Annotated in this window: 97 protein-coding genes and 3 pseudogenes (2 of these 100 running past the window's edge); 63 read left to right on the top strand and 37 right to left on the bottom strand. The window is 71.2% G+C overall.

Translation table 11 applies throughout. From position 1 onward, the window contains the following. The 19 genes from FHX40_RS04290 to FHX40_RS04420 all read left to right on the top strand — a co-directional run. A protein-coding gene (locus FHX40_RS04290) for a nitrate reductase subunit alpha (RefSeq protein WP_142258407.1) crosses the window boundary here: on the top strand, positions 1-698 show its 3' end. The gene continues 2,980 nt to the left of window position 1, outside the view; 698 of the gene's 3,678 nt are visible here — the last part of the coding sequence; its start codon lies beyond the left edge, outside the window; its stop codon occupies positions 696-698. Further along, positions 698-2,377, top strand: a complete 1,680-nt coding sequence (gene narH, locus FHX40_RS04295; RefSeq protein ID WP_142258408.1) for a nitrate reductase subunit beta — start codon at positions 698-700, stop codon at positions 2,375-2,377. Before FHX40_RS04290 ends, narH begins: the two co-directional genes overlap by 1 nt. Further along, complete coding sequence (gene narJ, locus FHX40_RS04300; RefSeq protein WP_142258409.1) at positions 2,374-3,024, top strand: nitrate reductase molybdenum cofactor assembly chaperone; 651 nt, start codon at positions 2,374-2,376, stop codon at positions 3,022-3,024. Before narH ends, narJ begins: the two co-directional genes overlap by 4 nt. Further along, complete coding sequence (narI, locus tag FHX40_RS04305; RefSeq protein ID WP_142258410.1) at positions 3,021-3,749, top strand: respiratory nitrate reductase subunit gamma; 729 nt, start codon at positions 3,021-3,023, stop codon at positions 3,747-3,749. Before narJ ends, narI begins: the two co-directional genes overlap by 4 nt. A 285-nt stretch (positions 3,750-4,034) precedes the next feature. Further along, positions 4,035-4,451 (top strand): hypothetical protein, encoded by a 417-nt coding sequence (locus tag FHX40_RS04310; protein ID WP_142258411.1) that lies wholly within the window; start codon positions 4,035-4,037, stop codon positions 4,449-4,451. A 226-nt stretch (positions 4,452-4,677) separates the two neighbouring features. Then, positions 4,678-5,217, top strand: coding sequence for a hypothetical protein (locus FHX40_RS04315; protein WP_142258412.1), 540 nt, complete (start codon positions 4,678-4,680; stop codon positions 5,215-5,217). Positions 5,218-5,380: 163 nt separating this feature from the next. After that, the gene (locus tag FHX40_RS04320) at positions 5,381-5,662 is read left to right on the top strand and encodes a DUF6881 domain-containing protein (protein ID WP_142258413.1); all 282 of its coding nucleotides are present in this window, start codon (positions 5,381-5,383) and stop codon (positions 5,660-5,662) included. A gap of 320 nt (positions 5,663-5,982) precedes the next feature. Further along, positions 5,983-6,543, top strand: coding sequence for a hypothetical protein (locus FHX40_RS04325; protein ID WP_142258414.1), 561 nt, complete (start codon positions 5,983-5,985; stop codon positions 6,541-6,543). Between the two features lie 126 nt (positions 6,544-6,669). Then, a complete protein-coding gene (locus FHX40_RS04330; RefSeq protein WP_142258415.1) occupies positions 6,670-7,230 on the top strand; it encodes a hypothetical protein in 561 nt (186 codons plus the stop codon). Positions 7,231-7,241: 11 nt separating this feature from the next. Continuing rightward, positions 7,242-7,769: a hypothetical protein gene (locus FHX40_RS04335; RefSeq protein WP_142258416.1), complete on the top strand. Its 528-nt coding sequence runs from the start codon at positions 7,242-7,244 to the stop codon at positions 7,767-7,769. Then, positions 7,769-8,386 carry a hypothetical protein gene (locus FHX40_RS04340; RefSeq protein WP_142258417.1) on the top strand — a complete coding sequence of 206 codons (618 nt, stop codon included), beginning with the start codon at positions 7,769-7,771 and terminating at the stop codon, positions 8,384-8,386. Before FHX40_RS04335 ends, FHX40_RS04340 begins: the two co-directional genes overlap by 1 nt. Before the next feature lie 223 nt (positions 8,387-8,609). Further along, the gene (locus FHX40_RS04345) at positions 8,610-9,230 is read left to right on the top strand and encodes an SMI1/KNR4 family protein (protein WP_142258418.1); all 621 of its coding nucleotides are present in this window, start codon (positions 8,610-8,612) and stop codon (positions 9,228-9,230) included. A gap of 270 nt (positions 9,231-9,500) precedes the next feature. Next, positions 9,501-9,899 carry a DUF4265 domain-containing protein gene (locus tag FHX40_RS04350; RefSeq protein WP_142258419.1) on the top strand — a complete coding sequence of 133 codons (399 nt, stop codon included), beginning with the start codon at positions 9,501-9,503 and terminating at the stop codon, positions 9,897-9,899. A 788-nt stretch (positions 9,900-10,687) separates the two neighbouring features. Further along, complete coding sequence (locus FHX40_RS24925) at positions 10,688-10,825, top strand: hypothetical protein (RefSeq protein WP_170198704.1); 138 nt, start codon at positions 10,688-10,690, stop codon at positions 10,823-10,825. Between the two features lie 477 nt (positions 10,826-11,302). Then, positions 11,303-19,192: a LamG-like jellyroll fold domain-containing protein gene (locus FHX40_RS25405; RefSeq protein WP_211350156.1), complete on the top strand. Its 7,890-nt coding sequence runs from the start codon at positions 11,303-11,305 to the stop codon at positions 19,190-19,192. Next, on the top strand, positions 19,179-19,514 hold the full coding sequence (locus FHX40_RS26195; RefSeq protein ID WP_142261538.1) for a hypothetical protein: 336 nt from the start codon (positions 19,179-19,181) through the stop codon (positions 19,512-19,514). The genes FHX40_RS25405 and FHX40_RS26195 overlap by 14 nt, the downstream gene beginning before the upstream one ends. Positions 19,515-19,520: 6 nt before the next feature. Next, a complete protein-coding gene (locus tag FHX40_RS04415) occupies positions 19,521-20,132 on the top strand; it encodes a hypothetical protein (RefSeq protein WP_142258420.1) in 612 nt (203 codons plus the stop codon). Positions 20,133-20,265: 133 nt separating this feature from the next. Further along, positions 20,266-20,424, top strand: a complete 159-nt coding sequence (locus FHX40_RS24930) for a hypothetical protein (protein ID WP_170198705.1) — start codon at positions 20,266-20,268, stop codon at positions 20,422-20,424. 165 nt (positions 20,425-20,589) lie between these two features. Then, positions 20,590-21,018, top strand: a complete 429-nt coding sequence (locus FHX40_RS04420) for a hypothetical protein (RefSeq protein ID WP_170198706.1) — start codon at positions 20,590-20,592, stop codon at positions 21,016-21,018. 380 nt (positions 21,019-21,398) lie between these two features. Here FHX40_RS04420 and FHX40_RS04425 read toward each other — a convergent pair whose 3' ends face one another. Next, positions 21,399-22,523 (bottom strand): class I tRNA ligase family protein, encoded by a 1,125-nt coding sequence (locus FHX40_RS04425; RefSeq protein ID WP_142258422.1) that lies wholly within the window; start codon positions 22,521-22,523, stop codon positions 21,399-21,401. 274 nt (positions 22,524-22,797) lie between these two features. On the opposite strand from FHX40_RS04425, the gene FHX40_RS04430 reads away from it, so the two are divergent. Continuing rightward, complete coding sequence (locus tag FHX40_RS04430; protein ID WP_170198707.1) at positions 22,798-23,631, top strand: universal stress protein; 834 nt, start codon at positions 22,798-22,800, stop codon at positions 23,629-23,631. Position 23,632: 1 nt separating this feature from the next. Further along, on the top strand, positions 23,633-24,640 hold the full coding sequence (locus FHX40_RS04435; RefSeq protein WP_142258424.1) for an Acg family FMN-binding oxidoreductase: 1,008 nt from the start codon (positions 23,633-23,635) through the stop codon (positions 24,638-24,640). Positions 24,641-24,758: 118 nt separating this feature from the next. On the opposite strand, the gene FHX40_RS04440 is transcribed toward FHX40_RS04435, so the two are convergent. The 3 genes from FHX40_RS04440 to FHX40_RS04450 are packed head-to-tail and all read right to left on the bottom strand — an operon-like array spanning position 24,759 to position 26,571. Further along, positions 24,759-25,427 carry a pyridoxamine 5'-phosphate oxidase family protein gene (locus FHX40_RS04440; protein ID WP_142258425.1) on the bottom strand — a complete coding sequence of 223 codons (669 nt, stop codon included), beginning with the start codon at positions 25,425-25,427 and terminating at the stop codon, positions 24,759-24,761. A gap of 38 nt (positions 25,428-25,465) precedes the next feature. Then, the gene (locus tag FHX40_RS04445; protein WP_142258426.1) at positions 25,466-25,879 is read right to left on the bottom strand and encodes a pyridoxamine 5'-phosphate oxidase family protein; all 414 of its coding nucleotides are present in this window, start codon (positions 25,877-25,879) and stop codon (positions 25,466-25,468) included. Positions 25,880-25,929: 50 nt separating this feature from the next. Then, positions 25,930-26,571 carry a response regulator gene (locus FHX40_RS04450; protein WP_142258427.1) on the bottom strand — a complete coding sequence of 214 codons (642 nt, stop codon included), beginning with the start codon at positions 26,569-26,571 and terminating at the stop codon, positions 25,930-25,932. Between the two features lie 86 nt (positions 26,572-26,657). On the opposite strand from FHX40_RS04450, the gene FHX40_RS04455 reads away from it, so the two are divergent. The 11 genes from FHX40_RS04455 (at position 26,658) to FHX40_RS04505 (ending at position 36,582) form a co-directional block, all read left to right on the top strand. Then, positions 26,658-28,973: a phosphoketolase family protein gene (locus tag FHX40_RS04455; protein ID WP_142258428.1), complete on the top strand. Its 2,316-nt coding sequence runs from the start codon at positions 26,658-26,660 to the stop codon at positions 28,971-28,973. A 148-nt stretch (positions 28,974-29,121) separates the two neighbouring features. Then, on the top strand, positions 29,122-30,033 hold the full coding sequence (locus tag FHX40_RS04460) for a universal stress protein (RefSeq protein WP_142258429.1): 912 nt from the start codon (positions 29,122-29,124) through the stop codon (positions 30,031-30,033). A 28-nt stretch (positions 30,034-30,061) separates the two neighbouring features. Further along, the gene (locus tag FHX40_RS04465) at positions 30,062-30,913 is read left to right on the top strand and encodes a universal stress protein (protein WP_142258430.1); all 852 of its coding nucleotides are present in this window, start codon (positions 30,062-30,064) and stop codon (positions 30,911-30,913) included. After that, entirely contained in the window at positions 30,910-31,410 is a 501-nt protein-coding gene (locus FHX40_RS04470) for a CBS domain-containing protein (RefSeq protein ID WP_142258431.1), read from the top strand. Before FHX40_RS04465 ends, FHX40_RS04470 begins: the two co-directional genes overlap by 4 nt. Before the next feature lie 54 nt (positions 31,411-31,464). Then, positions 31,465-32,406 carry a sigma-70 family RNA polymerase sigma factor gene (locus FHX40_RS04475; RefSeq protein ID WP_142258432.1) on the top strand — a complete coding sequence of 314 codons (942 nt, stop codon included), beginning with the start codon at positions 31,465-31,467 and terminating at the stop codon, positions 32,404-32,406. A gap of 485 nt (positions 32,407-32,891) precedes the next feature. Then, complete coding sequence (locus tag FHX40_RS04480; protein WP_142258433.1) at positions 32,892-33,839, top strand: hypothetical protein; 948 nt, start codon at positions 32,892-32,894, stop codon at positions 33,837-33,839. 34 nt (positions 33,840-33,873) lie between these two features. Further along, the gene (locus FHX40_RS04485) at positions 33,874-34,299 is read left to right on the top strand and encodes an RDD family protein (RefSeq protein WP_142258434.1); all 426 of its coding nucleotides are present in this window, start codon (positions 33,874-33,876) and stop codon (positions 34,297-34,299) included. Then, complete coding sequence (locus tag FHX40_RS04490; RefSeq protein WP_142258435.1) at positions 34,296-35,120, top strand: hypothetical protein; 825 nt, start codon at positions 34,296-34,298, stop codon at positions 35,118-35,120. Before FHX40_RS04485 ends, FHX40_RS04490 begins: the two co-directional genes overlap by 4 nt. Further along, positions 35,113-35,379, top strand: a complete 267-nt coding sequence (locus tag FHX40_RS04495; RefSeq protein ID WP_142258436.1) for a hypothetical protein — start codon at positions 35,113-35,115, stop codon at positions 35,377-35,379. The genes FHX40_RS04490 and FHX40_RS04495 overlap by 8 nt, the downstream gene beginning before the upstream one ends. An 84-nt stretch (positions 35,380-35,463) precedes the next feature. Then, positions 35,464-35,913 (top strand): RDD family protein, encoded by a 450-nt coding sequence (locus FHX40_RS04500; protein WP_142258437.1) that lies wholly within the window; start codon positions 35,464-35,466, stop codon positions 35,911-35,913. Positions 35,914-36,210: 297 nt separating this feature from the next. Then, positions 36,211-36,582 (top strand): hypothetical protein, encoded by a 372-nt coding sequence (locus FHX40_RS04505; RefSeq protein ID WP_142258438.1) that lies wholly within the window; start codon positions 36,211-36,213, stop codon positions 36,580-36,582. Positions 36,583-36,732: 150 nt separating this feature from the next. Here FHX40_RS04505 and FHX40_RS04510 read toward each other — a convergent pair whose 3' ends face one another. The 4 genes from FHX40_RS04510 to FHX40_RS04525 are packed head-to-tail and all read right to left on the bottom strand — an operon-like array spanning position 36,733 to position 41,148. After that, complete coding sequence (locus FHX40_RS04510) at positions 36,733-38,352, bottom strand: NAD(P)-binding protein (protein ID WP_142258439.1); 1,620 nt, start codon at positions 38,350-38,352, stop codon at positions 36,733-36,735. Position 38,353: 1 nt separating this feature from the next. Beyond that, the gene (locus FHX40_RS04515) at positions 38,354-39,352 is read right to left on the bottom strand and encodes a thiamine pyrophosphate-dependent enzyme (RefSeq protein WP_142258440.1); all 999 of its coding nucleotides are present in this window, start codon (positions 39,350-39,352) and stop codon (positions 38,354-38,356) included. 4 nt (positions 39,353-39,356) lie between these two features. Further along, on the bottom strand, positions 39,357-40,574 hold the full coding sequence (locus FHX40_RS04520; protein WP_142258441.1) for a transketolase C-terminal domain-containing protein: 1,218 nt from the start codon (positions 40,572-40,574) through the stop codon (positions 39,357-39,359). Continuing rightward, the gene (locus FHX40_RS04525; RefSeq protein ID WP_142258442.1) at positions 40,567-41,148 is read right to left on the bottom strand and encodes a 2-oxoacid:acceptor oxidoreductase family protein; all 582 of its coding nucleotides are present in this window, start codon (positions 41,146-41,148) and stop codon (positions 40,567-40,569) included. Before FHX40_RS04525 ends, FHX40_RS04520 begins: the two co-directional genes overlap by 8 nt. Positions 41,149-41,372: 224 nt before the next feature. On the opposite strand from FHX40_RS04525, the gene FHX40_RS04530 reads away from it, so the two are divergent. Genes FHX40_RS04530 through FHX40_RS04540 form a run of 3 tightly spaced genes read left to right on the top strand, consistent with a single transcriptional unit; the run spans position 41,373 to position 44,238 of the window. Further along, entirely contained in the window at positions 41,373-42,503 is a 1,131-nt protein-coding gene (locus FHX40_RS04530) for a Re/Si-specific NAD(P)(+) transhydrogenase subunit alpha (RefSeq protein WP_142258443.1), read from the top strand. Next, positions 42,500-42,835 carry an NAD(P) transhydrogenase subunit alpha part 2 gene (locus tag FHX40_RS04535; RefSeq protein WP_142258444.1) on the top strand — a complete coding sequence of 112 codons (336 nt, stop codon included), beginning with the start codon at positions 42,500-42,502 and terminating at the stop codon, positions 42,833-42,835. The genes FHX40_RS04530 and FHX40_RS04535 overlap by 4 nt, the downstream gene beginning before the upstream one ends. Then, positions 42,832-44,238 (top strand): NAD(P)(+) transhydrogenase (Re/Si-specific) subunit beta, encoded by a 1,407-nt coding sequence (locus tag FHX40_RS04540; protein WP_142258445.1) that lies wholly within the window; start codon positions 42,832-42,834, stop codon positions 44,236-44,238. The genes FHX40_RS04535 and FHX40_RS04540 overlap by 4 nt, the downstream gene beginning before the upstream one ends. A 177-nt stretch (positions 44,239-44,415) precedes the next feature. Here the strand turns inward: FHX40_RS04540 and FHX40_RS26200 are convergent. Beyond that, positions 44,416-44,775: pseudogene (locus FHX40_RS26200) on the bottom strand (ATP-binding protein); the annotation flags it as partial. 301 nt (positions 44,776-45,076) lie between these two features. Here FHX40_RS26200 and FHX40_RS04550 point away from each other — a divergent pair. Next, on the top strand, positions 45,077-46,375 hold the full coding sequence (locus FHX40_RS04550; protein ID WP_142258446.1) for a helix-turn-helix domain-containing protein: 1,299 nt from the start codon (positions 45,077-45,079) through the stop codon (positions 46,373-46,375). 451 nt (positions 46,376-46,826) lie between these two features. Here the strand turns inward: FHX40_RS04550 and FHX40_RS04555 are convergent, their stop codons facing one another. Continuing rightward, a complete protein-coding gene (locus FHX40_RS04555; protein ID WP_170198708.1) occupies positions 46,827-47,711 on the bottom strand; it encodes a phosphotransferase family protein in 885 nt (294 codons plus the stop codon). 421 nt (positions 47,712-48,132) lie between these two features. After that, entirely contained in the window at positions 48,133-50,790 is a 2,658-nt protein-coding gene (locus tag FHX40_RS04560; RefSeq protein WP_142258448.1) for a GNAT family N-acetyltransferase, read from the bottom strand. Positions 50,791-50,918: 128 nt separating this feature from the next. Here FHX40_RS04560 and gap point away from each other — a divergent pair, with 128 nt between their 5' ends. The 3 genes from gap (at position 50,919) to FHX40_RS04575 (ending at position 54,368) form a co-directional block, all read left to right on the top strand. After that, a complete protein-coding gene (gene gap / locus FHX40_RS04565; protein ID WP_142258449.1) occupies positions 50,919-51,917 on the top strand; it encodes a type I glyceraldehyde-3-phosphate dehydrogenase in 999 nt (332 codons plus the stop codon). Between the two features lie 49 nt (positions 51,918-51,966). After that, positions 51,967-52,560 (top strand): Rv1733c family protein, encoded by a 594-nt coding sequence (locus FHX40_RS04570; protein ID WP_142258450.1) that lies wholly within the window; start codon positions 51,967-51,969, stop codon positions 52,558-52,560. A 101-nt stretch (positions 52,561-52,661) separates the two neighbouring features. Further along, on the top strand, positions 52,662-54,368 hold the full coding sequence (locus tag FHX40_RS04575) for a sensor histidine kinase (protein WP_142258451.1): 1,707 nt from the start codon (positions 52,662-52,664) through the stop codon (positions 54,366-54,368). A gap of 44 nt (positions 54,369-54,412) precedes the next feature. Here FHX40_RS04575 and FHX40_RS04580 read toward each other — a convergent pair whose 3' ends face one another. Together FHX40_RS04580 and FHX40_RS04585 are read right to left on the bottom strand one after the other, a co-directional pair. Beyond that, the gene (locus FHX40_RS04580) at positions 54,413-54,625 is read right to left on the bottom strand and encodes a hypothetical protein (RefSeq protein WP_142258452.1); all 213 of its coding nucleotides are present in this window, start codon (positions 54,623-54,625) and stop codon (positions 54,413-54,415) included. 226 nt (positions 54,626-54,851) lie between these two features. Further along, positions 54,852-55,262, bottom strand: coding sequence for an STAS domain-containing protein (locus FHX40_RS04585; protein ID WP_170198709.1), 411 nt, complete (start codon positions 55,260-55,262; stop codon positions 54,852-54,854). A gap of 217 nt (positions 55,263-55,479) precedes the next feature. Here FHX40_RS04585 and FHX40_RS04590 point away from each other — a divergent pair, with 217 nt between their 5' ends. Continuing rightward, on the top strand, positions 55,480-55,764 hold the full coding sequence (locus FHX40_RS04590) for a DUF7455 domain-containing protein (protein ID WP_142258454.1): 285 nt from the start codon (positions 55,480-55,482) through the stop codon (positions 55,762-55,764). 45 nt (positions 55,765-55,809) lie between these two features. After that, positions 55,810-56,931 (top strand): site-2 protease family protein, encoded by a 1,122-nt coding sequence (locus FHX40_RS04595; protein ID WP_142258455.1) that lies wholly within the window; start codon positions 55,810-55,812, stop codon positions 56,929-56,931. A 126-nt stretch (positions 56,932-57,057) separates the two neighbouring features. On the opposite strand, the gene FHX40_RS04600 is transcribed toward FHX40_RS04595, so the two are convergent. Together FHX40_RS04600 and FHX40_RS04605 are read right to left on the bottom strand one after the other, a co-directional pair. Next, positions 57,058-58,545, bottom strand: coding sequence for a bifunctional aminoglycoside phosphotransferase/ATP-binding protein (locus tag FHX40_RS04600; RefSeq protein WP_142258456.1), 1,488 nt, complete (start codon positions 58,543-58,545; stop codon positions 57,058-57,060). A gap of 391 nt (positions 58,546-58,936) precedes the next feature. Further along, positions 58,937-59,887, bottom strand: coding sequence for a universal stress protein (locus tag FHX40_RS04605; protein WP_306465720.1), 951 nt, complete (start codon positions 59,885-59,887; stop codon positions 58,937-58,939). A 152-nt stretch (positions 59,888-60,039) separates the two neighbouring features. Between FHX40_RS04605 and FHX40_RS04610 the strand changes: the two genes are divergently transcribed. Then, positions 60,040-61,026, top strand: a complete 987-nt coding sequence (locus FHX40_RS04610) for an Acg family FMN-binding oxidoreductase (RefSeq protein WP_142258457.1) — start codon at positions 60,040-60,042, stop codon at positions 61,024-61,026. 231 nt (positions 61,027-61,257) lie between these two features. On the opposite strand, the gene FHX40_RS04615 is transcribed toward FHX40_RS04610, so the two are convergent. After that, entirely contained in the window at positions 61,258-61,785 is a 528-nt protein-coding gene (locus tag FHX40_RS04615) for a pyridoxamine 5'-phosphate oxidase family protein (RefSeq protein ID WP_229789078.1), read from the bottom strand. Between the two features lie 323 nt (positions 61,786-62,108). Here FHX40_RS04615 and FHX40_RS04620 point away from each other — a divergent pair, with 323 nt between their 5' ends. Beyond that, the gene (locus FHX40_RS04620; RefSeq protein ID WP_142258459.1) at positions 62,109-62,684 is read left to right on the top strand and encodes a hypothetical protein; all 576 of its coding nucleotides are present in this window, start codon (positions 62,109-62,111) and stop codon (positions 62,682-62,684) included. 173 nt (positions 62,685-62,857) lie between these two features. Here the strand turns inward: FHX40_RS04620 and FHX40_RS04625 are convergent, their stop codons facing one another. Continuing rightward, positions 62,858-63,271 carry a pyridoxamine 5'-phosphate oxidase family protein gene (locus tag FHX40_RS04625; RefSeq protein ID WP_142258460.1) on the bottom strand — a complete coding sequence of 138 codons (414 nt, stop codon included), beginning with the start codon at positions 63,269-63,271 and terminating at the stop codon, positions 62,858-62,860. 170 nt (positions 63,272-63,441) lie between these two features. Here FHX40_RS04625 and FHX40_RS04630 point away from each other — a divergent pair, with 170 nt between their 5' ends. The 10 genes from FHX40_RS04630 to FHX40_RS04675 all read left to right on the top strand — a co-directional run bounded on the left by FHX40_RS04630 (position 63,442) and on the right by FHX40_RS04675 (position 74,785). Then, a complete protein-coding gene (locus tag FHX40_RS04630) occupies positions 63,442-63,849 on the top strand; it encodes an ArsR/SmtB family transcription factor (RefSeq protein ID WP_142258461.1) in 408 nt (135 codons plus the stop codon). Between the two features lie 34 nt (positions 63,850-63,883). Continuing rightward, entirely contained in the window at positions 63,884-64,366 is a 483-nt protein-coding gene (locus FHX40_RS04635; protein ID WP_142258462.1) for an NADH-quinone oxidoreductase subunit B family protein, read from the top strand. Further along, positions 64,363-66,372 (top strand): proton-conducting transporter transmembrane domain-containing protein, encoded by a 2,010-nt coding sequence (locus FHX40_RS04640; RefSeq protein WP_142258463.1) that lies wholly within the window; start codon positions 64,363-64,365, stop codon positions 66,370-66,372. The genes FHX40_RS04635 and FHX40_RS04640 overlap by 4 nt, the downstream gene beginning before the upstream one ends. After that, positions 66,369-67,304: a respiratory chain complex I subunit 1 family protein gene (locus tag FHX40_RS04645; protein ID WP_142258464.1), complete on the top strand. Its 936-nt coding sequence runs from the start codon at positions 66,369-66,371 to the stop codon at positions 67,302-67,304. The genes FHX40_RS04640 and FHX40_RS04645 overlap by 4 nt, the downstream gene beginning before the upstream one ends. 7 nt (positions 67,305-67,311) lie before the next feature. After that, positions 67,312-67,983 (top strand): hypothetical protein, encoded by a 672-nt coding sequence (locus FHX40_RS04650; RefSeq protein WP_142258465.1) that lies wholly within the window; start codon positions 67,312-67,314, stop codon positions 67,981-67,983. After that, a complete protein-coding gene (locus FHX40_RS04655; protein ID WP_142258466.1) occupies positions 67,983-69,470 on the top strand; it encodes a proton-conducting transporter transmembrane domain-containing protein in 1,488 nt (495 codons plus the stop codon). Before FHX40_RS04650 ends, FHX40_RS04655 begins: the two co-directional genes overlap by 1 nt. Next, the gene (locus FHX40_RS04660) at positions 69,467-71,020 is read left to right on the top strand and encodes a hydrogenase large subunit (protein ID WP_142258467.1); all 1,554 of its coding nucleotides are present in this window, start codon (positions 69,467-69,469) and stop codon (positions 71,018-71,020) included. The genes FHX40_RS04655 and FHX40_RS04660 overlap by 4 nt, the downstream gene beginning before the upstream one ends. A gap of 709 nt (positions 71,021-71,729) precedes the next feature. After that, positions 71,730-73,127: a cytochrome ubiquinol oxidase subunit I gene (locus FHX40_RS04665; RefSeq protein ID WP_142258468.1), complete on the top strand. Its 1,398-nt coding sequence runs from the start codon at positions 71,730-71,732 to the stop codon at positions 73,125-73,127. 11 nt (positions 73,128-73,138) lie between these two features. Beyond that, entirely contained in the window at positions 73,139-74,128 is a 990-nt protein-coding gene (cydB, locus tag FHX40_RS04670; RefSeq protein ID WP_142258469.1) for a cytochrome d ubiquinol oxidase subunit II, read from the top strand. Positions 74,129-74,224: 96 nt separating this feature from the next. Beyond that, entirely contained in the window at positions 74,225-74,785 is a 561-nt protein-coding gene (locus FHX40_RS04675) for a CBS domain-containing protein (protein WP_142258470.1), read from the top strand. A 767-nt stretch (positions 74,786-75,552) separates the two neighbouring features. Here FHX40_RS04675 and FHX40_RS04680 read toward each other — a convergent pair. Next, positions 75,553-76,266, bottom strand: coding sequence for a CBS domain-containing protein (locus tag FHX40_RS04680; protein WP_142258471.1), 714 nt, complete (start codon positions 76,264-76,266; stop codon positions 75,553-75,555). 109 nt (positions 76,267-76,375) lie between these two features. Continuing rightward, the gene (locus tag FHX40_RS04685) at positions 76,376-77,068 is read right to left on the bottom strand and encodes a CBS domain-containing protein (RefSeq protein WP_142258472.1); all 693 of its coding nucleotides are present in this window, start codon (positions 77,066-77,068) and stop codon (positions 76,376-76,378) included. 336 nt (positions 77,069-77,404) lie between these two features. On the opposite strand from FHX40_RS04685, the gene FHX40_RS04690 reads away from it, so the two are divergent. The 3 genes from FHX40_RS04690 (at position 77,405) to FHX40_RS04700 (ending at position 81,040) form a co-directional block, all read left to right on the top strand. Beyond that, positions 77,405-79,714 (top strand): heavy metal translocating P-type ATPase, encoded by a 2,310-nt coding sequence (locus tag FHX40_RS04690; protein ID WP_142258473.1) that lies wholly within the window; start codon positions 77,405-77,407, stop codon positions 79,712-79,714. Between the two features lie 86 nt (positions 79,715-79,800). Beyond that, positions 79,801-80,037: a hypothetical protein gene (locus FHX40_RS04695; RefSeq protein WP_142258474.1), complete on the top strand. Its 237-nt coding sequence runs from the start codon at positions 79,801-79,803 to the stop codon at positions 80,035-80,037. A 157-nt stretch (positions 80,038-80,194) separates the two neighbouring features. Continuing rightward, on the top strand, positions 80,195-81,040 hold the full coding sequence (locus FHX40_RS04700; protein WP_142258475.1) for a hypothetical protein: 846 nt from the start codon (positions 80,195-80,197) through the stop codon (positions 81,038-81,040). 282 nt (positions 81,041-81,322) lie between these two features. Here the strand turns inward: FHX40_RS04700 and FHX40_RS04705 are convergent, their stop codons facing one another. Further along, complete coding sequence (locus FHX40_RS04705) at positions 81,323-83,050, bottom strand: serine/threonine-protein kinase (protein ID WP_142258476.1); 1,728 nt, start codon at positions 83,048-83,050, stop codon at positions 81,323-81,325. A gap of 158 nt (positions 83,051-83,208) precedes the next feature. On the opposite strand from FHX40_RS04705, the gene FHX40_RS04710 reads away from it, so the two are divergent. After that, the gene (locus FHX40_RS04710) at positions 83,209-84,507 is read left to right on the top strand and encodes an ArsB/NhaD family transporter (RefSeq protein WP_142258477.1); all 1,299 of its coding nucleotides are present in this window, start codon (positions 83,209-83,211) and stop codon (positions 84,505-84,507) included. Positions 84,508-84,521: 14 nt separating this feature from the next. On the opposite strand, the gene FHX40_RS04715 is transcribed toward FHX40_RS04710, so the two are convergent. After that, on the bottom strand, positions 84,522-84,971 hold the full coding sequence (locus tag FHX40_RS04715) for a GNAT family N-acetyltransferase (RefSeq protein WP_142258478.1): 450 nt from the start codon (positions 84,969-84,971) through the stop codon (positions 84,522-84,524). 65 nt (positions 84,972-85,036) lie between these two features. Then, on the bottom strand, positions 85,037-85,183 hold the full coding sequence (locus tag FHX40_RS24935; RefSeq protein WP_170198710.1) for a hypothetical protein: 147 nt from the start codon (positions 85,181-85,183) through the stop codon (positions 85,037-85,039). Positions 85,184-85,332: 149 nt separating this feature from the next. Between FHX40_RS24935 and FHX40_RS04720 the strand changes: the two genes are divergently transcribed. Beyond that, on the top strand, positions 85,333-87,759 hold the full coding sequence (locus tag FHX40_RS04720; protein ID WP_373286905.1) for a Tex family protein: 2,427 nt from the start codon (positions 85,333-85,335) through the stop codon (positions 87,757-87,759). A 26-nt stretch (positions 87,760-87,785) separates the two neighbouring features. Here FHX40_RS04720 and FHX40_RS04725 read toward each other — a convergent pair whose 3' ends face one another. Continuing rightward, on the bottom strand, positions 87,786-88,985 hold the full coding sequence (locus FHX40_RS04725) for an acyl-CoA dehydrogenase family protein (protein WP_142258479.1): 1,200 nt from the start codon (positions 88,983-88,985) through the stop codon (positions 87,786-87,788). Positions 88,986-89,385: 400 nt separating this feature from the next. Between FHX40_RS04725 and FHX40_RS04730 the strand changes: the two genes are divergently transcribed. The 3 genes from FHX40_RS04730 to FHX40_RS04740 all read left to right on the top strand — a co-directional run bounded on the left by FHX40_RS04730 (position 89,386) and on the right by FHX40_RS04740 (position 92,134). Then, positions 89,386-90,807, top strand: a complete 1,422-nt coding sequence (locus FHX40_RS04730) for a hypothetical protein (RefSeq protein ID WP_142258480.1) — start codon at positions 89,386-89,388, stop codon at positions 90,805-90,807. Beyond that, the gene (locus FHX40_RS04735) at positions 90,797-91,492 is read left to right on the top strand and encodes a class F sortase (protein WP_229789079.1); all 696 of its coding nucleotides are present in this window, start codon (positions 90,797-90,799) and stop codon (positions 91,490-91,492) included. The genes FHX40_RS04730 and FHX40_RS04735 overlap by 11 nt, the downstream gene beginning before the upstream one ends. A 147-nt stretch (positions 91,493-91,639) precedes the next feature. Continuing rightward, complete coding sequence (locus tag FHX40_RS04740; RefSeq protein WP_142258482.1) at positions 91,640-92,134, top strand: 2-thiouracil desulfurase family protein; 495 nt, start codon at positions 91,640-91,642, stop codon at positions 92,132-92,134. A gap of 145 nt (positions 92,135-92,279) precedes the next feature. Here FHX40_RS04740 and FHX40_RS04745 read toward each other — a convergent pair whose 3' ends face one another. From FHX40_RS04745 to FHX40_RS26210, 7 genes and pseudogenes are all read right to left on the bottom strand, one after another. Continuing rightward, entirely contained in the window at positions 92,280-96,887 is a 4,608-nt protein-coding gene (locus FHX40_RS04745) for a caspase, EACC1-associated type (RefSeq protein WP_142258483.1), read from the bottom strand. Beyond that, positions 96,874-97,257 carry an effector-associated constant component EACC1 gene (locus FHX40_RS04750; RefSeq protein ID WP_142258484.1) on the bottom strand — a complete coding sequence of 128 codons (384 nt, stop codon included), beginning with the start codon at positions 97,255-97,257 and terminating at the stop codon, positions 96,874-96,876. Before FHX40_RS04750 ends, FHX40_RS04745 begins: the two co-directional genes overlap by 14 nt. Before the next feature lie 507 nt (positions 97,258-97,764). After that, positions 97,765-101,373, bottom strand: a complete 3,609-nt coding sequence (locus FHX40_RS04755) for an nSTAND1 domain-containing NTPase (RefSeq protein ID WP_142258485.1) — start codon at positions 101,371-101,373, stop codon at positions 97,765-97,767. A 223-nt stretch (positions 101,374-101,596) separates the two neighbouring features. Next, positions 101,597-102,217: pseudogene (locus FHX40_RS26205) on the bottom strand (caspase, EACC1-associated type); the annotation flags it as partial. Then, a complete protein-coding gene (locus FHX40_RS25675; RefSeq protein ID WP_244941581.1) occupies positions 102,204-102,689 on the bottom strand; it encodes an effector-associated constant component EACC1 in 486 nt (161 codons plus the stop codon). The pseudogene FHX40_RS26205 and the gene FHX40_RS25675, both read right to left, overlap by 14 nt. A 326-nt stretch (positions 102,690-103,015) precedes the next feature. Next, on the bottom strand, positions 103,016-104,860 hold the full coding sequence (locus tag FHX40_RS04770) for a WD40 domain-containing protein (protein WP_268241053.1): 1,845 nt from the start codon (positions 104,858-104,860) through the stop codon (positions 103,016-103,018). A gap of 79 nt (positions 104,861-104,939) precedes the next feature. Next, a pseudogene (locus tag FHX40_RS26210) lies at positions 104,940-106,325 on the bottom strand (nSTAND1 domain-containing NTPase); the annotation flags it as partial. Between FHX40_RS26210 and FHX40_RS04780 the strand changes: the two are divergent. Then, positions 106,265-106,471: a hypothetical protein gene (locus FHX40_RS04780; RefSeq protein WP_142258489.1), complete on the top strand. Its 207-nt coding sequence runs from the start codon at positions 106,265-106,267 to the stop codon at positions 106,469-106,471. The pseudogene FHX40_RS26210 and the gene FHX40_RS04780 overlap by 61 nt on opposite strands. A 46-nt stretch (positions 106,472-106,517) precedes the next feature. Here FHX40_RS04780 and FHX40_RS04785 read toward each other — a convergent pair whose 3' ends face one another. The 5 genes from FHX40_RS04785 to FHX40_RS04805 form a co-directional block, all read right to left on the bottom strand. Beyond that, entirely contained in the window at positions 106,518-106,856 is a 339-nt protein-coding gene (locus FHX40_RS04785; RefSeq protein ID WP_142258490.1) for a hypothetical protein, read from the bottom strand. 136 nt (positions 106,857-106,992) lie between these two features. Further along, the gene (locus FHX40_RS04790) at positions 106,993-108,042 is read right to left on the bottom strand and encodes a WD40 repeat domain-containing protein (RefSeq protein WP_142258491.1); all 1,050 of its coding nucleotides are present in this window, start codon (positions 108,040-108,042) and stop codon (positions 106,993-106,995) included. Positions 108,043-108,778: 736 nt separating this feature from the next. Next, positions 108,779-109,288 carry a VOC family protein gene (locus FHX40_RS04795; RefSeq protein WP_170198711.1) on the bottom strand — a complete coding sequence of 170 codons (510 nt, stop codon included), beginning with the start codon at positions 109,286-109,288 and terminating at the stop codon, positions 108,779-108,781. Positions 109,289-109,348: 60 nt separating this feature from the next. Then, positions 109,349-110,662 (bottom strand): DUF4032 domain-containing protein, encoded by a 1,314-nt coding sequence (locus FHX40_RS04800; protein WP_211350160.1) that lies wholly within the window; start codon positions 110,660-110,662, stop codon positions 109,349-109,351. Between the two features lie 57 nt (positions 110,663-110,719). Then, complete coding sequence (locus FHX40_RS04805; protein WP_373286906.1) at positions 110,720-111,382, bottom strand: class II aldolase/adducin family protein; 663 nt, start codon at positions 111,380-111,382, stop codon at positions 110,720-110,722. 134 nt (positions 111,383-111,516) lie between these two features. Here FHX40_RS04805 and FHX40_RS04810 point away from each other — a divergent pair, with 134 nt between their 5' ends. Beyond that, a complete protein-coding gene (locus tag FHX40_RS04810) occupies positions 111,517-113,526 on the top strand; it encodes an N-acetylmuramoyl-L-alanine amidase (RefSeq protein ID WP_142258494.1) in 2,010 nt (669 codons plus the stop codon). Positions 113,527-113,560: 34 nt separating this feature from the next. Here FHX40_RS04810 and FHX40_RS04815 read toward each other — a convergent pair whose 3' ends face one another. Together FHX40_RS04815 and FHX40_RS04820 are read right to left on the bottom strand one after the other, a co-directional pair. Further along, the gene (locus FHX40_RS04815) at positions 113,561-114,469 is read right to left on the bottom strand and encodes a carbohydrate ABC transporter permease (RefSeq protein WP_142258495.1); all 909 of its coding nucleotides are present in this window, start codon (positions 114,467-114,469) and stop codon (positions 113,561-113,563) included. Then, on the bottom strand, positions 114,469-115,343 hold the 3' portion of the coding sequence (locus FHX40_RS04820) for a carbohydrate ABC transporter permease (protein WP_142258496.1). It continues 37 nt past the right edge of the window; 875 of the gene's 912 nt are visible here — the last part of the coding sequence; its start codon lies off the right edge, out of view; it ends in the stop codon at positions 114,469-114,471. Before FHX40_RS04820 ends, FHX40_RS04815 begins: the two co-directional genes overlap by 1 nt.

A 115,343-nucleotide genomic window follows, 5' to 3' on the forward strand; every position in this document is an offset into this window, starting at 1 on the left:
TCACCTCGCCGGAGTGGTCGGGCAGCGAGACCGGCGGCCGCCGCTACTCGGCGTTCACCATCAACGTCGAGCACCGCAAGCCGTGGCACACGCTCACCGGGCGGCAGAGCTTCTACCTCGACCACGACTGGATCCAGGAGGCCGGGGAGGCGCTGCCGGTGTACCGGCCGCCGCTCAACATGGGCGCGATGTTCGGCGAGCCCGCGCCGGGCGGCACGGCCCCGGTGAACGGCTCGGCCGAGGGGGTGGTGGTCCGCTACCTCACCCCGCACTCGAAGTGGTCGATCCACTCCGAGTACCAGGACAACCTGCTCATGCTCACCCTGTCCCGCGGCGGCCCCACGATCTGGATGAGCCCCGCCGACGCGGCCAAGGCGGGCATCCGCGACAACGACTGGGTGGAGGCGGTGAACCGCAACGGCGTGGTCGTCGCCCGCGCCGTCGTCTCGCACCGCATGCCCGAGGGGACCGTGTACATGTACCACGCCCAGGAGCGCGTGGTGGACGTGCCGCGCAGCGAGACCTCCGGCCGCCGCGGCGGCATCCACAACTCGCTCACCCGCCTGCTGGTCAAACCCACCCACCTGATCGGCGGGTACGCCCAGCTCTCGTTCGCGTTCAACTACCTCGGCCCGACCGGCAACCAGCGCGACGAGATCACCGTGATCCGCCGCCGCGCCCAGGAGGTGGCGTACTGATGAAGGTCATGGCCCAGCTCGCCATGGTGATGAACCTCGACAAGTGCATCGGCTGCCACACCTGCTCGGTCACCTGCAAGCAGGCGTGGACCAACCGGGCGGGCACCGAGTACGTCTGGTTCAACAACGTCGAGACCCGGCCCGGCCAGGGGTACCCGCGCACCTACGAGGACCAGAGGCGGTGGAAGGGCGGCTGGGAGCTCACCCGGCGCGGGCGGCTGCGGCTGCGCTCCGGCGGGCGGCTGCACCGGCTGCTGACCATCTTCGCCAACCCGCTCATGCCGTCCATCCAGGACTACTACGAGCCCTGGACGTACGACTACGACCGGCTGTTCACCGCGCCCGCCCAGGACGACGTCCCGGTCGCCCGGCCGCGCTCGCTCATCACCGGCAAGGAAACGAAGATCACCTGGAGCGCGAACTGGGACGACAACCTCGCCGGCGCGCCCGAGCTCGCGGCCGGCGACCCGGTGCTGCGCAAGGTGTCGGACAAGGTGCGGCTCGAGTTCGAGCGCGCCTTCATGTTCTACCTGCCGCGCATCTGCGAGCACTGCCTCAACCCGTCCTGCGTCGCCGCCTGCCCGTCCGGGGCGATGTACAAGCGCTCCGAGGACGGCATCGTGCTCGTCGACCAGGACCGCTGCCGCGGCTGGCGGATGTGCGTCACCGGCTGCCCGTACAAGAAGGTCTACTTCAACCACCGCACCGGCAAGGCGGAGAAGTGCACCTTCTGCTACCCGCGGGTCGAGGTGGGCATGCCCACGGTCTGCTCGGAGACCTGCGTGGGCCGGCTGCGCTACATCGGGCTCGTCCTGTACGACGTGGACCGGGTCGGCGAGGCCGCGGCCACCCCGGACCCGAAGGACCTGTACGAGGCGCAGAAGGGCGTGTTCCTCGACCCGCACGACCCCGAGGTGATCGCGGCCGCCCGGGCCGAGGGCATCCCCGAGGACTGGCTGGAGGCCGCCCGCCGCTCGCCGGTCTACCGGCTCATCTTCGACTTCGGCGTGGCGCTGCCGCTCCACCCGGAGTTCCGCACCATGCCGATGGTCTGGTACATCCCGCCGCTGTCCCCGGTGGTCGACGCGCTCGTGGAGACCGGGCACGACGGCGAGGACGCCGGCAACCTGTTCGGCGCGATCGACGCGCTGCGCATCCCGGTCGAGTACCTCGCCGAGCTGTTCACCGCGGGCGACGTCGAGCCGGTGCGCGCCGTGCTGCGCCGCCTCGCCGCGATGCGCTCGTACATGCGCCGCATCAACCTCGGCGAGGAGCCGGACGAGTCGATCGCGCAGGCGGTAGGCATGACCGGGGAGCGCATCCAGGAGATGTACCGGCTGCTCGCGATCGCCGCCTACGAGGAGCGGTACGTGATCCCCACGGCGCACGCCGAGCAGGGCGCGCGGTTGGAGGAGTCCGACCTCGGCGGGTGCAGCCTCGACTACGCGGGCGGCCCCGGGATGGGCGGGCCGTTCGGCGAGGCGTCCGGCCGCGTTGCGCCGGTCGCGGTGGAGACCTTCCACGCGCTCAAGGACCGCACCACCTCCGGCGCCCTCGCCACCGGCCGGGACGACCTGCGGGGCCGCGTCAACCTGCTCAACTGGGACGGCAAGGGCCTCCCCGAGGGCCTGTTCCCACCGAAACGCGCCTCCGGCGGCACGGGGGAGGGGGAGTCATGAGCCGGGCCGACGGCGACGGGCGCGTCGCGGTCACCCACCAGGTGGCCTCGGTGCTGCTCGGCTACCCGGACGAGCGGTTGTACCAGGCCCGCCCGGTGCTCCGCGAGGCGGTCGCCGGGCTCGGCGACGGCGAGGCGGCCGAGCGGCTGGCGGCGTTCCTCGACCACCTCGACGCCACCCCGCAGGCCGAGCTCGCCGCCCACTACGTGGACGTCTTCGACTTCAAGCGGCGCTGCTGCCCGTACCTCACCTACTACACCTGCGGCGACACCCGCAGGCGCGGCATGGCGCTGCTCCGCTTCAAGCACGCCTTCCGCGCCGCCGGATTCGAGATCGCCGACGGCGAGCTGCCCGACCACCTCGCCGTGGTGTGCGAGCTGTCCGGCCGCGGCGCCGTACGCGAGGCCTGCCGCCTGCTGCGCGAGCACCGCCCCGGCATCGAGCTGCTGCTGCGCGCCCTGGAGGCGGAGGGCTCGCCGTACGCGCACGTCGTCGCCGCCGTCCTCGCCACCCTGCCGCCGCTCGGCGTCCGCGACCGCGAGGCCCTGTACCGGCTCGCCGCGCAGGGCCCGCCCGCCGAGGAGGTCGGCCTCGAACCGTACGGCGTCACGCCGCCGCCCGTCGCACACCTGGAGGAGCACCGTTGAACGCGCTCGACGTCGCGCTGTGGGTGGTGGCCCCCTACATCGCGCTGACGAGCTTCGTGCTGGGCCACATCTGGCGCTACCGATACGACAAGTTCGGCTGGACCACCCGCTCCTCCCAGCTCTACGAGTCCCGCCTGCTGCGCATCGGCAGCCCGCTGTTCCACTTCGGCATCCTCATCGTGCTGCTCGGCCACGTCGTGGGCCTCGTCGTCCCCAAGTCGTGGACCGTGGCGCTCGGCATCGGCGAGGAGGCGTACCACCTGCTCGCCGTCGTCCTCGGCACCGTGGCCGGGTTCTGCACCGTGGCGGGCCTCGCCATCCTCATCTACCGCCGGCGTACGGTCGGCCCGGTGTTCACCGCGACCACCCGCAACGACAAGCTCATGTACGCGGTGCTCGCCGTCACCATCCTGCTCGGCCTGTACGCCACGGTGGCCGCGAACCTCGTCGGCGGCGGGTACGACTACCGCACCACGGTCTCGCCCTGGTTCCGCTCGATCTTCTACCTGCGGGCGCAGGGCGAGCTCATGGCCGACGCCCCGCTGCTGTTCCAGCTCCACGCGCTGAGCGCCCTGGTGCTGTTCGCGATCTGGCCGTTCACCCGCCTGGTCCACATGCTCACCGCACCCATCGGCTACCTCACCCGGCCGTACATCGTCTACCGCAGCCGCGACGACCGGCGTGGCACCCGCGCACCCCGCCGCGGCTGGGAACCGTCCCGCTGACCGCCCACCCCACACCCGCCCGTGCCGCGCCGTACGCGGGCACGGGCGGGCCCGGTGGGCGGGCGCCGGCGCCTGCGAACGTGATCAGTCCAGGTCGGCTCGGCCCGCTGCGCGGCGGCCGAGCGACGTCCGTATCGGGCGTGAACGCGGAATTGTCGTACCCGAGAACTACGATGCCGCGCCGATGTGAGACGTTCGCCCTCCCCATCGGCCGGAGAAAAGGCGGTCCGGTGGACCTCTCCGGCTGAAGAGGGCGGACGTCTGACGTGAAAGAGAGGGGCGTCCGTGACGGAGGCGTGGACGGACCTGCGCCACGACGATCCGAATCTGGAATCCGACATGGTCTACGTGGGCGTGGGCGATGCGATCGTCCGTCTGGGCAGGCGCACCGACGATGATCCGTCCCCGATCTTCTGGTGTATCGACCGGCGCGATGACCACCTCGCGGACGGGGCGTTCCGGGACATGGCCATGCTGCGGATGGTGCCACCCGGCGACGCGGTGCAACGGATCATCGCGTTCGTCAGGCGGCGAGACGCCTTCGACATGCTGCGCTCCTGGCCGGCCGTCGCGGCGGCGGGCTGGAAGCCGGAAGACGTCCACGAGTTCCTGGTCGAGTGCGCCGAAGGACCGCGGGAGGACGTCGCGGAGGCGGCGCGCGACTCTCTGGCCGGCGGACACCGCACGCCTTCGATCCTCTAGCGCGGAGAACAGGTGGCCATCGAGCCGTCCGAAGCGAGGCACCCGGGTCATGACGACCTGCGCTGCTCGACGTGTCCCCGGGAAGGGACGTGCCCGCCGTGATCCGCATGGCCGTACGGGCCGAACGCGACGGCCTGGACGGCCGGAAGCGGGCCGGCGTCGAACCTTTCGTACACGAGCCGACGTCACTCGAAGCGTCGGCAGGAACAAGAGCAGTGGAGACGGCATGGACGACACGAGCTTTCTCGGCAGCTACACGGTCGGCACCGACGCGGGAATGTGCTGCCTCTGGCAGCCCGAGCACTTCGCCCATGTGACGAGCTACGACGTCTGGGAGGACGCCCTCGGGAACGATCCCGCCATCGAGAGATCCATCGAGGCCGGAGCGTTCGTCCCGCTCTACCTCCACAGCGACGGGGTCTACCAGGTGACCCTCCGAACCGGCGCGCGAACTCCCCGCGAGAAGCGCTACACCACGGCCTCGTCGGAGCCGTACCTGCTGGTGTCGAAGGGAGCCGTGGCGCTCAGCGGCATCGAGGCGGTGGGAGCCGACCTCGACGCGGCCGAGACGATCGCCCTCGCCCCGGGGCGGTACGCGGTCGAGGTTCACCTGATCGACTGGCAGGCCGAGCCGGGCTCGACCGACGCGGACGGCAACGCGGTCGACGGCGCCCTTCCCGACTTCGTCGTCGAGATCAGCCCCGAGCCCGACCCCGCGCCGCCGTACCGGAGAACCGTCGAGACCTTCGACCTGCCGGAGGAGTGACGCGGTGGCGTGCGTCATGGCCGGACTCCCGGCCGCGGCCCTCCGGCCTGGCGGACGCCGCGGCAGGGCTCCGCGCCACGCTGCCGGGGGTGAGCCGTACCCGCTGGGGAGGGCGCCGGCCGCCATCGATCCGTCCTCGCCGAAGGACGCGGAGGACCGAACCATGCGCCACCTGAGAGTCCTCTGGCACCACGATCACGATGACGAGCCCGTGGAGATCTACAGCGAGCTGGACGACGAAGGTTACGAGGTCCGGAAGGTCGAGGTCTTCCGGAACGGCCGTCACGACCACGCGGACGCCGGGACCTCGACCGGACGGACCGGGTCGGCCGAGGTCCCGATCCCCGGCATCGAGGAGATCGCCGAGCTGGACGAGTTCACGCCGATGTGGGTGACCGCCGAGGAGTTCGAGGCGGTCTGGCGCAAGGCGATCGCGTCACACTGATCGGTCCGGCCCTGCCGGCCGGATGCCGGGCACAGGGAATTGTCGTACCCCGCCCCTACGATGCCGCCGTCGGCGTGAGACGTTCGACCTCGCCACGGCCCGGAGAACGGCCGTCGTCTCGTCGGACGACATGCCGGGGGAAGCGGGCGGCGTCGCCGCCATGCGCCTCCGGTATGGGCGTTTCCCGCTGCTTCGGCCGCGGATCAGGCCCTCCGGACGGGACCGGCGTATCGGGTGTGGGGTGTCGAACCTTTCGTGTGCGAGCCGAAGTGACCGTGCACGGATCGCTCTGATCTTGGACTGACGTATCGAGGTGAGCGATGGACGACGAGAACCTTCTGGGCAGCTACACGATCATGACCGATGCGGGCATGTGCGCTCTCTGGCAGCCCGAACACTTCGCTCATGTCGGCGACGACGAATGGGCCGATGTCCTCGGCACCGACGCCGCGATGGAAAGCTGCATCGAGGCGGGGGTGTTCGTCCCGCTCAACATCGGAAGCGACGGCGTCTACCGGGTGGTCCTCCGAACGGGTGAGCGGACCGCCCGGGAGAAGCGCTACACCCAGCTCTCCTCCGAGCCGTACCTGCTCGTCTCGAAGGGGGTCGTGGCGCTCAGCGGCGTGGAGTACATCCTCGGCCAGGAAGAGGCCGAAAAGATCGACCTGGCCCCGGGGAGATACACGGTCACGGTCCATTGGATCGAATGGGAGGCCGAGCCGGGATCGGTCGACGCGCGAGGAAAAGTGACCGGCTCGGCCCTGCCCGATTTCGTGGTCGAGATCACCCCCGAACGCCGGCCCGCGCCGACGTACCGCAAAAACGTCAACACCTTCGACTGGGACGAGTGGGTTCGCCGCATCTTGCGCGACAAGGAGTGAGGAGGGGCGGCCGTCGCCACCGCGTCCGGCGCCGGGACGGCGCCCGGATCCGCCCCGGCGTCGGCCGGTGAGCCGCCGCTCACCGATGCGTGTGAGCACTTCTTTGATGTGCCTCGAATCAATGTCATGATCATCAGGCTTGAGCCACCGCATGGCGTGCCGCCGCTCCTCATCGGCATGTCGATCGACGAGTCGCGCGACGCCGTGGCCCTCTGGGGTGATGTCGAGGAGCTTCCGGCGACGCCCGGCAGGGCGTTCGCGCTGCGCGCCCGGGACGAGGATCTGACCCGGGACGTCTTCGCCTACTTCGAGGACGGCGCAGGCGGCGGCGTCACGGCCGTCGAGGTGTGGCGGCCGGAGCCGGCCACGCGGCCCGGGGCGAACGTGCAGGTGCGCTACGGCGAGCTGGACGTCTTCGGCCTTCCCGCCGACGACGTTCTCCGCATCCTGCGGGACCGGGGTGTCGAGGTCGACGAATCCGATCCCTTCTATCCGAGCTGCCCCCGGCTCCTGTTGGGGTTCAACCGGGAGGGCGGTGCCCACGCCGACGAGGAGACGGGAATGGCGCGATTCTTCGAGTCGGTCCTCGTCTCGTATCCCGGCTACGACGACCCCGAGCGGCTCGCCGCGGAGCGCATGCGCCTCGAGGAGGACTTGCGCCGGCATGGGATCGTGCCGCCGCGATGAAAGGCCGACGGATGAAGTGGATAGAGGCGACGGGCGGCCCGGTCGTCCTGATCGCCCGGGACGACGTGCCGCTATGGACGGGCCACGAGGGCGACTATGACCGGGCGTGCGAGGTCGCGGTCAAGGGCGTGCAGCGTGTCTTTGAGATATCCGACTACATCGAGGCGCAGGCGCTCCGGCGCGCCCTTCTGGATTTCAAGCTCGACTGCCCCGATGCGGCCGAGACGCTCGCCTCGGATCCGGTGTTCGCCCGAATCCTGAACAGGCTTTCCGAATCGCTGAAAACCGTGTACGACGGCCGGGGAGAGGTGCCCGCGAGAAGATGGCGTGAACAGCACGAATCGTGGTCCTCACTGGCGGAGCGGGAGTACGACAAAAAGGTCCGCGTGAACTATGCCCGCAGAATGCCCCGGTGGCATGAGTGGAGCGAGGAGGACCGACGTGAGGTGCTCACGATTCTGGCGGCTCCGTACATTCTCGATGATGAGATGTTGCAGGAGCTCCGCGCCGTGGTGAGCCGAGCGTCCGAGGAGGATTGATGGCCAGGGATATGTCCGCGCCGGCGGTGTTGCGTTTGGCGAGGGACCTCGGCGTGGTCCCTTCGAACGCCGAGGTGACCCGAAGAGGTGGGGTGAACTGGGTATCCGGGGAGTTGGAGTATTTTGGATGGGTCATGAAGCGTGTTCCGGGTCGACTGACCTGGGGCCTGAATGTAGGCGATGCGAAGTTCGGGCCGCTTATGAGCGAATATGGGCGAATGGTCGTGTGGATTCGCGGCCCGCGTGATGAGTTCCCTGTCCCCAAGCGGCCGGATGATCACTTGATCGAGTGGCTCCAGGAAGGGTTGGGGAAAGCGAAAGAATTCGTGGCCGATCGTAAGGACCTCTGCGTTCTTTTCGCGTCGCCGGAAGACGTATGGCGGGGAGACCTGTATGCGTGGCTCCCGCCGTCCAACTATCCGGCTCGGCTGGTCAAAGCCTTGGTGCTGGCGCGTGATATCGGCAATCCTGAAATGGAAGCGCAGGTCATGGGGCGGCTGAGGCGAGAGAGAAAGGTTGATCCCAGGACCGGAGAATTGACCGACGTCATGACCGAGGCCAGAAGCTGGGCGCGTCAGTTTTCGGCCGTACTCGGGTTCGATATCCCGCTCCAGTAAAAGATGCGGCTTGACCGGAAACGACGACCGGCCGACGCTTGCAACGGTGCGGCTGAACCGAATCCGCTGCTGTGGGCGGAGCACCTGGACTTCAACGATTGTTCACCCTGGACGCGAACTCCCCGGAGGAGATACCGCTGATGGCTTCACAGATGGGCGATACGCTCAGGCCGTGGCCTGATGGAACGCGAGTACGTAGGCACGTGGTGTGATAGGAGGCTCGATGAACCCCCTGAGACGGCTCGCGGAACTGGGATCGGCGCCGTTGGGAGGTCCGCTGCAGGAGCAGAACGGTGTCCCGAATATCCTTCGACCGCTCCTGCTCATGAAGAACGGGTTTTACGCCTTCGAGTCATCCCTGCACGTCTACCCTTGGGGAGGCGGGCCCGGAAGCGGTGAGTTTTGGAATGACCCACGCCTTTGGCGGGAGGAGTACGGCGACGCGGTCGCAGGACTGACTTTCTTTGCGGAGGATGCTTTCGGATTTCAATTCGCCACCGATGGCGATGCGATTTTCTCTTTCGATCCGGAGGTGGCGGAACGTGAACGAGTGTCCTCTGATGTCATGGAATGGGCGTCCCTTATATTAGAGGACTTCGAGGTGCGAACCGGATTTCCGGTCATGCATGAGTGGCAAGTTCACAACGGCCGTATATTGCACGGTCACAGGCTTGCTCCCGCGACGCCGTTTTTTCTTGGCGGAAAATATGAAGCTCGTGAAATGCGTATGATGGAATCCGTCGGCTTGATGCGGTTCAGAGCGAACGTCTATCGCCAAGTTAAAGATCTCCCGGACGGGGCGAAGGTCCGTATCGTGGTCGATTGGGATTCCGGGGAATCCTGATCATTCGATCGGCCGGACACGTGCCGCCGCCTTTCGCTCGAGATGAGGAGAGCGGGGAGACGTGTATTTTTCGGCGAGCGGACGTTTTCCTTGGCTATGTATCGCTTGACTCGGGCGGTCTGTATGGATTCAGGCGGGTCTAGAGACTGCGAGCTTGGTTTCGTGGGACACGACGATCCCGTGATGGCGGTGAAGCGAAATTACATTGCGATGGCGAACTTGGAGCCGTTTGATTTGCCTAGTCTAATTGAGTGGATCTGGCTCTGAGAGGTGTCCGAGGGAACCCACGAGGTTCGCTGTATACCATTCATTGTTTACGGGGTGGCGCTGTTGGATCTGGTGAAGCTGGATCCGGACGGTCGCCTGGTCGAAGAAGTCATCCGGCCATCGGGACGTCGTGTGATGCGCATGCTGTCGATCCCGTCCGCGATGGAGACCGACCTGAAAGAAGAACTGAACTCCCTGCTGCGGAACGGAAATCTCCTCCACGAATGGAACGGGGATAGGAACGCGGCCATCGACGTGCCGCCAGGGGCCAACGGCGACGAAGTGGTGCGGCTGGCGGCCGAAGCCGAACGAAAAGAATTGGCCTACTGGGAGTGGGCCGACGTGAAGCCTTTTGCCTTCGAGTATATAGACCTCAGAAAACCTGAGCCGGAAGGCGGGTAGACTTACTCAGAATTCAAAAGAATGGAAGAGGTTCCCGTGAGATGGCCAGAGAGATGTCCGCTCCGGCGGTGTTGCGTTTGGCGAAGGAGCTCGGCGTGGTTGCTTCGAGCGCCGAGGTGACCCGAAGAGGTGAGGTGAACTGGGAATCTGGAGATTTGAAGTACTTTGATGGGTCATGAAGAGTGTTCCGGGTCGGCTGACCTGGGGTCTGAATGTAGGCGATATGAAGTTCGGTCCGCCTATGGAGCGATATGGGCGAATGGTCGTGCGGATTCGCGGTCCGCATGATGAGTTCCCTGTTCCCAAGCGGCCGGATGATCTCCTTGTCAAGTGGCTCCAGGAAGGGCTGGGGAAAGCGAAAGAATTCGTGGCCGATCGTGCTGACCTCTGTGTTCTCCTCTCGTCACCCGAAGACGTATGGCGGGGAGACCTGTATGCGTGGCTCCCGCCGTCCAACTATCCGGCTCGGCTCATCCAGGCCTTGGTGCTTGCGCGTGATATCGGTAGCTCTGAATTGGAGTCGCGGGTCATGGAGCGGCTGAGGCAAGGGAGAAAAGTTGATCCCAGGACCGGAGAGCTGACCGATGTTATGACTGAGGCCAGAAGCTGGGCGCGTCGGTTTTCGGCCGTTCTCGGGTTCGATATCCCGCTCTAGCAAGGGTCTTGCTTGGCCGGAAAACGACGGCCGGCCGATGCGTGCAACGGTGTGTCTAAACCGAAAGCCGGTGCTGTGGTGAGGAGTTGTGGTGGCCAGGCGCCCCGGTCCGGTGTGGACCAGGGCGCTTTGCGTGTCGTCAGGTGAGGCCGAGGATGGTGAGCACCGTCCGGGCGGTCTGGCCGCCTTCCTCCTCGGCTATGGCGAGGGCGGCGGGGACGTTGAGGTCGTCGAGGAGGGCGCGGACGGCGGCCTGTTCGGCGGCCGGTGAGGACGTGTTGCGGCCGGTGGCGGTGTGCAGGCGGTCGAGGTGGGCGGCCGCGGCCTCGAGGGCGGCGGGGGAGTAGTCCCAGTCGGCCGACCAGGGGCGGTTGATGAGCAGCGGTCGCAGGGCCGCGCGGCGGAACAGGCACGAAGCAGGCCGGCGGTGACGATACCCCGTCCGCGAGATCCGCTTTCTCCCCGTTCGCCGGACATGATCTGAAGATCGTGAAAGGGCGACGGTTCATTTCACGGATTTGACTGTGATCTTACTCACTCTTGTCAGGATTTGTTGATCTTTACTGCCTTCTCATCCGAATGATCTTCAACCGGCACGGTTCGCCCCGGTCGGTTGTTTTTGGATGTCCCATACGGGCGATTTCGGCGTGTTCTTGTCGGCGTTGTCGGTGACCCGGTCCCGGAGGGTTCTGGCATGTCACGACCGAGGTGGAGTCGTGCCCGTTGGTGGATCGCCTTAGTCAGCTGCGTGCTGGCGGCGCCCGGGCTGGCGGAGCTGCAGCCCGTCCCGGCGGCGGCCTCCACCTCCAGATCGGTGTCGCTGGACCTTCCGGTACAGGCATCCGGCAGCGCCGCCGGGCTGCCGCACCTGGTGAGCACCGCGCAGACCCAGGAGGCGAAGGCAGGCCCGGTTGCCGCCATGGAGCGGCCCGAGGACGCGTTGCCCCTGGACACCGAGGTACGCGGGAATCCGGGCCATATCCCGCAGACCAGAACCCCCGCGGGGCCGTCGCTGTTCCTGTCGGCCGAGGTGCGCGCCGCGGCCGACTGCCGGCATCCGGCCTGGTCGTCGTGGGGGGACTACGACCCCGGCGACATCGTGTCCTACCGAGGTCACGACTGGGAGGCGATCGATCCCTGGCCGGGCATCCCGCCGAGTGAGCCCGAATGGGAGGACCTGGGGCCGTGCCACACCGGTGCCCCCTCCGGCGCGCCGATCGTGCTCGACATGAAGCCGGTGGCCGGGGCCCTTGTGCCCTCGGTGACGCCCAAGCTGACCGCGGTGGCCGAGAGCGGCCCGGGCACGATCGTGTGGGGACGGCTGCGCTACTCCTTCGAGGTGGAAAGCGACCTCAGCAGCCAGGAGCCCGACCCGGACACATGGCGTGACCGCGATGGGTGGCGGGACCTCCCGCGGAACGACGAGCCCTACGTGCGCGTGACGTCGGGATGGCTGGGCCTCAACGTGAACAGCTGGACCGTACCCGCCGGGAAGCTGGAGTGGGGCAAGCCGTACCGGTGGCGGGTGACGGTGCAGGACGCGTCCAACCAGGCGCAGACCGTCAGCGACTGGATGACGTTCGTCACCGGGGTCCGGCAGCCGCCCGTCTCCTCCCAGATGGCGATCCAGGGTGCGAACGGCCAGGAGTTCGACCACCTGTCCGGCAACTACACCACCACGTTCATGGACGCCTCGGTCAAGGCCGTGGGTCCGCAGCTCGCGGTGATCCGCACCTACAACAGCCTGGATCCGCGCAGGGACGGCATCTTCGGCGCGGGCTGGACGAGCCGGTACGACATGAAGATCGTGCCGGAGGTCATCGACGGCGTGCAGGCCCTGCGGGTGACCTACCCGGACGGCCGGCAGCTGCGGTTCGCGGCGGCCGGGAACGGGACCTTCCAGCCCCCGCCCGGAATGCACGCCACGATCGCCGAGCTCGACGGCGGCGGCTGGCGGCTGATGGACAAGTCCGCCACGTCCTACCTGTTCGACGCGTCCGGCAAGCTGATCCGGATCGAGGACAACCGCGGCCGCGCGCAGGAGCTCACCTATGACGCCGACGGCAGACTGACGCGGGTGACCTCGCCCGGTGGGCGGTCGCTGACCTTCACCTGGAACGGCCCGCGGGTCGCGAGCGTGTCCACCGATCCGGTCGGCGACCAGGGGCCGCTCACCTGGACGTACCACTACGAGGGCGACCGGCTGACGGCGGTGTGCGCCCCGGTGCAGGAACCCAACTGCACCCGGTACGAGTACGGCACCGGCTCGCACTACAGCAACCTGGTCCGCGAGGCCGACCCGATGGGGTACTGGCGGCTCGACGAGCCGGTGATCCCTGACGGGTGGACCCCGCCGTGGACGTGCCCGCCCCGGCCGAGCCCGAACCAGCCCGAGTGCAACCCGCCGCGCAAGCGCCAGCTCGCGGACCTGGGCTGGGGCTTCGGCCCGGTCACCGCCGAGGACCCGGGACTGGGTGAGCGCGGCGCGCTCGCCGGCAGCACCAACACCGCCGCTTACGTCGACTTCGAGCTGCCGTCGTACTCGATGGCGCGCCTAGGCGACCGCTACACCTTCGAGACCTGGTTCCAGACCACCTCGCCGGGCATGCTGCTGGAGTTCCGCGAGTACGAGGATGACGTCTTCACCCACCCGGCGGTCTACATCGGCCGCGACGGCAGGCTGAGGGCCCAGCTCAACGAGCTGCCCCGCTACGCGATCAATCCCACCACCACCTCCCGGTCGGTCATGGACGGCAGGTGGCACCACCTGGTGGTCACCTTCGACAACGGCACCCAGCGGCTCTACCTGGACGGCCAGCAGGTGGGCACACTGTCCAACCTGAGCACCACCCCGTTCGACGGGCCGATCCGCTTCGGCCTGGGCTACATCGACTCGTCGTGGCCGTCCAGCCCCGCGTCCGGGACCACCATCGTCGGATTCCCGTTCTACGGGCTGCTGGACGAGGTGGCGGTCTACGACCGGGCGCTGACCGCCGACGAGGTCGCCGCCCACTACCAGGCCGGCACCACCCCCGCTCCGCACCTGCTCACCAAGATCACCCTGCCGTCGGGCCGGGTGTGGATGACGAACACCTACGACACGGCGAACGACCGCATCGCCACCCACACCGACGAGCACGGCGGTACCTGGAAGATCGGCAAGCCCAAGGTATGGAAGGACCCGCTCAAGCCGGAGTACGACCAGGACCAGTCGAAGCGCATCGTCGAGGTGACCGACCCGCACGACGGCAAGCTGAGCTACGTCCACGACGCCTGGCGCGGGTACCGCCTGGTCCAGGAGACCGACCAGCTCGGGCACACCACCTACTACAGGTACGACTCCGGCGGCTTCCCGGCCGTGATCACGGACCGCAACGGCAACAAGGTCCAGCTCGCGCACGACAAACGCGGGAACCTTCTGCGCAGGCGGGAGTGCCGGGCCCCGAACGACTGCCAGACCGAGTACTTCACGTACCACGTCAACACCGCCAACCCCTTCGACCCGCGCAACGACGAGCTCACCGTCGTCCGGGACGCCAGGTCGCAGAGCGCGACCGACGACACCTACGCCACGCGGTACGAGTACACGCCCTACGGCGAGGAGGCCAAGGAGATCCTGCCGCCCACGCCGGACTTCCCGTCGGGGCGCGAGCTGGTCACGACGTACACCGACGGCACGGAGCCCGCGGAGGGCGGCGGCACGACCCCGGCGGGCCTGGTCAAGTCCGAGCGGGACGCCAAGGGGTACGAGCACACCTACACCTACACGGCGGCCGGTGACCTCGCCACCGAGACCTACCCCGGCGGGCTGAAGATCCGGTACGAGTACGACGAGATCGGCCGGGTGATCTCGCGCACCGAGATATCGAAGGCGCACCCCGAGGGCGTCACGACCACCTTCACCTACGACGGCCTCGGCCGGGTGGTCGCGCAGACCGGTCCCGGCGTGCGCAACGAGGTCACCGGCGTCACCCACACGCTGCAGTCCCGGTACACCTACGACGCCGACGGCAACCGGCTGACCGAGAGCGTCGTCGACCTGACCGGCGGGGACCCCACCCGCACGATCACCTACACCTACGACGACTACGGCCGGACGGAGACGGTGACCGGCCCCGAGGGCGGCGTCGTCCGCTACACCTGGGACCACACCGGTGCGCTGACCAGCGTGACCGACGAGATGGGCACGGTCATCCACTACACCTACACGGCGCGCGGCGAGCAGGCGTCCCGCATCCTCAAGGGCTGGACCGGCAGCCCGGTCAACCCGCAGCCGGCCAAGGACGTGGTGCTCGAGTCCAGGGCGTACGACCCGGAGGGCCGCCTGGCGTCCACGACCGACGCGATGGGCCGCACGACCTCGTACGTCTACTACGGCGACGACCTGCTGTCCAAGGTCATCGCCGACGACGTACGGCTCAACGGGTCCACCACCCGCCGCGACGTGGTGCTGGAGTCCAGGGTCTACGACGCCGCGGGCAACCTGATCCGCAAGGAGACCGGGGGCGGCATCGAGCGCACCGACTACGTGTACGACGCGGCCGACCGGCTGGTGTCCGAGACCTTCGACCCGTCCCGTCTCGCCCGCAAGACCTCCTACACCTACGACGCCAACGACAACGTCGTCGAGGTGCGGTACACCGCCGCCAACACGCCGCGGGTCGAGACCATCGAGTTCGAGTACAACCCGGACGACGAGCTGATCCGCAAGAAGGTGAAGAACGGGGACAACGACCTGATCACCACCTACGACGTCGACGACCGCGGCCTCGTCGTCAAGATCACCGACCCGCGCGGCAACGAGCCCGGGGCGAACCCGGCCGACTACACCACCGACCTGCGGTACGACGCGGCCTACCGGCTCGTCGAGGCCCGGGCGCCGCCGGTCACGATCGAGAAGATGGGCGCCGAGCCGACCACGGCCCGGCCCACCGTGCGGTTCGGCTATGACGGCTCCGGGCAGCGCACGCACGAGGTCGACGCCGAGGGGCGCACCACGGTCTACGCGTTCGACAAGGCCGGGCGGCTGACCTCGGTGACCCACCCGCAGTACACCCCGCCGGGCGGGTCGGCGCTGACCCCGCGCGAGACCTACGAGTACGACGCCGCGGGCCGGCCGATCCGGTACACCAACGCCCGCGGCCGGACCTGGACGACCGAGTACGACGCGCTGGGCAACCGGGTCCGCGTCACCGAGCCCGGGCCGGACGGCGAGCCGGGCGGCCGGTGGGTGTACGAGTACGACCTGGTCGGCGAGATGCTCGCCCAGGTCGACCCGACCGGTGCCCGCACCGAGTTCACCTACGACGACCTCGGCCGGCAGATCACCGCCACGGTGATCGAGCGCAAGCCCACCACCACGGCGATCGTCACCCGGATGGAGTACGACGACGCCGACAATCTGATCAAGGAGATCGGCCCCTCGTCGCGGACCACCACGTACGAGGTGAACGCGGCGGGCGAGGTGACCGCGGAGACCGACCCGCTGGGCGCCACGACCAGGTACGCCTACGACCTGCTCGGCCGCGAGGTGCGGGAGACCGACCCCCTGGGCAACGCCACGGTCACCGAGTACGACCTGGCCGGGCGGGCGGTCGCGGTCACCGACCTGGACGCGAACGGCTCGATCATCCGGACCGTCCGGTTCGGCTACGACGCGGCCGGCAACCTGACCAGCGAGACCTCCGGCGAGGGCCACGTCACGCGGCGTACCTATGACGCCTCGAACGCGCTGGTCAAGCTCGTCGAGCCGGTTACCGACGACCGGTCGATCACCACCACGTACGGCTACGACGCCACCGGTGCCCGGACCCGGGTCACGGACGGGCGCGGCAACACCACCTGGACCACCTACAACGGCCTCGGGCTGGTCGAGAAGGTGATCGAGCCGCCGACGGCCGCGCACCCCGAGGAGGCCGACCGCACCTGGACCAGCGTCTACGACGCGGGCGGCAACCTGGTCACCGCGATCGCGCCCGGCGGGGTGCGGGTCGACCGGGAGTTCGACCACCTCGACCGGGTGGTGCGCGAGGTCGGGTCGGGCGCGTCGGTGCCCACGCCGGAGCGCACCTACGCCTACGACCTGATGGGGCGGGAGACCGCCATCGGTGACTACACGCTCGAGTACAACGACCGGGGTCTGGTCACCAAGATCTCCAAGGGCGGCAACCAGGTCGCGGCGTTCGCCTACGACGCGCTGGGCAACCCGACCCAGCGGGTCGACGGCACCGGCACCGCCACGTTCACCTGGGACAACGACGACCGCCTGCGCACCGTCGTCGAGCCGGTGACCGGCCGTACCTTCACCTACGACTACGACCGGGACGACCGGCTCACCACGCTCACCTCCGCGAACCCGGCCAACCGGCAGACCTTCGAGTACGACCCGGTCGACCGGCTGATCCGGCAGACGCTGACGAACGGCAGCGGCGCCCAGATCGCGCGGATCACCTACGAGTGGGACAAGGACGACAATCTCGTCGCGAAGACCACCGAGGGCCTGGCGGGCGCGGGCCGCAACGCCTATGGCTACGACAAGTCCGGGCGGCTGATCTCCTGGACCGGGCCGGACGGCAACACCACCACCTACGAGTGGGACGACGCCGGCAACCGCATCAGGGCCGGGAACAAGACCTTCGTCTACGACGAGCGCAACCGGCTGCTGCGCGGCGACGGCGTCGAGTACACCTACACCCCGCGCGGCACCGTGGCGACCGAGACCAAGGACGGCGTCACCAGGAACCTGGTCTTCGACGCCTTCGACCGGCTGGTCTCGGACGGGGACATCACCTACACCTACGACGCGCTGGGCCGGATCGCCTCGCGGTCCAAGGGCGGGGAGACGGAGCACTACTCCTACTCCGGCCTGGAGAACGACATCGCCGTCGTCACCGACGGGTCGGGCGCGGTCAAGGCCAGGTACGGCCGGGACCCCGACGGCGTGCTGCTCGGCCTGAAGGAGGGCGACGACCCGGCCGTCGGCGTGCTGAGCGACCAGCACGACGACGTGGTCGCCACCTACTCGGCGGCCGGGCTGGTGGACTCCACCGCCTACTCGCCGTTCGGCGAGGTGGTGGCCCGGACCGGCACCGCCCGCCGCATGGGCTTCCAGGGCGAGTACACCGACCCGGACACCGGCAAGGTGAACATGCTCGCCCGCTGGTACGTCCCGGGCACCGGCGGCTTCGCCTCCCGGGACACGGCCGACCTGGATCCGGATCCGTCGATCCAGCTCAACCGCTACGCGTACGCCAACGGCAACCCGCTGGCCTACACCGACCCGAGCGGCAACTGCCCGTTCTGCATCCCGCTCGCCATCGCGGCCCTGCGGGTCGCCGCGCAGATGGCGCTGCGCCAGGTCGTCCAGCGGGCCGCGGTGCAGGCCGGCCGGGCGGTGGTGCAGCGGGCCGTCCAGCAGGCCGGCCAGCGCGCCGCACAGCAGGCCGCCAGGGCCGCGGGCAAGGCGGGCCAGCAGGCGGCGAAGAAAACCACCCAGAACGCGGCGAAGAACGCGACCCGGCAGGCCACGAAGCGGGCCGGGAACAACGCGTCGAGGGCCAACAAGGCGACGAAGGCGCAGAGGTCGTCCAAGGCGTCGAAGTCCTCGAGGGCGAAGCAGCAGAGGTCCGCCAGGGCCAAGAACCAGAAGGCGAAGCAGCCCAAGAGCCCCAAGGCGAAGAAGCCGAAGCTGCCGAAGGTCAAGGCGAAGACGAGGGCGCCCAAGGGCTCGAAGGCGAAGCCTTCCAAGGCGAAGCCGTCCAGGTCGAAGACCAATACCAAGAAGAACAACCAGAAGAAGAACACCACCAAGGACTCGGGCAAGGGCAACAAGGCCAACACCAAGTCCACCGGCACCAAGAGCAACTCGAGCAAGTCCACGACGAAGGACAGGCTGAAGGAGGAGCTCGTCTTCGAGTCGCTCTCCGATATCGGGAGCGACCTCGGCTGGTCCGGGGGTGCTCCGGCCGGTGGCTTCGGTCCCGCCAGCCTCGGCGGTATCGACCCCTGCGGCAGCCTGCGCTCGTGCGCCAAGGAGGTCGTCGAGAGCGTCCTCGACGACGTCCAGGACAAGGTCATCAACGATCTGATCGACCAGGTCGTCCCGGAGGTGCCGGTCGACTACAGCCCGGGCGGCAACTGCCGGCCGGGCGGGGCCAACAGCTTCGTGCCCGGCACCCCGGTGCTGATGGCCGACGGCACCACCAAGCCGATCGAGGAGGTCAAGCTCGGCGACCACGTCCTCGCCACCGACCCGGTCACCGGTGTGGTCGAGGCCAAGCCCGTCACCACGCTCATCACCGGCGAGGGCACCAAGCACCTGGTCGACATCACCATCGACACCGATGGGCCGGAGGGCGACGCCACCGACACGCTGACCGCCACCGCGGACCACCCGTTCTGGGTTCCGGACCTGCGCGAGTGGCTACCGGCCGAGCGCCTGGCGCCCGGCATGTGGCTCCGGACCGCCGCCGGCACCTACGTCCAGATAACCGCGGTCGCCAAGCGGACCGCCGCCCAGCGCGTCCACAACCTCACGGTCGACGACCTCCACACCTACCTACCATGTCGTTGCAGGCGGCCAGGCGGTCCTCGTCCACAACTCCAACGACCCCTGCCGGCAAAACCTGCAACCCGGTAACAGTGCAGCAGCTGCACGAGGCAGAGAGATTCACAATGGGCCGGAATGGCAAGAGTTTTTGCGATCGCGAAATTACAAGCCCGGGCACGAAGTTTCCGAGAGGAGCATCCCTGATGCCTTCACGCCAAAAGGGGCCCCGGTGGAACTGAAGCCGGATACCAAGAGCGGAATCAAGGCTGGAACTCGGCAATTGAGGCGTTACATGAAGGACATGGACGTCAAATACGGCGAGCTGTGGACTTATCGCGAAACGCCTGATGGTGGGGTAGAGTTTCATCTTAGGGCGATTCCTGACGGTCCTCGCAGATGGAAGAGGTTCTGATTCGACATGGCCAAGGGGATGTCCGCTCCAGCGGTGTTGCGTTTGGCGAAGGAACTTGGTGTTGTTCCTTCGAGCGCCGATGTGACCCGAAGGGGTGTGGTGCGCTGGGAGTCTGGGGAATTAGCGTATATTGGATGGGTGATGAAGCGTATTCCAGGTCGACTGACCTGGGGTATGAATGTGGGCGATGCGAAATTCGGCCCGCTCATGGAGGAATATGGGCGAATGGTTGTTCGGATTCGCAGTCCGCGTAATGAGTTCCCTGTTCCCGGGCGGCCGGATGATCTCCTGATCAAGTGGCTCCAGGAAGGGCTTGGAAAAGCAAGAGAATTTGTGGCTGATCGTATTGACCTCTGTGTTCTTCTCTCGTCGCCGGAAGACGTATGGCGGGGAGATCTTTATGCATGGAATCCGCTGGCAAACTATCCTGCTCGCCTGGTGCAGGCCTTGGTGCTGGCGCGTGATATCGGTAGCCTTGAGTTGGAGTCGCAGGTCATGGAGCGACTGAGACGAGGAACAGTCGATCCAGATACTGGAGAGCCCATCGACCTTATGACAGAGGCCAGAGAATGGGCGCGTGAGTTCTCGGCTGTGCTTGGATTCGATATCCGGCTCTAGCAAAAGGTCCTGCTTGACCGGAGAAGCGACGGCTAATTGATGCATATACGGTGCGTCAGGGCCAAAGCCAGAGCTCCGGTCAGGACTTGTGTTGACCAGGCGCCCCGGTCCGGTGTGGGCCAGGGCGCTTTGCGTGTCGTCAGGTGAGCCCGAGGATGGTGAGCACCGTCCGGGCGGTCTGGCCGCCTTCGACATCACCATCGACACCGATGGGCCGGAGGGCGACGCCACCGACACGTTGACCGCCACCGCGGACCACCCGTTCTGGGTCTCGGACCCGTTTCGGGAATAAATATGACAAGGCTTTCGAGGAAATGTGCGAAAGCCTTTCTCGGAATAAAGCGTTCCAGGAATATCTGTCGTGCTGGGGGAAGGCGTCGCAGTAGGCGTTCCTCTGGAGGTGAATGTGATCATAAGGTTGCAGCCGCCGGAAGGAGTTCCACCTCTCCTGATTGGCATGTCAATCGATGAGGCTCGTAACGCCATGGCTGTCTGGGGTGATCCCCGAGAGGAGCGGCCTGCGCCCGGCGAGGTGTATCGGCTACGGGTCTACGATGCTGGACTGACTCGAGATGTCTTCGCTTATTTTGAGGACGAGGAGAAGGTTTCGGCCATCGAGGTGTGGGAACCTGAGGATTCGAAGCATGGAACAGTGCGGGTACTTTTCGGTGATATAGACGTCTTTTCTCTGCCCGCTGATGAAGTCATGCGCGCTTTGCGTGCCCGAGGAATCCATGTTGACGAAACGGACCCGTACTACCCCTATTGTCCGGAACTCGTGCTGGGGTTCACCCGAGAAGGCGGTGAAGATGTAGTGGATGAAGAGTCAGGATTGGCACGCTATTTCCAATCCGTCGTTGTGGCGCCTCCAGGCTACTATGACTGAGATGCCAAGGTTCAACTCCATCGTTGAATTAGATCGCGCTTGGCTGCTATCCTGAATTGTTGCTCAACGCTTATGGGGTTGCGGAACTCCGCCTTCGGATACTGCTTCATCACATCTTGAATGAGGCTGCGGCAGAGCATCGTCAGTGCGCCGATTGAACCTCCGCGCTTCTATCGGTCGGCAGTCTCCTCGGCATCATGAGGACCTCGGCCTGAGCGCCGACAAATTTGGTACTCGGCGACGTCCAGGCATGATGAATCACATCTAAACAAGATCCTGACCACCGGCGAGAGCAGGGTATGCCGCCGGCCCGTAAACGGCGATATGAGGGAGGAGAACGCTGATTCGCCGGTGGTCTTAGAGCAGACTGAACTTCTCGCTTAGGTGAGCCCGAGGATGGTGAGCACCGTCCGGGCGGTCTGGCCGCCTTCCTCCTCGGCTATGGCGAGGGCGGCGGGGACGTTGAGGTCGTCGAGGAGGGCGCGGACGGCGGCCTGTTCGGCGGCCGGTGAGGACGTGTTGCGGCCGGTGGCGGTGTGCAGGCGGTCGAGGTGGGCGGCCGCGGCCTCGAGGGCGGCGGGGGAGTAGTCCCAGTCGGCCGACCAGGGGCGGTCGATGAGCAGCAGCCGCAGGGCCGCGGCGGAGTGGTCGCGCAGCAGGTCGGCGGTGAAGACGAGGTTGCCGGTGGACTTGGCCATCTTGGCGCCGTCGACGCGGACGATGCCGACGTGCAGCCAGGCGCGGGCGAACGGGCGTACGCCGGTGACCGCCTCGGCCATGGCGGACTCGTAGGCGTGGTGCGGGAAGCGCAGGTCGGCGCCGCCGCCGTGCAGGTCGAGGGCGGGGCCGAAGGTGGTGAGGGCCATCGCGGCGCACTCGACGTGCCAGCCGGGGCGGCCGGAGCTCCACGGGCTCGGCCAGGCGGGCTCGCCCGGCTCCGACGGGGTCCACAGCACCACGTCCCACGGGCTGTGCTTGCGCGGGTCGTCGGGGTCGTCGCCGTACTCGGCGAGCAGCGCCCGGGCCGTGGCCTCGTCGAGCCCGGCCCGCGCGGGCACGTGCTCGCCGCGGAAGAACACCGCGCCGTCGACGGTGTACGCGTGACCGGTGTCGAGCAGCGCCTGGGTGAGCGCGATCACCTCGCCGATGTAGTTGTGCGCCCGCGGCTCGTGGTCCACCCGCTGCACGCCGAGCGCCGCCATGTCCTGGTCGAAGTAGAACTGCTGCACCGCGGCGAAGCTGTCGTACGGGCTGCCCGCCCGCCGGGCCGCGCTGGTGAGCACGTCGTCCACGTCGGTGACGTTCCGGCACACCTCGACCGCGATGCCCGCGTGCCGCAGTACCCGGGCCGCCACGTCCGCCCACACGAACGTGCTCGCGTGGCCCAGGTGCGTGGTGTCGTACGGCGTGATGCCGCACACGTACATCCGGGCGCGTCCGACGAGCGGCAGCCTCCGGCCGCCGAGGGTCATGGGCGGGCTGATCGGTGTGGCCGCGTGGTACATGCTCTCCTCCGGTCCGGGTGCGGGGCCGGCCGCCGGGCGGGTGCCGCCCGGACAAGCCGGGTACTCGGTCAGCCGCCAGCGTACGTCGCCCCCGCGAGCACGGCAGGCCGGGGGCGGGCCGTACCCGCCCACCGAGGCACCGCGGGTACGGCACGGCCGCCGCGCGCCAGGGACCAAGGTCCCGGCATGCCGGGCCGAAGTGCCCCTGGACCTGGGTCGTTGCACCCTTTTGACCGACCCCGCCGGTGAGCAGATTTCAGATATGGACCGGCCCATGGGAAGCTCAGGGGTCGTCGTGGGCTACGACGGCTCCGAGTTCGCCGTGCGCGCCCTCGAGTGGGCGCTGGACGAGGCCGAGCTCCGCGGACTGCCGCTCACCGTCTGCCACGCCTGGCAGCCGCCCAGAGGTGCCGACGTCGGCACCGTGGCCGCAATGCGGCGCGCCGCCGAGCGGGTGGTACGGCAGGGCGCGGAGTGGGCCCGGGCGCGCGGCCTGCCGGTCGACATCGACCTGTACCAGGGGGCGGCCGCCGACCGCCTCGTCGAGCTGTCGGCCACGGCCGACCTCGTGGTGGTCGGCTCGTGCCGGCCGGACGCGAGCCGCGGCGTCACCATCGGCGCGGTGCGCCGCGTCGTCGCCGGGCGCGCCCGTTGCCCTGTGATCATGGTGCGCGACACCGGCCCGGCACGCCGGTCGGGCCCGATCGCGGTCGGCGTGAACGGCAACGGGGACATCGACGTCGTGCTGGCGTTCGCCTGCCAGGAGGCGATGGCCCGGCGCCTGCCGCTCGTCGTGGTGCACGCCTGGCAGCACCAGGCCTGCCACGTCCGGGCGGTGATGCCGCTCGAGCCGGCGGCCGTACGCGCGCACGCCGAGGAGCGGATGACCCGCGTGCTCGTGCCGTGGCGCCTGCGTTACCCGAACCTGCTGATCGAAGTCTCGGCGGCCGAGGGGCCCGCCCGCCAGGAGCTGCTGGAGGCCGCGCTCGACGCGACGCTGCTCGTGGTCGGGGCGCCGGAGTCCCGGTGCGGCTCCATGACGGTGTTCATGCTGGACCACGCCCCCTGCCCCGTGGCGATAGTCCGAACCCAGGAGGTGGCTCTCTAGCATGCGCGCGGTAGAGGAGATCAACGGGGTGGTCCAGACGGCGGTCGAGGCCGCCGTGTGGGCCCCCTCGGTGCACAACACCCAGCCGTGGTCGTTCGCCGTCTCCGGCGACACGATCAGCGTCCGGGCCGACCCCGAGCGCCGCCTGCCCCACCAGGACCCGGCCGGCCGGGAGATGCTGATCAGCATCGGCGCGGCCGTGTACAACGTGCGGCTCGCGGTCGCCGCGCTCGGCTACGAGCCGATCGTGCACCTGGTGCCCGACGCCGACCACCCGACGCTGCTCGCCACGGTACGGCTCGGCGGCCGCGTCGACCCCGACGACCTGACCCGCATGCTGCACGCGGAGATCCCGCGCCGCCGTACCCACCGCGGGGCGTTCAGCGACGTGGTGATCCCGCGCAACTTCACCGACGCGCTCGCGGTGCAGGCCGCCCAGGAGGGCGCGCGCTTCGCCGCGGTGCGCTCCGAGCCGATGGTGGAGGCGCTCGCCGGGGTCACCCGCGCCGCCCAGGAGGTGCAGTCGCTCAACCGCGACTACCGGCTGGAGGTGATGCGCTGGGCCCGCCCGCCGGGCAGCACGCGCGGCGACGGGGTGCCGGCGGACGCCTACCCGCGCCGCCCGGACCGCACCGAGCCGCACTTCCCGCAGCGGGACTACTCGCGCGACCGGCTGTGGGGCTACCACCGGCCGGCGACCCGCACCCTGCCCACCTCGCCGGGCGTGGTCGCGGTGCTCACCACCGCGGAGGACGGGCAGGAGGACTGGCTGCGCGCGGGCCAGGCGCTGCAGCGGGTGCTGCTGTTCGCCTCGGCGTACGGCGTGCGCGCGGCGTTCCACACCCAGGCGCTGGAGATCTACCACCTGCGGGAGTTCGTGCGCGAGGAGCTGACCCAGGGCGAGCACCCGCAGATGATCATGAGGCTGGGGGTCACCGAGGAGGACGCGGGCACGCTGCGCCGCCCGCTCGCCGAGGTCGTCGTCACGGGGCAGGACGAACAGGACTGAGACGCGAGAACGCCACGAGGCCGCCCGCCTCCGCCGCACCGGCGGGGGCGGGCGTGCGCATGCGACGGCCGTACGGCGGAGCGTCACGGTGCGCGTGCCGCGGCCGCCGGCCCGGCCGTCACAGGCCGCGGATGCGGCGGCCGCTCACCTGGTAGGGCGTGATGCGCAGGTAGCGGTCGCGGACGCCGCCCGCCCAGGTCTCCACCCCGGCCGCGGCGACCTCGGCGATCTCCTCGGGCGTGGTGACGCGGTGGGCCGGGCCCTGGACGAGCACGCTCCACCCCTCCCGCCGGATCTCGTCGATGCGGTCGACCTCGAACCCGACCTTGATCTCCACACCCTCGATGCCGGTGCTCAGGTCCTGGTCCATGAGCCCGCCCTCCTGGGTGCGGAACACGATCGCGCCCTTGTACAGCTTGTAGTTGACCGGCAGCACCACCGGCCCGGACAGGCCGTACCAGGCGATGCGGCCGATGCCGCCGGGCGCGATGAGCCGCAGGCACTCCTCCCGGTCGATCTCGGTGAGCTCGGGTTTGGCCGCGGGAGCGCCCTGCCCCGGCGGCCGGTCCAGGTCGCCGCCGCCGAGCAGCTCCTCGACGGTGGTCTCCAGCGCGGCGGCGAGCCGGTGCAGGTCGCCGGTGGTGATCGTGGCGCTGCTCTCCTCGATGTAGGCGATGTATCCGGCGCCGATGCCCGCGCGTTCGCCGAGCTCCTCCCTGCTGATGCCGAGCTCCTCCCGGCGGGCCGCGATGCGGCGGCCGGTCTCGCCTGCGGTGTGCTGGTCCATGCGTGCTTCCTGTCGATATCGAAGTTGCCGGTCGTGCCTCAGGGGTGTGTGCCGATCATCCGGCCGGAGATGTGCTCGATCGGCAGGACGATGAAGTGGTCACGCCCTCCCGGTACCCAGCGCTGCAGCGGCAACCGGGACAGGCGCTCGATCTCGGCGGGCTCGGTGACGGCGCGGGCGTGCCCGATCGCCGTCACCGACCAACCGGTCCGCCCCGCCCGGTCGAACTCGTCGGCCTCGAAGGCGACCACGGTGTCGCGCGCCGCCGCGGCGAGCCGCGTGTCGGCTCCGGTACGGATCACCACGGTCTCGCCGTCGAGCGCGAAGCCGACCGGCTGCACGGCCGGAAGCGCCCGGTCGGTGAACACGATGCGGCCGATCGGGGTGGTCGCCAGCAGGGCGACGCACTCGGCGCGGGACAGCACCCGCAGCCCAACCGAGTCCATGGTCATACGACCAGCGTGGCCGCACCGCCGCGCACGGCGTCAGGGACAAAGGTCCTTTAGAGCGTGCCCTCGGACTTCAGCCGCGCGGCGAGCGCCGCGGCCTGGGTACGGCGCTGCATGTCGAGCTTGGTGAGCAGGTTCGACACGTAGTTCTTGACGGTCTTCTCCGCCAGGAACAGCCGCTCGCCGATCTGCCGGTTGGTCAGGCCCTCGCCGATCAGCTCCAGGATGTGCTTCTCCTGCTCGGTGAGCGAGGCGAGCGGGTCCTTCTTCGCCGCCTGCTCGCGCAGCCGCTGCAGCATCGCCGCGGTGGTCTGCGGGTCGAGCAGCGACTGCCCGGACGCCACGGTGCGCACCGCGCCGACCAGGTCGGAGCCGTGGATCTGCTTGAGCACGTAGCCGGCCGCCCCGGCCATGACCGCGTCGAACAGCGCGTCGTCGTCCGCGTAGGAGGTGAGCATGAGGCACGCCACCTCGGGCAGCTTCGACCGCACCTCCCGGCACACGGTCACCCCGCTGCCGTCGGGAAGGCGCACGTCGAGCACGCACACGTCGGGCTTGACGGCGGGGATGCGGGCGATCGCCTGCTCGGCCGTACCCGCCTCGCCGATCACCTCGATATCGTCCTCGGCTTCCAGCAACGCGGCCACGCCGCGACGAACCACCTCGTGGTCGTCGACAAGAAACACGCGAATCATGTCTTAACGCTAATCCTTAACAACGGGTGGGCGTTAGTGACCTAGGACCCTGGTCAAGGCCGTGATCAGCGGGAAACGTCGGAGACATGGATGTATTAGAGCGAATCGACGCGTTCTGGCGGGCTGCGAACTACCTGTCGGTAGGGCAGATCTACCTGCTGGACAACCCGCTGCTCCGGGAGCCGCTGCGCGACGAGCACATCAAGCCGCGGCTGCTCGGTCACTGGGGCACCACCCCCGGCCTCAACCTGATCTTCGCTCACCTCAACCGGATCATCCTGGAGCGCGACCAGGACATGATCTACGTCGCGGGCCCGGGCCACGGCGGCCCGGCGGCGGTCGCGTTCTCCTGGCTGGAGGGCACCTACAGCGAGCGCTACCCGGAGGTCTCCCAGGACGCCCGCGGCATGAAGCGGCTGTTCCGCCAGTTCTCCTTCCCCGGCGGCGTGCCGAGCCACGTCGCCCCGGAGACGCCCGGGTCGATCCACGAGGGCGGCGAGCTCGGCTACTCGCTCGCCCACGCGTACGGCGCGGCGTTCGACAACCCGGACCTGGTGGTGGCCTGCGTGGTCGGCGACGGTGAGGCGGAGACCGGGCCGCTCGCCGCGAGCTGGCACTCGAACAAGTTCCTCAACCCGGCCCGGGACGGCATCGTGCTGCCGATCCTCCACCTCAACGGGTACAAGATCGCCAACCCCACGGTGCTCGCCCGCATCCCCGAGGCGGAGCTGCTCAAGCTCATGGAGGGGTACGGCTACCGCCCGCACGTGGTGGCCGGCGACGACCCGAAGGCCGTGCACCGGCTGCTCGCCGACACCCTCGACACGGTCTTCGACGAGATCGCGGCGATCAAGAGCGGTTCCGGCGACCCGCTCCCGATGATCATCCTGCGTACCCCGAAGGGCTGGACCGGCCCGAAGGAGTTCGACGGGCTGCCGGTGGAGGGCACCTGGCGGTCCCACCAGGTGCCGTTCGGCGCGGTGCGCGGGCACCCCGAGCGGCTCCGGCTGCTGGAGGAGTGGCTGCGCTCGTACCGCCCGGAGGAGCTGTTCGACGCCGACGGCCGCCCGGTGGACGAGATCCGCGCCCTGGTGCCGAGGGGGCCGCGGCGGATGAGCGGCAACCCGCACGCCAACGGCGGGGAGATCCTGCGCCCGCTGGTGCTGCCCGACTTCCGCGACTACGCGGTGGAGGTGAAGGAGCCGGCGACCACGCACAGCGAGCCGACCCGGGTGCTCGGCGCGTTCCTGCGCGACGTGATCGCGAACAACCCGGACAACTTCCGGCTGGTCGGCCCGGACGAGACCGCGTCCAACCGGCTGTCGGCGGTGTTCGAGACCACCCAGCGCACCTGGGACGCCGAGGTGCTGCCCACCGACGAGAACCTCGGCCCGGACGGCCGGGTGCTCGAGGTGCTCAGCGAGCACCTGTGCCAGGGCTGGCTCGAGGGCTACCTGCTCACCGGGCGGCACGGCCTGTTCAACAGCTACGAGGCGTTCATCCACATCGTCGACTCGATGTTCAACCAGCACGCCAAGTGGCTGGATGCGTGCCAGGACATCCCGTGGCGGCGCCCGATCGCCTCGCTCAACTACCTGCTCAGCTCGCACGTGTGGCGGCAGGACCACAACGGCTTCACCCACCAGGACCCCGGGTTCCTCGACATCGTGGTGAACAAGAAGGCCTCGGTGGTGCGGGTCTACCTGCCGCCGGACGCGAACACGCTGCTGTCGGTCGCCGACCACTGCCTGCGCTCGCGCAACTACGTCAACGTGATCGTCGCGGGCAAGCAGCCGGTGCTCAACCTCATGTCGATGGACGAGGCGATCATCCACTGCACCCGCGGCATCGGCATCCTGCCGTGGGCGTCCAACGACGCGGGCGCCAAGCCGGACGTGGTGCTCGCCTGCTGCGGTGACGTGCCCACCCAGGAGACCCTCGCCGCCGCCGCGCTGCTGCGCGAGCACCTGCCGGAGCTCAAGGTCCGGGTGATCAACATCGTGGACCTGATGCGGCTCCAGCCGCCGGAGGAGCACCCGCACGGCATGAGCGACGCCGAGTTCGACTCGCTGTTCACCGTCGACCGGCCGATCATCCTCAACTTCCACGGCTACCCGTGGCTCATCCACCGGCTCACCTACCGCCGCCGCGGGCACCACAACCTGCACGTGCGGGGCTACAAGGAGGAGGGCACCACCACCACGCCCTTCGACATGGCGATGCTCAACGACATCGACCGCTACCACCTCGTGATGGACGTCATCGACCGGGTACCGGGACTCGGCGAGCGGGCCGCGCACCTGCGCCAGGAGATGGCCGACCGGCGGCTGGCCGCCCGCCGGTACACCCGGGAGCACGGCGACGACCCGGCGGAGATCCGCGACTGGACCTGGCCGTACTGACCGGGCGCCGGCCAGGCCCTGACCAGGGCGGCGAGCAGGGCCGAAGGTCCCTGCCGGGCCGGGTCTCGCGCCCCTGCACGCGGCGCTCCCCGCGTCGGAGGCTGAAGGTGCGGACAGGTTCCGCGGCACCGGACGCGAGGAGGAGATCATGGCCCGGACGGACGACACCCCACCGGTCGTGGTCGGGTACGACGGCTCCAAGGCGGCCCAGCGGGCCTTGCGCTGGGCCGTCGACGAGGCGCGCCGCCGCTGGACCTCGCTGGTCATCTGCCACGCCTGGCACTGGCCGTACCCGGCGCGGCCGAGCGACCCGGCCATCCTGGAGACCTTCGAGGTCCTCGCCCGGGGCGTGCTCGACCAGGGCGTGCGGATCGCCACCGGGCTCGCCCCGACGCTGCCGGTGCACCCCCGGCTGATCGCCGGCGGCCCGTCCGCGGCACTGGTGAGCGAGTCGCACACCGCCCGGCTCGTCGTCGTCGGCAACCGGGGCCTGGGCGGCTTCACCGACCTGCACCTCGGCTCGGCCGCGGTGCAGGTCCCGGCGTACTCCGCCTGCCCGGTGGTCGTCGTCGGCCGCCCCGAGCCCGGCGCCCGCACCACCTCCGGCCTCGTGGTGGTCGGCGTGGACGGGTCGCCCGCGGGGGAGGCGGCGATGGGCTTCGCCGCCGAGGAGGCCGCGATCCGGGACGGCAGGCTGCACGCGGTGTTCTGCTGGTGGCCCCCCGAGGCCGAGGTCGAGGCGATGGAGGCGGCGGGGCCGCTCGACGCGGACGCCGAGGCGCTGCGGCGCCGGGCCGTGACCCGCTTCCACGAGACGGTCGCGGTGTGGAGCGAGAAGTACCCCGACCTGCGGGTCGAGACCTCCGTGCTGGACCGCCCGCCCCGCCAGGCGCTGCGCGAGGCCGCGGAGCACGCCGAGCTGCTCGTGGTCGGCGCCCGGGGCCTGGTCGAGACGCACGGCCTGCCGCTGGGGCCGGTGACCCAGTCGATGCTGCACCACGCCCCGTGCCCGGTCGCGGTCGTACCCGAGCCCCTCGCCCACCGGCCCGCATCCCGATGACCGGTTCCGTCGACGAAGGAGAGGCATCATGTCCGAGTCCACCACCAAGTTCGTGATCGTCGGCTACGACGGCTCCGAGGGCGCGAACCGGGCGCTGGAGTGGGCGGCCGACGACGCCGCCCGCCGCGGGGTACCGCTGCGCATCGTGCACGTGCTCGCGCCCTGGCCGTACGACATCCCCAGATACGCGCCCGACGTGTTCGAGGACGGCGCGGGCCGCATGCTCTCCCAGGCCGAGGAGACCGCGCGCAAGCGCCACCCCGAACTCGAGGTGAGCACCCAGGTGATCAGCGGGCAGCCCGCCAAGGTGCTGCGCGAGCAGGCAGGCGCAGAGGCGACCGTGGTGCTCGGCAGCCGCGGCCTCGGCGGCTTCGCCGGCGCGCTGCTCGGCTCGGTGAGCACGCACGTCGCCACGCACGCGCACGGCCCGGTCGTCGTGGTACGGCCACGCGAGGGCACCGCCCGCAACGAGATCGTGGTCGGCGTGGACGACTCGCCGGAGAGCGAGCCGGCCCTCGCCTACGCGTTCGAGCAGGCCAACCTGCGCGGCGCCACGGTGCGGGCGATCCACGCCTGGCAGCTTCCGCTCAACGCGTACGCCCCGGAGATCACCTACGACCTGGACGAGATCCGCAAGGCCCAGCAGCAGGTGATCACCGACAGGCTCGCCGCGCTGCGGGAGCGGTACCCGAACGTGGCGGTGAGCGAGGAGACCCCGAGCGCGCACCCGGCCAACGCGCTGATCGACGCGTCCTCCTCGGCCGACCTGGTCGTGGTGGGCTCGCGCGGCATGGGCGCGCTCGGCTCGATCCTGCTCGGCTCGGTCAGCCGCGCGGTCCTGCACCACGCGCACTGCCCGGTGGCGGTGGTGCGGTCATGACGACGTACCGCTACGACCTGGACAGGCTCACCGCGGGCGACGTGATGAGCCGCGTGCTCGTCACCGTCGAGCCCACCGAGAGCCCGCTGCTGGCGTGGGAGCTGATGCGCCGCTCCGAGGTACGGCACCTGCCCGTGGTGGACCGCGAGGGCAAGGTGGAGGGCGTGCTCAGCCGGGAGATGCTCGCCGCCCGCTGGGGCGGCGGCGGCCCGGACGAGCTCAACCGCCGGCCCGTGGGCGAGCTGCTCGCCCTCGAACGCCGCCCCCGGGTGTGCGTGGACACCCCGGTGCCGCAGGTCGCCGCGACCATGCTCGACGCCCACTGCGACGCGGTGCCGGTGGTCGCCGAGGACGGCACGCTGCTCGGCCTGATCACCAGCGTCGACCTGCTCGCCGTACTCGCCGGACGGCCGCCCAAGGAGCGCGTGGGCCCCGACATCACCCCCGCCCTGTTCCGCATGGAGCCGGTCCTCCATCCGCCTGGATCGGGGCGGTGACGCGGCCGGTACGGCCGCAGGCAGGGCGTGCGGACGTGCGTGGAAGGGGAGGAGATGGCACAAGGGGGTGCCGACGCCGGGCAGCTCCTGGACGCTGAGGAGACCGACCTGCTCGGCCGCTACCTGCGGGAGATCGGCGCCACGCCGCTGCTCACCGCGGAGCAGGAGGTGGAGCTCGCCAAGCGGATCGAGGCCGGGGTGTACGCCGAGCATCTGCTCGAGACCGAACCCGGCCTCGACCCGGAGCGGGCCGAGGAGCTGCGCCTGGTGGCCCGGGACGGCCGGCTCGCCAGGGACCACATGATCCGCGCCAACCTGCGGCTCGTGGTCTCGGTGGCGCGGCGCTACCACCAGGGCGAGCTGTCGCTGCTGGATCTGATCCAGGAGGGCAACCTCGGCCTCATCCGGGCGGTGCAGAAGTTCGACCACACCCGGGGCTACAAGTTCTCCACGTACGCGATGTGGTGGATCCGGCAGGCGATCGAGCGCGGCCTGGCCCAGAAGGGCCGTGCCGTACGGTTGCCGATGCACGTCTGGGAGGACGTCTGCCGGGTCAACCGCATCGAGCGCGACCTTGCCCTACGACTGGGCCGCGAGCCCACGCTGGAGGAACTGGCCCGCGAGTCCGGCAGCAGCGTCCGCAAGGCCGCCGAGCTCAAACGCCTCGCCCAGCGCTCGGTCAGCCTCGACACCCCGGTCGGCGACGACGGCGACGCCAGCCTCGGCGACGTGTTGTGGGACGGCGACGAGTCCCCCGCCGAGGGCCAGGTCGAGTTCACCCTCCAGCTCGCCGAGGTACGCCAGCTCCTGCGCACCCTCCCGGCCCGCGAGGCCCAGATCCTCCGCTGGCGCTACGGCCTCGACAACGGCTCCCCCTGCACCCTCCAGCAGGTCGGCGACCGCCTCGGCATCACCCGCGAACGCGTCCGCCAGCTCGAGAGCAAGGCCCTCAACCGCCTCCGCGACCCCAAACTCCTCGGCACCCTCGCCTCCTGACCGCTCTCGCCAGAGCTGCCGCCTCGCCGTACGGCCGGGTGAATCAGGGGGCCTTGCCAAACCCCATTGCTCAGACTCGGGTGCCGCGTGTCGGCCGCCTCGTGTCGTCGCCCCACCACGACGGTGACCGCGCCAGGCCGGGAGCTTCACCCGGACGCCGCCCGCGAGCCGAGCGCCGGCTCAGGCCTCGGACCCGTTACATCAGAGCAAACAGGGCGATCTGGCGAAAACGTGTTTTAAAGCGAAACTTGATATTTGGGACGGTCGTCCACGAGTGTTTTCGGGCGGATGCAGATAACGGATCAAGTTGTGCGAGGTCTCTCGTAGTTCACCTCGTCTGAGAGGTTTTAACTGTGGAAGCGCCTGCTTGATGTCCTGACGGGATCGGTACCACTCGTGCTTCGCCGCCCGGCGGCTCTGCTCGCAATGGCGCAAATGCGGATTTCTGCTGCATTGTGCAAATGAGAGGCTATACGCTCCATGCGATGAGCCTCGTCGGTATGAAACCTGATCAAGCTCGCAACCTGGCGGCGGCCGTAGAGGTCATGGGCGGCGCTCTTGCGGTCCAGGGTTCGTTGATCCGCCGCATTCTTGAACGCTGGGACGGCGACTCCAGCCGCGTCGCGACCTTTCCGGCGCGTGCCTCATGGGCCGGAGACCAGGCCAAGGACATCCGGCGCCGCGTCGGCATCCTGGAGCAGGACCCGGAAGGCATGCTGCTGTTCGCCAACCTCACCGGGGTCATCGATCTCTGGGAGCGTTACAAGGAGCAGGTCAAATCGGTGACGACGCCGCTCAAGGTGTTTCCGATCATGAGCGGCGTGGAGGCCGCGATCCAGCTCCAGCAACGGTGGGCGCAGGGAAGGAACGTCGCCGCGGCGCGTGCCGTCTACGAGATCCGGCGCTACATGGGTGCCCTGCCCGGCAATCGCAAGCTCACCGAGCTGATCGCCGAGGTGCTGAAGGCACGCAGGATCGAGGACCTTTACAAACAGCCGTGGAAGTGGCAGAAGACGCTTGGCGCGGTCATGCGCCGGTTGCGTATTCCGGGAGCTCAGCTGGTGACCAAGAACCCTCCCGGTATGGGTGTGATCTCGCGGATTACGCTGCCGGCGGCCGTCGTCACCGGTGCCAAGGAGGTCATTCGTCCCACTCACGACGGTGCGCAGGGCTGGGTGGACCGTGGCATGGGCGCGGTTCAGGCGGCAGGTGCCCTCGCAGTGCTGGGAGGCTCTGGGGTTGCGGCCGCGCTCGGAGCGTCGGCCGCCGTCGCCGGCGCGATCCCCTTGGTCGGATGGACCGCGCTCGCCGTGACCGGTGCCTACTTCATCGGCAGCTGGGCGTGGGACACCTGGGGCGATGACATCAAGGCGGGCGTGGGAAAGGCTCTGAACGGTGCGAAGAGCTTCGTGAAGAAGCTCAAATTTTGGTGAGCGACCCCCGGTTTGCGAGACGTGGAGGTATGCGATGGCGCCTACCGAGGTTCCGCCGCTGGCGAGTAGTAACCGGCGCATCATCCCCATCTGGACGGATGGTCCGCTCGCTCTGTTCGCCGGGTCCGTGGGCGCCGTACTGTTCGGCCGAATCCTCCATGAATGGGTGGCCTTCGCCTGCACGTTGCTGCTGTGGTCCTTTTGCAACCATGTGCTTCTCACAGTCGCCGTCGGAGGCAGCATCGGCAAGCTGATCGGCGGCCTCCGCCTCATCCGTACGGCCGACCTTCGTAAGCCGACGTTCAGGCAGGCCGTCCATCGTTGGCTGTGGGGCTTCTTCTACATCCTGATCTCTCCTTTCCTGATGCTGACCGGCACCGATGTGGATCATCTGGATATTGCCGGACTTCGAATCGTGAGAAGGGCCGATCTTCGCCGGATAAGGTCTGATCGTTCGTGAGTACAAACCTCGACATATCGCTTGAGGAATTCCGCGCGCGGATAAGCGAGGCGCTGGCAGAGGGCGGGACACAGTCGCTGGTCCGGCTGACCGATGAGGAGCTGGCGGTCCTCGACCCGGAGGAGACCCTCGTACCCAAGCCCCATCTGGAGGCGATGACCCCCGAGCAGCGGGAATGGAGCCTGGCCACGGCACTGCGCTCCCTGGTCGCGCGTGAGGCCGTGGAAATCCACAACACCGAGGAACTGAACAAGGCGTTGCACGGGGGTCCAGAGGTCCGCATCGACATGCACGTGCGCATGGACATCGACCTCGCGCTGACCCTTCGGCGGACGGCCGACCGCATGCTGGCCATCAAGCAGCACACCGCCGCGGGCACGGCCTACGCCTGCGTGCACGTCCACGACACGGACCTCATGCTCGTGGAGCGAATCACCGCCGGCGGCATGCACCTGTTCACGCTGGCGAACGACGCGGACGACGTGGTCAACCTCGTCCAACCCCTGCTGGATCCCTTGGGCGTGGCGGACCGGGACGGTGACATCCACCGGCTGGACCCCTCGGCGCTGGAGCCGGGGAAGGTGGGACCGCTCACCCGCGTGATCGACAATTCCCGCGTCGTCGGCGAACTCGTGCTGCTCAGCGATCCACCGGGCCAGATGATGACGACGTACGCCACCGACCGCGCCGTCTGGGCGGTGTTCGTGGAACAGCCCCACGCGCCGGACGGGATAACCGCCCGGCCGGTGAGCGCCGCCACGTTGTCCCGGCAGATCGTCAAGATGCTGACGGCCGGCACCACGGAGGTACGCGATGGCTGACCGGTTGAGCGAATGCCAGGCGGACATGCGCATTCTCACCGACGCCGCCGACGACATCGAGCGCACGCTGCGGGCGGTGGACGCGACCTGCAGCCCGGATACCTGGTCCGGGCCCGCCGGAGACCGCTTCCGCGAGGAGTGGGCCAAGCACCGGTCCGCCATCATGGCCGCCCTCGACGATGCCAGAGATCAGGTTCAGGCCATCACCGCGAGGGTGAAACGCGAGGAGGAACAGGCTCGCGCGGCGGCCACGACCTGACCGTGCGGATGCGGAGGGCGTCCTCGCTGGGCCGAGGGAGCGAAAGGAGGGGAACCGAACAGCGCGAAGGCCGCGTCGATTCCGGTGAGCGACCCGGCCGTCGAGGCACAGCGGCATGCGATGGCACCTGATGAGGTTCCTCCGCCGGCCGGCAGTAACCGGCGCATCATCCCCATCTGGACGGATGGTCCGCTCGCCCTGTTCGCCGGGTCCGTGGGCGCCGTACTGCTCGGCCGGACCCTCCACGAATGGGTGGCCTTCGCCTGCACGTTGCTGCTGTGGTCCTTTTGCAACCATGTGCTTCTCACAGTCGCCGTCGGCGGCAGCATCGGCAAGCTGATCGGCGGCCTTCGCCTCATCCGTACGGCCGACCTTCGTAAGCCGACGTTCAGGCAGGCCGTCCGTCGTTGGTTGTGGGGCTTCTTCCACATCCTGATCTCTCCCTTCCTGATGCTGACCGGCACCGACCTGGATCATCTGGACATGGCAGGACTGCGAATCGTCAGAAGAGCCGATCTCCGCCGCAGGGACTGATCGTTCGCGGACACGACCGGGTGTTGAGCAAGTCGTGGGCGGGGACGACAGGGTGCCGGTGGGACACGGTGCGCTTCGCCGTATAGCGGTTCGCCGTGTCCTGCCGAGGGTCGGCACCACAATCGGTCGGGGGATCGGACGGGCGTGGTGCTCCGGGACGGCGAGCTTGCCAATGGTCACATGATCCGCGCAAATCTGCGCATCGTGGTCTCGGTGGCCTGAAAATGATCACATCCGGGCATGCCGCCTCGATGCCCTGTCGACCGATGCCGAGGCACGTATGGACTAGGAGGAACGATGCCGCCGTCGATCGACGGTCGCCCGCTTCGCGAGTACCTCGACGAGGTCGTTCGCTGGCTCGATCGGTACGATCTCCCGCCGACCGTCCACAGGCTCTACTTCGGCGAGCCGTACCTATGGGTCCTGATCGGCTTTGACAAGGACACGGAGAGACTGCGGAACAGGGGGCTGCAGCACAGCGACACGATTCGTTGGTCGCCTTACCGTGGGTGGATCTGCTCCCGGACAGGACCTCTGCCGGTGCCGTACCTCGGTACTCCTGAGGACGTCGCGTTGGCCATCAAGGAGTGCGTCCTCGGCCTGCCGCCGACGACCTCGACCGAGGCGGAGGAATGGGAGAAGGCCGACACGGTGCGCGACGGCTTCTAGTGGTTCGCCGGTGTCCTGCCGGACGCGGCATGAGGTGGAGCGGTTCCTTGCCACGTCGATCGACGGCGCCCGGCCGAAGGCGGCCGACGTGCGGACGGCCGAGGGCCCGCTCCGCGCCCGGCCAGGGTGTCGGCCGGGCGCGGGGGATGGTCAGGTCTCCTCGGGCACCATCGTGATCGCGCCCGCGGGGCATTCGGCGGCGCAGAGGCCGCAGCCCTTGCAGTAGTCGTAGTCGATCATGAAGCGCCGGCCGGGGCCGAGCTTGATGACGGCGTTGTCGGGGCAGACGCCGTAGCAGTTGTCGCACTCGAAGCAGTTGCCGCAGGACAGGCAGCGGCGGGCCTCGAAGAGGGCGGTGGACTCGTCGAGGCCGCCTTCGACCTCGTCGAAGGTGGTGATGCGGCGGGCCACCTCGAGGCGGGGGCGGAGCTGGGCCGGGGCGTCGCTGTAGTACCAGGTGTTGAGACGGTCGTAGGTGGCCGGGGGTGGGGGCGGTGGCGGGGTGTACTGGGTGCCGCGGAGCCAGGCGTCGATGTGGCGGGCGGCCAGCTTGCCGTGGCCGATGGCGACGGTGACGGTGCGGTCGGAGGGGACCATGTCGCCGCCGGCGAAGACGCCGGGGTAGCCGGTCATCATGTTCGGGCCGACCTTGACCACGCCCTTCTCGATCTCGACGCCGGGCAGGCCTTCGAGGAGGGCCAGGTCAGGCTCTTGGCCGAGGGCGAGGACCACGGTGTCGGCGTCGAGCTCCTCGAACTCGCCGGTGGGCTGCGGGAAGCCGGTCTCGTCGAGCCGCATGCGCTCGATCAGCACCTTGCCGCCGTCGGCTCGGGCGATCGTGGACAGCCACTTCATGCGTACGCCCTCGGCTTCCGCGTCGGCGACCTCGGACTCGTGCGCCGGCATGCGGTCCTTGGTACGCCGGTAGACGACGACGGCGTCGGTGGCGCCGAGGCGGCGGGCGGTGCGGGCGGCGTCCATGGCCGTGTTGCCGCCGCCGTACACCACGACCCGGCGGCCGATCTGGGGCGGCTCGGCCTCGGCGGTGTCCCGCAGCATCTTGATCGCGTCGAGGATGCGGGCCGAGTCACCGGCCGGGATGTACGCCCGGCGGGCCACGTGGGCGCCGACGGCGAGGAATGCCGCGTCGTACCGCTCCATCTCGGCGCGCAGGTCGGTGACGGTACGGCCGCCCTCGAAGCGCACGCCCATGTCGAGGATGCGCTGGATCTCGGCGGCGAGCACGTCGCGGGGCAGCCGGTAGCGCGGGATGCCGTACCGCATCATGCCGCCGGGCTCCTCGGCCGAGTCGACCACGGTCACCTCGTGGCCGAGCCGTACCAGGTGGTAGGCGGCGGAGAGCCCGGCCGGGCCCGCGCCGACCACGAGCACCCGCTTGCCGGACGGCTCGGCCTCGACCGGCACGGTCCAGCCGCGGCGCAGCGCCTCGTCGCCGAGGAAGCGCTCGACCGCGTTGATGCCGACCGCCTCGTCCAGCCTGCCGCGGTTGCACGCGGTCTGGCAGGGGTGGTAGCAGACCCGGCCCATCACCGCGGGGAACGGGTTGTCCTCCATGAGGATGCGCCAGGCCCTCTCGTAGTCGCCGCTCTCCGCGTGGTAGAGCCAGCCCTGCACGTTCTCCCCGGCGGGGCAGTTCTGGTTGCAGGGCGGGAAGCGGTCGAGGTAGACGGGCCGCTCGGTCCGCCACGCCCCGGTCTTGTTGGCGAGGCTCGACCCGACCTCGAGGGTGATCGCGAACGGCCTGTCCATGTCAGCCCTCCTCGTCCAGCAGGCCGAAGCGGCGGATGTTGCGGTCGGCCAGCGCCTGCAATGCGGCGATGACGTCGGTACGCGGCGGGTCGCCGAACAGGTGCGCGTACCGGCCCTGGGCGCGCAGGTACTCCTCGACCGGCACCTTGCGGCGGATCTTCGACACCGCGGTGATCTCGCCGTGCTCGGCCTCGAAGACGGGGAACAGGCCGGACTCCTTGGCGAGCCGCGCCACGCGGATGGTGTCGCTGGAGGCGGTGGCCCAGCCGAGCGGGCAGGGCACGAGCACGTGCAGGTAGCGGGCGCCGCGGAACTCCATCGCCCGGTGCACCTTGTACTCCAGGTCGCGCAGGTCGGCCACGGTCGCGGTGGCGACGTACGGGATCTCGTGGGCCATCGCGATCAGCGCCGCGTTCTTGCCCTGGCCGAACGGGTTGCCCGGCTCCGGCCCGACCGCCTGGGTGGTGGCGGTGCGCGCGGCCGGCGGGGTGGCGCCGGACCGCTGCACCCCGGTGTTCATGTACGCCTGGTTGTCGTAGCAGATGTAGAGCACGTCGTCGTTGCGCTCGAACATGCCGGACAGGCAGGCGAACCCGATGTCGACGGTGCCGCCGTCGCCGCCCTGCCCGACCACCCGCACGTCCGTGCGGCCCTTCACCTTCAGCGCCGCGGCGACCCCGGTGGCGACCGCCGGGGCGTTGCCGAACAGCGAGTGCAGCCACGCCACCCGCCAGGAGGTCTCCGGGTACGGCGTGGAGAACACCTCCAGGCAGCCGGTGGAGTTCACCACCACGATCCGCCCGCCGGTGGCGCGGTGCGCCGCGTCCACCGCGTACCGGGCGCCGAGCGCCTCGCCGCAGCCCTGGCAGGCCCGGTGCCCCGAGGTGAGCGTGTTGGGGCGGCCCGGGTCGGCCTGCACGGTGCGCCGCTCGGGGTCGAGCAGCCGGTTGCCGACCACCAGGCTGCCGGTCTGGTAGAACTTGATCTCCTGTACGGGCATTCGGTCACACCCTTTCGGCGGCGCGTTCCCGCCGCGCCTCCCGCTCGATCAGGTCGTGCCGCAGGTCGAGGAAGGTGAGCGGGTCCAGCCGGTCGGTCACGGCGCGGTCGAGCATGCCGTGCAGCGACGCCGTGGTGACCGGCCGCCCGCCGAGCCCGGCGATCACGGTCCGCAGGTACGGCACGGCCCCGCCCGGCTCCGGCGCCGCGTCGGCGAGGGCCGCGCGCACGTGGTCGGTGACCACGCCGCCGACCCCGACCGCGAGGGTGCGCTCGAGCACCACCACGCGCCGGGCGCCGCGCAGTGCCCGCCGTACCGCGGCGAACGGGAACGGCCGGAACGTGGTGATCGCCAGCACGCCGACGCGCTCGCCGTGCGCGCGCCGCTCGTCGACCACGTCCTTGAGCGTGCCGAGCACCGACCCCATCGCGACGATCACGGTCTCCGCGTCGTCGAGCCGGTACGGCCGGACCAGCCCGCCGGAGTCGCGCCCGAACGCGGCGGCGAACTCGGCCGCCACCTTCGGGACGACCTCCAGCGCGCGCAGGTGCCGCAGGTGCGCGAGGTAGCGCACCTCGGTGAACGCCTCCGGGCCGACCATCGCGCCGATCGACACCGGGTCGTCCGGGTCGAGCACCTGGCTCGGCGTGTGCGGCGGCAGGAAGGCGTCCACCTGCCGCTGGCTGGGCAGGTCGACCCGCTCGTAGGCGTGGGTGAGCACGAACCCGTCCATGCACACCATCACCGGCAGCGACAGCTCCTCGGCGATGCGGAACGCCTGGATGTGCAGGTCGGCCGCCTCCTGGTTGTCCTCGGCGTACAGCTGCAGCCAGCCGGAGTCGCGCTGCGACATCGCGTCGCTGTGGTCGTTCCAGATGTTGATCGGCGCGCCGAGCGCCCGGTTCGCCACGGTCATCACGATCGGCAGCCCGAGGCCGCCCGCGTTGTAGACGGCCTCGGTCATGTACAGCAGGCCCTGGCTGGAGGTGGCGGTGTACGCGCGGGCCCCGGCCGCGGACGCGCCGATCGCGACCGACATCGCGGCGAACTCCGACTCCACGTTCACGTACTCGCACGGGGCGAGCGCGCCGGACTTCACCAGGCGGCTCAGCCCCTCGACGATGTGGGTCTGCGGGGAGATGGGATAGGCGCAGACCACCTCGGGCCGGCACAGCGCCACGGCCTCGGCGACCGCCTGCGAGCCCTCCGTCTGCTTAAGCATCGATCGCCTCCTTCGTCGTGGCGCTGACGTACGCGTACGCCCGCTCGGCCGCGGCGACGTTGCCCTCGGCGACCCGCCCGGCGAACCGCTGCCGGATCGCCGCGCACACCGACTCGAGCGAGACCACCCCGGTGAGCGCGGCGAAGCCGCCGAGCAGCACGGCGTTCGGCACCGGGCGGCCCAGGTGCTCGCGCGCCAGCGCGGTGGCGGGCACGGTGCGCACCCGCTCCGGCCGCAGCGCGGCGACCGCCTCGGCGGCGCCGAGGTCACGCAGCTCGCGCGTGGTGTTGACGAGCACGTACGCGTCCGGGCCGAGCCCGTCGAACACGTTGACCGCGCGCAGCAGCGTGGCGTCCTGGACGATCAGCGCGTCGGGCCGGGCGACCGGCTCGCGCACCCGGATCGGCCGGTCGTCGATCCGGCAGAACGCGACGACGGGGGCGCCGGTGCGCTCGGAGCCGAACGTGGGAAACGCCTGGGCGTGCCGGCCCTCGAGGAACGCGGCGATGGACAGCAGCTCGGCCGCGGTGACGACGCCTTGGCCGCCCCGACCGTGGATTCGCACCTGGAACACGGTTGTCTCCCCCTGCACGTCGTCCTGACTTCCGGTTTATCCGCGGGGCAGCAGGGCCAGTAGGGGGCGAACGTCACACGCGCTTGGGGCTTCAAGACCTGACATATGGACCTTTGGCCCTCTGCGGGGTAGGGATCGAAAGCGAAGCTTTTTTTAACGGGACTTGGTTCCGACCGACGCAAGCGAATGCCAGTCGCCAGCGATGGCCTACCGAGAGGGGCACCATGGTCGCGCTCAGGGTCGGGGTCGGCAGAGAGACGGCGGCGGGTGAGCGGCGGGTCGCGCTCGTTCCCGACGCCGTCGGCCGCCTGCGGGAAATGGGCCTGGACGTACTGATCGAGTCAGGCGCCGGCACAGCGGCCTGGCATCCCGACAGCGCGTACGGCGAGGCCGGGGCGGAGGTGGTGTCCACGGCCGAGCTGTACGAGCGCGCGGACATCATCGTCACTGTGCGCCGGCCCGACACGGCCGCGCTGCGTGCGGGCCAGACCGTGATCGGCATGCTGCGTCCCTTCGGCGATCCGGACTACGTCCGCGAGCTCGCCGCCAGGAACGTCACCGCGATCGCCTTCGAAGGACTGCCGCGCACGATCAGCGCCGCCCAGACCATGGACGCGATGACCTCCCAGGACAACATCGCCGGGTACAAGGCGGCGGTGCTCGCCGCCGCCACGTACGGCCGGTTCTTCCCGCTGCTCGTCACCGCCGCGGGCACCGCCCGCCCGGCCCAGGTGCTCGTGCTCGGCGCGGGCGTGGCCGGGCTGCAGGCGATCGGTACGGCCCGCCGGCTCGGCGCCGTGGTCACCGGATACGACATCCGCCCCGAGGCCGAGGGCGACATCACCTCGCTTGGCGCCCAGTTCCTGCGGCTCGGCTCGGGCCCGCAGGGCTCCGGCACCGGCGGGTACGCCCGCGCGCTCACCCCCGAGGAGCAGCGGGCTCAGCAGGAGGAGCTCGCCCGGCACATCGCCCGCCACGACGTGGTGATCACCACCGCGCGGGTGCCCGGGCGCCGTCCGCCGCTGCTCGTCACCGAGGCCGCGCTCAAGGGCATGCGGGCCGGGTCGGTCGTCGTCGACCTGGCCGCGAGCGACCTGGGCGGCAACGTCGAGGGCTCCCGCCCCGGCGAGACGATCGTCACCGACGACGGCGTCACGGTGATCGGCGCCGCCGACCTCGCCGCCACCATGCCGTCGGCGGCGTCGACGGCGTACTCCAGCAACGTCCGCGCACTCCTCGGCCACCTGATCCGGGACGGCGCTCTCGCGATCGACCTGAACGACCCGATCCAGGCCGGGGTCGTGATAACCCACGCGGGCGAGGTCGTCCACCCCGCGTTCGGAGGTGACTCGTGAGTTCCGAGTTCGTCACCGACCTCACCATCTTCGTGCTCAGCCTGCTGGTCGGCTTCGAGGTGATCAGCAAGGTGCCCACCACCTTGCACACCCCGCTTATGTCGGCCGCCAACTCCATCCACGGGATCGTGCTCGCGGGCACGATCCTCATCGCGGCCACCGCCTCCGACCTCGTCGGGTACGTGATCGCGTTCGTCGCCTGCGTGTTCGCCGCGATGAACGTGGTCGGCGGCTACGTGGTCACCGACCGCATGCTCGAGATGTTCAAACCGCCGGCGGCCCGTAAGGTTCGGCAGGCCGCCGCGAACGGCTCGGCCGAGGTGACCCGATGAGCACGTTCGACACCGTCATCCGGCTCGTCTACCTCGCCGCGGCCACGCTCTTCGTCGTCGGCCTCCACCTGATGAACTCACCGGTCACCGCGCGGCGCGGCAACCTGCTGTCCGCGACCGGCATGACCGCGGCGATCCTCGCCACCATCGTCGTGCTGATCGAGTCCGGCGCGGCGAGCCTCACCGCCTGGCTCGTGGTGGCCGCGGGCACCGCGGTGGGCGCGGCCGTCGGTTTCGTCATGGCCCGCCGGGTCCGGATGACCGCGATGCCGGAGCTGGTCAGCCTGTTCAACGCGGCCGGCGGCGGCGCGGCGGCGCTGGTCGCGATCCACGACTTCCTCCACTTCACCGAGTCGCCCGGCGCGCACATCCTGATCCCGCTCGCGCTCGACGTGCTCATCGGCGCGGTCACGTTCTCCGGCTCGCTGATCGCCTCCGGCAAGCTGCACGGCGTGGTGCCGGGGCAGCCGATCGTGTTCCCCGGCGCCCGCGTGATCACCCTGGTGCTCGCCGCGGTGATGCTGGTGACCACGGTGATGATCGCCGCCGGTGTGGGTGGGCTGGCCGCGGTGGTGATCCTGAGCCTCGCCGCCCTGGCGTTCGGCGTGACCATGGTGCTCCCGATCGGCGGCGCCGACATGCCCGTGGTGATCTCGCTGCTCAACGCGTTCACCGGCACCGCGGTGGCGATGGCCGGTTTCGTCATCGGCAACGACGTGCTCATCACCGCCGGCGCGCTGGTCGGCGCCTCGGGCGCGATCCTCACCAAGCTGATGGCCGACGCGATGAACCGGTCGATCGGCAACATCATGCTCGGCGGCTTCGGCACCGGCGACTCGCCCGGCACCGCGGCCGCGACCGGCGGCGGCCAGGTGCGCACGGTCTCCGCCGACGACGCCGCGATCCAGCTCGCGTACGCGAGCAAGGTGGTGATCGTCCCCGGGTACGGCCTCGCCGCCGCCCAGGCCCAGCACCAGGTGCACGAGCTGGCGAGCCTGCTCGAGGCCCGCGGGGTGGAGGTCAAGTACGCGATCCACCCGGTCGCCGGCCGCATGCCCGGCCACATGAACGTGCTGCTCGCCGAGGCGAACGTGCCGTACTCGCAGCTCAAGGAGATGGACGAGATCAATCCCGAGTTCCCGCAGGTGGACGTCGCGTTGGTGATCGGCGCGAACGACGTCACCAACCCGGCCGCCCGCCGCCCGGGCACCGCCATCTCCGGCATGCCCATCCTCGACGTCGACAAGGCCAAGAGCGTCATCGTGGTCAAGCGCTCCATGGGCCACGGCTACGCCGGCATCGACAACGAGCTCTACACCGACCCCAAGACCGGCATGTACTTCGCCGACGCCAAGAAGGCCCTCGCCGAGATGACCGCCGCGGTCAAGATGCTGGTCGGCTAGCCACCGCGGCGACGGAACATCCCAAAAGACCGCGTACGAACACCACGGAAACCTGTGGGCGGCGCGGCCCCTCGCCGGTCGCGCCGCCCACAGGCACGCCACCGGAAAGATCATCCGGTCATCTGAGAGCGTAGGCGAACCACACGACCTTCCCTGCGCCGGGGTACGGCGAACGCCCCAGCCGGTGGCGAGCAGGGCGACGAGCGGGAGCCCCCGCCCGTTCTCCGCGAGATCGTCGCAGAGCGGGTCGGGCCTGCGGGCGAGCCCGGCGGTGATCCGGCCGATCCCGTCGGCGCTCTCGTCGCCCACCGCGCAGGTCAGCACGCCCGTCACCGGGTTGAGGGACAGGCAGACGGATATCCGCCCGTCGCCGTGGGCGAGCGCGTTGGTCACCAGCTCGCTGAGCATCAGCGTGACGTCGTCCACGGCCTCGTCCGCACCCCACGCGGTGAGGACGGCCCGCGCGCGGTCCCGCACCTCCCGGACGAACTTCGGCTCCCTGACCACCTCCCAGCGCTGGGTGACCACCTCGCTCATGCGGCCACGTGGGGGACGGCCAGGCGTGCCGGTACGGCGGGCACGGCCGGAGGCGGGGGAACGCGGGCGCCGGGTACGGGGGTAGACGGATCATTCGGGCCGATGTATGAACTCGCCCGCCTGCTTTGCGGCATGGAGGACTCCATTTCTCGAATTCCGGATGGCCACGGGGAAAGCGGCCGGTAACATCCGGTCACGGAACGTAAAGCCCTGGGTTTGCCGTGCGGCAGTGGATAGGCGCGGAGAGCTGGGGGAATGGCGATCTCCCGCTCCCGCCTGCTCGGACGAAATGGGGCAAAGGATGATCGAAAAGCAGCGGCCGGCGTGGGCGGTGAGGCTCCAAGCCGAGCGGGAGAACCGGGAGTGGAGCAGGAAGGAGATGGCCCGGAGGCTACTCCAGGCCGCAGGCTACACACACGGGTCGCTCGACAGCCTCGTCCGCCAGATTCGCGATTGGGAAAAGGGCAGACATTTTCCGCGTGACTGGATTCGCGCCTATTCGATAGCGTTCGATATCGACATAAAGCGCCTAATCTCCGAAGAGAGCCCGGAGAAGGGGCTCGGGGAGGGTGACGATATGGAACGGCGCAGGCTACTTCAGGCGCTTGCCACAATCGGGGTTCCCGCCCTCGCCCCGCCGCTCGACGCGGTCCAGAGCATCCGGGAGGGCGTCGACCGCGCGCTCGGCAGGGACGAGGGCACCCACCTCGACGAGTGGGAGGAGAGAATCGCCGAGTACGGCTATCGTTACCTGGCCCTACCCCCGGAGCGGCTGATCTCCGAACTCTCGGCCGACGTGTACACGGTGCAGCAGACCATGGCGCGCATCGGCACCAGCGACCGCAACTTCCCCGCATGGTGTGGAGTCATGTCGATGCTGTCCCTGCTCACCGCGAAGGTCCTGTCCAACCTCGGCCATCCGGGAGAGGCACGCCATTGGTGGGCCACCGCTCGCACAGCGGCCGATCGGTCGGGCGACGCCAAACGCGGTCTGTGCGTCGCCGGAGAAGAGCTCATCCGCGCACTCTACGAGGAACGGCCGACGAAGGCAGTGCTTGCCAAGATCGACAGGATTCGTGCGCAGTACCCGGCCGTCCCCTGCGCGGGTCTCGCGAGCCTCCATTCCGCCCGTGCGCAGGCCTTGGTGCGCGAAGGCCGCGTGGACGAGGCGCTTGCCGCCCTCCGCGACGTACGTGCGGTGTTCGAGCGGCTGCCCGACTCGGTGACCAAAGAGGTGGGGTCCACCCACAACTGGGGCGAAGACCGGGTGTTCTACACGGAGGCTTGGGTCCACGCCTATGCAGGCCGAAGCCAGGCCGCCGACGAGGCCGTCCGGGGCGCGCTGGACATCCTTCGAACGACTAACCCCCGATCGCGTACCCAACTGGCCTTGATACAAGGCATCGGGCACGTGCGTGAGGGCGATGTGACCGAAGGCATCCGGCATGCCCGGGCCGTCTACGAGAACCACCCACCCGAGCAGCGCACCGCCATGATCAACCACTTGGCTCACCAGGTCCTCGCGGCCGTTCCCGCACAGCGGCGCGCCGAGCCCGCTGTCAAGGAGTTCCGGGATCTCCTCGTCTCCGTGCGAGTGTGATCGTGCAGGCCGCCGCCCGGATAACGCGTCGGCGGGCGACAAGGAGAGATCTCCCGGAGCATAGTGTCTCCTCGTGTGCCCCGGATGACCTCCGCCCGACCCGTCGATCCACCCGGGCGCGTATGGGCATGCATCGAAGCCGACGCGTCAATGGTCATCGCCCACTGTGGAGATAGCCGCGCCCGTCAGATCCCTTGCCGGCCGGGTGGGACAACGCGGCCGGCGGAGGTACGGCCGGGCGTGAGTGGGGAGAGGCGGAGGTGAAGCTGATCGCAGCGTCCCGGTGACGGGCACCGGACCGGTACGGAGGGCGTCGGCAGAGAAACCGGCCGGCCCACGCCGTCCCTCGCATTCCCGGGGTTAGCTTCCGTCCCGCTTCGATCGATGTGAGCACCCGGGAAAGCCCCGAGGCCGGCTGTCCGATGTACCGGGATGGCGAGGGCGCTCCCCGTCATGCCATGCGGTATTTGAGCCAGGCCCGGCCAGCTGCGGCCGCCCGTGCCCGCGATGCGCGGATCGGCTGCGGGCCGTACCGGGCGACGAACTCGCGGAACAGCGACCACACGGCTGCCAGACCGTTCACTGCGGCAGGCGGCGCGGCCTTCCACGCCGGTATCCCTTCGACGAGCCGCTCGGCCTGCTCAGGACTGTGCCCGGCGAGAATCAGCCGCGGGATGAGCAGCGCAACCTCGACCCAGGCCGCCCCCACAGCGGCCAGCCCCCAGTCGACCAGGTACAGCCGGTCGGCCCCGGCGATGAGGTTGCCCTCATGGATGTCGGTGTGGAGCAGGACATCCCCGCCGAGGCCGTCCTCGTCGAGCTGTGCCCGCGCCGCTGCCAACATGGCGTAGCCGTCGAGGTCGTCCGGCCGGGCGGCGAGCAGCCGGTCGGCCCGCGAGATGAGGAAACGCACGTTGTCGGCCACACTCGGGAGTCCCTCGGCCGGGTTCGGGGCCAGGGCTTCGCCGAGCAGCCGTACCAGATCCACCACTGCGGCGGCGTCCGGTGCCTCCGGGCCGATGTCAACCTGGCGTGCCGGTTCTATGTGATCGAAGACGAGGGTGATCCAGCCTGCATGGTGCCCTCCCCACCGCAGCTGCGGAGAGGGCACCACATCGGGCAATGCCGGGCTGACGCGCGCTTCGCGCCGGTAGAGCGGTGCCGACGCTGCGTCATCGGGCAGGGCCTTGACGAACAGCAGCCCGCGTGGAGTGTCGAGCCGTACCGAGGTGCCTGCGGTTAGGCCGGTCGGCATCGGGGTCACGTCGGTGATCGGCCCGAACCGATGTGTGATCGCGTTGCGGACCTCATCCGGCAGACGCGCCCAGGCGTTCACGCAGGCACTGTACGCGGAGCCTGTGGCATGCATGTCACTATGCCGTGTTCCCTAAAGCCGAGCGCAGGAGTGCGGTGGCGCGTCCAAGAACGGTCACCGCCAAGACGCGCCCTCCGTACGCCCGTCGGCACCCGGCGAACTGTGGGGCTGTCACCCGCTGGCCGCGGGTGGCCACCACAGCCAAAAGCCTGCGGCCTGCTCACAGGCCTGCATCTTCGTCGTCAGCCCGTTCCCCGCGAACGGCAAAAGTGCATGATCGGCCGGCTCGCCGCCCGCCCTCGCGGGCGGTTCTTTCTGCAGGTGGCCGCACCGCTACGAACCGGCCGCGTGCTGATGAGTGCGCCCTTGTGGTGGAAACCACGCTCACGGAAGGCGTACTTCCTGACCACCGGCCCCTGGCCCGCCATCCCCGCGAGATGCCTCAGCGCAGGCGGCGGCGGTAGGGCGAGGGCGGGGGAGGCAGGGGGGCGAGGCGGAGGCGGACGTCGACGGCGGCGGCGCCGCGGGGGGTGACGAGGACGGGGTTGAGGTCGAGTTCGGCGGCCTCGGGGATTTCCTCGAGGAAGCGGGCGACGCGGACGATCTGTTCCTCGAGGGCCTCGATGTTGACCTTGGGGCGGCCGCGGTAGCCGGTCAGCAGGGGGAAGCAGCGGAGCTCGCGGAGCATCTCGGCGGCGTCCCGGTGGGTGATCGGGGGGACGCGGAAGGCGCGGTCGGTGAGGAGTTCGGCGGTGAGGCCGCCCATGCCGACCATGACCAGGGGGCCGAACGCCGGGTGCTCGACGCCGCCGATGATGATCTCGACGCCGTCGGTGACCATGGGCTGGACGAGCGCGCCGGTCATCGCGGGGCCGAGGCGTTCGGCCATCTCGCGGTACGCCTGGGCGACGTCGGCCGGGGTGGCGAGGTTGAGGGCGACGCCGCCGACGTCGCTCTTGTGGACCAGGTCGGGGCCGGTGGCCTTGAGCGCGGCGGGCAGGCCGGTCAGCGCGGCGGCCTCGGCGGCGGTCTCCGGGCCGTCGACGTCGATCGACTCGGCGACGTGCACGCCGTAGCAGGCGAGCAGGCGGGCGGCGGTGCGGTGGTCGAGCCAGCGGCCCTCGGGGTGCTCGGCGAGTTCGCGGCGGACGATCGCGGCGGCGGTGCGGTCGCGGCTGAACGGGCGGGCCTCGGCGGCGAGCTCGGCCGGGCGTTCGCGGCGCCGTACGTAGTCGACGACCCGGCTGAGCGCGTAGACGGCCTGCTCGGGGAAGGCGTAGCTGGGGGTGCCGCCGGGCAGTATGCCGTCGTGGCCGAGCACGCAGGCGAGCACCGGCTTGGCCGCGTCCTTGGCCACCTCGGCGATCGCCTCGCAGGTGCGTTCCCGGCCGGAGCCGAACGGCGGGGTGTAGACGACGAGCACGGCGTCGACCACCGGGTCGGCGAGCACGGTGCGGACCGCGTCGGCGAGCCGTTCGGCGGGGGCGTCCGCGGCGAGGGCGACCGGGTTGGTGACCTCGGCGGTGGGGGAGGTCTCGCGGCGCAGCACCAGCCTGGTCTCCGGTGACAGCTCGGGTACGGCGAGGCCGCGCTGGACGCAGGCGTCGGCGGTGAGCGCCTCGGGGCCGCCGGAGTTGCCGACGATCGCCACCCGGGGGCCGGCGGGCAGCGGCGCGCCGAGCAGCAGCCGGGCGGTGTCGAGCAGCCGCTGCACGGTGTCCACCTGGATCACCCCGGCCGCGGCGAGCAGCGCGTCCACGGCCTTGTCGGGGGTGGCCGCGGCGGCGGTGTGCGATTGCACGGCGGCCCGGTCGCCGGAGACGGTGCGGCCGCTCTTCAGCACGATCACCGGCTTGCGGGCGGCGAGCCGGCGGGCGATGCGGCCGAACCGGCGCGGGTTGCCGAACGACTCCAGGTACAGCGCGACGACGTCGGTCTCCGGGTCGTCCTCCCAGTACTCGAGCAGGTCGTTGCCGCTCACGTCGGCCTTGTCGCCGGTGGACACGAACGAGGAGACGCCGATGCCGAGCGCGGCGGCCCGCTCCAGCAGCGCCACCGCGACCGTCCCGGACTGCGACATCAGCCCGAGCCGGCCGCGCGGCGGGGTCGCGGGCAGCACGCTCGCGTTGAGCCGCCCCGCGCTGCCGACCACGCCCAGGCTGTTCGGGCCGACCAAGCGCATGCCGCCGTCCCGGCAGATGCGCAGCAGCTCGGCCTGCCGCCCGGATTTGCCCGCCTCGGACAGGCCGCCGGTCACCACGACGAGGCTGCGTACCCCGGCCTCGGCGCACTGCCGGGCCACCCGGGTCACCGCCCGCGCCGGAACCGCCACCACCGCGAGGTCGACCGGGCCCGGCACGTCCCCGATCTTGGCGTGGACCGGCAGGCCGCACAGCTCCTTGGCCCGCGGGTTGATCGGATAGACCGGGCCGGGGAAGCCGCCGTCGACGAGGTTGCGCAGCACCCGGTGGCCCACGCTGCCCGGGTCCCGCCCGGCGCCGATCACCGCGACCGACTCGGGCCCCAGCAGCCGGGTGAGCGACGCGACCGCGGCCTGGTGCTCGCGCGCCTCGATCCCGGAGAGCAGCGCCGGGGAGGGCTCGAGGGGGATCTCCACCCGGAACAGGCCGTCCTCGAACCGGCGGTGCACCGTCAGCCCGAGGTCCTCGAACACCTGGATCATCTGCCGGTTCTCCGGCAGCACGTCCGCCACGATCGCGCGCACCCCCGCCTCGGCGGCGTTGAGCGCGAGGTGCTCGATCATCAGCGTGCCGAGCCCGTTGCCGTGCACCGGGTCGTGGATGAGGATGCCCACGTCGGCGTCGTCCCCCTCCGGGACGTACTCGGCCACCGCGACCAGCCGCCCGCGGATGAACGCCACGAGCGCCTGGCCCCGGTACTCGGGGGAGGTCACCCGGTCGGCGTACGCGTGGGCGGTGGCCCGGCCGCCGGTGAAGAACCGCAGGAACGCCGAGCGCTCCGAGGTCGCGTCGACCAGCTCGTGCAGCGCCGCGCGGTCCTCGGGGCGCAACGGCCGCAGGTGCGCGATGTCACCGTCGCGTAGCAGTACGTCGCATTCGTCCGGCACCGTCCTCGTCATGGCCCCATCGTGATCCGTTCCGTTCGGCTCACCCAGGGTCCTTGTGCCCAGGCCGGTCGGGACCCTCGGCACTACCGGGGCGGTACGGCCCGGCCGACGATGGCCGTGAGGCAAGGTTGGGAGGATCGATGGCCGTACGCATAGGCATCAACGGGTTCGGCCGGATAGGCCGGGCCGTGTTCCGCCGCGCCGCGTCGGCCGGCGTGGAGGTCGTCGCGATCAACGACGTGACCGACGCCGCGACGCTGGCGCACCTGCTCAAGCACGACTCGACGTACGGGACGTACGACGCCGAGGTGACCGCGGGCGAGGACTACATCGAGGTGGACGGCCGCCGCGTCCCGGTGACCGCGCACCGCGACCCCGCCGACATCGACTGGGCCGCGCACGGCGCGGACGTCGTGGTCGAGGCGAGCGGCAAGTTCCGCACCCGCGACGCCGCCGCGCTGCACCTCAAGGGCGGCGCCCGCAAGGTCATCATCTCCGCCCCGGGCAAGGGCGTGGACGCCACGATCGTGCCCGGCGTGAACGACGCCGCCTACGACCCGGCCGCGCACGAGGTGATCTCGCTGGCCTCCTGCACCACCAACTGCGTGGCACCGATGATCAAGGTGCTGCACGAGAACTTCGGCGTGGTCAAGGGCTACATGACCACGGTGCACGCCTACACCGGCGACCAGCGGCTGCTCGACGCGCCGCACAAGGACCCGCGCCGCGCCCGCTCCGCCGCGGTGAACATCGTGCCGACCACCACCGGCGCCGCCCGGGCCGTGGGCCTGGTGCTGCCCGAGCTCGCGGGCAGGCTCGACGGCGTGGCGCTGCGCGTCCCGGTCGAGGACGGCTCGCTCACCGACCTCACCGCGATCCTGTCCCGCGAGGTCACCGCCGAGGAGGTCAACGACGCGTTCGCCAAGGCGGCCGAGGGCCCGCTCAAGGGCGTGCTCCGCTACAGCACCGCCCCGCTCGTGTCCCGCGACATCGTCGGCGACGCGCACTCCTGCGTGTTCGACGCGCCGCTCACCCAGGCCGACGGCACGCTCGTGAAGGTCTTCGGCTGGTACGACAACGAGTGGGGCTACGCCTGCCGGCTCACCGAGATGGCCGCCCGGGCCGGGCGCGAGCTGTAAGCGTCACCGCGCCCGCCGTGCGACAGGTGCATGAAGGAAGGTGGACCGAATGCGAGGCTTGGCCCGCTGGGTGGCGTCGCGGATCCGGCTCTACCGGCCCGACCGCAATCCGCTGCGGCGCGGGACGGACCGGATCGAGGCGCTGTTCGTCGCCGTGTTCCTCCTGATGTTCGTCGCGGGCATCGGGCTCGCCCTCCACGCCGGCCGCATGGTGTACGACGAGGGCGTACGGTCCGAGCTCGGCGGGCGCTGGGTGACCGCGCGCCTGGTGCAGGACGCGCCGGATCTCGCCCTCTCCCCGTACAACGGCGGCACCACACTGACCCGCGCCAAGGCGACGTGGACCGACGCCGAGGGCCGTCCGGTGACCGCGTCGGTCCCGGTGCGCTGGGGCGCGAAGGCGGGGACCACCACCAGGGTCTGGGTGGACGCCTCCGGCCGGGTGGCCCCGGGCCCGCCGCAGCGCATCGACACCGTGGCCCGCGCGATCGCGGTCGGGCTCACCACCGTGCTGCTCTCCGGCGCGCTCGTGGCCGGCTGCTACGCGATCGTGCGCGCCCTGCTGGACCGCCGCCGGTACGCCGACTGGGCGGCGGCGTGGATCGTCGCGGAGCGTGAGTGGCGGCGCCGCAAGCAGGTGTGAACGGTCCTCGGATCTTGTGTGGTGGTCCTCGGATCCGAGGACCGATCAACCGATCAATGCCGGGTAGGCGGGCAGCGGGGGTGGATGGCAGACTCTTCGGTATGACCGATGGCAAGGCGCGGTCCTTCCTGCCGCACATGCGCCTGGACGAGCTGCTCGCCGAGCTCCAGGTGCGGCTTGAGGCCGTGCTCGCCACGCGGGACCGCGTGCACGCGCTGCTGGAGGCCGTCGTCTCGATCGGCAGCGATCTCGATCTCGAGACGGTGCTGCGCCGCATCGTGGAGACCGCGACCACGCTCGTCGACGCCACGTACGGCGCGCTGGGCGTGATCGGCGAGGAGCACACCCTGGTGGAGTTCATCCCGGTCGGCCTGACCGAGGAGGAGGTCGCCCGCATCGACCACTGGCCGCACGGGCTCGGCCTGCTCGGCCTGCTGATCAAGGATCCTCGCCCGCTGCGGCTCAACGACATCTCCAAGCATCCCGAGGCGTACGGCTTCCCGCCCGGCCATCCGGTGATGAAGACGTTCCTCGGGGTGCCGATCCGCGTGCGCGACGAGGTGTTCGGCAACCTCTACCTCGCCGAGAAGCGCGGCGGCGCCGAGTTCGACGAGGACGACGAGGCGATCGTGGTGGCGCTCGCCACCGCCGCGGGCGTGGCGATCGAGAACGCCCGGCTGTACGAGGAGACCCGGCGGCGGGAGACGTGGCTGCGCGCGCTGTCGGAGATCTCCACGCGGCTGCTGTCCGGCACCGAGTCCGGCGAGGTGCTCACGTTCATCGGGCAGCGGGCCCGGGAGATGGTCGAGGCCGACGTGGTGGCGATCCTCAGCCCGGACGAGTCGGGCGAGTACCTCGACGTGGTGAACGCCGAGGGCCCGGCCGCCGACAGCGTGGAGCGCAGCCGGGTCGCCGTGGAGGGCTCGATCAGCGGCGCCGCCTTCACCACGGCCGAGCCGGTGATGGTCTCCACCCTCGCCGAGCGGTCGATGACCCTGCTCGGCCCGCAGATCGGCCCGGCCGCCGCGGTGCCGCTCGGCGCGGGCGGCAGCCAGCCGCGCGGCGTGCTGGCGCTCGGCCGGCGCGCGGGACGGCTGCCGTTCAGCGAGGCCGAGCTGCAGATGTTGCACTCGTTCGCCGGGCAGGCCGCGATCGCGCTCGAGCTCGCCGAGCGGCGCAAGGACGCCGAGCGGCTCGGCCTGCTCGAGGACCGGGACCGCATCGCCAAGGACCTGCACGACGTGGTCATCCAGCGGCTGTTCGCGGTCGCGATGACGCTGATGAGCACGGTCCGGCTGGTGGAGCGGCCCGAGGCGGTGCAGCGGCTGCAGACCGCGATCGACGAGCTCGACGAGACCATCCGGCAGATCCGGTCCACGATCTTCGCCCTGCAGACGCCGCGCGACCTGGAGTCGCCGAGCCTGCGCTCGCAGATCGTGGAGCTGGTGGAGGACGCGCGCAGCAGGCTCGGCTTCATGCCCGGCCTGAAGCTCGAGGGCCAGCTCGACAACCAGGTGGCGCCGAACGTGGCCGAGCACCTGCTCGCCGTACTGCGGGAGGCGCTGTCCAACGTGGTACGGCACGCCAAGGCCTCGCACGTCGACGTGACGGTGCGGGCCGTGGACGGGACGCTCACGCTGCAGGTGGACGACAACGGCATCGGCCCGTCCCCGGGCGGCCGCCGCAGCGGGCTGCGCAACCTGCAGGAACGGGCCGAGAGCCTGGGCGGCGAGTTCGAGTTCGGGCCCGGCCGGGAGCGCGGGTCGTCGCTGCGGTGGAGCGTGCCGCTCTCCCGCGAGGCCTCCTGACGGGGAGCCGCGGGGGACCGCGCGTGCCCGCCGCCGGCGGGCCGTCAGCCGCCGCTCGCGTCGGCGAGGCCGGCGAGCAGGTCGCCGATGGACTCCGCGACGCCGCCGAGGAAGCCGACGACCACGCGGATGAGGGCCTCCACGAACGCCGCGGACGCCTCGGGGTTCTTCACGATCACCACGAGCGCCAGCGGGATCAGCAGGAACGAGAGGATCGTCCGGGCGGACGGCAACCCGGCGAAGATCTTGAGCGCCACGGTTCCTCCCTTCCGCGGCCTTGGGGGGTTTCCGGCCCAATGCTCCGGCCGGTCACGCCCGGGAGTCATCGACCGAAGGTCCCGCGTTGCGGGGACGGTGTGCCCATTCCGGACGTTCGTGCCGGACCGCCCCACTGGGCGCCGAGCGCCGGATGCCCGCCGGTGCCGCGCAAGGGGCCGGGAGATGAGGGGGCGGGGATGCTGCGGGCGGTGCCTCGGCCCGGGGTCAGGTCGAGGGAACGACGGGGAAGTAGCCGGTCATCCCGACGGCCCGCAGCAGCCGGGAGACCTTGACGGGGATGCGGGTGAGCCGGACGCGGCCGCCGTACCGGCGGGCGCGGTTGTCGGCACGGACCAGGACGCCCAGCCCCGAGGCGTCCATGAACGCCACCCTGCCCAGGTCGACGACGACGTCCGGGCACGTGGGCGTGATGACGGCGGCGAGGTGCCGGTCGAGCAGCGGGGCGGTGGCGAGGTCGATCTCGCCGCCGACCGTGACCACCGGCAGGGCGGCGCCGCCGTACAGCGTGAGAACCGATGCGGCCGGGCGCGGGCCGAGGGACAGGTCGTCCAGTCGGCGGTGGCGCCGCGGCGGAACCGTGCTGAGCCGCGGCCGGCGGGTACGCGTACGGGGCATGGCGACCCGCCGACCGCGTGGCATTGAGGCGGACACCGCTCCATGGTGGGGGAGCCATCGGGGCCGGGCGTAGGGACCAAGGTCCCGTTGTGGAAGGGTCCAACGCACCGCGTGATCAACACCGCGTAAAGGGCGTAAGGCCCTGGTTGCACGGCGTTCCCGATGCGAGCCTGGAGCCATGACCAGGAGATTCGTTCCCCGTAGGACAGGCAGACGCGTGGGCGCCCCCGACCCCTCCCCCGAGATCACCGCCTACGCGCACGCGCGCCGCATGGCGCTGGCCCGGGCCGACCGGTCCTGCTGCTGCCCGGCGAAGCCCGTGGTGATGACGATCATGCCGATGGCCTCGGCGCAGGGCGAGCCCATCGAGCTGTTCCTCTGCGGGCACCACTACCGGGTGTCCCGCCGCAGGCTCGCCGAGATCGGCGCGGTCGTGTTCGACGGAGACGGGCTCCCGCTGCCGGTCGACCCGTGGCCGGTCGAGGTCGGCGCCTTCGCGTGAGGCGCGCGGCCGCACCGTACCACCACGCGTTTCGAAGGTGACGCCATGAAACACAGCCTGCGCCTCGGCCGGGTGGCCGGTGTGCCCGTGGGGGTGCACTGGTCGGTCCTGGTGATCGGCGCGCTCATCGGGGTGAGCCTCGGCGCCGTGGTGCTTCCGGCGGCGGCGCCGGGACGGCCCGCCGTGCTGTACGCCCTCACCGCGGCCGTCGCCGCGGCCCTGTTCCTCGGCTCGCTGCTCGCCCACGAGCTCGCGCACGCCCTCGTCGCGCTGGTGCGCGGGGTCCGGGTGCGGTCGATCACGCTGTGGCTGCTGGGCGGGGTGGCCGAGCTGGAGGGCGAGGCGCCCACCCCGCGCCACGAGCTGGAGACCGCGGCCGCCGGCCCGCTCACCAGCCTCGCCTGCGCCGCCCTGTCGTTCGTCGCCGCCGTGCTGCTGCCCGGCCCCGACCTGGTGGTGGCGGCGCTCACCTGGCTGGCGCTGATGAACGCGATGCTCGGCGTCTTCAACCTGCTGCCCGGCGCGCCGCTCGACGGCGGGCGGGTGCTGCACGCCGTGGTGTGGCGGGTGACCCGCAGCCGGGCCCGGGCCGACCGGGCCGCCGCGATCGGCGGGCAGGCGCTCGGCATGGCCCTGATCGCGTTCGGCATCGCCGAGATCTTCCTGCTCAGCTGGTCCGGCGGGCTGTGGATCCTGATCATCGGCTGGTTCCTGATGAGCGCGGCCAAGGGCGAGTACGTCGCCGCGACCGCCAGGCGCGGCCTCGGCGGGGTGCCGGTGCGGGACGTGATGACCGGCCCGCCCGAGGTGGCGCCCGCCTGGCTCACCATCGAGGACTTCGCCGCGGCGACCGCGCTGCGCTCGCACCAGACCGCGTACGTCGTGGTCGACTTCGAGGGACGGCCGGTCGGCTACCTCTCGCTCGACGCGATGGCCGCCCTGTCCCCGCGGGCCCGCGCCGTCACCCGGGTGTCGGACCTCACCCGGCCGGTGCCTCCGGACAACGTGGTCACGCCGGACGAGGAGGCGGCGGTCCTGGTCACCAAGCGGCCGCTGCCCGGCCAGGTGGTCGCGTTCGTCGTCGACGGGGGACACGTCGTCGGCGTGGTGACCGCCGCGGACCTCAACCGCATGCTGCGCCAGGCGATGCTCCGGCAGGCCGCCTGAGGCCGCCGGGCCGTACCGCCCGCGCGGGTACGGCCGTGCCCCGGCAGGCCCGGGGCGCTCCAGACGACACGTCACGGCCCTTGCCTCGGCAGGGCCGTTCGTTGTTTTCATGGCGGTTCGCCGCGGTCAGTCCGGTTCGATCAGCGGCAGGTGGAAGCGCGGCGTGGCCTCCGGGAGGGGGAGCGCGGCCAGGGCCTGGGCGAGGGCCTGCTCCGGGGGAACGGTGGTGTCGATCTCGATCGCCTCCGGCCAGGGCGCCTCCCGGGCGGCCATGGCGGCCGCGATCCCGGCGTCGGCGTCCGAGATGCCGCCGGTGCGGGCGGCCACCCGCGCCGCGGCGACCTCCGCCGGGACCGCGCAGCGGAACGCGACCGGGTCGGCGTGGGCGCGCGCGGCGAGCTCCGCGGCGGCGGCGCGGTGGGCCGGGTCGGTAAAGGACGCGTCGAGCACCACGGACTCGCCGAGGCCGAGCAGCCGTTCCGCCCGCTCCAGCAGCTCGGCGTAGGTGCGCTCGGTCCACTCCGGCCGGTAGATGCCCTCCCCGTACGGCGCGGCGGCCGAGGCGGCCGGGTCGATCCCGGCGAGCTCCTTGCGCACCCGGTCACTGGCGAGCAGGGTGAGCCCGAGCCGGTCGGCGAGGCCCGCGGCGAGCGTGGACTTGCCGGACCCGGGCGGGCCGCCGGCGAGCACGAGCCGGACCGCGCCCGCGCGCAGGTGCCGCAGCGCCAGGTCGGCGTACCGCCGGGCCTCCGGCGCCGAGGCCGCGTCGCCCTGGGCGTACCGCAGGCAGGTCACCTTGGCCCGGACGAACGCCCGGTAGGCCACGTAGTGGTGGTAGAGCGACGGCGGCGCGGGGTCCCCGGCGAAGTTCGCATAGCTGCGCAGGAACAGCTCGGCCAGCCGCGGCTCGCCCAGGTGTTCCAGGTCCATGGCGAGGAACGCGGCGTCGTCGAGCCCGTCGACGTACCGCAGCCGGTCGTCGAACTCCAGGCAGTCGAGCACGCGCGGCCCGTCGTCGAGGCAGAACACGTCCTCGGCGAGCAGGTCGCCGTGGCCGTCCACGATCCGCCCCTCGGCGACCCGCCGCGCGAACAGCGGGGCCCGGCCGTCGAGGAAGCGCAGGGTGAGCCGCTCGATCTCGGCGGCGACCCCGGCGTCCATCGCCGGGCCGTACCGTCCGCGCACCTGGTCGAGGTTGTCGCACCAGCGGCGGCGCAGCGCGGGCAGGTCGCCCTCCCGGTCGACGTGCGGGCCGCGCTCGGCCTTGCCGTGCAGCACGGCGAGGGCGCGGGCGACCCGGCGCAGGCACTCCTCGACCGGGCGCCCGGCCCGCACCAGCGCGGACAGGCGGCGGTCCGGCGGCATCCGGCGCATCACCACCAGGTGGTCGATGACCCGCCCGTCCGGGCCGGCCACCTCGGCGACGCCCTCGTACACGTCCGGGGCGAGCCTGCGGTTGAGCTCCACCTCGCGCTCGCAGGCGAGCCTGCGGGCCTGCACCGTGGTGAAGTCGAGGAAGCCGAGGTCGACGGGCTTCTTGAACTTGTAGGCGCGGTCGCCGATCAGCAGCACGACCCCGGAGTGCGTCTCCCGCACCTGGGCCCACGGCTCCATCGGTCCCCCCTCCGCTCGGACGCGTCGTTCGCGTGCCGTGCCCCGGGCCGCACCCTCCGGCCCGGGCTTCCAGTCCACGCCCGCCGCCGTCCCGCCTGCCAGGGCCGAACGGCCCTGCCGTACCGGCCGGAGGGCGCGTCCGCCTGCGGCGTTGCCGGGCCTTTGCCGATTCGGTGCCGGGCCGGGGGCGTACCGCCCGCTTCTGGGTGCACCTGGGTTCCTGTAAGGCCCCGGTGGGCGGCACCAGGGGAGGGGAGGAGAGCGATGCGAACGAGGAGGATCCGGAACCGGCGCCCGGCGCGGTCCGGCCGGTACCGCGACGACCTCGACCTGCGCACCCCGTCCGGCCGCCGGCTGCCGTTCTGACTGGCGGCCCGGTACGGCGGCGCGGTCAGGCCGTGGCGGGTTTGCGGATGCGCACCACGGCCACCGGGCAGTGGGCGTGCTGCAGCACCCCCTGGCTCACCGAGCCGAGGATCATGCCGGCGAGCTCGCCGCGCCCGTGGGAGCCGACCACGACCAGGTCGGCGCCGTCGGAGACGTGCCGGAGCACCTCGACCGGGTGGCCCTTCACCGTCTCCTCGACCACCTTGACGTCTGGGTAGCGCTCGCCCCAGCCCGCGAGGATCTCGCCGAGCAGCCGCCGCTCGCGCCCCTCGCCCGCGAGGTCGTCGGAGCCGGGCGGCAGGCCGCCGAAGCCGTAGTCGCCGAAGTCGAACGGCCGCCAGGCGTGGATCGCGCGCAGCCCGACGCCGCGCAGCGACGCCTCGGCGAACGCGAACTCCAGCACCCGCTCGTCGGACGGCGAGCCGTCGACGCCGACCACCACCTCGCCGCGCGGCGGGGTGGCCATCTCGCGGACCACGACCACGTCACAGGGGGCGTGCCCGGCCACGCCCTGGGCGACCGAGCCGAGCAGCAGCCCGCGGAAGCCGCCCAGGCCGTGGTTGCCGACGACGAGCAGCTCGGCCTCGGCCGCCGCCCTGACCAGCGCGGGGCGCGGGTCGCCGGGGATCGGCACGGCCTCCACCTCCAGGTCGGGCACCTCGCGCCGGGCCCGGTCCACGGCCCCGGCGAGCACGGTCTCGGCGCCCTCGCGCATCCACCGGGCCACCCCGGCGTACGGGCCGTCGTCGCCGGTCTCCAGCACCCACGCCGGGATCGCGTGCACCACCCGCAACGGGACGCGGCGCAGCGCCGCCTCCCGCGCCGCCCAGCCGGCGGCCTCCAGTCCGGCGCGCGAGCCGTCGACACCCACCAGGATCATCGTGGCCTCCTCGGTCGTCCGCCCCCATTCGAGCGCGTTCCCGGGCTTCTTCCCCAGCAGCGAAGGTCCCGTCACCCCGGGACCTCCGGCCCTCCACGGCCACCCGGAACCCCGCTGTAAGCGAGATCACAGACCAAAGTCCCAATCCGGGAGGGCGAAAAGGCCCTGCCGCGGATCCGCCGCCGAAACGAGCCTTGAGGCGAGGACTTGCACGAGGAGGTGGGGTGATGTCCTCTCCCCTGGGCACCGACACCGGGATCCGGCGGCTGCTCGCCGCGGCGGGCCAGGCGCCCTCGGTGCTGAACACGCAGCCGTGGCGGTTCCGGGTGGTGCGCGGAGAGTTCGCCGAGGTGCTCGCCGACCACAACCGCAGGCTCCGGGTGATGGACCCGCGCGGCCGGTCCCTGCACGTGAGCTGCGGCGCTGCGCTGTTCAACCTGCGCCTCGCGCTGCGCGTGGCGGGGTGCCGCCCGCTGGTCCGGCTGCTGCCCGACCCCGGCGACTCCACGGTGCTCGCCACCGTGCGCTCCGCGGCGACGGCGTCCCCCTCCGCCCGGGCGCGCGCCCTCTGCGCCGAGATCCCGCTGCGGCGCACCAACCGCGAGCCGTACACCGGCAAGCGGGTGCCGCCGACCGTGCTGGCGGAGCTGCGCCAGGCCGCGGAACGGGAGGGCGCGACCCTGCTCGTGCTGGGCCGCAACAGCTCGGCGGAGCTGCTCGAGTACGTGGCGATGGCCGACGAGGAGCTCGCCACGGACCACGAGTACCTCGCCGAGATCAACGCCTGGACCATCGACGGCGGCCACGTCGACGGGCTGCCCCGCGCGGTGCTCGGCCCCAAGCCGCTCAACGACCCGGCCCCGATCCGCGACTTCGGCGTCACCCGGCCGGGCCAGCCGCGCCCGTCGGCCGCGTTCGAGCCGTGGCCGCAGCTCGCCGTGCTCACCACGCCCGGGGACGGCCCGGTCGACTGGCTGCGGGCCGGGCAGGCGCTGCAGCGGGTGCTGCTCACCGCGAGCCTGTTCGGGGTCTCGGTGTCGTTCCTCAACCAGCCGCTCGACCTGCGCGACATGCGCGGCCGTACCGACCCGCACCACCGGCGCGGCCACGTGCAGATGATCATGAGGCTGGGGTACGGCCCGCCGGTGCCGCGCGCGCCCCGCCGTCCCCCGGCCGAGCTCCTCTACGAGCCGGACGAGCTGGTCGCCGTGTGACCGGAGGTGGGACGGCGGAGCGGCCGCCCCGGCCGTGATCCCAGGCGCGGCCGGGGCGGGCCGCGCGCGGGCGCGCCACGGCGGAAACGAACGCAGGGCGGCCACGTGCGGGCGTGGCCGCCGCGTGGCGTGCCCGGACGGTCCGGCTCGGGGTCGGAAGGTCCGTGATCAGGGGGTCGGTGACGCCGATACGGAGGTCGGTGACGCCGATACGGAGGATCGCGGGGGCGGTCAGGCCTCGCGGCCCGGGCCGGGTTCGGTCGCCTCGCCGCCGGTGCGGCCCTCGTCACGTGCCGTGTCGCGGCCGTCCCGCAGGCCGCCGACGGCGCCGTCGTACCGGCCGTTGTGGGGGTGCCCGGAGCGGTCGTCCTCGGAGTCGGCGGCGACGAGCTCGAACCCGGTGATGATCTCGGGGTGAATGCGGATCACCTGGTCCATCTCCCCGGCCACCCACGGGTCGATCAGCTTCTGGTACCGCGCCACGTCGGCGGCGTTCTCCACCATGTAGGCCCGGCCGGTGACGATCACGCTCCAGCCGAGGTGCCGCTCCGCGTCGATCTCGTCCGCCTCGTAGGCGACCACCACCCCGGAACGATGCGCGACCGCCGTGATCGCCGCGGCGCGATGGCTGCGGATGACGATGTCGCCGTCGTCCACGATGTGGTTCACCGGCCGGATGGCCGGCAGCGCCTGGTGGGTGAAGACGATCCGTCCCATGGGCACGCCGGCGAGCAGCCGCAGGCACTCCTGCCTGGACAACTGGTTCAACCTGCGCGCCGTCATCGTGTCAGTCATCTTGCCGTGCCGTCTGTCGCATGGAATCGCGTCCCTCAAACCCTGATGCCTGACATCAATCCCCGGCAAGGGACGAAAGTCCCTGATAGCGGCACCGGGGACAGGACGCGACCACCCGGCGGCCTTCCGCGGCCATGGTACGCAGGGCCGAAAGTCCCGGCCGGATCGGGACCTCGGGTCGCCCCCGGCCGTGCCGTACGGCACTGCTTCAAGGAACGGTAAAGCGATGCAATTGAGCCACAACGAGATTGGTTGACGGTACGGCTCAGCGAGAAAGGGGCCACACAATGGCCATCGCAGAAGGGCGCGCCGAAGGGCGCAGCAAGCCGGTCGAGGGCCGGCAGGTTCCCGTTCCCCCCACTCCGGAGGCCGTCACCCCCAAGGGCCTCCCGTACATCTGGGCCGTCGTGCGCATCGCCCTCGGCTGGATCTTCCTGTGGGCGTTCGTCGACAAGCTCATCGGGCTCGGCTTCGCCACCCCCGCGGACCGCGGCTGGCTCGACGGCGGCAGCCCGACCACCGGCTTCCTCAAGGGCACCGCGGAGAACGCGCTGGGCGGCGTCTTCAGCGGCCTCGCCGGCCAGGCCTGGGTCGACTGGCTGTTCATGCTCGGCCTGCTCGGCATCGGCGGCGCGCTGATCCTCGGCGCGGGCCTGCGGATCGCGGCGGTCACCGGCGGCCTGCTCATGGTGCTCATGTGGGCGGCCGAGCTCCCGCTCGCGAACAACCCGTTCATGGACGACCACATCATCTACGCGCTCGTGCTCGCCGGGCTGGCCGTGGCCAACGCGGGTGACACCCTCGGCATCGGCCGCTGGTGGGCGAGCACCGAGCTGGTGCAGCGCTTCCCGTTCCTGCGGTAACCGCCGTGGGGGAGCGGCCCGCATCCCCCGACCGCCCGCCTCCACCCGAGGTGGGCGGTCGTCGTTGTGCCCGGGCACCGCCGTGCCCGCCGTACCGTGGAGGCGTTGCAAGCGACGCCGCACATGAGAACGGCCCGGGAGGGATCCCGGGCTTGACGCGTTTCGCGGATCGGTCAGGGTCGCACGCGGACGCGGCGGCCCGACACCTGCCGGATCGGCATGACGATGAACCGGTCGTTCCCGTCGGGCGACCAGGGGGCGCCGGACAGGTGGGCGAGGCGCTCGGTCTCGACCGGGTCGGTGACGGCGCGGGCGTACCCGATCGCGGTGACCGACCAGCCGGTCCCGGTCTCCGGGTCGAACTCGTCGGTCTCGAACGCGACGACGGTGTTGCGCGCGGCCACGGCGAGCTTGCTGCCGGGCGTGGTGCGCATCACCACGGTCGTCCCGTCGAGCACGAAGTTGACCGGCTGTACGGCCGGCAGGGCGTGGTCGGTGAAGACCACGCGACCGATCGGCGTGGAGGCCAGCAACTCGACGCACTCGGCCGGGGAGAGCACCTGCAAACCTGCCGAGTCGAGCTTCATGCCTCCAGCTTCGCCCCGCTCGGGCGGGCCCGGTCAGGGACCAAGGTCCCGCTGAGCAGGGCATACGTCCTGACAGGTCGGCTAGATGAGGAAGTTACGATTTGAAGAATTCTTCAATTTGTCACATCATTGATGCCGCTGTCGTCCCCCCGTCGGAAGAGATCTGAGCCGTGCCCGTTCCCCTGTACCAGGCGAAGGCCGAGTTCTTCCGCACGTTGGGGCATCCGGTGCGCATCCGGGTCCTCGAGCTGCTGCAGGACGGGCCGCTGCCGGTCCGCGACCTGCTCGCCGAGATCGACGTCGAGGCGTCGAACCTCTCCCAGCAGCTCGCCGTGCTGCGCCGAGCCGGCATCGTCACCGCGACGCGCGAGGGGTCGACGGTGGTGTACGCGCTGAGCAGCGGGGACGTGGCGGAGCTGCTGAGCACCGCCCGCCGCATCCTCTCCGACCTGATCGTCGGCCAGGGGGAGCTCCTCGCGGAGCTGCGCGCGGCCGGCACCGGCGAGGGCCAGGGTTCCCGGGAGGGCACCGGACAGCGTTCCGACAGCAGGAAGTCCTCGAAACCGGAGCAGCCCTGAACATGAAGCACAGCTCGGGGGTCACCTCGCCGTGGTGAGCCTGTGGCAGAAGATCAGAAAGACCGGCCGGGTCGCCGAGCCGCCGCCCCCTCGCGAGGACGGCGCGGCTCCGGCGGCCGCGGCCGAGCTCGCCGGCTCGGTGCAGATCCGGCACGTCGACGCCGGGTCCTGCAACGGCTGCGAGCTGGAGATCGCGTCGGCCTTCGGCCCGGTCCACGACGCCGAGCGGTACGGCGCGCGGCTGGTCGCCTCCCCACGACACGCCGACGCGCTGCTCGTCACCGGGCCGGTGACCCGCAACATGGAGGTCGCGCTGCGGCGCACCTACGAGGCCGTGCCGCAGCCCCGTCTCGTCATCGCGCTCGGTGACTGCGCCCGCAACTGCGGCGTGTTCGCTGGCGCGTACGGCGTCGCCGGCGCGGTCGGCGACGTGGTCCCCGTCGACGTGGAGGTGCCCGGCTGCCCGCCGGAGCCGGAGGCGATCGTGTCCGCGTTGCGCGGGCTGACCGGGCGATGAACCTCACGCAGACCGCCTTCGGGCTCTCCCTCACGCTCTGCCTCGCCGCCGCACTCGCCGCCCTCGCCCTGCCGCGCCGCGCCCGCCCGGCCGTGGCCGGGGCGCTCACCGCGGCCGCCGGGGCCAGCGCCGTCGCCTCCGGCGCGGCCGCCGTCGCCGGACAGGGCTGGTCGGCGTGGTACCCGGACCTGCTGCCGCTGCTCGGCGTGCGGCTCGCCCTCGACCCGCTCGGCGGGGTGTTCCTCGCCGTCACCGGCGCCGTCGCGGTCTGCGCGGCGATCTACGGCATCGGCTACACCCGGCACGGCCTCGCCGGGCGGGGCGTGCAGGCCGCGATGCCGCTGTTCGTCGCGGCGATGCTGCTCGTCCCGGCCGCCGCGGGCGTGGGCACGTTCCTCGTCGCCTGGGAGCTGATGGCGATCACCTCGCTGCTGCTCGTGGTGGCCGAGCACCACCGGCGGGCCGCCGCGGGCGAGGCCGGGCAGTGGTACGCGGTCATGACCCACCTCGGCTTCGCGGTCATCCTCGCCGGGCTCGCCGCGCTCGCCGCGCACGCGGGCGGCGACGCCTTCGACGAAATCCGGCAGGCCGCGATCTCCCCCGTCGCGGCGAGCCTGATCTTCCTCGCGACCGGCGCGGGCTTCGCCTCCAAGGCGGGCATCGTGCCGCTGCACGTGTGGCTGCCGCGGGCCCACCCGGAGGCGCCGAGCCAGGTGTCCGCGCTGATGAGCGCCGCCATGGTGAACATGGGCGTGTACGGCATCCTGCGGGTCGGCCTCGACCTGCTCGGCGGCGGGCCCGCCTGGTGGTGGCTGCTCGTGCTCGGCGCGGGCGCGGCCTCCGCCGTCTACGGCATCCTGCACGCCGCGGTCTCCGCCGACCTTAAGCGGCTGCTCGGCCACTCCACCACCGAGAACATGGGCCTGGTGCTCATCGGGGTCGGCGCGGCCGGGTTCTTCGCCGCCTCCGGGTCGCGCGCGCTCGCCGCGCTCGCGCTCGTCGCCGCGCTGCTGCACGCGATCAACCACTCGGCGTTCAAGACGCTGCTCTTCCTCGCCGCCGGGTCGGTGCTGCACGCCACCGGCACCCGCGACCTCGACGCGCTCGGCGGCCTGCGGGAGCGCATGCCGTACACCACCGCGCTGTTCGCGCTCGGCGCGCTCGCCGCCTCGGCGCTGCCGCCCGGCAACGGGTTCGTCAGCGAGTGGCTGCTGCTGCAGAGCCTGGTGAACGCGCTGCCCGAGGGCGGGGTACGGCACGCGGTCACCATGCCGCTCGCGGTCGGCGCGATCGCGCTCACCGCCGGGGTGGCGATCGCCACCTTCGTCAAGGCGTTCGGCGTCGGGTTCCTCGCCAAGCCGCGCGGCGAGGGCGCCGCGACCGCGCACGAGAGCCCGCCCACCATGCTCGCCGGCATGCTGCTCGCGGCCGCGGCCTGCGTCGGGCTCGCGCTCGCGCCCACCCTGCTGCTGCCGTACCTCGCCGAGACGGCCGGCGGCGTGATCGGCGCGCCCGCCGCGGTGACCGGCGAGGTGACGCTGCGGCTCGGCGGCATCGCGAGCACGATCTCGCCGCTGCTCATCGCCTGCTGGCTGGCCGCCGCGCTGGTGCTCGTGCTCGCCCTGCTGCGGGTCTTCGCCGCCCGCCGGGCGCGGCGTGAGGCGCGGCTGTGGGACTGCGGGGCCGGGCCGATGACCGCGCGCATGGAGTACACCGCGACCTCGTTCGCCGAGCCGCTCGGCCGCGTCTTCGACAACGTGCTCCGACCGGAAAGCGACATCGACGTGATCCCCGCGAAGGAGTCCGCCTACATCGTGGAGCGGGTGCGCTACCGGGCCCGCGTGGCGGACCGCATCGAGCGGCGGGCGTACGAGCCCGTGCTCGCCGCCTTCGCCGCCGCCGGCCGGGCCGCGACCCGGCTCGCGAACGGCAGCGTGCACCGCTACCTCGCCTACGGCTTCTACACGCTCACCGGCACGCTCATCCTGCTGGCGGTGATCGCATGATCGCCGCGATCCTCCAGGTTGTGCTCGTCGTGGCGGGCGCGCCGCTGCTGGTCGGGCTGATGCGGCAGGTGCGCGCCCGGCTCGAGGGCCGGGCCGGGGCGGGCGTGCTGCAGCCCTGGCGCGACCTGCGCAAGCTGCTGCGCAAGGAGCCGATCGCGCCGCGCGGCACCGGCTGGGTGTTCCGGCTCGCGCCGCTGCTGCTCGCCGCGAGCGCGCTCGTGGTCACCGCGGTGGTGCCGCTGGTCACCACGGCCTCCCCGCTCGACGGGGTGGCCGACCTGTTCGCGGTGACCGCGCTGCTCGCGCTCGGCTCGGTCGCGCTCGCGCTCGGCGCGCTCGACACCGGCACCGCGTTCGGCGGCATGGGCGCGAGCCGCGAGGTGACCGTGCTCGCGCTCGTCGAGCCGACGATCCTGCTCGCGGTGTTCGCGCTGTCGGTGCGGGTCGGCTCCACCAACCTCGGCGCGATCGTCAACTCGACGCTCGACGACCCGCTCGCCGTGATCTCCCCGGCGAGCGTGCTCGCCGCGGTCGCCCTCGCGGTGGTGATCATCGCGGAGACCGGGCGCATCCCGGTGGACAACCCCTCCACCCACCTCGAGCTCACCATGATCCACGAGGCGATGGTGCTCGAGTACTCCGGCCCGGACCTCGCGCTGATCGAGTGGGCCTCGGCGATCCGGCTGAGCGTGCTGCTCGGCCTGCTCGGCAGCCTGTTCGCGCCCTGGGGCATCGCCGGGGCCGACGCGGGACCGGTCGCGCTGCTCGTCGCCGTGGTCGCGCTCGCGGTGAAGGTCGGCGTGCTCGGCGCGCTGCTCGCCGCGGGCGAGGTGTTCATGGCGAAGCTGCGTCTGTTCCGCATCCCGGAGCTGCTCGCCGGCTCCTTCCTCATGGCCCTGCTCGCCGTGGGCGCCTCCTTCTTCCTCGCGTGAGACGAACATGACCGACCAGACCTATGTGCAGCTCCTCGACCTTGCCTGCGGGGCGTTCCTGCTCACCGGGGTGCTGGTGCTGTGGCGGCGGGACCTCGCCGCGATCGTGCGCCTGTTCGCGGCCCAGGGCGCGGCGCTCGCCGCGATCGTGATCGTGCTCGGGGTACGGCAGGCCGCCACCGAGCTGGTGATCGTCGGCCTCGCCCTCGGCGGGCTGCGCGCCGGGCTGCTGCCGTACCTGATCCGGCGGGCGCTGCCGGAGCGCGGCGGCCCCGACGCCGAGGGCCGGGAGACCCGGCCGGTGGTGAACGTGGCCTCCTCGCTCGTGGCCGCGGCCGTGCTCGCGCTCGTGGCGTACGCGGTGGCGCAGCCGCTGATCCGGCTCGCGCCGTCGCCCGCCGCGCACGCCCTGCCGGTGGCGCTCACCGTGCTGCTCGTCGGCTTCTTCGTGCTCGTCACGCGGCGGCGGGCGCTCTCCCAGGTGGTCGGCTTCCTGCTGATCGACAACGCGATCACTGCGACCGCCTTCCTCACCACGAACGGGGTGCCGCTCGTGGTCGAGCTGGGCGTCTCCCTCGACGTCCTGTTCGCCGTGCTGGTGCTCAGCGTGCTCACCAACCGGATGCGCGCCGCGTTCGGCGGCACCGACCTCGACGAGTTGCGGGAGCTGCGTGACTGATGGACCCCCAGGTTCTCGTGCTTGCGCCGGTCGGGCTGCCGGCGCTCGCGGCGGCCGGGTACGCCGCGTTCGGATGGCGGCGGGCGACCGCGTGGCTCGGCGCCGCCGCGGCGGCCGGGCTGCTCGCCGCCGCGATCGCGCTCGCCGTACGCACCACCGGTGACACCGCCGGGGTGGCGGCGGCCGGCGGGCTGCTGCGGGCGGACGCGCTCAGCGCGTTCATGCTCATCGTGATCGGCGCGGTGGCGCTCGCCGCGATGCTCGCCAGCCCGTCCTACCTCGCCGCCGAGCTCGCCGCCCGGCGCACCGGGCCGCGGGCCACCCGCCGGTACGGCGTGCTCACCCAGGCGTTCATCGCCGCGATGGCCCTCGCCGTGCTCGCCGCCAACCTCGGCGTGCTGTGGGTCGCGGTGGAGGCCACCACGATCCTCACCGCCTTCCTCGTCGGCTTTCGCCGTACCCGGGAGGCGACCGAGGCCGCGTGGAAGTACGTGGTCATCTGCTCGGTGGGGATCGCGCTCGCGCTGCTCGGGCTCGTGCTCGCCCACTACGCGGCGCTGCACGCGAACGTGCCCGAGGACGGCGCGCTCGACTGGGCGGTGCTCGCCCGGCACGCCGCCGACCTCGACCCCGGCGTGATGCGCATCGCGGTCGCGCTGCTCGTGCTCGGCTTCGGCACCAAGGCCGGGCTCGCCCCGATGCACGCCTGGCTGCCGGACGCGCACAGCCAGGCGCCCGCGCCGGTGTCCGCGCTCATGTCCGGGGTGCTGCTGTCGGTGGCGTTCTACGCGATCCTGCGGGTGAAGGTGATCGCGGACGGGGCGCTCGGGGTGGGCTTCACCCGCACCCTGCTCGTCGTGGTCGCGCTCGCCTCGCTCGCGGTCGCCGCGGCGCTGCTGCTCGCGCAGCGCGACTACAAGCGGCTGCTCGCCTACTCGAGCATCGAGCACATGGGGATCGTCGCGCTCGGCGCGGCGGTCGGCACCCGGCTCGCCATGGCCGCGGTGCTGCTCCACGTGCTCGGGCACGGGCTCGGCAAGTCCGCCCTGTTCCTCTCCTCCGGCTACATCCACCAGGCCGTCGGCAGCAGCCGGGTCGCCGCGGTGCGCGGGCTGGCCCGGCGGGCCCCGCTGGTGGCGGGCGCGTTCGCGCTCGGCCTGCTCGCGCTGCTCGGCATGCCGCCGTTCAGCCTGTTCGCCAGCGAGGTCGGCATCGTGCGGGCCGCGTTCGACGGCGGGCTCGGCTGGGCGGTGGCGGTCGCGCTCGCGCTCATGCTCGTGATCGTCGCCGCGGTGCTCGGCCGGGCCCGGCAGATGCTGCTCGGGCCGCCCGCCGGCGAGGGCGACCAGGCCGCGGTACGGCTGCCGGCCGGCGCGGCCGTGCCGATCGTGGCCGGGCTCGCGGTCTGCGCCGTGCTCGGCGTGGCCGCCGGGCCGCTGGTGACGCTGCTGGAGTCCGCCGCCGAGCTGACGGGAGCCGTGCGATGACCACCTTCGACCTCCCCGCCGCCACCGCCGCGCCGGGCGGTGCCGTACGGCTCGCCCGCGAGGTGACCGTGGACGCCCTCCCCGGCGAGGCAGGCGCGCTGCTCGCGGCCGGGCACCGGCTCGCGCTCGTCGCCGCCCACGAGGACGTCGACGCGTTCCGCGTGGTGTACCTGTTCACCGCGGCCCGGCCGGACCGGCGCACCGAGCTGCACGTGCGGCTCGACCCGCGCTCGCCCGCGCTGCCCAGCCTCGCCGCGCTCTCCTTCCCGGCCGGGCGGTTCGAGCGGGAGATGCGCGACCTGTACGGCATCGTGCCGGATAACCACCCGCTGCCGCGGCGGCTGGTGCGGCACCACCACTGGCCGCGCGGCTGGTACCCGATGCGCGCCGACGCCGGGCCGCCGCCCGAGTTCGGCGACCCGGAGGGGCCGTTCCCGTTCGTCACGGTCGAGGGCCAGGGCGTGTACGAGATCCCGGTCGGCCCGGTGCACGCCGGGCTGATCGAGCCGGGCCACTTCCGGTTCTCCGCGGTCGGCGAGACGATCGTCAAGCTCAAGGCCCGGCTGTGGTTCGTGCACAAGGGCATCGAGCGGCAGTTCGCCGGGCGCACCGTCGACGAGGGGCTCGCGCTCGCCGAGCGGATCAGCGGGGACACCTCGGTCGGGCACGCGATCGCCTACTGCCAGGCGGTCGAGGAGGCGCTCGGCGTCGAGGTGCCGGAGCGGGCGCTGCGCGAGCGGGCCGTGCTGCTCGAGCTGGAGCGGCTCTACAACCACATCACCGACATCGGCGCGCTGTGCAACGACGTGGCGCACGGCATCCTGCACGCGCACGCCGGGCGGGTGCGGGAACGGCTCATGCGGATCAACCGCGAGGTGACCGGGCACCGGCTGCTCCGCGGCGGGGTCGTGCCGGGCGGGTCCGAGCTGCGCGCGCTGCCGGACCGGCGGGCGATCGAGGAGATCGCCGCGGACGTCGCCGAGATCGTCGAGCTCGCCCTCGGGCACACCGTGGTCGCCGACCGGTTCACCGGCACCGCGGTGCTGAGCGCCGAGGCCGCCCGCGACCTCGGCACCCTCGGGTACGTGGCGCGGGCGAGCGGCCTCGCGGTCGACGCGCGGGCCGACCACCCGTTCACCGACCTGGGGCGGTTCACCCCGGTCACCGCGGACACCGGGGACGTGCTCGGCCGGTTCCAGGTGCGGGCCGGGGAGTTCGCCGCGTCGGCCCTCCTCGTGACCGAACTGGTGGACCGGCTCGCCGCCGCCTCCTGGCGGCCGGAACGGGTGGCCGCCGCGCTCCCCGCGGCCCCGGCGGCCGACCCCGGCGCCGTGCCGCGGTCGGGGGTCGGCATCGCCGAGGGCTGGCGCGGCACGATCGTGCACCGGGTGGAGTTCGCCGCCGACGGCACGCTCTCCCGGGTGAAGGTGGTCGACCCGTCGTTCTTCAACTGGCCGGCGCTGCCGGTCGCCCTCACCGGCGCGATCGTCCCCGACTTCCCGCTGGTCAACAAGAGCTTCAACCTCTCCTACGCGGGCAACGACCTGTAGCCCGACGACGGTGACCCGCCGCGCGGCCCCGGGCGCCCTCGCCCGGGGCCGCGCGCGTAAACGGAAACCCAAAAGGACTTTGGTCCTACGGATCAGGGACCTTCGGGACGGTCCCCGGCATATGACGGGTCAGTAACGTGCGAATGGCGAGGGGCGTGTGGGGAGTCGGCCACCGCCCGCCGGAAATGTGGTGAGGCGCATGCGCCGGGCCTTCCGTCACAAGCGTCGCGGGTCCGCGCATGTTTCGGCGGGCGGTGGTCCGATCCACACGTGGTCCCGGCCGCCCTGCCACCGGCGGACCGGCTGCCGCCGGTGCCCTGACAGCGTTCGCGGTGCCTGATCGTTCCGGCCGCCGGGGCCGTACTGATCGAGAGATTTATTGGTGGCCCGCCCGGCGCCGCGGCGTTACTCCGGCAGGGCGGCCGGCCTCGTCCACGACGGGCGGTCCCGGGGCCGCCGCCGTCGTTTTCCCCGTCGTTTCCCGGCCTTTTTTCGGCCGATTCCACATGTATTCCCGTCGTCCCCGTTCAGCGGGCCCAAACGCCCGGGTCAGCGCCCGGCAACGCCGATTGCCGCCGTGTCAACCCTGCGTACGCGTCCGGCAACCAGGGACCAAAGACCCTAAAGGTCAGGTCTGCCGGCTCTACGGCTGACCTGCGCAGATGCCCGACCCTGGGTCGTGAGATTCATGGTGGGGGGCGGAGCACTCATGGACGTACTCGATCTGTCCCGTTGGCAATTCGGGATCACGACCGTCTATCACTTCATCTTTGTGCCCTTGACTCTCGGCCTCTCGATCATCGTGGCCGGTCTGCAGACCGCCTGGTACCGCACCGGAAAGGCGAAGTACCTGCGGCTGACCAAGTTCTGGGGCAAGCTCTTCCTGATCAACTTCGCGATGGGTGTCGTCACCGGCATCGTGCAGGAGTTCCAGTTCGGCATGAACTGGAGCGAGTACTCCCGCTTCGTCGGTGACATCTTCGGCGCCCCGCTCGCGATGGAAGGCCTGATCGCCTTCTTCCTGGAGTCGACCTTCCTCGGGCTGTGGATCTTCGGCTGGGACAAGCTGCCGAAGAAGGTCCACCTCGCCACGATCTGGGCGGCGGCGATCGGCACGAACATCTCGGCGTACTTCATCCTCGCCGCGAACTCCTGGATGCAGCACCCGGTCGGCTACAAGATCAACGAGGCCACCGGGCGGGCGGAGCTCACCGACATCTGGGCGGTGCTCACCAACGACACCACGCTCGTCACCTTCCCGCACGTCATGTTCGGCGCGTTCGTCACCGCCGGCGCGTTCCTGCTCGGCGTGAGCGCCTGGTTCCTGTGGCGGCGCCGGGAGGTGGACCTGTTCCGGACCTCGACCAAGCTCGCGCTCGTCATCACGCTCGTCGCGTCGGTCGGCGTGATGCTCTCCGGCCACTGGCAGGCGCAGCTGATGACCGAGCAGCAGCCGATGAAGATGGCCGCGGCCGAGGCGCTGTGGGAGGACGAGAACGGCGCCGGGTTCTCCCTGTTCGCGATCGGCGACGTGGAGAACGGGCGGAACGTGTTCAACATCGAGATCCCGTACGGCCTGAGCCTGCTCGCCACCAACTCGCTCGACGGCGGCGTGGAGGGCATCAACGACATCCAGGCCCGCTACGAGCTGCTGTACGGCCCGGGCGACTACCGGCCGTCGATCGGGCTCGCGTACTGGACCTTCCGCCTCATGATCGGCTTCGGCGGGCTCGCCGCGCTGCTCGCGCTGGCCGGGCTGTGGCTGACCCGGCGGAACCGGCTGCCGGAGAACCCCTGGTTCTACCGGCTCGCGATCGCCGGGATCTTCCTGCCGTTCCTCGCCAACACCATGGGGTGGATCTTCACCGAGATGGGCCGCCAGCCGTGGACCGTCTTCGGCCTGATGACCACCGCGTCCGCGGTCTCGCCGAACGCCAACGTCACCGAGGTCGCGCTCAGCCTGGTCGGATTCACCGTCGTCTACGCGGTCCTCGCGATCATCGAGGTCCGGCTGCTGATCAAGTCGATCCGGCAGGGCCCCGAGCCGGAGGGCGGCGAGTCCGGCGCCACCCCGCAGGCCGGCACCACCCCGGCGCTCTCCTTCTGAGGTGACCGACGATGGAACTCACGACACTCTGGTTCATCCTGATCGCCGTACTGTGGGCGGGCTACTTCCTGCTCGAGGGGTTCGACTTCGGCGTCGGCATCCTGCTCCCGGCCATCGGGCGGGACGAGGCCGACCGGCGCGCCCTGATCGGCACGATCGGCCCGGTGTGGGACGGCAACGAGGTGTGGCTGCTGGTCGCGGGCGGCGCCACGTTCGCCGCGTTCCCCGAGTGGTACGCCACCCTGTTCTCCGGCTTCTACCTGCCGCTGTTCCTCATCCTGCTCGCGCTGATCGTGCGCGGGGTGGCGTTCGAGTACCGGCACCGCAGCGACGTGCCGTCCCGCTGGGACCACGCGATCTTCTGGGGCTCGCTCGTCCCGGCCTTCCTGTGGGGCGTGGCGTTCGCCAACATCCTGCGCGGCGTGCCACTCGACGCGAACCACGAGTACACCGGCAACCTGCTCACCCTGCTCAACCCGTACGCGCTGCTCGGCGGCGTGGTGACGCTGGCGCTGTTCACCATGCACGGCGCGGTGTTCCTCGCCCTGAAGACCGGCGGTGAGCTGCGCGAGCGCGCGATCCGGGTCACCAAGATCGTCGGCCCGGTCACGCTCGTGGTCGGCGGCCTGTTCCTCGTCATCACCCAGCTCATGACCGGCACCACGGCCACCTGGGCGGGCGTGGTGATCGCCGCCGCCGGCCTCGCCGGGGCGATCGCCGCCACGCTGCGCGGCCGGGACGGCTGGGCGTTCACCGCGAACGCGGTCGCGATCGTGGTGATCACCTTCACCCTCTTCGGCAGCCTGTTCCCCGACGTGATGCCCGCGCTCGACCCGGCCAACAGCCTCACGGTGGAGAACGCGGCGTCCACGCCGTACACGCTCACCGTGATGACCTGGGTCGCGGCGATCTTCACGCCGATCGTGCTCGCCTACCAGGGCTGGACCTACTGGGTGTTCCGCAAGCGGCTCACCCGCCAGGAGGTGCCGGCCGGGTACTGACGGGGGCCTGAACCGCACCGGAGTCACCGAGAACGCGTCGACCGGCGAAGACCCGCGGCAACGGAGCCGCGGACCGAGAGCAGAAGGGAGGGCGGCATGGCCATCGGGGGGTCCACACGGGAGGCCGGACGCGAGCCCGCACGGCGGGACCGGCGACGGTACACACAGGTCAAGGACGTGATGGGACACGTCGCCATCGCCGTGATGGCGAACGCGACCTTCACCGACATCGTGGCGGCCCTCCGGCGGTTCAAGGTCGGCGCGGTCGCGGTCGTGGACGGGGAGCGGCGGGTGCTCGGCGTGGTGTCCGAGGACGACCTGCTGCTGCGCGAGGTGGAGGCCGCGCGGCAGGACGCCGCGGCGTACGACGGCGACGGCCGGGCGTACGACCGGCGCAAGGTGACCGGGACCATCGCCCTGGAGCTCATGACCAGCCCCGCGATCACGGTGACCCGGGAGACCTCGGTGCGTGAGGCCGCCGCCCTCATGCACCACCACCGGATCAAACAGCTTCCGGTGATCAACCCGGAGAACGGGCGCATCGTCGGCACCGTCCACCAGTCCGACCTGCTGAAGGTACTCGAGGGCCACGACCGAGTCTCGAAGTGGGCCGAGACGGGTGCCGGCGAGCGCCCCGCCCCCGGGGAGGCGAGATGACCCACCGCGGTGCCGGCGGCGAGCGCCACGCTCCGCCCACTCCCGTGAGCCTCGCCGCCGGCCCACCCGTGCGTGCCCACGCACACCCACACCCGCACATCCGCGCGGTCCGCCGCGGCGGCGACCTGCCCCGCCCAGCAGGCCGTCGGCCGCGTACCGGAATCGGCGCCCGGGTCTGGCGCGGGATCGGGGCGATCCCGCTGAGCGGCCCGGAGCTTTCGGAGGGGCCGGCCGTTTCCGGCGCGACCACCGGCCAGGTGTCGACGGCGGGACCGCGCGGCGAGGGCACGCCCGAGGTGACGGCAGCGGTGGCGGTGGCCGGGCCGCGCCCCGGCCCGCCGACCCGGCACCGGCCCACGCCGAGCCGGACGATCCTGTGCCGCCCGCCACGGTACGGCGCGAGCGCGGCCCTTCACCTGCGGCGCGGGTGGGTGGAGGGAAGGGCCAACGCGCCGCCGGGCGGGCCGCGGCGGAGGTGAGCCCCGCGGTCCCGAGGGCCGTGCCCGTCGAGGGTGGCACGGCCCTTCGTCTTTGCCGAGGCGCGGCGACGGCCGGCGAGGGGCCTCCAGGCCGTACCCGGGTCCCGACGGCGGTGGCGGCAGGGGTGAGACGGCGCGCGAACGCACCGGGCCGAGCCCGGGCGTACGCCGTACCGCCGGCGGCGGGGCACGGAACGGTGGCCGCGCAAACAAAAAGGCCGCGGACAGCGGTGCGGGGCGGCTGCGTGGCCGCCCCACATCACCGGTGCGCGGTCAGGTCGCGACGGGTCAGGCGCCGCCCCACACCGGGACGGTCTCCGCGGCGGTGTCGTCCTCGATGAAGGTGAGCTCGTTCACCACGGCCACCACGCCGTCGAGGTTCTCGGTGAGCCGGGCGGCGGCGAGGGCCTCGCTCTTGCGCAGGAACTCACCGCGCAGCGTCACCACGCCCTGGTTCACCTCGACGTCGATCAGGTTCGGGACCGTGCCGAGCGCCTGCCGGATCACGTCCTCGCGGACCTCCTCGGCGATCTCCGCGTCGGTGCGGACGAACACGCGGATGAGGTCGCGGCGGCTGACGATGCCGAGCAGCCTGCCGTCCTCGTCCACCACCGGCAGCCGCTTCACGCCGTACCGGTCCATGTCCCGGGCGGCGACCACGACCGGGGTGTTCGGGGTGGTGGTGTACGCGGGGGAGGTCATCAGCTCGCGGGCGGTGGTCGCCCCGGCCTTGCGGCGGGTGTCGCCCTCGCTGCCGAGGCGGTGGCGGAGCCGGGCGGTGAGCGGGGGCCGGTAGCCCTCGCGGTGGTAGCGCTCCTTGAACTCCTCCTTGTGCAGCAGGTCGGCCTCGGAGACCACGCCGACCACGCGGCCCGCGGCGTCGAGCACCGGCATGCCGCTGACCCCGCGGTCGATGAGGAGCCGGGCCACCTCCCGGAAGGGGGCGTCCTCCGGTACGGACACCACGTCGGTGGTCATGACGTCCTGGACTCTGGTACGCATCTGGTGCCTCCTGACGGCGGGGGAATGGATCGCCTCACGCTCGCGACGGTAGGTGGGGCCGCCGGTGCCGATCAGGGCCGAAGGTCCCGCCGGCCGGGGACGCCCGACCTCACAACCGGTCGTCGACGTCCCAGGTGAGCTTGTCGATGACGTCGACGACGCCGTTCACCCGGCCGACCATGCGGACCGCGATCTGCGCCTCGCTGCGCCGGTCGACGTGGCCGCGCAGCGTCACCACGCCGTGGTCGACCTCGACCTCGATGTCGACGTTGTCCAGCCACAGCCCGCGGTCGAGCACCTCCTCGCGGATCTCGCGGGCGAGGTCGGCGTCGTCGCGCACGAACACCTTGAGCAGGTCGTGGCGGCTGACGACGCCCGCCAGCCGGCCCTCCTCGTCGACGACGGGCAGCCGCTTGACGCCGTGCTCCTCCATCTTCCGCACCGCGGTGGTCATCGTGGTGGTGGGCGTCACGGTCACGGCCGGGGTGGTCATCAGCTCGCCGGCGACCTCGCCACGGGCCTTGCGCTCGGCCGTGGAGACGCCGCCCTCCTCGCTGAGCCTGCGGCGCAGCCGCGCCCGCAGCGGCGGCTGGTAGCCCTCCTGGTAGTACTGCTCCCGGAACTCCTCCTTGTGGAGCAGGTCGGCCTCGGAGACGACGCCCACGACGTGACCCGTGTCGTCGACGACGGGCACGGCGCTGACGCCCCGTGAGATGAGCAGTTCGGCGACGTCCTTGAACGGGGTGTCGGCGTGCACGGACGCGACGTCCCTGGTCATCACGTCCTTCACCTTCACGCGCATGGCGTGCTCCTTTCGCGTCGCACGAGCCGCTGCGCCGTACCGGGCGGGCTCCCACTTTCTATGCCTCTATCCCACCGTGCGGGGAAAAGGGAATGAATGGGCATAAGTCCCTCGATCTTGGGCCTTTGGGCTGAATTGGTGGTTTCTGTGGACCCACGCCACAGCCCCGGTGCCGGCGGCGGTGGCGGCGCGCCCCGGGCGCGGTCGCGCCGCCCGAAACCCGTGGCCGGGGCAGATGACGGCACGTTTCCGCGCGGCGACCGAGGGTCCAAGGTCCCGCCGGATGATGCCCTTCGGCCGGATCCGTGGACCGTCTCCGACTGATCTGCTGGAACCATGAAGGACCGCTGGACCACCGTCCTGCTCGTGCTCACCGCAGGGGCGCTGCTCGGCGGCGGCGCCGCCTATCTGCTCGGCGCGGTGGGCGTCGCGCACGCGCTGTGGATCGCCGGCACCGCGGTCGCGCTGGTGCCCGCGGTCTGGTGGGTGGTCGAGGCGGTACGCGAGGGCCGCCTCGGCGTGGACGCGATCGCCGTGCTCGCCCTCGGCGGCTCCCTCGCGGTCGGCGAGTACTTCGCGGGCGCCGTGATCGGCGTCATGCTCGCCTCCGGCCGCGCCCTGGAGGACTACGCGCTGCGCCGCGCCCGCCGCGACCTCACCGCGCTCTACGAACGCGCCCCGCGCACCGCCCGCCGCTACCGGGGCGGCCCGGGCGGCCCGTTCGACGGCGGCGTGGAGACCGTGCCGGTGGACGCGGTGCGCCGCGGCGACGCGCTGCTCGTCCCCGCCGGGGAGATCGTCCCGGTGGACGGCGTGATCCGGGAGGGTACGGCACTGCTCGACGAGTCGGCCCTCACCGGCGAGTCCGTGCCGGTCGAGCGCGGCGCGGGGGAGAGCGTGCGCAGCGGCGTGGTCAACGCGGGCAGGCCGTTCGACCTCGTCGCCACCGGCACCGCCGAGGAGAGCACGTACGCGGGCGTGGTCCGGCTCGCCCGCGAGACCGCGGCCGGGAGCGCCCCGGTGGTCCGGCTCGCCGACCGGTACGCCGCGATCTTCCTCCCCGCCACCCTGCTGCTCGCCGGAGCGGCCTGGCTGTGGTCCGGGGAGGCCGTGCGGGCCGTGGCCGTGCTCGTCGTCGCCACGCCCTGCCCACTGTTGCTCGCCGCCCCCGCCGCGATCGCGGCCGGCCTGTCCCGGGCCGCCCGCCACGGAGTGATCGCCAAGGGTGGCGGCGCGCTGGAGACGCTCGGCCACGCCCGCACCCTCGTGCTCGACAAGACCGGCACGCTCACCACCGGCCACCCCCAGGTGGTCGAGGTGGTGCCCGCGCCCGGCCACGACCCCGACGAGGTGCTCGCCCTCGCCGCCGCGGTCGACCAGGTCTCCTCGCACGTGCTCGCCCACGCGATCGTGCGCGCCGCGGCCGAGCGCGGGCTCGCCCTCGGCCGGCCGTACGGCGTGCACGAGGAGGCCGGGCTCGGCACCGAGGGCATGGTCGGCGAGCACGCGGTGCGGGTCGGCAAGGCGCTCGGCACCCGGCCCGGCTGGGAGCGGGCCCAGCGCTCCCGGGCCGCCCTCGACGGCGCGATGACGGTGTTCGTCGCGGTCGACGGCGACACCGCCGGGGTGATCCTGCTGCGCGACACGGTCCGCCCCGACGCGCCGCGCACGCTGCGCCGGCTGCGCCGGGCCGGGATCGAGCGGGTGGTGATGCTCACCGGCGACCGCGCCGACGTCGCCGAGAGCGTCGCCACCGTGCTCAACATCGACCGGGTGCTCGCCGAGCGGCCGCCCGCGGAGAAGGTGGAGGCGGTGCGCGAGGAGGCCGCGCGGGCCGTGACGGTGATGGTCGGCGACGGGATCAACGACGCGCCCGCGCTCACCGCCGCCCAGGTCGGGGTGGCGATGGGCGCCCGCGGCGCGGCCGCCTCCAGCCAGGCCGCCGACATCGTGCTCATGGGCGACCGCATCGACCACCTCGCCGACGCGATGGACGTCGCGCGCCGCTCCCGCCGGATCGCGGTGCAGAGCGCCGCCGCGGGCATGGCGCTGTCGGTCGCCGCGATGATCGTGGCCGCGGCCGGGCTGCTGCCCCCGGCGGCCGGGGCGCTGGTGCAGGAGGCGATCGACGTCGCGGTGATCCTCAACGCGCTGCGCGCGCTGCGCCCGGGCCGGGGCACCGGCACGCCGATCGACGAGCCCACCGAGCGCATGCTGCGCGCGTTCGAGGAGGAGCACCGCGAGCTGCGCCCGCCGCTGGAGACGCTGCGCGAGGTCGCCGACCGGCTCGGCGGCGACCCGCCCGAGGTGGTGCTCCCGCGGCTGCGCCGGGTGCACCGCTTCCTCACCGAGGAGCTGCTGCCGCACGAGCGCGACGAGGAGCGGCGGCTCTACCCGGCGGTCGGCCGCCTGCTCGGCGGCTCCGAGGTGACCGCGACGATGAGCAGGGCGCACGCCGAGATCGAGCGGCTCGTCGCCCGGCTCGGCCGCCACCTCGCGCTCGCCGAGGAGACCGGGCTGCGGCCCGACCGGATCGACGACCTGCGCGCCTGCCTGTACGGCCTGCACGCCGTACTCAACCTGCACTTCACCCAGGAGGAGGAGGCGTACTTCTCCCTCGCCCGGCACGACCGGTTCGTGAGCTGACCGCACGCCCGGGGCGCGCGGTGCACCGCCGGGCCGCGGGTACACGTGCAGGTACGCGCAACCCCGATGCCGGCAAGGAGAACCCTGTGAGCGCAGAGAACCTCGATCTGGCCGCGATCGCGCGCCGGATCGCCGACAACGCACCGAACGGGTCGCTCGAGCAGGCGGCGGCGGGCTCGGTCGCGGTGACCTGCGCGACCACCCGGACCCTGGCCGAGGCCCGGTCCGTGCTCGCGGGCGTCACCCCCGAGAACGTACGGCGCGCCGCGCTCGAGCTGCTCGACCGCCTCGAGGCCGGGGAGCGGGACGACGCCGCCGGATAGCCTTCCGGGTTCCCGCCCGATGACCTGCGCCCCAGGCGTGTGACAGAACTCACACGCCACTTTTTCCTCTCCTGAAGCAGCAGTCACCGGCCCTTCGCCGTCCCTGGGAGGTGAACGGGCGGTCATGGTGATCGCCTTGCACGGGGAGGAATCTTCAATGAAGCGCATAACCGCAGGGGCACTCGCCGCCGCCGTCGGCGCGTCGGTGCTCCTGATCTCCGGTCCGGCCTACGCCGACCGCCGTACCGACCTGAAGGTCGACCTCACCAAGATCGAGCCGAACCCGGTCCAGGTGAAGAGGGGCGAGGCGACCTCGGTCACGTTCGACGTCGTCAGCAAGGGCGCCGCCCGCGTCGAGGTGAGCCTCAAGCCGCTCGGCCGCAAGTACGTCCGGTTCACCCCGAAGGTGGCGAACGCCGCCCCGGCGGGGAACGGCGCCGCGGCGCAGGCCAAGGAGGAGGAGGAGGCCAGGCAGACCGGCAGGCCGGGTGACGGGCGGCGCGGCCACGGGCGTCCGGACCTCAAGCCGGACCTGACCCGGTTCGTCGCCCAGTTCACCGCGAAGGACCCGGCCGGCAAGTGGCTGGCGACCGCGGTCGCGTTCGACCGGTCCGGCAAGAAGGTGTCCGACGCGGAGACCTTCACCGTCGAGCTGGTCAAGACCAAGTTCGGCACCAAGATCGTGGAGTTCGGCGCGTACCCGAACAAGGTGCGCAAGGGCAAGCCGGTGTTCCTCCGCGGCCGCCTGATCGCCGAGGACAAGCGCGTCAAGGGCTACGCGGACCAGGAGGTCGACATCCTCTACCGCAAGGACGGCCGGGCCCGCTGGCGCAAGCTCGGCGAGGCCGAGACCAACCGCTTCGGCGTGTTCCGGGCCTCGGTGAAGGCCTACAGCAGCGGCCAGTACAAGGCCGTGTTCGCGGGCAACGACGACGCCAACCCCTCCGAGAGCGACGTCGTGCGCGTGCGCGTCAAGCGCGGCTTCCACCACTTCCACCGGTAAGCCGCGCGCGTCGGGCGCCCCTCCTTCCCTCCGGACCGGTTCGGGCCGTACGGCGACAGGCCGTCGTGTCCCGGCCGGCTTTCACGGTCTGGTCGCACACCAGGAGGCCGCCCGGCCCCTACCCGGGGCCGGGCGGCCTCCTGCATCCCCGGCCCGAACACCGGTCGTGCGATCCGGTCCTCATCTCTCGCCGGGAGGTACGGCGGCCGCACGGGCCGGGTTCAGCCTGCGGGCAAGATTTTTTCCCGGTGTTTTCCGCGGGCCGATCGGCCCGGGCGGGACTCAGTCGTCCGGGATGGTGATCTTCTCGCTCACGCCCCAGTTGAACCAGTTCACCGTGAACGTCGTCCCGGCCCGGCCGCGGATGGGGAAGACGGCCGTGCCGACGTAGGTGCGCCGCGCGGCCACCTGCCACTCGTCGCCGACCCGGGAGGAGCACGGGGTACGGCTCGGCGGCACCCGCGTGCCGTCGGAGAGCCGCAGGTAGGTGCCGCCGGTGGCGTGGTCGCAGACGAGCGTCTGGGGCTCGCTCGACCGGTTGCGGTACCGCACGGTGAGGATCACCGAGCTGGAGGTGACCCGCATGCGGGTGAACCGCACGTCCCAGGTCGGGGTGGTCGCGACCGTCGCGTCGATCGTGTAGGTGCCGATCGCGGCCGGGCCGCCGCCCCGCCTCGTGCCGTCCTCGTCGTCCCCGGCGCCGCGCAGCAGCCCGTACAGGAACGGGATCATCACGAGCACCGCGACGAACCCGATGATCGCGAACAGCACCCCGCGCCCGCAGCCGGACCCGCCCGAGGGCTGCGGGGACGGCACGGTGACCCGCCCCGCCGGGCCGGGCGGCGGCGGCACCGGCGCGCGCGGCGGCCCCGGCGGCGGGTACGCCGGGGGACGGCTCGGCGGGGGAGCGGGCGCGCGGACCGGCCCGGGCGGCGGCGCCGGAGGGGGCACCGTCGGCCCGGGATGCGGCCCGGGACCGGTCGCCCGGGGCGGCGCGGTCATCGGGTTCGGCACCGGCCCCGGGGCGGGACGCGGCATCGGGCCGGGGGGCGGGGCCTGCGGCGGCACCGGCCCCGGCGCCGGGGGAGCGGGCGCCGCGGGACCGGTGTGCGGCACCGGGGGCGCGCCCAGCTCACCGGTGAGCACCTTGGTGCCCTGCGGCCCGGGACCGCCCGGATTGACCGGCTCGCGGGGCAGCACCGGGATCTCGCCGGTGATCGCGCTGAGCACCTTCTTCGCGCTGGGCCGCTGCCGCGGGTCCTTCGCCAGGCAGTCGGAGACGAAGATGCGCAGCGGGTCCGGCACCCCGGTCAGGTCGGGCTCGGCGTGGATGACGTTGTGCAGGATCGCGGGAATCGTGTTGCCGTGGAACACCAGCCGCCCGGTCGCCGCGAACACCATCGTCGCCGCCCAGCTGAACATGTCGGAGGCGGGCCCGATGCCCTTGCCCTCCACCTGCTCGGGCGACATGAACGAGGGCGTGCCGACCACCTGGGACACGGTGCCGGTGGTGTCGAGCACCCGGGCGATGCCGAAGTCGATCACGACCGGCCCCTCCGGGCCCATGAGCACGTTGCTCGGCTTGAAGTCCTGGTGCACGATCCCGGCCCGGTGGATCGCGGAGAGCGCGGTCAGCGTGGCCACGGCGAGCCGGGACAGCCCGCTGCCGGTGCGCGGCCCGTCCCGGCGGACGAGCTGCTCCAGGGACTCGCCCTCGACGTACTCGCTGACGATGTACGGCTGCTCGTAGGCGGTCACGCCGGCGTCGAGCACCCGCACGGTGCAGAACGGCGCCACCCGCTGCATGACCTCCGACTCGCGCAGGAACCGCTTGCGCGCGTCGGGGTCCTGGCTGAACTCGGCGCGCAGCAGCTTGATGGCGACCCGTTGCCCGGACGGGGACCGGCCGAGCAGCACGGTGCCCTGCCCACCCTCGCCGAGCAGCCCGAGCACCTCGTAGTCGCCCACGCGCTCGGGATCGCCCGGCCGGAGCGGATGGGCGCGTCCCATTCGCATCCTCCCCTAGACCGCGTTCTCGCGTCATTCTGTCAGGGATCGGGGGATCCCGTGACGGTTGCGCGATCCGGATCCGGCGCGGGGAGGGGTGTCCAGGGGACCTCCAGGCGTGCCGAGTACGCTAATCAGCGCCAATTTTTGATCTTCCGTACATGCCGGGGGAGGCGCCCCGCTTGATTGCGATTCTGGCTGTTCTCATCTTTGTGGGCGCGTACATCCTCATCGCGACGGAACGCATTCACCGCACCGCCGCGGCGCTCGGTGGCGCCGGTCTCATGCTGCTCATTCACGCCACCGACGCGGAGAGCGCGTTCTTCGCCGAGGAGTCGGCGATCGACTGGAACGTTATCTTCCTGCTCCTCGGCATGATGGTGATCGTCGGCGTGCTCAAGCCCACCGGCGTCTTCGAGTACCTGGCGATCTGGGCCGCCAGGCGTGCCAAGGGCCGGCCGTTCCGGCTCATGGTGCTGCTGTCGGTGATCACCGCGGTGGCCTCGGCGCTGCTCGACAACGTCACCACGGTGCTGCTCATCGCACCGGTCACCTTCGTGGTGTGCGAGCGGCTGGCGCTGCCGGTCGCGCCGTACCTGATCGCCGAGGTGTTCGCCTCGAACATCGGCGGCACCGCCACGCTCGTCGGCGACCCGCCGAACATCATCATCGCCAGCCGGGCCGGCCTCACCTTCAACGACTTCCTCATACACCTGGCGCCGCTCGTCGTCATCCTGATGATCATCTTCATCGGGATGTGCCGGGTGATGTTCCGCCACGCGTTCCGGTACGACCCCGAGCGCGCCGCCGAGGTCATGCGGCTCGAGCCGCGGGACGCGATCCGCGACCGGCGGCTGCTCGTCCAGGGCCTCACGGTGCTCGCCCTGGTGATCGCGGCCTTCGTGCTCCACCCGGTGCTGCACTACGAGCCGTCGGTGGTCGCGCTGCTCGGCGCGGGCCTGCTCGTCGCGATCAGCAAGATCACCGCGGCGGAGGCGATCCGCGAGGTCGAGTGGCCCACGCTCGTCTTCTTCATGGGCCTGTTCGTCATGGTCGGCGCGCTGGTGAACACCGGCGTGATCGGCGCGGTCTCGCAGGCCGCCGCCGACGCCACCGAGGGGCGGCTCGGGCTCGCCGCGATGGTGCTGCTGTTCGGCTCCGGCGCGCTCTCCGCGATCGTGGACAACATCCCGTACGTCGCCACGATGAGCCCGATCGTCGCCGAGCTCGTGCCCGCGCACGGCGACGCCGGTCAGTCGCTGTGGTGGGCGCTCGCGCTCGGCGCGGACCTCGGCGGCAACGCGACCGCGATCGGGGCCTCGGCGAACGTGGTGATCCTCGGCATCGCCGAGCGTAACAACGCGCGCATCAGCTTCTGGCAGTTCACCCGGTACGGCCTCGTCGTGGCCGCGGTGACGATCGCGGCGTGCGCGCCGTACCTGTGGCTGCGCTACCTCTAGCGCGCCGGCGCCGATCAGGCCGGGGCCGGGCGGAACATCGGCACGTGGGGGATGCCCTCGTCGAGGTACTCCTCACCCGCGACGCGGTAGCCGAACCGCGCGTAGAAGCCGGCGACCGGGGTCTGCGCGTCGAGCCGCGACGGCCGGTCGCGGACCACGCGCAGCGCGGCGGCCATGAGCGCGGCGGCCAGGCCCCGGCCGCGGGCGTGCGGCGCGGTCACCACCCGGCCGATCCGGGCGGCGCCGTCCGGCTCGCGCAGCACGCGCAGGTACGCCAGCGGCGCGCCGTCGTCGCCCTCGATCCACAGGTGGCGGGTCTCCGGTTCGAGGTCCCTGCCGTCCAGCTCCGGGTAGGCGCACCTCTGCTCGACCACGAACACGTCCACGCGCAGCCGCAGCAGGCCGTACAGGGTGGGGGCGTCGAGCTCGGCGAAGGACGCCACCCGGACGGTTGGCTCGTTCACCCGCCGAATGGTACGGCGGACACGCGGCGCGTCGTCGCGTGGGCGCCGCGTGCCGCCCGGTCGGGCTAGCGGTGGCTGCGGAAGCGGTCGAACAGGCGCTTGGCCTTCGTGCGGGTCTGCGGGTCACGCGCCATGCGCTTGGCATCCTCGGTGCGTTCCCGGCCCTGCGGGCTCTGCATCCACTGCTTGACCCGGTCCATCAGCTTGGCCATGACGTCCCTCCTTCCAGGGTGCTCCTCCGCTACCCGTTTCCGGGTGATTCATCCCGGGGTGGGCGCGGCGATCCGCGGTCGTGGCACCGGCCGGGCCCGGCAGCGGGCAGAATCTATTGCCGAACCGACGGGGAAGGCGGATCAGGAACGTGACGACGTCCACACAGGACACGCCCGCGCAGGCGGTGTCCGCTCCGCAGGCGGCGATCCACCGGCGCATCGCCGAGGAGCTGGGGGTACGCGAGGGGCAGGTGCGGGCGGCGGTCGAGCTGCTCGACGGCGGGGCGACCGTCCCCTTCATCGCCCGCTACCGCAAGGAGGCGACCGGAGGGCTCGACGACACCCAGCTGCGCACCCTCCAGGAGCGGCTGCGCTACCTGCGCGAGCTGGAGGAACGGCGGGCGGCGATCCTGGAGTCGATCCGCTCCCAGGGCAAGCTCGACGCCGAGCTCGAGGCCCGCATCCTCGCCGCCGACTCCAAGGCGCGGCTGGAGGACATCTACCTGCCGTACAAGCCGAAGCGGCGCACCAAGGCGCAGATCGCCCGGGAGGCCGGGCTGGAGCCGCTCGCCGACGCGCTGCTCGCCGACCCGAGCCTCGAGCCGCAGGCCGCGGCCGAGCCGTACGTGGACCCGGACAAGGGCGTGGCCGACGCCGCGGCGGCGCTGGAGGGGGCGCGGGCGATCCTCGTGGAGCGGTTCGCCGAGCACGCCGACCTCATCGGCGAGCTGCGCGAGCGCATGTGGACCCGCGGGCGGCTGGTGGCGAAGGTCCGTGAGGAGAAGCGCGAGTCGGGGGCGAAGTTCGCCGACTACTTCGACTTCGCCGAGCCGTTCACCTCGCTGCCCTCGCACCGCATCCTCGCGCTGTTCCGCGGCGAGAAGGAGGAGGTGCTCACCCTCACCCTCGAGCCCGAGCCGGAGGAGACCGACCAGCCGGGGCCGAGCGGGTACGAGGTGCGCATCGCCGAGACCTTCGGCATCGCCGACCGGGGGCGGCCCGCGGACCGCTGGCTGCTCGACACCGTGCGCTGGGCCTGGCGTACCCGGATCCTCGTCCACCTCGGCATCGACCTGCGCGCCCGGCTGTGGCAGCAGGCCGAGGACGAGGCGGTGCGGGTGTTCGCCGCCAACCTGCGCGACCTGCTGCTCGCCGCGCCCGCCGGCCCGCGGCCCACGATGGGGCTCGACCCGGGCCTGCGCACCGGCGTGAAGGTCGCGGTGGTGGACGGCACCGGCAAGGTGGTGGACACCGCCACGATCTACCCGCACGAGCCGCAGCGGCGGTGGGAGGAGTCGCTGCAGGTGCTCGCCCACCTCGCCACCAAGCACAACGTCGAGCTGGTGGCGATCGGGAACGGCACGGCGTCCCGGGAGACCGACCGGCTCGCGGCCGAGCTGGTCAAGCGGCTGCCGCAGCTGACCAAGGTGATGGTCTCCGAGGCGGGCGCGTCGGTGTACTCGGCCTCCGCGTACGCCGCCAAGGAGCTGCCCGACCTGGATGTGTCGCTGCGCGGCGCGGTGTCGATCGCGCGGCGGCTGCAGGACCCGCTCGCCGAGCTCGTCAAGATCGACCCCAAGTCGATCGGGGTGGGCCAGTACCAGCACGACGTCTCCGAGACCAAGCTGTCCCGCTCGCTCGACGCCGTGGTGGAGGACTGTGTGAACGGCGTCGGCGTGGACGTGAACACCGCGTCGGTGCCGCTGCTCACCCGGGTGTCCGGCATCGGGGCGAGCCTCGCCGAGAGCATCGTCGCCCACCGGGACGCCAACGGGCCGTTCCGGTCCCGCAAGGAGCTGCTCAAGGTGCCGCGGCTCGGGCCGAAGGCGTTCGAGCAGTGCGCCGGGTTCCTGCGCATCCGCGACGGTGACGACCCGCTCGACGCCTCGGCCGTGCACCCCGAGGCGTACCCGGTGGTGCGGCGCATCCTCGACGCGACCGGGACCGGGATCAAGGAGCTGATCGGCAACACCGCCAGGCTGCGCACGCTGCGGCCCGAGGACTTCGTCGACGACACGTTCGGCCTGCCCACGGTCACCGACATCCTCGCCGAGCTGGAGAAGCCCGGCCGCGACCCGCGGCCGGAGTTCCGCACCGCGTCCTTCAAGGAGGGCGTGGAGGAGCTCACCGACCTCAAGCCCGGCATGATCCTCGAGGGCGTGGTGACGAACGTCGCCAACTTCGGCGCGTTCGTCGACATCGGCGTGCACCAGGACGGCCTGGTGCACGTGTCGGCGATGTCGTACGACTTCGTCAAGGATCCGCGGGACGTGGTGAAGCCCGGAGACATCGTCCGGGTGAAGGTGCTCGACGTGGACCTGGCGCGCAAGCGCATCTCGCTCACCCTGCGGCTCGACGACGAGGCCGAGGCCGCCTCGCGCGAGCGGCGGCAGGGCGGCTCCGGCGGCGGCCGGGACGGCGGGCGGCAGGGCGGCCGCCGCCAGGACGGGCGCCGGGGCCAGGACCGGGGGCGCGGGCGGAACGCCCCGCAGCCCGGCGGGGCCCTCGCCGAGGCGCTGCGCAAGGCCGGCCTCGACAAGGGCCTCGACGCGCTGCGCGACCGGGGCCGGCGCTAGCCGTACCCCCTCCTCGCCCGCGCGGGTCAGCGGAAGGCGGAGATGCCGGTGACCGTGCGGGCGAGGGTGAGGGCGTGCACGTCCTCGGTGCCCTCGTAGGTGGACACGGTCTCCAGGTTCACCATGTGCCGCATCACCGGGTACTCGAGGGTGATGCCGTTCGCGCCGTGGATCGCGCGGGCCGTCGCCGCCACGCGCTGGGCCGCGCGCACGTTGGCGAACTTGCCGAAGCTGATGTGCGAGTGGTGGGCGAGGCCCGCGTCCTTGAGGCGGCCGATCTGGTACGCGGTGAGCAGCGCCTGGTTCACGTCGACGAGCATGTCGGCGATCTTGCGCTGGGTGAGCTGGAAGGACGCGATCGGACGGTCGAACTGCACCCGGGTGCCCGCGTACTCGAGCGCGGCCTCCAGGCAGGCCCGGGCCGCCCCGGCCACGCCCCACACGATGCCGTACCGCGCCTCGGACAGGCACGACAGCGGGGCCTTGAGCCCCTCGGCGCCCGGCAGGATCGCGTCGGCGGGCAGGCGGACGCCGTCGAGCACGAGCTCGGAGGTGATCGACGCGCGCAGCGAGAGCTTCTTGTGGATGACCGGTGCGGAGAAGCCCGGGGTGTCGGTGGGCACGAGGAAGCCGCGGATGCCCTCGTCGGTGCGGGCCCACACGATCGCCACGTCGGCGATCGAGCCGTTGGTGATCCACATCTTGGTGCCGTCGAGCACCCAGTCGGAGCCGTCGCGGCGGGCCCGGGTGCGCATCGAGCCCGGGTCGCTGCCCGCGTCCGGCTCGGTGAGGCCGAAGCAGCCGAGCACCTCGCCGGCCGCCATGCGCGGCAGCCACTGCTGCTTCTGCTCCTCGCTGCCGAAGCGGTGGATCGCGGTCATCGCCAGCGAGCCCTGCACCGAGACGAAGCTGCGCAGGCCGCTGTCGATCGCCTCCAGCTCGCGGCAGGCCAGGCCGTACGACACCGCGTTCGTGCCGGCGCAGCCGTACCCGGACAGATGCATGCCGAACACGCCGAGCCGGCCGAACGCCTTGGCGAGGTTACGCGGGTCGGGGATCGTGCCCGCCTCGAACCACTCGGCGACGTGCGGCAGCAGCTCGGCCCGGCCGAAGTCGCGTACCGCGTCGCGGATCGCGCGCTCCTCCTCCGACAGCCCGCGGTCCACGCCGAGGAAGTCGGCGGCGTCGGGCGTTGTGGGGCGGGCACCGTTACCGGCATCACTCATGATCGCACCTCCTGCTGCGGCATTCCCCGCCCGGCCGGAATCCATGAGCGACCGGGGTGGGAGGTCACGCCCACCCACCCTGCCCGATCGACGGCCCCCGCCCGCACGGGTGCTGATGCGCCCAGTATGTCCGGTACCTGCCCCGGTGGCGGTAATCGGGACGTTGTGCGCCGGCGGGAGGATCTGTGGCCGGGATTTCAAATCAACGCATCTTATTCGCCGGAAATAGCGATACAAACGTCATTTTTTGATGAAGTGTTGTCTTGACTGGCGATCAGTAAGCTGATGCACGCATGATCGTGAAGTGGCCGCGGGTCGCCGCGACCCCCGGTCATCGGCTCCGCGCGTGGGGCGACCGAAAGCCAGGTGGAACGGCCCAGACTCATCCCGGGAGACGACTGTGAAGGTAGGGCTGAGGCCGGCGGTGACGGCGTGCGCCGGAGCCGTCGCACTCGCCGGTGCCGGAACCACGCTCTTCGCCGGATACGCGGCCGGGCACGCGCAGGCCGAGGACCAGGCGGTGGGCGTGCCGTACACGTGCGTGGACGCCGCCGCGGGCACCCCGACGAGCACGGGGACCGGCGAGGCCCCGGAGGCCCCCGCCGAGGGCTCCGGCCCGCAGACGTCCACTGCGTCGCCCACTCCGGTGACGCGTACCTTCCAGGTCACCCTGGTGGGGCCGACCAGCGCGGTCACCGCCGGGCAGGGGTTCGAGCTGACCTGGCGCGTCGATCCCGGCGAGACGCCCGTGGCGCTCCAGGAGACGATCGACCCCGGCGTACTGACAATGCGTGGCAACCTCCGCTGGGTGGAGCTTCCTCCGGCCACCGAGACCCCGACGCCCACTCCGGCCACCACATCTCCGTCGCCCACCTCCACGGACGGGCAGAGCTCGACTCCCACCGATCAGCAGAGCCCGTCCCCGCAGCAGTCGGAGACCCCCACGCCGACCCCGCATACCCCCACGGCGACCCGAACGCTGTCCGCGTCCGGATCGACCACCGGGCCACTGCCCGCGTCGAGCCCGCTGTCGCCGCCGCCCATGACCGCGCAGGCCACCCCCACGGCCGCGATGATCCTCGAGCTTCAGGCCGACGACTTCACCCTCGAGGCCTCACCCTCCCCGTCGCCGACGGACACCGGCTCGTCCACACCCGGCGTCGGGCAGAGCACCGACGGCTCCGGGACCGACGCGAACGGCACGGCCGGCAATGAGTCCGGTCCGGCGGGGAGCGAGAACGCCACCGCCGCGAGCGGCCCAAGCGACACCACCACAAGCCCCGGCTCCGGCGAGAACACCGCCGGTGGAAACGGAGACGCCACCGGCCAGAGCGAGACACCGGCCACGCCCGACCTGATCATCCCGGTGCACGACGGCATCGCCCGTCTCGCCTGCACGCCCGCCACGTCGGCGACCCCGGCCGCGATCCGCATCACCGTCGTGGCCTCGTCCCCGAGCACCTCTTCGCCCCCCGGCGACGACTCGCCGAGCCCGACGAGTCCGACGCCCACGGACAGCACGCCCGCGCCGACCGACTCGTCCACGTCACCGACACCGACCGGCACCTTCACGCGCACCCACTACGCGACGGTCACGGTGCCCGCGTCACCCCGGCCCACCCGCACCGAGTACGTCACCGAGACCGCGCAGGTCCAGGTCACCCCGAAGGGCTGGGCCCGCACCGGGGCCGCCACCGACCAGGGCCCCGCCGCCGGCCTGCTGATCCTCGGGGGAGCCGCGTTGCTGCTCGGCTCCGCGGCGGCCGGTGCGTACCTGCGCGGCCGCGCGTCCGCCCACGGCGGTGGGAGCCGTGACCGCTGAGCCCCGCGGCCACGGCCGCATCCTCGCCGTGGCCCTGGCACTCGCCGCCCTGATCGGCGTCGGCGCGATCACCGCGGGCCTCGTCCTGCTTCTGGACCCCGGCACCCCCGAGGTGATCGGCCCCGCCGACGACACCAGCGCGGCCGACACCACCGACACCGCCGACATCGCCGAGCCGGGCTCCGGTGCCGGCCGGGCCTCCGCCGAAGCCGCCCCGCTCACCCTGCCCAAGTCCCCACCGAAGCGGGTACGCATCCCCAAGATCAAGGTGGACGCCCCGGTCCGCTCCCTCGGCCTCGACAAGGACGGCTGGCTAGAGGTCCCCCCACTCAACCGCCCCAACCTGACCGGCTGGTACCGCCTCGGCCCCACCCCCGGCCAGCTCGGCCCCGCCGTCATCGTCGGCCACGTCAACAGCAAGGCCGGCCCCGCCGTCTTCGCCCGCCTCCACACCCTCGCCAAGGGCGACACCGTCGAGGTCAAACGCGAGGACGGCCGCGTCGCCGTCTTCCGCGTCGACGAGGTCCAGCGCGTCGACAAACACGCCTTCCCCACCGCCCGCGTCTACGGCAACCTGCCCCACGCCGGCCTCCGCCTGATCACCTGCGGCGGCGCCTTCGACCCCAAATCCGGCACCTACGAGGACAACATCATCGTCTACGCCACCCTGACCGACGTCCGCTGACGCCGCGGCCACTTGGCCGGACCGCGTCCCCTGCTTTCCTCCCTCTCTCGGGCCGAAGCAGTACGGCCTGCCATCGTGCCATCGCATGCCGACACGAGAAGATCAGCGCTAGTCCGAGCGAGCGGCGGCGAGGCATAGGGTGAAGCCATGCACCGGATTCTGGTCAGCGCCTGCCTGCTGGGACGGCCGGTCCGCTTCGACGGCCGGGCGAAGACCAGCGACGATGAGCTCCTCGCCCGCTGGCGAGCGGAAGGGCGGCTGGTTCCGTTCTGTCCCGAGGTGGAGGGCGGCCTGCCGGTGCCCCGACCCCCGGCCGAGATCGAAGGTGGCGCCGGCGGCACCGCCGTGCTCGCCGGTGAGGCCCGTGTGCTCACCGCCGACGGAACCGACGTCACCGCGGCCTTCCTCGCCGGTGCCCACGCCGCGCTGAAGGCCGCGCAGGAGAACGACATCCGCATCGCGATCCTGAAGGAAGGCAGCCCATCCTGCGGCAGCCTGCGCATCTATGACGGCCGCTTCCGAGGCGTCTCCGTGTCGGGCAGTGGCGTGACCACCGCGCTGCTGGAGTCCCACGGCATCACCGTCTACGGAGAAGACCGCATAAGCGATGCCGCGCGGCACCTGGAACGGCTTGAGGGCTGAACCGCATCACCCAGCCGATTCTTGTGATCGGACGCAACCTGACCACCCAGGGCTGCGGTAAGCCCGGTGTCGACCGCGAAAGCCAACTTCCCCCAAGGGGTGCGAGGTCTACGGCACCGTGCTCCTGAACCCCTTCACGTGAACTCTAGGGACAGACCTCCCGGTAAGGCTCTCCTGGAAGGTATTGTTCCCAGTCTTCTTTACCCATTTGGCCGCCCGTTAGGGAACATACCGCGAGAAACGGATCACTCGGAATCTCAACATTCCAAATACGCCCGGTTCCGTCAGCGCTCGCCGTGGCGAGGAGTTTTCCGTCCGGGCTGAAGGTGATGGCGGTCACATGGTGCTTGTGTCCGGTGAGGGTGGTGATGGTTTTTCCGGTGGTCGTGTCCCAGAGCCGCGCGGTGTTGTCGTGGCTTACGGTGGCGAGGAGTTTTCCGTCCGGGCTGAAGGTGATGGCGGTCACATAGTGCTTGTGTCCGGTGAGGGTGGTGATGGTTTTTCCGGTGGTCGTGTCCCAGACCCGTGCGGTTGCGTCGGCACTTGCGGTGGCGAGCAGTTTTCCATCTGGGCTGAAGGTGATGGCGGTCACCCAGTGTTTGTGTCCGGTGAGGGTGGTGATGTGTTTGCCTGTTGTGTCCCAGAGGCGTGCGGTGTTGTCGTCGCTTGCGGTGGCGAGGAGTTTTCCGTCCGGGCTGAAGGTGATGGCGGTCACCCACTGTTCGTGCCCGGTGAGGGTGGCGATGTGTTTGCCTGTTGTCTCCCACAGACGCGCGGTGTTGTCGCGGCTTGCGGTGGCGAGGAGTTTTCCGTCCGGGCTGAAAGCGATGGCGGTCACCCACTGTTCGTGCCCGGTGAGGGTGGCGATGTGTTTGCCTGTTGTGTCCCAGAGGCGTGCGGTGTTGTCGTGGCTTGCGGTGGCGAGGAGTTTTCCGTCCGGGCTGAAAGCGATGTCGGTCACCGAGTCTGTGTGTCCGGTGAGGGTGGCGATGTGTTTGCCTGTTGTGTCCCAGAGGCGTGCGGTGTTGTCGTGGCTTGCGGTGGCGAGGAGTTTTCCGTCCGGGCTGAAAGCGATGTCGGTCACCGAGTCTGTGTGTCCGGTGAGGGTGGCGATGTGTTTGCCTGTTGTGTCCCAGAGGCGTGCGGTGTTGTCGTGGCTTGCGGTGGCGAGGAGTTTTCCGTCCGGGCTGAAAGCGATGTCGGTCACCGAGTCTGTGTGTCCGGTGAGGGTGGTGATGGTTTTTCCGGTGGTCGTGTCCCACAGGCGTGCGGTGTTGTCGTCGCTTGCGGTGGCGAGGAGTTTCCCGTCCGGGCTGAAGGCGATGGCGGTCACAGAACTCATGTGCCCGGTGAGGAGGGTCACTTCTCCGGTGGTCGTGTCCCAGAGGCGTGCGGTGTTGTCGTCGCTTGCGGTGGCGAGGAGTTTCCCGTCCGGCCTAAATGCAACGGCGGTCACCGAGCCTGTGTGTCCGGTGAGGGTGGCGATGGGTTCTCCGGAGGTTGTGTCCCACAGGCGTGCGGTGTTGTCGTAGCTGGTGGTGGCGAGGAGTTCTCCGTCCGGGCTGAAAGCGATGTCGGTCACATTGTCTGTGTGTCCGGTGAGGGTGGTGATGTGTTTGCCGGTTGTGTTCCAGAGCCGTGCGGTGTTGTCGTGGCTTGCGGTGGCGAGGAGTTTTCCGTCCGGCCTAAATGCAACGGCGGTCACAGAGCCTGTGTGTCCGGTGAGGGTGGCGATGGGTTCTCCGGAAATTGTGTCCCACAGGCGTGCGGTGTTGTCGTAGCTGGTAGTGGCGAGCAGTTTCCCGTCCGGGCTGAAGGCGATGGCCGTCACAGAGTGGTTGTGACCGGTGAGGATGGTCACTTCTCCGGTGGTTATGTCCCACAGGCGTGCGGTGTCGTCGTCGCTTGCGGTGGCGAGGAGTTTTCCGTCCGGGCTGAAGGCGACGGTGGTCACAGAGTTTGTGTGTCCGGTGAGGGCGGTGATGTGTTTTCCGGTTGTGTCCCAGAGGCGTGCGGTGTTGTCGTGGCTTGCGGTGGCGAGGAGTTTTCCGTCTGGGCTGAAGGCGATGTCGGTCACATGGTTTGTGTGTCCGGTGAGGGTGGCGATGGTTTTCCCGGTGGTTGTGTCCCAGAGGCGTGCGGTGTTGTCATTGCTTGCGGTGGCGAGGAGTTTTCCGTCCGGGCTGAAAACCGCTGTGGACAAGGGCTGGGTGTGACCGGTGAGGGTGACGCGATCAGGGCTGAGGAGAGATTTGATCAGGCTCAGACGCGCATCCTCGGTCTGGGCGATGTCCCAGGCCGTGGTGGCGAGTTGCCGCGCGAGCCGGATATCGGTATCGGCAATGCTCTCGCTCTGCGCCGCGAGCTGACGTGACAGGGAACGGGCGCTCTCTTCCCCGGCGTCGAGCGCGAATTTTGTGGCGATTCCTGTGCCGGTGAGGGCCAGCACCAACGATATGGCCAAGGCCAGAACGGTCAGACTTCGACGTCGAGCCTGGCGGTTCGCGGCGGCCTCGCCGGCGTGAAGGAACTCTCGGGCGATGCCCATCAAAACCGGATAGCGGCCTGGGTCGCTCTGCCACCGGGCCACGGCCTGCTGGGCGCCGGCCAGGCGGACGCCCTGGTACAGGTACGCCGGATCGCGGTTGTTGCGATGCCATTCATCGGCGTCCTGGCTCAGCGCCTGGTGGACCAACAGGGTCGAGCGGTCGGTGTCGATCCAGAGGCGAAGCCGTGGCCAGGCGCGGATCAGGGCCTCGTGGGCGAGCTGGACGGCGTTTGCGTCCACCGTCAGCAGGCGGGCTTTGACGAAACGGTCGAGCACCTGACGGGCCTTGCCGTATTGGGCGGATTCCCGCGCCGGTAGCAGCTCGTCCAGCGGCATGACCCGGCGGGTGTCGTCCCGGCCGTCGCCGAGCCGGACCAGGCGGGTGAGCATCTGGCGGGCGATGGCACGGGCTCCCAGGTCCAGTTGTTCGAGCGTGGCATCGGCGGTGCGGGCCAGCGCCCGGTGGATTCCGCCGGTCGCGCGGTACCCGGCCATGGTCAGCATCCGCCCTTCGCGGTGTTGCCAGGTGACCAGCAGGGCGTGCGACAGCAGCGGCAGCACCCCCACCTCGGCGACGCCCCGGTCGGCGCCGCCGGCCTCGACGGGCTCGGTGCCGAGGTCCTGCAGGATGAGGTCGACCAGCCCGGGCTCCAGACTCAGCCCGGCGCGGTGGGCCGGCCCTTCGATGGCCTGGCGGAGCTGGGCGGGGGACATGGGCCCGACCACCACAGGATGTTCCAGTACGGGCACCAGCTCCCGGTATCTGGCGCAGTGTCCGAAGAAGTCGGAGCGTACGCCGAGGACGACGACCGCGGCGGGCCGCGCCCCCGTGGTGACCGCCGCACCGTCGGAGCCTGTGGGCGGCGTTACGGTCGCGTTGCCACGATCGCCCGCTGGTCTACGGCTCAGCACCTGCAGGGCCTGGATGAAGATCTGCCGTTGCCGCTCGTCGCCGCAGACGGTGAACAGCTCCTCGAACTGGTCGACGATGATGACCGCCTGCCGCCCGTCCAGTGCGTCGGCGACCACCTGCCTCAGTACGGCCGGGTCCTTCTCCAGTCGGGCGCGCAGGTCCCCGGTGTGGGAGCCATCGAGATGGGCCAGGCGGGCGGCCAGTGCACCGAGCGGGTCGGGGCCGGGGGTCAGCAGGATGACCTCGGTACCCGATGATCGCCTGAGGGTCGCGATCAGGCCGGCGCGCAGCAGGGACGATTTGCCCGAGCCGGATGGCCCGATCACCACCAGGGGGTCGCCGGTGGTGGCCTGCTCGGCCACGCGGTCGACGAGCGTCCTGGTCAGTTCCTCCCGGCCGAAGAAGTAGTCGGCGTCGCCGGCGGTGAAGGCGGCCAGCCCGCGGTACGGGCTGAACTCCCCCTCGCCGTCTCCGCCGGGACCGGCCGTCCGGCCGGCATCATCCTGCGCGCCTTCCTGCGGCTTTCGACGGGCGAGGCGGGCAGGGTTGGGCGCCACAGGGCGGCGGTCGCCGTGGTCGGTGGCCCGCCGGCGCGGGGCCGGGTACCCCTGCTCGGGCAGGGCGCGGGACAGGCACCGGTAGATGTCGTCCAGGTCCAGCAGGGCGGGCGCGGTGGGGTCGCCGTTGTCCAGCAGGTCGATCAGTGCGCCGGTGAAGGCGGTGTGCCGGTTGCCCTGCGGGGCGAAGGCGGACTGGTCCCGCTCTGCCGCAGCCAGCAGGTACGTGCCTTGCGGCGTGGCGTCCAGCAGCCGCCGCCAAGCGTCCCGGCTCAGGGTTTTGGCGCGGCCCGCGAAACAGCAATCCAGAACGACGACGATGATCGATGCCGTGCAGTGTGCCAGTGCCTGACGCAGGGTCGCGTACGGCAGTGCCTGGTGCTCCGCGATGCCCTTGGTGAGATCCACGGTGGCCCGGGTGGCCAGGTACAGCTCGTTGTCGGCACCGATCAAGCCGTGGCCGACGTAGTAGACCATCAGCACGTCGGTGGCCTGTTCGGCGGTCTCGACCAGGGCCGCGCCCAGCTCCAAGGGGCTGGGTGGGTCGATCAGCGTGGTCAGGTTGGCGGGATGCAGGCCTGCTCGTTCCACCAGGCAGCGGCCCAGGTCGGCGACGGTGCCGGGCACCGCGTCGACCTCGGGCAGTAGCGAGTCGGCGGCGTACGTGCCGGATCCCACCAGCAGCACGCGCGTGCCCGGTGAGGCAAGCAGCAGGTGCGGCTCAGCTCCGATCATCGGTCGTCGCGGGGGTCTCTAGCTGCTTGGTGATGTGTGTGGTCAGCTCGCGCAGCGCTTCCGCGTTCATGCCTTTGACGCCTTTGGCGCTGACCTCCAGGGTTTGGTAGCCGCGGGTCAGCTTCACCGTGATCTCACCGGAGCGGCTGCGCAGCCAGGCGATGATCACGGTGGCCACGGTGGCGGCCCCACCACCCGCGCCCAGCATCAGTTGCAGCGCGTCAACGGCCGGTCCCAGCGTGCCTTGGGCGGCAGGGGTCTCACGAAGCCGGACGCGGCCTCGTAGATCGGGCTCGTTCACCAGCCAGGTATGGAGGTCACGGAGCAGATCCGCCGATCCGCCCTCCGGAAAGGTCACCAGTACGGTCAAAGACCCTCCCGAGTCGTTTACCACTCCGAATGGCAGTGGTGTCCTGTATTGATCGTTGATCGATCGTTCTTTGCATTCTTGTACAACCGCTGAGGATGCGTCAGCGCACCGAGAAAGGTGAATCGGTTGGGAAGAATCCGATCATTCGTACGCGAGCCGTCGCATGCTGTCTGCGTACGAGGAAGACGAGAGAGTCGTGCGCAAACGCGTACTCCTACGTGGTTGAGAAGGCTGATTTCAGGGCAACGGGCTGCGCTGGAGGGGTAGTGGGCCACCGTCCGGCGCGGCTCGGATGAGGGCGGATGACGACGGCTCGGCTACATGCAGGTCAGCCGGGCTGGGGCTTCGGCCCGTACGCCGGCCAGTCCGGAACCTGGCGACGTCGGTTCGCTTACGCCACTGAATCCGGTTGCTCCGGCTCTTGTGTTTCTCCAGGCCAATCCGGCGGCCGTGACCGACGCTGGTCGCGATACCTATGGCCGTGCCCTGCGACCTCAGCTGTGAAAGTCATGGACAGACCCTCCGGTAGGGCTCCTCGGGGACATACCGTGCCCAGTCCTGCCTGGTCATAGGGTCGCCGACCAGGCCGCAGACGGCGCGGAACGGATCAGGTGGAAGGTTCACATTCCAAATCCGGATGGTGGCGACGCTGCTGGCGGTGGCCAAGTGGGTTCCTTCTGGACTGAACGCGACGATGTTCACATATTTGGTGTGGCCGGTGAGAGTGGCGATGAGTTTGCCGGAGGGGACCTCCCACAGCCGGGCGGTGCCGTCGTCGCCTACGGTGGCCAGATGGGTGCCTTTGGGATTAAAGGCGACGTTGTTTACTGATTTGGTGTGGCCGGTGAGGGCGGCGACGAGTTTGCCCGAGGGGACCTCCCACAGCCGCGCGGTGTGGTCGAGGCCCACTGTGGCCAGATGGGTGCCTCTGGGGCTGAAGGCGATGTCGCGCACGTGTTGGATGCGGGTGGCGATGAGTTTGCCGGAGGGGACCTCCCACAGCCGCGTGGTGCCGTCGTCGCCGGCGGTGGCCAGATGAGGTCCTTTGGGGCTGAAGGCGATTTTTCGTATCGGTCCGGCGTGGCCGTTGAGCGTGGTGATGTGTGTGCCGGAGTGTGCGTCCCAGAGGCGGGTGGTGCTGTCGCTGCCGGCGGTGGCCACGACTTTGCCGTCAGGACTGAAGGCGACGGCGAGTACGGGGCCGGTGTGGCCGGTGAGGGTGGTGATGCGTCTGCCGGAGGGGACCTCCCACAGCCGCGTGGTGCCGTCGTCGCCGGCGGTGGCCAGATGAGGTCCTTTGGGGCTGAAGGCGATTTTTCGTATCGGTCCGGCGTGGCCGTTGAGCGTGGTGATGTGTGTGCCGGAGTGTGCGTCCCAGAGGCGGGCGGTGCTGTCGCTGCCGGCGGTGGCCACGACTTTGCCGTCAGGACTGAAGGCCACGACGTGTACGGGGCCGGTGTGGCCGGTGAGGGTGGTGATGCGTCTGCCGGAGGGGACCTCCCACAGCCGTGCGGTGCCATCGTCGCCGGCGGTGGCCAGCTTGGTCGCGTCATGGCTGAAGGCGATCGCGTGCACGTAGTCGCCGTGGGCGTCGAAGACGACGGCCTTGCTCAAGGAAATGTCCCAGAGACGGATCGTGCCATCGTGGCCGGCGGTGGCGAGATGAGTTCCGTCCGGGCTGAACGCGATGGCGCGTACGGCACCGGTGTGCCCGGTAAGGGTGGTGATGAGCTCGCCGGAAAGAACCTCCCAGAGATGGACGGTGCCGTCGCCTTCGGCGGTGGCCAGCTGGGTTTCGTCATGGCTGAAGGCGACGGCGGCAACGAAATCCCTGTGGCCGGTGAGCGAAACGTGGGTCTTCCTCGTGGCCGTGTCCCAGAGGCGGACGGTGTGGTCGTCACCGACCGTGGCCAGGTAGGTGCCCTTGGGGCTGAATGCGACCTTGCGGACGGGTTCGGTGTGGCCGGTGAGGGCGGCGATAGGTTCGCCTGAAGGAACCTCCCTGAGGCGGACAGTACGGTCGCCGTCCGCGGTGGCCAGTTGGCTTCCCTTGGGACTGAAGTCGACGTCGTTGACAAATCCGAGGCGGTGTCTGAGGGTCGCGACGCGTTTGCCCGAGGGCATCTGCCAGAGACGGATCGTGCCGTCGTCGCCGACGGTGACGAGCTGGGTTCCGTCGGGGTTGAAGGCGAGTCTTCGTACGGGCGCGGTGTGGCCGTTGAGGGTGGCGATGTGTTCACCCGAGGGGACCTGCCAGAGGCGGACGGTGCGGTCGTCGCCGGCGGTGACCAGCTGGGTTCCGTCGGGGTTGAAGGCGAGTCTTCGTACGGGCGCGGTGTGGCCGTTGAGGGTGGCGATGTGTTCACCCGAGGGCATCTGCCAGAGGCGGACGGTGCGGTCGTCGCCGGCGGTGACCAGCTGGGTTCCGTCGGGACTGAAGGCGATCGCGGACACGAGGCCGGTCCGGTGCGTGAGGACGGCGCGTTCTGGACTGATGAAGGCTCTGATCAGGCTGACGCGGGCCTCGTCGGTCTGCGCGAGATCCCAGGCCGCGGTGGCGAGCTGCCGTGCGAGACGGATGTTGACGGCGGCCACGCTCTCGCTCTGGGCCGCGAGCAGGCGTGACAGGGACCGTGCACGTTCCGTCGCCGCATCGGCGGCCAGTTTCCCGGCGGTACCGGCGCCGGTGAGGGCCAGCACCAGCGACACGGCCGTGGCGCCAACGGTGAGACGACGCCGCCGAGTGCGGCGGTTTGCGGTGGCCTCGCTGGCGTTCAGGAAGTCGCGGGCGGTGCCGCTCAGGGCCGGATAGCGGCCGGGGTCGGTCTGCCACAGGGCGACTGCCTGCTGGGCGTTGGCCAGTCGGGTGCCCTGGTAGAGGTACGCCGGGTCCCGGTCGTGGCGGTGCCATTCGGCGGCGTCCTGGCTCAGCTGCTGGTACACCAGCAGGCTCGACCGGTCGGTGTCGATCCAGAGGCGCAGCTGTGGCCAGGCGCGGATCAACGCCTCGTGGGCGAGCTGAACGGTGCCGGCGTCCACGGTGAGCAGGCGGGCCTTCACGAACCTGTCGAGTACCTGGCGGGCTTTCCGGTACTCGGCGGATTCAGGGCCGGGCAGCAACTCGACCAGCGGCACGATGCGGCGGGTGTCGTCCTGGCCGTCACCCAGCCCGACCAGGCGCGTGAGCATCTGGCGGGCGATGGCACGCCCTCCCAGGTCCAGGTGTTCCAGGGTGGTGTCGGCGGTACGCGCCAGCGCCCGGTAGATGCCCCCGGTGGCGCGGTACCCGGTCATGGTCAGCATGCGGCCGTGACGGTGTTGCCAGGTGACCAGCAGCGCGTGCGACAGCAGCGGCAACACCCCTGCGGCCGTGTCACTTCGGTCGTCGCCGTCCGTGTCGGGGTTGGTGCCCAAGTCCTGCAGGATGAGCTCGACCAACCCGGGCTCCAGGGTCAACCCCGCCCGGCGGGCGGGGCCTTCGATGGCCTGACGGAGCTGGGCGGAGGACATGGGCCCGACCACCATCGCGTGTTCCAGGGCGGGCAGGAGTTCCTGGTAGGCGGCGCAGTGTCCGAAGAAGTCGGCGCGTAGGCCGAGGACGACCCCCACCGACTCGCAGGAGACATGGGCCGAGGCGGTCGGTTCGTCGGAAGGAACCGCACATTGGCGGCACAGCGCGTGCAGGGCCTGGATGAAGATCTGCCGTTGCCGCTCGTCGGCGCAGGCGGTGAACAGCTCCTCGAACTGGTCGACGACGATGACCGCCTGCCCGTCGCCTATCGTCCCGGCGACGAGTGATCGCAGTGCGTCCGGGTCGTTTTCCAGCCGGGCGCGCAGGTCCGCCGGGCGGGAGCCGTCCAGGTGGGCCAGGCGGGCGGCGAGCGTGCCGACGGGGTCGGGGCCGGGGGTCAGGAGCGTGACCTCGGTGTCCGTGGTGCGCCGCAGGGTCGCGATCAGGCCGGCGCGCAGCAGCGAGGACTTGCCCGAGCCGGACGGACCGGTCACCACCAGCGGGCCTCCCGCGGTGATCTGCGCGCTCACCCGGTCGACGAGTGCCCGGGTCAGGTCGTCGCGGCCGAAGAAGTAGTCGGCGTCCTCGGCGGTGAAGACGGCCAATCCGCGGTACGGGCTGAACCCGCCATCGGTGTCCGTGGCGTGACCGTCCGGGCGTGCCTTTCCGGTCCGCGGCGTCTGGCGGGAGGGGGGAGGCGGGGTTGGGCGCCAACGGGCGGCGGTCGCCGTCGTCGGTGGCCTGCCGACGTGGGGCCGGGTACCCCTGCTCGGGCAGGGTGCGGGACAGGCACCGGTAGATGTCGTCCAGGGTCAGTAGTGCGGGCGCGGTGGGGTCGCCGTTGGTGAGCAGGTCGATGAGCGCGCCGGTGAAGGCGGTGTGCCGTCTGCCCGGCGGCGCGAAGGCGCCTTGGTCGCGCCCGGCGGCGGCCAGCAGGTAGGTGCCTTGCGGCGTGGCGTTCAGCAGCCGCCGGGCGGCGTCGTGGCCCAGGGGCGTGGCACGGCCGGAGAAGCAGCAGTCCAGCACCACGACGACGATGGGGGCGGTGCACTGTGCGAGTGCCTGCCGCAGCATCGCGTACGGGAGTGCCTGGTAGGCCGCGATTCCTCTGGTCAGGTCGCCGGTGGCCTGGGTGGCGAGGTACAGCTCGTTGTCGGCGCCGATCAGGCCGTGGCCGGCGTAGTAGATGAGGAGCACGTCGGTGGCCTGCTCGGCGGCCTCGACCAGGGCCGCGCCCAGTTCCATCGGTGTTCGCGGGTCGATGAGGGTGGTCAGGCAGGCGGGGTCAAGTCCTGCGCGTTCCACCAGGCAGCGGCCCAGATCGGCGATCGTGTGGGGTACCGCGCCGACCTCGGGAAGCGGTGAGTCGGAGGCGTACGTTCCGGCCCCGGTCAGCAGGACTCGCGTTCCCGGTGAGGCCAGCAGCAGGCGGCGCTCAGTGCCGCTCATCCGCGGTTGCGGAGGCGGCGAGCTGTCCGGCGATGTGCGTGCTCAGCTCGCGCAGCGCCTCCTCGCTCATGTCCTTGACGCCTTTGGCGGAGACCTCCAGGGTCTGGTCGCCGCGGGTCAGCTTCACCGTGATCTCTCCGCGGCGGGTGCGGAGCCAGGCGATGATCACGCTGGCGGCGGTGGCGGCTCCACCGCCGGACCCCAGCATCAGTTGCACCACGGTGTCGGACATCCCGCCGAGCCTGCCCGGAGCGGCCGCTTTCTCGTGGAGGCGGACGCGTCCGCGTAGCTCTGGCTCGTCCAGTAGCCAGGTGTAGAGCTCGCGGAGCAGGTCCGCGGAGCCGTTCTCCGATGTGATTACCAGGGCATCCAACGGGGACTCTCTCGACGCTTGGGGGCTTGGGTGATGGGACGGCAACCGCCTGATCGATGAAGAGTCAGGGCGATTGCAACTGAAAGTAATTGTAGTCACGCTCTGCGTGATCGAGGGGGTTGCGGACGGAAAGAGCCGACGCCTCCGGTGACGTCGCCGCGCCTGATGCGCCGCGGTGGCAGCGTTGTTGGCGGATCACGACGTGCCGGCAGAGCCGGATCGAATCGGGCGAGGGTACGGCCGGCACAGCCGAGCCGTCCGGCTCATCGGCCGGCGTACGCCGTCATCGATCCGCCGCACGGTGCGGTGGCGTTTTTTCGGCGGCCGCATCGGCTGAGCCTCCACCGGCCGGGCAGGCCGGAAGCGACCGGTGCCGAACACGCTCGCCTCGGCGTTCCGTTCGCGGTCGCGGTTCGGCGATGGCGTCAGGGACAGACTCGCCGGTAGGACTCTTCGGGCAGGTACAGGATCCAGTCCTCTCTGCTCATCTGCTCGCCCTCGAGGTCACACACGGCGGAGAACGGATCGGCCGGAAGGTCCACGTTCCAGAGGCGGGCGCCGTCGGCACCGGCGGTGGCGAGGAGTTTCCCGTCGGCGCCGAAGGTCACGGCGTACAGGAGCAGCGGGAGGTCGCTGAGGGCCGTGATCGTCTTGCGCGTCGCCGTGTCCCAGATCCGGATGGTGCCGTCGTCGCTTGCGGTGGCGAGCCGTTTCCCGTCGGGGCTGAAGGCGATGTCCTTGACGAGGTGGGTGTGACCGGTGAGGGTGGCGACCGGCCTGCCGGAAGGCACCTGCCAGAGCCGGACGGTGGGATCGTCACCGGCGGCGGCGAGGAGCCTTCCGTCCGGGCTGAAGGCGACGGCGAACAGCATCCCCGTTTGGCCTTTCAGCGTGCTGACGGATCTCCGCGTCGTGGTGTCCCAGATCCGGATGGTGCCGTCGTCACCGGTGGAGGCGAGGTGTTTCCCGTCGGGGCTGAAGGCGACCCGGCGAGGCAGGCCGGTGTGGCCGGTGAGGGTGGCGATCGAACGGCCGGAGGGCACCTCCCAGAGCCGGATCGCCGAGTCGTCGTCGGCGGTGGCGAGGTGTTTCCCGTCGGGGCTGAAGGCGGCCGCCTGCGGAGGCCGGGTGCCGCCGATGCGATGTGTCGTGGTCTTGTGTGTGGCCGCGTCCCAGAGCCGGACGGTGCGGTCGTCATCGGCTATGGCGAGCCGCGTTCCGGTGGGACCGAAGGCGATCGCGTGCACGCGCCGGCCGCGGCCTTTGACGGTCGCGATGGTCGTGTGGGTCGCGGTGTCCCAGATCCGGACGGCGCCTTTGTGGTCGGCGGTGGCGAGGCGGGTACCGTCGGGGCTCACGGCGAGGCCGGTCACCGGTCCGGTGTGGCCGGTGAGCCGGGTGATGGTCTTCCCGATGGCGGTGTCCCAGATCCGGACGGTACCGCCATGGTCGGCCGTGGCGAGGCGGGAGCCGTCGGGGCTGAAGACGAGCTCTGTCACGGAGCTCGCGTGACCGGCGAGCACGGCGACCGGCACACCCAGCCGAACATCCCAGAGCGTGACGGTACGGTCGTTGACCCCGCTGGCGGCGAGGTAGGTCCCGTTGGGGCCGAAGGCGAGGTCGGTCACGCCATCAGAGTCGATTTCCCGGGTTTCGAGCCTTTTGTGAGTGGCGGCGTCCCAAACGCGGATGGTGCCCTGCTTGTCGGCGGTGGTGATACGGGGGCCGTCCGGGCTGAAGGCGATGGCCTGTACGGCCCCATCGTGCCCGGTGAGGGTGGCGATCGGCCTGCCCGAGGGAATCTCCCAGACCTGGCCGACATCCCCGGCGGTGGCGAGGCGCCTCCCGTCGGGACTGAACGCCACCGCGCTCACGTTCCTGCGATGGGAGACGGTGGCGAGCTGCTCGCCCGAGGATATCGCCCAGAGCCGGGTGGAGCGGTCCTCGCCGCCGGAGGCGAGGAGCCTTCCGTCGGGGCTGAAGGCGAGGCCGGCCACGGGATTCGTATGGCCCTTGAGATTGGCGGTGATCGTCCGGGTGGCGGTGCTCCAGACCCGGATGGCGCCGCTGTCGTCGCCGATGGCGAGGTGGGCCCCGTCCGGGCTGAAGGCGAGGCTGCGCGCGGATTCGCCGGGACCGGTGAGCGTGGTGATCACATCGCCGGTGCGGGTGTCCCGAAGCCGGACCGCGGCGTCGTCGGCGACGGCGAGAACGGCGCCGTCGGGGCTGAAGGCGAGGCCGTGCACCGCTCCGGTCTGCCCGGTGAGGATGGCGCGCTCCGGCCTGAGGAACGCCTTGAGGGAGCTGGGGCCAGGCGCGGATCAGCGCCTCGTGCGCGAGCTGGACGGTACCGGAACCGACGGTGAGCAGGCGGGCCCGGGCGAACCGGTCGAGCACCTGGCGGGCCTTGTGGTACTGGGCGGAGCCGAGCCCGGGCAGCAGCTCCTCCAGCGGCACCGCGCGGCGGGTGTCGTTCTCGCCGTCGCCGATGCGGACCAGGCGGGTGAGCATCTGGCGGGCGATGGCCTGAGCACCCAGGTCCAGCTCCTCCAGGGTGGCGTCGGCGGTACGGGCCAGCGCCCGATGGATGCCCCCGGCGGCGCGGTATCCGGCCAGGGTCAGCATGTGGCCTTCGCGGTGCTGCCAGGTGACGAGCAGCGCGTGCGACAGCAGGGGCAGCACACCGGCGCTGGTCTCCGCACCCTCGGCCTCGGTGCCCAGGTCCTCCAGGATGAGGTCGACGAGCTCGGGCTCCAGGGTCAGCCCGGCCTTCCGGGCGGGTCCTTCGATGGCCTGCCGGAGCTGGGCGGGGGACATGGGACCGACCACCATGGCCTGCTCCAGCGCGGGCACCAGTTCCGGGTAGGCGGTGCAGTGCCCGAAGAAGTCGGCGCGTACGCCGAGAACGACGACGGCCACCGGCTCCGGATCCGTCTCACCTGCGGTACGGGCGGACGCCGGACGGGCCGAGCCACGCACGGCGTCCTTCCCGCACAGCGCGTGCAGGGCCTGGATGAAGACCTGACGCTGCCGTTCGTCGGTGCAGGCGGTGAACAGTTCCTCGAACTGGTCGACGATGACGACCGCCCGCCGCCCGTCCAGCGTGTCGGCGACCACGTGCCTCAGGACGGCCGGGTCCTTCTCCAGCCAGACGCGGAGGTCGGCCGGGTACGTCCGGTCCAGGTGGGCCAGGCGGGCGGCCAGCGCGCCGAGCGGGTCGGGGCCGGGGGTCAGCAGGATGATCTCGGTGTCCGCGGCTCGTCGCAGGCGTGCGATCAGGCCGGCGCGCAGCAGGGAGGACTTGCCCGACCCGGACGGCCCGGTGACCACCAGGGGTTCGCCCGCGGCGGCCTGGGTGGACACGCGGTCGACGAGCGCCCTGGTCAGCTCCTCGCGGCCGAAGAAGTAGTCGGCGTCGTCGGCGGTGAAGGCGGCCAGCCCGCGGTACGGGCTGAACTCCCCGTCGGCGGCGCCCCCGCGCGCCGTACCCTCGCGGGCGGGCCGGTGACGGGGGAAGGCGGGGTTGGGCGCCACCGGGCGGCGGTCGCCGTGGTCGGTGGCCTGCCGGCGCGGCGCGGGATACCCCTGCTCGGGCAGGGTGCGGGACAGGCACCGGTAGATGTCGTCGAGATCCAGCAGCGGGGGCCGTGGGGTCCCCGTGGGTGAGCAGGTCGATGAGGGCCCCGGTGAACGCGGTGTGCGGCCGCCCGGGCGGGGCGAAGGCCGCCTGGTCACGGCCGGCGGCGGCGAGCAGGTACGTGCCCCGCGGGGTGGCGTCCAGCAGCCGTCGCCCGGCGGCCTGGCCCAGGCCGGAGGCGCGGCCGGAGAAGCAGCAGTCCAGCACCACCACGACGATCGCCATGCACCGGGCGAGCGCCTGACGCAGGATCGCGTACGGCAGTGCCTGGTAGGCCGGGATCCCCCTGGTCAGGTCGACGGTGGCCTGGGTGGCGAGGTACAGCTCGCCGTCCGCGTCGACCAGGCCGTGGCCGACGTAGTAAACGACGAGCACGTCGGGTTGGCCTGCTCGGCGGCCTCGACCAGGGCCGCGCCCAGCTCCATCGGCGTGGCCGGATCGACCAGCGTGGTCAGGTTGGCGGGATCCAGCCCGGCCCGCTCCACCAGGCATCGCCCCAGGTCGGCGACGGTGCCGGGCACCGCGTCGACCTCGGGCAGCAGCGATCCGGCGGCGTACGTGCCGGATCCCACCAGCAGCACGCGCGTGCCGGGTGCGGCCAGCAGCAGGTGCGTCTCAGTGCCGCTCATCAGGGGTCGCAGTCGTCGTTGGGATGCTCGGTGACCCGGGGCGGCCGGGCGTGGGCGCACCGGCGGCGGTGGCGAGCCCGCCGCCAAGCGGTACGGCGGCGGCCGGCCCCGGTACGCCTCGGGCGGTGCGCCCGGTTCAGCGGGGCACCCGCAGGACGCGGGCCGTGCGGTCCTTGCTCGCGGTGGCGAGGCGGGTGCCGTCCGGGCTGAACGCGAGATCCAAGACCCTCGTGCGGTGGCCCTTGAAGGTGGCGACGAGCTTGCCGGACGCCACGTCCCAGAGCTGGACCGCGTCGTTCCCCATGCTCGCGGTGGCGAGGCGCTTACCGTCCGGGCTGAACGCGACGGCGGACGGGTACACGCCGGTGTCGAAGGAGCCGACCGCCTTGCCGGACGGCACCTTCCAGACCTGCACGACGTCCCCGGCGCGCCTGCCCTTGTAGCGGACGCCGGCCGCGGCGAGGCGCTTACCGTCCGGGCTGAACGCGAAGAAGATCGCTTCTTTTCCGGCGTGCTTGAGGGTGGCCACCGGCTTGCCCGACGGCACCTTCCAGAGCCGGACGCCGTCGTCGCCGGCGCTGGCGAGGAGTTTCCCGCCGGGGGCGAAGCCGAGCCGGTCCACGGGCTTCTTGTGGCCGGTGAGGGTGGCGATCGGCTTCCCGGAGCGGACGTCCCACAGCCGGGCGGTGTTGTCGGCGGCGCTGCTGGCGAGGCGCTTACCGTCCGGGCTGAACGCGAGGGAGAGCAGGGGCTCGGTGTGACCGCGCAGCTTGAGCAGCCGCCCCGAGCGCAGATTCCAGACCCGGACGACGTCGTCGTCGCTTGCGGCGAGGAGCGAGCCGTCGGGGCTGAACGTGAGGTCGCTCACATGGGCGGCGGGGCCGGGCAGTTTGGTGATCAACTTGCCGGAGCTCGCGTGCCAGAGCCGGACGGTCTTGTCGGCGGAGGCGGTGGCGAGGCGCTTGCCGTCCGGGCTGAACGCGACCCCGGTCACCGCGCCGGTGTGGCCCTTGAGGACGGCGCGCTCCAGCTTGGGGGCGGCCTCGAGTGCCCTGACGCGGGCCTCTCCGGCGGTCTCCGAGGCCGCGGCGGCGAGCCGCAGCGACAGGGAGCGCGCGCGTACCTGCTCGCTCTCGGCCGTCGCACCGGCGGCCGTGGCGGCGGTGCCGGCCGCGGCGGCGATCACCAGCGCCGAGGCCGCCAGGGCGAGCGCCCGCCGCCGGCGGCCCCCCGCCCGGCGGGTCGCGCCGGCTTCGCGCCCTCGCGGCGAGGACCCGCCCGAACCCGACGGCCTGTTCCCGGTGAGCTCCCCGGTCGGCTCTTCACGGCCGGGGAGGAATTCGGCGTCGCCGGCCGTGAAAGCGGCGGATCCGCGATATGAAGTGGACGAGAAGTGATTCCCGGAATTGTTCTGCATGATTTCCATCAAAACCCCCGTCATCGTGCTTCCATGCCGTTCGACTATGCGGCCGTGACGAAGGTTCGTCCGTCGCCGGAATTGTGGGTAACGGTTCGATATCGTCGGCCCGGAAGCCGATGACCAGGGAAAATTCTGCTGGTCTGGGTGGCCGGTGGCCATGCCTGGGCCCGCCCTGGAGCCTCGGCGGACGTCCGCCCGCGCTCGTCGCCCGGCGAACGCCCCGCCGCCGGGTGGCCGCGCCGGCACGCGCCCGGAACAGGGTGCGATATTTCGCAGGCCAGGGGATGCGGCGTCGTCCGAAACCGGCGTTGTGGTGATAAAGGATGGGGAATCGCCGCGGCGGACGTGGGAAGGCGCGCCGGTAAACCAGGGATGCCCGGATCCGCCGGGGCCGCCGCAGGTGCGGCCGCCCGGCCGTCGCCGTCCGGTCTGCGGGTGCGTCACACCGGCGGGTGGGGAGCGCGGGCGGAGCCGTACCGCGGCCCGCGTACGTACGCCGCGATCAGGGACTCGGGATGCCGTTGCCCTGGAAACCGCGTCCGGCGAGCACGTCCTCGAGGGTCTCGGTCCGCTCCCCGCGCGGTCCCGGCTGGGCGAGCTGGACGAGCACGCCGTGGGCCTCCTTGGGGTGGAGGAACACCTCGCGCCAGCGCGGGTTCTCCAGGTTGAGCCCGAACAGCCGGTACCCGCGCTCGCGCAGCGCCTCGACGGCCGCGTGGATGTCGGGCACGTGGAAGTTGAGGTGGTGCACCCCACCCCGTCCCCGGGTGAGCTCGAAGAAGCTGTCGAAGAAGGTCGAGCCCGCCAGCGGCTCCATCAGCTCGATCTTGCCGCCGTTGGGGTAGCGGAGCTGCAGGGTGCGGTACCCGTTGACCACGTTGTCCCCGCCGCTCACGAAGACCCCGCCGAGCAGGTCCTGGTAGATCGGCAGCAGGTCGCGGATGCGCCGCGCGGCCACGGCCGTGTGGTCGAAGATCGCGTTCAGCCCTGCCAGTTCCCGTGCGATGTCCACGCGCCCGCCTCTCCGTGGTGATCGACAGAACGGAATTCTAGAGGGCTGATCGGTAACGGATCAGGCCGCCCCGGTTCCCTCACCCGCCCCGGACAGGGCCTCCTCCTCGCCGTCCGTACCGGACAGGGCTTCATCGTCCGCGCCGGTCAGGGCCGCCTCCTCGGGCGTCCCGGGCAGCACCGCCTGCTCGTCCGGCTTGTGCACGAGCACCTTCTCGACGTACGACCGGACCGCGGCCTCCAGCCCGATGTCCCGGCCCGCCTTCTCGGACTCGAACCAGCGGTGGTCGAGCACCTCGTGGTAGAGCTGGGCGGGCTCGAGCTTGCCGCGCAGCTCGGGCGGGACCGCGTTCACCGTGGGCTCGAACGCCTCGACCAGCCAGCGGTGGGCGACGATCGCCTCGTCCTCGTGCCGCAGCCCCTTCGCCACCCGGAACGAGTCGAGGTCGTTGAGCAGCCGCCGCGCCTGGTTCTCCTCCACGTCGAGGCCGGTGAGCCGCAGCAGCCGCCGCTGGTGGTGCCCGGCGTCGACCACCTTGGGCCGCACGATGAGCCGGGCGGTCCCGGCCTTGCGGCGGATCATCATCTCGGCCACGTCGAAGCCGAGCTGGTTGAGGCGGCGGATGCGCTCGTCGATGCGGTGCCACTCCACCTCTTCGATGATCTCGTCCTCGGTGAGCTCGTCCCACAGCCGCCGGTACCGTTCGACGATCTCGTGCGCGACCGCCTCCGGGTCGATGCTCGGGTGGAGCATGCCGCCCGCCTCCAGGTCGAGCATCTCGCCGTAGATGTTGACATGCGCGACCTCGATGTCGTGCTCCCGCTGCCCCCGGGTGAGCGTCGGGTAGAGCTCGCCGGTCTCCGCGTCGACCAGGTACGCGGCGAACGCCCCGGCGTCCCGGCGGAACAGCGTGTTGCTCAGCGAGCAGTCGCCCCAGAAGAACCCGGTCAGGTGCAGCCGGACGAGCAGCACGGCGAGCGCGTCGAGCAGCCGGGTGAGGGTGTCCGGCCGCAGCGAGCCCGACAGCACCGCCCGGTACGGCAGGGCGAACTGCAGGTGCCGGGTGATCAGCGCGGCGTCGATCGGCTCGCCGTTCGCGCGGGTGCGCCCGGTGACGTAGGCGACCGGCTCCACCGCCGGGGCGTCGAGCCGGGCGAGGTCGCGCAGCAGCGTGTACTCGCGCTTGGCGTACCGCGCGCTGATCTCCTTGATCGCGTAGACGTGGCCGGAGAGCCGGACGAACCGGACCACGTGCCGGGAGATGCCGCGGGGGAGGGCGACGAAGTGGCGCTCGGGCCACTCCTCGAGCGGGAGGTCCCACGGCAGGCGGATCAGGTCCGGGTCGCTGGGCGCACCGGTCATCTGGAGCGGCACGGACAACTCCTGGAATCGGGGGGAATTTCGGTGGTTACCGTAACGCGTCCGCCGCGATCAGCGCGCGGGGGACGGCGGCTCGCGCCGCGGATAGGCGGGCGGGTTGAGCGCCCGCTCGACCACGGCCGCGAGCTCGGCCTCGCTCAGCACCCGCGGCTCGCCCACCGCGCGCGCCCGCACGTACACCTCGCACAGCCACTCCAGCAGCCGGGTGGCCTCGAACGCCTGCTCCAGGTCGGCGCCGATGGTCACCGCGCCGTGGGAGGCGAGCAGCGCGGCCCGCCGCCCGCCCGCCAGGGCCGCGCGCACGTTCGCGGCGAGCTCGGGCGTGCCGTACGTGGCGTACTCGGCGACCCGCACCGGCCCGCCGAGCAGCAGGATGTTGTAGTGGATCGGCGGCAGCTCGGTCAGCGTGCTCGCCACCACCGTGCTGAACGTTGCATGGGTGTGCACGATCGCCGCCGCGTCCGTCTCGGCGTACACCGCCAGGTGCATCGGCGTCTCCGAGGACGGCTGCCGGTCGCCCTCGACGAGGTACCCCTCCAGGTCGACGACCGGGCAGTCGGCCGGGGTGAGCCGGTCGAGCGCCACCCCCGAGGGCGTGACCGCGACCAGGTCGCCCTCCCGCACGCTGAGGTTCCCCGACGTGCCGACCACCAGGCCGAGCTCGGCCGCCCGCCGGCCGTACGCGCACAACCGCTCCCGCGGCTCCTCCATCATCACGCCACGAAACCGTAGACCGAGGCCTTGCCCGAGACAATCCGATCAAGTCGGGTCATGGATCACACAAAGAGTCACGAGGCGCGTTCCGCGGTTACCACCGGTCACGGCATGCATTTGCCTGACTTAGGGGCGTGCGCAGAACGGATCGTGGAGCGACGAGGCGGCTGCGGGCCGCGGTACGGGTGACGGCCGGGGCCGCGGCCGGGATCATGACGGGGATCGCGGGCGGCGTCGCCGCGCCGCCGCCCGAGGCGGAGGCCGGTACGGCACGGCCGGCGGCGGCCATCGGGCAGGCCGAGCCGGGGCGGACCGGCACCGCGCGGCAGCGGGCGTTCGCCGAGGCGGCGGCCGAGTTCGGCGTGCCGGTCGAGGTGCTGCTCGCCGTCTCCTACCACGAGTCGCGCTGGGAGCACCACGACGGCGAGCCGTCCGTCGCCGGCGGGTACGGCCCGATGCACCTGGTCCACGCGGACCTGTCGGCCACCCGCGGCGAGGGCTTCGCCCCGGTCTCCACGGCGGCCACCGGGGCCCGGCTCGCGAACCTCCCCTTGACCAGCGTGCTCACCGACGACCGGGCGAACATCCGCGCCGGGGCCGCGCTGCTCGCCCGGTACGGCCGGGCCGCGCGCGGCGGCGCCGCCCCGCCGCGCGACGACATCGGCGCCTGGTACCCCGCGGTGGTGCGCTGGGCGGCCACGCCGTACCCGGACGAGGCCCGGAACTTCGCCGATGATGTGTACCGGACGATCCGTAAAGGAGTGCGGAGGACCACCGATGACGGCCAGCGCGTCGAGCTGGCGGCCCGCCCGGACGTGAGGCCCGACCCGGGCCGCCTCGCCGCGTTCCGGCTGCGGCCACCCAAGCGCAAGCGCGCCGCCCAGTGCCCGCCGGGCATGACCTGCGGCGTGATCGAGACCGCGTACCACCGGCTGGACGCGGAGGACCCGGCGAGCTTCTGCAACTACGCCTCGGCGCAGCGGCCGAAGGACTCGTTCATCCGGTTCATCGTGCTGCACGACACCGAGACGAGCTACAAGCGCACCCGGGCGCTGCCGCGCAGCCCGAAGTACTGCGCGAGCTGGCACTACCTGGTCCGGTCCCGGGACGGCAAGGTCGACCAGGCGCTCGACGTGCGCCACGTGGCCTGGCACGCGGGCAACTGGTGGATCAACTCGCACTCGATCGGCATCGAGCAGGAGGGCTGGGCGAGCCGGGGCGGCCGCTGGTACACCGAGCGCATGTACCGGTCGACCGCGCGCCTGGTGCGCTACCTCGCCGAGCGGTACGACATCCCGCTCGACCGCGGGCACATCCTCGGCCACGACAACGTCCCGGCCGACTCGGGCAAGGGCGTGCGGGCGATGCACCACGACCCCGGCCCGTACTGGAACTGGGCGTACTTCTTCAAGCTGCTCGGCGCGCCGATCCGCGCCACCGCCGGGCCGGACTCCGAGCTCGTCACCATCCGCCCGAACTTCAAGCGGAACCGGCTGGTGTTCTCCGGCTGCGTGCCGAAGAACGAGCCGAAGGACGGCGGCAAGTGCGGCGCGGCCCCGCCCCGGCCGTCGAGCGCGGTCATGCTGCGCACCGAGCCACGCGACGACGCCCCGCTCATCGCCGACCCCTACCTGCACCCGAACGGCGGGCCGGGCACGAACCGGTACGGCGACTGGGGCGCCCGTGCCTCCACCGGCCAGCGGTTCGTGGTCGCCGAGCGGGCGGGCGACTGGGTGGCGATCTGGTACGGCGGGCGCCTCGCCTGGCTGAAGAACCCGGCCGACAACCCCGTGCTGGTCCCCACCGCCGGGGCGTACGTCACCCCGCGTCCCGGCCTGGAGTCCGCGGCGGTGTACGGCCGGCCGTTCCCGGAGCCCGACGAGCTGCCGCCGCACGTGGCCCAGTGGACCTACGGCCGCGGGCGGGTGCCGGGGCCGTACGACCGGTACGAGATCCCGGCGGGCCAGGCGTACGCGCTGATCGACACGTTCGAGGCGGACGTCTACTACGCGGCCCACCACGACGCCTCGGCCCCCGGCGACCGCACGCTCTACACCGGGTCCCGCGTCTTCCACCTCATCCACTTCAACCACCGGTACGCGTTCGTGGCCGACGACGAGGTGGAGGTGCTGCAGGCCGGGTGAGCACCCGCCCGCGCGGCGCGGCCCGCGCGGGCGGCTACTTGATCGCCCCCGAGGTGAGGCCGGACTGGATCTGGCGCTGGAAGATGATGTAGACGATCACCATCGGCACCACGGTGATGCTCAGGCCCGCGAACAGGCCCGGCCAGTCCGCCTCGTAGCCCGCGTTCGTCGAGATGTTCGCGATGCCCTGGGTGAGCAGCCACTTGTCCTCGACGTTGCCGGGCAGCAGCACGATCGGCAGCAGGTACTGGTTCCACTGCCCGAGGATGTTGAAGATCGTGATGCTGACCAGGCCGGGCTTCGCCATCGGCAGCATGATCTGGAAGAACGTGCGGGTGTGCGAGCAGCCGTCGATCATCGCCGCCTCGGCCACCGAGGTGGGCAGGCTCTTGAAGAACGCGGTGAGGAAGAACACCGTGAACGGCAGCGAGTAGGCGATGTAGACGAGGATCACGCCCGCGTGCGTGCCGAGCAGCCCGATGTTGCGCACCACGAAGAACAGCGGCACCAGGGCGAGGAACACCGGGAACGCCAGCCCGGACACGAACAGCAGGTAGATGATCCGGTTGCCGGGGAACTCGTACCGGGCGAGCACGTACGCCGCCATCGAGCCGAGCAGCATGGTGCCCGTGGTGGACAGCGCCACCACGAACACGGTGTTCCACATGTACTGGCCGATGTGCGCCTTGTCCCAGGCGCGGACCCAGGCGTCGAACGCGAAGCTCGACGGCAGGGTGAGCGGGTCGCCGAAGATCTCCGCGTTCGTCTTGAACGACGCCAGGAACGTCCACAGCACCGGGAAGATGATCAGGATCGCCCAGACGGCCAGGGCGATGTGCGCGAGCACGCCGAACACGCCCGGGCCGCCGCCCTTGTGCCGGGCCGCGGCCGCCTTAGCGACGGCCGGGGTCGCCTGGGTCGCCGTCGAGGATGGGGTCGCCATCAGTACTCGATCCTCTCGCGCCGGGTCACGCGCAGGGTCAGCACCGCGAAGGTGATCGTCATGAAGAACAGCGCCACGCCCATCGCGGACGCGTAGCCGTACTTGGAGAAGTTGAAGGCGTTACGCCAGATCTCCAGCGGCAGTACCGTGGTCGCGTTGTCCGGGCCGCCCCGGTCCACCGAGAGCACCTGGACGAGCGCGAACCCGTCGAACGCGGCGATGCCGAGGTAGACCCAGCCGACCTGGAGGGTGTCCCACAGCAGCGGCAGCGTGATGGAGAAGAACATCCGGATGCGGCCGGCCCCGTCGAGCGCGGCCGCCTCGAACACGTCCTTCGGGATCGCCGACATGCCGGCGGAGAACAGCACCACGTAGAAGCCGACCGCCTGCCAGACCATCACGCCGATGATCGACCACAGCGCGATGTCGGGGTTGGTGAGCCAGCCGATCGGCTCGATGCCGAACCGGGCGAGCACCCCGTTGATCACGCCGCTCTCGTCCGGGCGGTAGATCGCCTGGAACAGCACGCCGACGATCGCCACCGCCAGGACCTGCGGGAAGAAGAACACCACCCGGTAGAAGGTCGACCCGGCCACGCCGTTCATCCGCCCGCCGCGGCTGCCGCCGCCGAGGTTGAGCAGGTACGCGAAGAACAGCGCGATCGCGATGGTGAGCAGCGGCATCGCGACCAGCAGCACGATGTGGTGGCGCACCGCGGCCCAGAACACCTCGTCCTCGAGCAGCCGGGCGAAGTTGTCGAGTCCGGTGAAGTTCGGGGTCGCGGTGATGCCCCTCCAGTCGGTGAGCGCGATGTAGAACGCCTGGAGGTACGGGCTGATCACGAAGACGACGTAGAGGATCAGCGGGGCCGCGA

This window comes from Thermopolyspora flexuosa, from assembly GCF_006716785.1.
GTDB lineage: Bacteria > Actinomycetota > Actinomycetes > Streptosporangiales > Streptosporangiaceae > Thermopolyspora > Thermopolyspora flexuosa.

Bases quoted from the DNA above. Each gene is read 5' to 3' on its own strand.
- FHX40_RS04480 (WP_142258433.1), top strand. From the start codon at position 32,892: ATGAGCCTCGTCGGTATGAAACCTGATCAAGCTCGCAACCTGGCGGCG.
- FHX40_RS24935 (WP_170198710.1), bottom strand. From the start codon at position 85,183: ATGGCCAAGCTGATGGACCGGGTCAAGCAGTGGATGCAGAGCCCGCAG.
- FHX40_RS04435 (WP_142258424.1), top strand. From the start codon at position 23,633: ATGCGCGCGGTAGAGGAGATCAACGGGGTGGTCCAGACGGCGGTCGAG.
- narJ (WP_142258409.1), top strand. From the start codon at position 2,374: ATGAGCCGGGCCGACGGCGACGGGCGCGTCGCGGTCACCCACCAGGTG.
- FHX40_RS04440 (WP_142258425.1), bottom strand. From the start codon at position 25,427: ATGGACCAGCACACCGCAGGCGAGACCGGCCGCCGCATCGCGGCCCGC.
- FHX40_RS04710 (WP_142258477.1), top strand. From the start codon at position 83,209: ATGCCGGGGGAGGCGCCCCGCTTGATTGCGATTCTGGCTGTTCTCATC.
- FHX40_RS04725 (WP_142258479.1), bottom strand. From the start codon at position 88,985: ATGAGTGATGCCGGTAACGGTGCCCGCCCCACAACGCCCGACGCCGCC.
- FHX40_RS04645 (WP_142258464.1), top strand. From the start codon at position 66,369: ATGATCGCCGCGATCCTCCAGGTTGTGCTCGTCGTGGCGGGCGCGCCG.
- FHX40_RS04550 (WP_142258446.1), top strand. From the start codon at position 45,077: ATGATCGAAAAGCAGCGGCCGGCGTGGGCGGTGAGGCTCCAAGCCGAG.
- FHX40_RS04740 (WP_142258482.1), top strand. From the start codon at position 91,640: ATGCACCGGATTCTGGTCAGCGCCTGCCTGCTGGGACGGCCGGTCCGC.
- FHX40_RS04600 (WP_142258456.1), bottom strand. From the start codon at position 58,545: ATGGAGCCGTGGGCCCAGGTGCGGGAGACGCACTCCGGGGTCGTGCTG.
- FHX40_RS04485 (WP_142258434.1), top strand. From the start codon at position 33,874: ATGGCGCCTACCGAGGTTCCGCCGCTGGCGAGTAGTAACCGGCGCATC.
- cydB (WP_142258469.1), top strand. From the start codon at position 73,139: ATGGAACTCACGACACTCTGGTTCATCCTGATCGCCGTACTGTGGGCG.
- FHX40_RS04685 (WP_142258472.1), bottom strand. From the start codon at position 77,068: ATGCGCGTGAAGGTGAAGGACGTGATGACCAGGGACGTCGCGTCCGTG.
- FHX40_RS04425 (WP_142258422.1), bottom strand. From the start codon at position 22,523: ATGTACCACGCGGCCACACCGATCAGCCCGCCCATGACCCTCGGCGGC.
- FHX40_RS04455 (WP_142258428.1), top strand. From the start codon at position 26,658: ATGGATGTATTAGAGCGAATCGACGCGTTCTGGCGGGCTGCGAACTAC.
- FHX40_RS04465 (WP_142258430.1), top strand. From the start codon at position 30,062: ATGTCCGAGTCCACCACCAAGTTCGTGATCGTCGGCTACGACGGCTCC.
- FHX40_RS04705 (WP_142258476.1), bottom strand. From the start codon at position 83,050: ATGGGACGCGCCCATCCGCTCCGGCCGGGCGATCCCGAGCGCGTGGGC.
- FHX40_RS04655 (WP_142258466.1), top strand. From the start codon at position 67,983: ATGGACCCCCAGGTTCTCGTGCTTGCGCCGGTCGGGCTGCCGGCGCTC.
- FHX40_RS04340 (WP_142258417.1), top strand. From the start codon at position 7,769: ATGGCCAGGGATATGTCCGCGCCGGCGGTGTTGCGTTTGGCGAGGGAC.
- FHX40_RS04320 (WP_142258413.1), top strand. From the start codon at position 5,381: ATGCGCCACCTGAGAGTCCTCTGGCACCACGATCACGATGACGAGCCC.
- FHX40_RS04570 (WP_142258450.1), top strand. From the start codon at position 51,967: ATGCGAGGCTTGGCCCGCTGGGTGGCGTCGCGGATCCGGCTCTACCGG.
- FHX40_RS04560 (WP_142258448.1), bottom strand. From the start codon at position 50,790: ATGACGAGGACGGTGCCGGACGAATGCGACGTACTGCTACGCGACGGT.
- FHX40_RS04690 (WP_142258473.1), top strand. From the start codon at position 77,405: ATGAAGGACCGCTGGACCACCGTCCTGCTCGTGCTCACCGCAGGGGCG.
- FHX40_RS04345 (WP_142258418.1), top strand. From the start codon at position 8,610: ATGAACCCCCTGAGACGGCTCGCGGAACTGGGATCGGCGCCGTTGGGA.
- FHX40_RS04330 (WP_142258415.1), top strand. From the start codon at position 6,670: ATGATCATCAGGCTTGAGCCACCGCATGGCGTGCCGCCGCTCCTCATC.
- FHX40_RS04665 (WP_142258468.1), top strand. From the start codon at position 71,730: ATGGACGTACTCGATCTGTCCCGTTGGCAATTCGGGATCACGACCGTC.
- FHX40_RS04780 (WP_142258489.1), top strand. From the start codon at position 106,265: ATGAGGGCCCCGGTGAACGCGGTGTGCGGCCGCCCGGGCGGGGCGAAG.
- FHX40_RS04520 (WP_142258441.1), bottom strand. From the start codon at position 40,574: ATGCTTAAGCAGACGGAGGGCTCGCAGGCGGTCGCCGAGGCCGTGGCG.
- FHX40_RS04640 (WP_142258463.1), top strand. From the start codon at position 64,363: ATGAACCTCACGCAGACCGCCTTCGGGCTCTCCCTCACGCTCTGCCTC.
- FHX40_RS04495 (WP_142258436.1), top strand. From the start codon at position 35,113: ATGGCTGACCGGTTGAGCGAATGCCAGGCGGACATGCGCATTCTCACC.
- FHX40_RS04430 (WP_170198707.1), top strand. From the start codon at position 22,798: ATGGGAAGCTCAGGGGTCGTCGTGGGCTACGACGGCTCCGAGTTCGCC.
- FHX40_RS04460 (WP_142258429.1), top strand. From the start codon at position 29,122: ATGGCCCGGACGGACGACACCCCACCGGTCGTGGTCGGGTACGACGGC.
- FHX40_RS04805 (WP_373286906.1), bottom strand. From the start codon at position 111,382: ATGATGGAGGAGCCGCGGGAGCGGTTGTGCGCGTACGGCCGGCGGGCG.
- FHX40_RS04680 (WP_142258471.1), bottom strand. From the start codon at position 76,266: ATGCGTACCAGAGTCCAGGACGTCATGACCACCGACGTGGTGTCCGTA.
- FHX40_RS04325 (WP_142258414.1), top strand. From the start codon at position 5,983: ATGGACGACGAGAACCTTCTGGGCAGCTACACGATCATGACCGATGCG.
- FHX40_RS04420 (WP_170198706.1), top strand. From the start codon at position 20,590: ATGTCAATCGATGAGGCTCGTAACGCCATGGCTGTCTGGGGTGATCCC.
- FHX40_RS04595 (WP_142258455.1), top strand. From the start codon at position 55,810: ATGAAACACAGCCTGCGCCTCGGCCGGGTGGCCGGTGTGCCCGTGGGG.
- FHX40_RS04530 (WP_142258443.1), top strand. From the start codon at position 41,373: ATGGTCGCGCTCAGGGTCGGGGTCGGCAGAGAGACGGCGGCGGGTGAG.
- FHX40_RS04445 (WP_142258426.1), bottom strand. From the start codon at position 25,879: ATGACCATGGACTCGGTTGGGCTGCGGGTGCTGTCCCGCGCCGAGTGC.
- FHX40_RS04505 (WP_142258438.1), top strand. From the start codon at position 36,211: ATGCCGCCGTCGATCGACGGTCGCCCGCTTCGCGAGTACCTCGACGAG.
- FHX40_RS04315 (WP_142258412.1), top strand. From the start codon at position 4,678: ATGGACGACACGAGCTTTCTCGGCAGCTACACGGTCGGCACCGACGCG.
- FHX40_RS04510 (WP_142258439.1), bottom strand. From the start codon at position 38,352: ATGGACAGGCCGTTCGCGATCACCCTCGAGGTCGGGTCGAGCCTCGCC.
- FHX40_RS04450 (WP_142258427.1), bottom strand. From the start codon at position 26,571: ATGATTCGCGTGTTTCTTGTCGACGACCACGAGGTGGTTCGTCGCGGC.
- FHX40_RS04815 (WP_142258495.1), bottom strand. From the start codon at position 114,469: ATGGCGACCCCATCCTCGACGGCGACCCAGGCGACCCCGGCCGTCGCT.
- FHX40_RS04515 (WP_142258440.1), bottom strand. From the start codon at position 39,352: ATGCCCGTACAGGAGATCAAGTTCTACCAGACCGGCAGCCTGGTGGTC.
- FHX40_RS04785 (WP_142258490.1), bottom strand. From the start codon at position 106,856: ATGAGCGGCACTGAGACGCACCTGCTGCTGGCCGCACCCGGCACGCGC.
- FHX40_RS04335 (WP_142258416.1), top strand. From the start codon at position 7,242: ATGAAGTGGATAGAGGCGACGGGCGGCCCGGTCGTCCTGATCGCCCGG.
- FHX40_RS04475 (WP_142258432.1), top strand. From the start codon at position 31,465: ATGGCACAAGGGGGTGCCGACGCCGGGCAGCTCCTGGACGCTGAGGAG.
- FHX40_RS04575 (WP_142258451.1), top strand. From the start codon at position 52,662: ATGACCGATGGCAAGGCGCGGTCCTTCCTGCCGCACATGCGCCTGGAC.
- FHX40_RS04625 (WP_142258460.1), bottom strand. From the start codon at position 63,271: ATGAAGCTCGACTCGGCAGGTTTGCAGGTGCTCTCCCCGGCCGAGTGC.
- FHX40_RS04585 (WP_170198709.1), bottom strand. From the start codon at position 55,262: ATGCCCCGTACGCGTACCCGCCGGCCGCGGCTCAGCACGGTTCCGCCG.
- FHX40_RS04470 (WP_142258431.1), top strand. From the start codon at position 30,910: ATGACGACGTACCGCTACGACCTGGACAGGCTCACCGCGGGCGACGTG.
- FHX40_RS04620 (WP_142258459.1), top strand. From the start codon at position 62,109: ATGGCCATCGCAGAAGGGCGCGCCGAAGGGCGCAGCAAGCCGGTCGAG.
- narH (WP_142258408.1), top strand. From the start codon at position 698: ATGAAGGTCATGGCCCAGCTCGCCATGGTGATGAACCTCGACAAGTGC.
- FHX40_RS04650 (WP_142258465.1), top strand. From the start codon at position 67,312: ATGACCGACCAGACCTATGTGCAGCTCCTCGACCTTGCCTGCGGGGCG.
- FHX40_RS04700 (WP_142258475.1), top strand. From the start codon at position 80,195: ATGAAGCGCATAACCGCAGGGGCACTCGCCGCCGCCGTCGGCGCGTCG.
- FHX40_RS04415 (WP_142258420.1), top strand. From the start codon at position 19,521: ATGGCCAAGGGGATGTCCGCTCCAGCGGTGTTGCGTTTGGCGAAGGAA.
- FHX40_RS04675 (WP_142258470.1), top strand. From the start codon at position 74,225: ATGGCCATCGGGGGGTCCACACGGGAGGCCGGACGCGAGCCCGCACGG.
- FHX40_RS04745 (WP_142258483.1), bottom strand. From the start codon at position 96,887: ATGATCGGAGCTGAGCCGCACCTGCTGCTTGCCTCACCGGGCACGCGC.
- FHX40_RS04540 (WP_142258445.1), top strand. From the start codon at position 42,832: ATGAGCACGTTCGACACCGTCATCCGGCTCGTCTACCTCGCCGCGGCC.
- FHX40_RS04610 (WP_142258457.1), top strand. From the start codon at position 60,040: ATGTCCTCTCCCCTGGGCACCGACACCGGGATCCGGCGGCTGCTCGCC.
- FHX40_RS04660 (WP_142258467.1), top strand. From the start codon at position 69,467: ATGACCACCTTCGACCTCCCCGCCGCCACCGCCGCGCCGGGCGGTGCC.
- gap (WP_142258449.1), top strand. From the start codon at position 50,919: ATGGCCGTACGCATAGGCATCAACGGGTTCGGCCGGATAGGCCGGGCC.